Below are 91,632 nucleotides of genomic sequence, written 5' to 3'. Positions count from 1 at the left end.
TACCCATCCCGAACACGACCGTTAAGCCCTCCAGCGCCGATGGTACTTGGACCGAAGGGTCCTGGGAGAGTAGGACGCCGCCAAGCGGACAACCACAAAGCCTGTGGTTATTTTTTTGCCGCATTGCTTACATATGTAGTAAAAAGGGCCTTTAGCTCAGCTGGTTAGAGCGCACCCCTGATAAGGGTGAGGTCGGTGGTTCGAGTCCACTAAGGCCCACCATTTTCCCTGATAGCTCAGTTGGTAGAGCACTCGACTGTTAATCGAGTTGTCACAGGTTCGAGTCCTGTTCGGGGAGCCATTTGGAGAGGTGTCCGAGTTTGGCCGAAGGAGCACGATTGGAAATCGTGTAGGCGCCACAAGCGTCTCGAGGGTTCGAATCCCTCTCTCTCCGTTCGCAGTTTTTATCCTTAGTGGACAAGCGATGTAATGTTTCATTGATTGGTTTTGCAGCATGGCCCGTTGGTCAAGGGGTTAAGACACCTCCCTTTCACGGAGGTAACAGGGGTTCGAATCCCCTACGGGTCATATTTATGGAGGCTTAGCTCAGCTGGGAGAGCATCTGCCTTACAAGCAGAGGGTCGGGGGTTCGATCCCCTCAGCCTCCACCATGTAACCTCCTTCGGGAGACAATAAGATATGCTTTTAATGACGCGGGGTGGAGCAGCCCGGTAGCTCGTCGGGCTCATAACCCGAAGGCCGCAGGTTCAAATCCTGCCCCCGCAACCAATTTGGAACCGTGGTGTAGTTGGCCTAACATGCCTGCCTGTCACGCAGGAGATCGCGGGTTCGAATCCCGTCGGTTCCGCCATTCTTACATGCTTCAGGGATGAGAACTCAAAAATGGGTTCGTTGGAGCATAGGCTTCGATAGGAATACTTCGCAATCTCGTAACGAAGTGAAGAGTATCCCGTCGGTTCCGCCATTCTTTACAAGTTTTAATTACTATTTCATGAACGTTGGGGATTAGCCAAGCGGTAAGGCAACGGACTTTGACTCCGTCACGCATAGGTTCAAATCCTATATCCCCAGCCATTTATGAGCCATTAGCTCAGTTGGTAGAGCACCTGACTTTTAATCAGGGTGTCGAAGGTTCGAGTCCTTCATGGCTCACCATTTCTTTAAAGTGTGCGCGTGTGGCGGAATGGCAGACGCACCAGACTTAGGATCTGGCGTTTCACGACGTGGGGGTTCAAGTCCCTTCACGCGCACCATGTTTTGCGGACGTGGCTCAGCGGTAGAGCATCGCCTTGCCAAGGCGAGGGTCGCGGGTTCGATTCCCGTCGTCCGCTCCATAATTTTGCGCCCTTAGCTCAGCTGGATAGAGCGTTTGACTACGAATCAAAAGGCCGGGAGTTCGAATCTCTCAGGGCGCGCCATTTTTATTAACACAACTGATTGTCGGGATGTAGCTCAGCTTGGTAGAGCACCTGGTTTGGGACCAGGGGGTCGCATGTTCAAATCGTGTCATCCCGATTTTATATCTATGCGGGTGTAGTTCAATGGTAGAACTTCAGCCTTCCAAGCTGATAGCGTGGGTTCGATTCCCATCACCCGCTTATAACAAGAGGCACTTGCCCATTCCGGGCAGGTGCCTTTTTTTGTTTAGTCCACCTAGCTGCTTGGATCGAGGGAGCGAAGCGCCAAGAGACACGGGCAGCCCGGATTGAAAAATCAGTGGGTAAGCTGGCCGAAGGACTCAGGTTGAAATAATGGTTTGGCAAAACATAGCTTCATCCGAACACGGAGGCTTTTGCTCTCCGTGTTTTTTATTATGCAATGGAACGGATATATGTCACCAGCGTAAAGACTGGAGAGGCTGCTATATTCAATTTGCAAATGGATGGTTTTGTAACATAGCAACAAAGGAGTAATGCATACATAATGACAGACAAAGTAATTCGTATTTTCAAAATTATCAATGCCGTCCAGTCTAACCCGGGAATCACTGCCTCCGATCTGGCGTTTAAATGTGATGTGAACATCCGGACAATCTACCGGGATCTAGAGCTGTTGAGTCACATTGCACCTATAACAAATGAAGGAAGGGGAACGGGATATAAATTTATGGGCAAGTTCTTCATGTATCCGCTGGACTTCTCCGAGGAGGAGGCACTGGCGTTTTCCCTACTGCCTTCTGTCCTGAATCAGGATAATATTCCACAGGGGTTTCATACTGGCTATGCTAAGGTGATGGGTACGCATTTGAAGGAGAAATCCAGGCAGAACGGTATTCTTGAGAATATTGCTGATATTATTCAGATGGGGACGCCAGCTTACCGTAAGGAGAGCAAAAGTTTTCTTCAGCCTATTATAGAGGCGATTCTGGAGCAAAGAAGCATCCGTGCTGTATATCACTCGCAGAGCCGTAATGCGGTCACAGAGCGGGAGATTGATCCGTATTATTTGATTCCGCGCGATCAGCGCTTTTATCTTGTCGGGCATTGCCATCTGAAGAAGGCCATTCGTACCTTCCGAATCAGCCGATTCCAGCAGGTTGAGATTACGGCAGAGTATTTTGACAAAGGCAGCTTCAACATTAAGCAATATTTGAAAAACACATGGTCAATTGATCGGGGAAACAAAAATACGAACTTCAAAGTTCGTTTTTCTCCGGAGGTGGCCCGGTATATCAAAGAGGAGGAGCTATTCGTACATCCACGGATGAGGGATGAGCAGGATGGTAGTTTGCTCTTTGAGGTTACCGTCAATAACGAGAAGGAATTTATGAAATGGATTCTCCAATACGGGCCTAATGCCGAGATTCTGGAGCCGTCGTCTGCCAGAGAGCAGTTGAAGCTGCAACTGGAGCAATGGAGAAACCTGTATCGGTAGTGACCATTATCCAAATTTTAGGTATAATTCCATAGAGAGAGCTTGCTTACATCTATTATTGCTCATGAGGGGGCGAACCGGTGTTCAACAAAGGTCAGCGGGAAGATGCCATTGGGAATATGAAGAGGGTACAGGCCACCTATGAAGCAGAGAAACAAGGCTTTATCAAGGATGCGAAGCAGCTGCTGGATAAACGACAGAAACTTCAGACGATAATTAATGAAGCATGGGACTTCATCAATACCATGAGCAACAAACCAGTGGTACTGAATACGGAGTTAAAGGTAATCAAGATCGAGACTAAAAAGTTCTGTGGTCTTCTGAAAACATTGGAGTTGAGGATTAGCAAGGCAAGTCACACTTCTGGTGGACTGCCAGCTACGGATATTATAGCCGGTAGGGGTGTCGCTTCTCATGGACGAACAGCGGTGCTGGCCATTGCCACTACGTTCGGTACAAGGGCTTCTGGAACTACGCTTAGCAGTGCAGGCTCGACCCATACTGAGCTACCTTGGCTTAGGAATGAGATACAGGCTACCGCAAGAGAAGGAAATGCCACTAAGGAGACCTCTCTATTGGGACTAGCTGGCTCTCTGGGCTGCGGTGCTATTCTGAACGTCGGCCTTCTTAGGTATAAAAAGAATAAAAAACTCGCTGAGCGAGCTAATACGGAAGCTGCTAAAATAAACCAGTATATCAGCACAGTAGAAACGACGCGCAAATACATACAGGAGATCATTGAACTTAGTACACGCACCACGGATGCCCTGCTGGGAATGGTGTTGAAATGCCGCAAGTTTCCGGCCGATTACATACAGCTCACCACGGAGCAAAAACAACTGGTGGATACTATGGTGAATAATACGAAGGTGGGAGCAGAACTTCTGAACAGAGTGGTTGTAGACAAGGACATTAGCGAGTTGTTTGTTGATTATAAACCGGATTCAGGTCATAGAATCTTTAGTAGATACATATAGGCAGCCCAAAATGGCCTCTTCCTGTCTGAGACAGTAAAGAGGCCACTTTTTAAACGATCTATGTTATTTAGGCCAATCCTTCTGGGAAAGGAATCAAATGACCTGTCCCACTTCACCGCTATTCACAAATTTAATACTCTCAACGACGACGTCCAATTCACCAGAAGGAACTTTAAGACGCCTTGTGCTACCCACCTCTGCTAATAGCAGCTGCATGCCCACAGGCGAGAGCATGGAGACCTTGCTGTCACTGGGCTCCGCCTGATTGGGGAACACGATGGTGTAGATATCGGTTTCGCCATCCTCAAGATACCGCAGAGTGAGCTGGCTGCCAATCAGGACCCTAGAGTTCAGCTGCTCTTCATTAAAATCGGCGAGTAGCTGTTCGAGTGTGACACAATAGCAGGACAACAGCGCTTCGGCCGTGACTCTTTCCTTGCTTCGCTCGGGAAAATATTGATTTAGGAAGCCCAGCTTCTCCTCGTCAAAATACAGAAGCTGGCTAACGAGTTGCGTCCGCGAGCCCTGGTAGAGAAGACTATGGTTCATAGTAGATTTCCCCCCCTCTAAGCATCACGTTTCTTGTAGATAAAATATAAAACCTCGCCATTCTGAATCCCTCCTGCATTAGTCTATACGAATAGAGACCCCGCATCATTCGGGGCCTTCACCACAGTATAACAGCTGCCAACTGTAAATCCAATCCATCCCGTTGACTCTTTGCAAGGGGAATGCTAAGCTTAGCTCAAGTAAAGGCATTCTGCGTGTAGCTGCGGAGTGCCTTACTCTATGTTTGCGAATAGTTTACATTAAATGTTACCTTAGGAGTGATGCGTCATGTGCATTCTGGGGGCTCAGGTAGAAGCTGAGTAAATCGAAATTAATATTCTTACAAAGGAGAGATTAGGATGATTCAAGTCAAGGAGTTCGTGGATACGGACAATTCTTATGCGGAGAACAAAGCGAATGAATTTTTAGCAGGACTGCAAGAAGAACAGGTAGTGAATGTATGTTATGGTTCTGTGGTCAAGTCTTCACGCGACGGTGCGGAACACCAGAGATCGACGATCCTAATCGTATACAAGACGAATGAGAAACAATAGCTGGAGCCTCTTTTTCACTTGTCTTTCTGCAATATCAACGATTGCTATTTTAATTGTTGTAATTTATTTTGGATTCATCCATTAGTAACATATGAAAGGACCTCAGACCCCACTGCAGAGTGGAGATTGAGGTCCTTTTTCTTATATAAATAAGGTTTAGGGGGATTGGAGAATCACAAATTAAGTGATAGGGGAACTCCAATTTTACTTCTACAATAAGCTGCTCCTATAGATACCAGAACACCTTACACGCTATCAGGTACCTCTAAGCCCAATCCTGCGGCAATACGCTGTCCGAATTCAGGGTCCGCTTTATAGAAATGACCGATCTGCCGGAGCTTGATATCTTCCCGGTCAACCGGGGTCATGGCACCGACAATGTTCTGAACGAGACGGGCACGTTCGTCTTCGCTAAGCAGACGGTACAAATCGCCGGGCTGGGTGTAATGATCATTATGGTCGTAGGCAACGCTGTCTGCCTGACCGGAGACCTCGAATGGGGCTGGTTTGGCTGCAGGTGATTCCGTAGGGCCACCATAGCTGTTAGGCTCATAATAGACAGAGCTTCCGCCGTTAGTGCCGTGGTTCATGGCTCCATCGCGCTGATAATTTCTCACTTCCGCTTTGGGCTGGTTGATCGGCAGACTGTTGTGGTTGGCGCCTACCCGGTAACGATGCGCATCGGCATAAGCGAACAGGCGGCCCTGCAGCATTTTATCAGGGGAAGCTTCAATGCCGGGCACGAAGGAGCCGGGGGAGAAGGTCGCCTGCTCTACCTCTGCAAAATAGTTCTCCGGATTGCGGTCCAGCACCATGCGGCCCACTTCAATCAGGGGGTAGTCCTTCTGCGACCAGGTTTTGGTCACGTCGAACGGATCGAAGCGGTAGGTGTCGGCATCCTTCTCCGGCATAATTTGCACATACAGTTTCCAAGCAGGGAAGTCACCAGCGGCAATGGCATTGAACAGATCTTCGGTATGATAATCCGGGTTCTCAGCGGCAAGCTTGGCAGCCAGCTTGACATCCAGGTTCTTCACGCCTTGCTCTGTTTTGAAATGATATTTCACCCAGACTACGGCACCTTCTGCATTCACCCATTTGAAGGTATGGCTTCCGAAGCCGTGCATATGTCTCAGTGTAGCGGGAATGCCCCGGTCGGACATGAGAATGGTGACTTGATGCAGCGACTCCGGCGATAGTGACCAGAAGTCCCAGACGGCGTTGGGATTCTTCAAATGGGTCTGGGGGTGACGCTTCTGTGTATGAATAAAGTCCGGGAATTTAATGGCATCGCGAATGAAAAAGACAGGTGTATTGTTGCCAACAAGGTCGTAGTTTCCTTCCTCGGTATAGAACTTCACGGCAAAGCCGCGCGGATCGCGTACTGTATCTGATGAGCCAGATTCACCGGCAACGGTGGAAAAACGGATGAACATCGGTGTACGCTTGCCTACCTCGGACAGGAAGTTAGCTTTCGTATATTGCGACAAATCTTGTGTGACCTCGAAGTATCCATGGGCTCCGGCTCCTTTGGCATGCACGACACGCTCGGGAATCCGTTCCCGGTTGAAATGCGCGAGCTTCTCTAGCAGGTGCACATCCTGCAATAGGCTAGGGCCACGGGAGCCAGCGGTCATGGAATTCTGGTTGTCGCCTACCGGCGCACCCCAGCTAGTCGTAAGGTTATTAGGGTTGGAACTCATAAATAGAATCACCTCATGGGATTTGATTTTAGATTTAGTATAAGTTCTATATTAACAAGATTCGAGGAAATTGCAATCCTTTTTTATAATAATTTTAAATAAGAAATATTTATAAATAGAGCAAGAGGGAGTTACACAATTTGCATAGAATAGGTATTTATGATGTACTACCATTAGAAGATAAAGGATAATAAACCCGTTACCAGTAGATTACCGGGGCTTCTTCCCCGGCAAAGGGAGATTAACATGCTGAGTAGGTTGATCAGGCTACCATTCGAGTTAACTGCCAAGGAAAAGCAGCAGCTGCAGAATCAGATGTTCGAGGAAAATATTGCGCGAGGGTTGTTGTTCGCCAGAATCATCATCGGTCTGGAAGCTGCACTCACGGTTGCTGATGTGACGGCCTCTCTTTCCAACGCACATGAGAGCTTTCACTTCAGCTTTTATTTTGTTATGTATATGTTGATGATTGTTATGAATATCTGTTTTTTGCTTGCTGCTAGAAGATATGATCCTGACAAGACGTATTCACCTGAGCAATTCCGGAGATATCAAGGGGCCTTTCTTCTTTACTCGATTATATTCGTGGTATGGGGAAGTATTGTCGCTTTGGCGGATCAGCGGCTGTATGGCCAGTTGATGGCTTTTGTCGTGAATCTGATGAGTATCTCGGTAATTTTCTACTTTAACAATAAGACCATTCTGCTGTTATATAGTGTTTCGACTTTGTTATTGGCAGCGGGGTTGCCATTCTATCAATCTTCAGGTGAGGTGCTGGTCGGCCATTATGTAAATCTGGCCATTTTCGTATTCTTCACATGGATAGCTTCCCGGATTCTGTATGTGACCTATTGCCGCAATTTCTATAGCAAAGTTCTGCTAGGGCAAAGCAATGCTAGACTAGAGCAGGAAATACAAGAGAACTTGAGGGTACACCGGGAACTGGAACGGGCCAACGAGGAGCTATTGAAGCTGTCGCTGGTCGATGATCTGACCGGTATCCCCAATCGGCGTGCCTTCGACCAGCAGGTACAAACGATGCTCAGTAGCCAGGATGCTCCAGATACGGAGGTTTCTCTGATTATGCTGGATATTGATTATTTCAAGCAGTTCAATGACAATTACGGTCATGCGGAAGGCGATGAGGTGATCAAAAGGATTGCCGGGGTCATCCATGCGGCGTCCAGAGGGCCTGGGGATATCGCTGCACGGCTAGGCGGTGAAGAGTTTGTGTTTGCCGCTTTTCATACTGGCAGGGAAGAGATCGCGGAGATTGCCGAAACAATCCGTGAACAAATCAGCGGAATGAAGATCACTCACGAATTTTCCGTCACGGGCGAATTTGTGACAGGGAGTCTGGGAACGGCCACGGGTAGAATCCGTAATAATGGCCAGTTTGCCGAGCTGATGAAGATTGCAGATGAGGCACTGTACGCGGCTAAAGCAGGGGGGCGGAATAGCGTAGTCCGTATGAATATGCCAAAAACCCGCCCACTGTCAGTGGACGGGAAGAAGCCGGAAGACTGGGAAGTCTAGACGGTGTAAGATACGGCTGTGGTTCATAGCGGCTTATTTGATATACATTTTGTTATAGTATTCTTCCAGCATGCGTTTGGTCGCGAATGTAGTAATCGTAGTCTCAATACTTTTTTTCATCATCTGCACCCATTTGCTGCGATTCTCATAGAAGGTCGGAACCACTCTGTTCAAAAGGGTATCATACAGCGCATCGCTGTCGTGCTGGTTCTGAAAGTCCAGATCACCTGTCTCAAAGGTATCGCCGATCTTCCAGCCATTTTCGCCGTCGATGCAGGCCTCAGGCCACCAGCCATCCAGAATAGAGCAATTCAGAACCCCGTTCATAGCGGCTTTCATACCAGAGGTACCGCTGGCTTCCAGCGGCCGGCGCGGATTATTGAGCCAGATGTCGGAGCCACGGGTTAGCTTAGCGCCAATAGTCATGTCGTAGTTTTCGAGGAATACCACGCTTTTCGGATACTTCTTCATCATTCCTACCAGGTTGCTGATAATTTGCTTGCCGACATCATCCAGCGGATGCGCTTTGCCAGAGAAGGCGATCTGGATACGCCCGCTCTCCAGGTATGGCTCGATCAGCTTGGGCTTGGAGAAGATCAAATCACTTCGCTTGTAGGGGGCTGCCCGGCGTGAAAATCCAATCAGCAGTTTATCAGGATTCAGAGTAATTCCGGAGCGTTCAGCAATAAATTCGATCAGTTCGCCCTTGAGCTCCTGGTGAACGGCCCACAAATCACCGCCCGTCTTATAAGCTTTGGTGATACGTTCATCCACCCAGGTCGGGGTATGAATGGCATTGGTAATAGGGATAATCTCCGATCTACCCGCGACTGTCTTCCACATTTTATTGGCTGTTGCGGCATGTAGCTCCGCTACTCCGTTTGAAATCCGTGCAAGCCGGAGCCCGGCTACAGTCATGTTAAAAGGCTCACCGCCGATCCGTTCCATCTGATCACGAGTCAAGCCGTTGAAGCCGCACATATATTCAAGTCTGTCCAGCGGGTGCGCTTCGTTGCCTTCCTTGATCGGAGTGTGGGTAGTGAATACAACCTCTTCCCGGGTGGCTCTCCAGGCTTCCTCGAAGGTGTGCCCTCCGGACATTTTCTCACGGATCAGCTCGGTGGTGGCCAAAGCCGCATGACCCTCATTGAAATGATAGACATCGACCGCTATGCCAAGGGCCCGCAATGCCTTTACCCCGCCAATACCAAGCACCATCTCTTGAGCAATTCGTTCCTCGTCAAACCAGCCATAGAGCTGTCCTGTAATCCAAGCATCCTTGTTCTCCGGGACATCCGTGTCCAGCAGATATAACGGATTGTTGCCAAAATGATCGGTCTTCCACACTTTGCATACCACATCAATCTTCCGTATATTGACCGTCACCTTAACGCCAGTATCTTCAAGAAAATCATAGACATAATTGTGATAAGCGTCGTAGGGTTTGCCGTCTCCACCTATTTTCTGATCCGTATAGCCCTGCTTCCACTTCAGCCCGATGGGAATGAGGGGAGCATCTATATCTTTAGCGCCTTTAATATAGTCACCTGCCAGAATGCCCAGTCCGCCTGCGTACAGCTTGAAATCGGAATGAAGGCCGTACTCCATACAAAAATAGGCGACTACCGGCAATTTCTTCTCGTTCACTGCTAAGCCTCCCAATCAGGAATGGAATGAACAACTTGTTGTGAAGCGCCTCTTCAGAGAATTTATCAGCAGAGGGCTCTTTATTATGTTCCCCTTTTATCGATAGGGTAATCATGATCTTGTCTTTTTACAGGAGCGGGCCAAAGAAAAGTTGTACCGGAATGCAGAGAATTATTTGATTAACTGGGGTGTAGGCCATAAGATAAAGGAATAAAAGAATAAGGGCTCTATCTAAAATCAGAGGTTGACATTACGCTGGCGTTAGAGCGGAGGATCGGAAGAACCCTCCGCATCCGTAGCGGTCCAATGAAGCGGCAACTGCTTATTTTGGTTTTGAGTCAGAAAAAGAACATTAATGGTGGTGTCTAGCTTGGGTATCGTGGTAATTGGAAGTTTGAATATGGATATGGTTGTTCGTACAGGACGTGCTCCGGGACCCGGAGAGACGTTATTCGGACAAAGCTTCAGTCTGTCCCCTGGCGGAAAAGGGGCCAATCAAGCCGCTGCCGCAGCTCGCCTCGGCGGAGAGGTGACCATGATTGGCCGGGTCGGCCAGGATGGCTTCGGCAACGAAATGCGGGAGATTATGAGACAGGAGCAAGTGAATATAGAGCATATCTCCGTCAGTAAGGGGGAAGCGACAGGGGTCGCCTCCATCGTGCTGGAGGAAGATGGTGAGAACCGGATTATCGTCGTTCCCGGTGCGAATATTGAACTTACTGCAGCAGACATTGAAGCGCTGGGGGATGTAATCCGCCAAGCAGAGATCGTCGTCCTGCAGCTTGAGATGGATATGGCCATGAGCGAGCGCGCCGCGGCCATTGCCCATGCTCACGGGATTCCGGTGATCCTGAATCCCGCCCCGGCACAGGCGCTGAGCGATGAACTGCTCAGCCATGTGACCTACCTGACGCCCAATGAGACAGAGGCGGGCGTCTTGTCCGGAGTTGCGGTGGACAGTGTGGACACCGCGGGTGAAGCCGCCCGCCTGCTGCTGGCGAAGGGCGTGCAGAACGTCATCGTGACCCTTGGTTCCAAAGGGGCACTCATTGTCAATGAAGCGGGAACAGAGCATGTTCCCGGATTCCCGGTGCAGGCGGTGGACACCGTGGCCGCCGGCGATTCTTTCAACGGGGCACTGGCACTGCAAGTGACCCGTGGGGCGGCATTGGCTGAAGCGGTAAGCTTCGCCAATGCGGTAGGCGCCCTGGCTGTAGGCAAGCCAGGGGCGATACCTTCTCTGCCGAGGCTGGCCGAGGTAGAGAAGTTTCTGCAGGCGGCCTCTGGAGCCGGGGAGCAGGAATAGATTTGGATACACAAGGAGCTGAACAAAATGAGTAGCATACTGACAGTGAAAAATGTAGCCATCGGCGAAGGTGTACCCAAGATTTGTGTTCCGCTTGTCGGAGTGACGGTGGACGAGCTAAAGCAGGAGGCTGAGGCGCTAAAGCTGCTGGCCCCGGATCTGGCGGAGTGGCGTGTGGATTTTTATGAGGGGGTCGAGGATATCGCAGCCGTTCAGGAAGCGCTGCAGGCCATCCGATCGGTTATCCCTGAGCTGCCGCTGATCTTCACCTTCCGTAGTGCACGGGAAGGCGGCGAGAAAGAGATCAGCCGGGAAGCGTATGTGAACCTTAACAAGGCAGTGGCGGCAAGTGGACTGGCCGACATCATAGATGTTGAGTTATTTAACGAGCAAGAGGATGTTAAGGCGCTTGTAGAAGCTGCACACGCCCATGGAGTGTTTGTGATCCTCTCGAATCATGATTTTCACGCCACACCGCCAAAAGCGGAGATCATCTCCCGCCTTCGCAAAGCGCAGGCGCTCGGAGGAGATCTGCCTAAGATTGCGGTGATGCCGCAATCGCCAGCCGATGTGTTGACCCTACTGGAAGCTACCCACGAGATGAAGACGGAGTACGCTGACCGGCCTATCATTACGATGTCGATGGCTGGGGCAGGCGTGATTAGCCGTCTGGCGGGCGAAGTGTTCGGCTCCGCCGTAACCTTCGGTGCGGCCCGCAAGCCATCGGCTCCGGGACAGATCGCGGTCGCGGAGCTGCGCGATACGTTGAATCTGTTGCATCGGAGCTTGTAGGCGGTAAATGGATGTTCCTGCCTAAGTTCTTAATAAGACGCCCATATTAGGTTGCATCGCAGCTTATTCGCGATACTTAGAGTGTTGCTGGGTGATGAAGTGCCAGAGTGTATGGAGTCCCGCTCGCATGTGGGTATGGTCTTATGAAGTTGAGAGTTTCGCCCACCACGTACCTGCATAGCTAACCCGGGGCGTAGATTACGGGCCAGTGGAGCTGCGCCAAACGCCGAATCTGCTGCATCGGAGTTTCTGGTGGTTGTCTCCGTAAGGATGCATGAGGAGCCACCCGTATCTAGGAACGGGCTCTGATAAGTTGAGATATGCAGGCTTTGCTTTGTATACAAAGGCTGGTAGGCCCAGACGATAACAGAGAGACGCAGGCTAAGCAGCAAAAAGAGCGGCACCGGGATAATCCGGTGCCGCTCTTGGCATTCAGCACGAAGTCTATGATTACACTTGCTCTGTGCCTGTGTAGATGTGTACGGCATCTCGCAGGAATGCAGCCAGACCGGGACGGTGCTTGTCATAGTAGGCTGTGAAGCGTTCATCATCCACATACATTTGTGCCACTCCGGCATGGGCTTCCTTCGAGTAGGTGTCCCAGTAGAAGTAGAGCCACTGGCGGTGGAGATCGGCTGCTTTCTGAGCGGATGCACTGGCTGGGTCACCCTGCCCCATAGCCTCTTCCAATACCTCAAACATTTCTTTTTCCAGCTGCTGAATGGCGGTGTATTGTTCTTCGCTCATGCCTTTCAGTTTCCGGTTGGAACGATCAATGGCCTCATCACCATATTTCGCACGCGCTTCCTGCCCGTAGGTCTGCTCGTTGTCCTCAATCAGCTTTTGTTTAAAGCCTGCGAATTTTTCCTCATTACTCATCATTATTCTCCCCTCCGTTTGCGCCAGAGTCTTCTCGACACTTTCGATTAACAGATCCAGCTGTTCTCTTTTTTGCAGCAGCTTGTCGCGGTGTTCCTGCAGTGCTCTGGCCCCGTCGAAGGACGGTGCTGTCACCAGCTCTTTAATCCGGTCAAGGCTTAGGCCGAGCTCCCGGTAAAAAAGAATCTGCTGCAGCCGGTCCACCTCGGCCTGACCATATATGCGGTATCCGGAAGAATTGATTCTGGCCGGCTTCAGAATTCCGAACTCATCGTAATACCGCAACGTTCTTGTACTGATTCCGGCGAGTGTCCCTAGCTTTTGCACTGTGTATTCCGTAGTAATCCCTCCAAAACGTTGCTCATTTGGCTGTCCAGCGGCCGCTTCGAACACCCTTTGTATTTCGTCAGCTTAAGCTTAAAATCAATGTACACCTTTACGTAACGGCAATGTCAAATGGTTTTTTGCAAGGAAATTTACGAATGAGGAGATGATTGATGGCATGAATCATTCATAGCCTGAATAATGAGGGAGAATGCAAAACAGCGGCGTTATCCCGCAGGATCACCGAATGGAATCACTGTAAGGAAACTGCCGCTGTTCTTATTGTTGGTTGTTTAATCAAAAGACCGGAAAAATAGAATACGAGAAGGAACTACTTCTTAGCGTTCCCCACTTGTGCTTCGAAAAACGCCTTCAGCTCCGCCAGCTTGCGGGGATCGGCAAGAGTATTCTTGTCGGAGAAGTAATGCTCCTCCACCAGCTCCCAGGTCGGGACGACCTTTTGTGAGGTCATTGCCTTGATGGCAATCTTGACGGTCTTGCGCTCCCTTGCGTTGGAGAAGGTGTCTACGTAATGCTGTGCCCGTTCCAAGTCCAATTCGCTGAATATAGCACGGAAAATCTCCGACGTCATCCGGGCATCATCCAGCGCCCGGTGTGCAGATCCGGTAGCCTCCAGCTCCAGGAGTGCCATTGCGCCCTCGACGCTGATGTCATTGCTTAAGCCGCGGGCGCGGAGCACGCCTTTCAGAAGATCAAAATAGGTGGCGGCCATCCAGTAGGCATCGTCCATTTTGTGCATACGGATATCCTGAATGATCCGCTTCATATCCTCGCCGCCCCAGGTAAGCAGCAGTACGCCGTCCGTGCTTTGGTCAAGCCACTCCCTGAACGCGGTGATGACCTTGGGGAAACGGGCTGCAACGTCAATATCCTCTTGAGGAATGCCTGTTTTTTTCTTGATGAAAGAGTTAAGGGTGGAGAAATATATAGGTTTAATCAGGGATGAGAATTCATCCTTATACTGCAATGAAGAGTCTAGCCGGACAGCTCCAATCTCAATGACCTCCATAGGATGCTCGCTTGCAAACTTGCGGCCGTTGAATTCGATGTCCAGAATAATATAATCCACAGGTACTTGCCTCCGTTTCCTTGACTGACGCTGTAATCTACGCGCCGACCCTTCTATTCTAACAAAAAAAGAGGGGCAACGGGAAATCTGCTGAACCATGCAGGTATTTTTATTGATGCACTTCTGCGGATTGACTTGCGTATGCCCCGCCCCTATGATGATTAATAATATAGAAGTAGCTAAAGACAAGAAGGAGAGAGACACCATGGGCCAGGAGATTGAACGTAAGTTTCTGCTACCGGAATACCCGGAGCAACGAATTGAGCAAGGAGAACTGAAGATTGTGACCCGGCATAGCATCGACCAGACATATCTGGCGATTGACGGAGGTCAGGAGCTGCGAGTGCGCAAGATTTCGGATTTGGACACGGGAGAGGTATTTTACACCCATACGTTCAAGGATGGTAAGGGCATTCAGCGTGAAGAGATTGAATACCGCATTTCAGAAGGCTTGTACACTCAGATGGTTGAAGCTGTAAGGGCGATCCCGCTGGTTAAGGAGCGTATTACCGCCCTCTGGAACGGGGTTACGGTAGAGATTGATGTGTACACCCAGCTGGAGCTGGCGGTGCTGGAGGTTGAATTTGATTCCCTTGAGGAAGCAGAAAGCTTTCAGGCGCCAGACTGGTTCGGCAAGGATGTTAGTACCGAGCGGCAGTACAGCAACAAGACGGTCTGGAAGGAACTTCAGAACAAGGCATTCCGCTAAAGGTGATGCTAAGTCTATTTTCAACATTTACAATACAAAAATAACGGACTTTAGCGCGTAAACGTGTTACTATATAGGGTAAATAAACAGGGGTTCAGGAGGATGAACATGAAGTATATAAGCACAAGAGGCCATGTGGAGCCTAAGGGCTTTATTGATACAGTCTTGATGGGACTTGCGGACGACGGAGGACTTATGATTCCCGAGCAGATTCCGGCCGTATCCGCGGCTACGCTGGAGGAATGGAGAAGCCTCAGCTATCAGGAGCTGTTCCTGAAGATTTTTTCCCTTTACACGAACGACGAGATCCCATATGAGGATTTAAAAGAACTGGTAGCCACCAGCTATTCTACTTTCCGTTCGCCGGAGGTAACTCCGCTGCATCAGGTGAATGATTCCCTGTATGTGCTGGAGCTGTTCCACGGTCCTACCTTTGCGTTCAAGGATGTTGCACTGCAATTCATGGGTGAGCTGTATTCCTATATCTCCCGCAAACGCGGCGAGATTATCCATATTCTTGGAGCCACTTCGGGCGATACCGGTGCGGCGGCGATCCAAGGCGTACGTGGTAAGGAAGGCATCAAGATTTGCATCCTGCACCCGCACGGCAAAGTAAGCAAGGTTCAAGAGCTGCAAATGACGACAGTGGATGACAGCAATGTGCTGAATTTGTCCGTACATGGCAACTTCGACGATTGCCAGAAAGTCATCAAGGATTTGTTCGCTGATCTGGACTTCAAGGGCCGTTATCACCTGCGGGCAATCAACTCCATTAACTTTGTGCGCATCCTGGCACAGACCGTATATTACTTCTATGCTTATCTGCAAGTGGAAGGCAGTGCCGAGAAGAAGATCAATATCAGCGTGCCGTCCGGCAACTTCGGGAATATTTTCTCCGGGTACCTGGCGAAGCAAATGGGCTTGCCGATCAACAAGTTAATTATCGCAACGAATGAGAACAACATTCTGGAGCGTTTTGTGAATACCGGGGAGTACAAACCGGGGAACTTCAAGAGCACCTACAGCCCTTCCATGGATATTCAAGTGGCGAGCAATTTCGAGCGCTATCTGTATTATCTGTTAGGTGAGGATGCAGAGAAACTGTCCGGTTATATGTCCAAGCTGCAAAGTGAAGGCAAAATCACGGTAGACGGTGAGCTTTTGGCTCAGGTGCAATCCGACTTTGATGCGCTTGGTGCGAAGAATCAGCAGTGTCTTGATACGATTGGCAAATACAAGCAGGAGTATGATTATCTGCTCGATCCGCACACGGCTTGTGGTATTGCGGCATTTGAGGCGTTTAGCGGGACTGGAGAGACTACCATTACTTTTGCGACGGCGCATCCGGCGAAGTTCGATGAAGCGATTCAACTGATCGACATCAAGCAGGAGTTCCCGGCACCTATCGCTGCGCTTTTCGAAATGCCACAGCATCAAACAGTGGTAGAGCATGACAAGGAAGTTATTATCCGTGAGCTTCAGGCCTTTTACGAATAAAATGGATTAGAGTAAAAATCAGAATGGGCTTCGTATCAGTAGATGCGGAGTCCATTCTTTCGTGCGGCGGCACGTACTGTGTGAATTGAAGGTCAAATAAGCGTAAAATTTGTCGGAAAAATGTCCGTAAAAGTAGACAGACCTATCATGGAGTGAGAAAATAGCATATAGAGTCAGTAGAATAAAAAAGGACGGGATCACATCATGACAATTCGATTTGGGGTCATAGGGACCAACTGGATTACAGACCGCTTTGTTCAGGCCGGCTTGGAGAATGAGGAATTTCTTCTGACAGCGGTGTATTCTCGTACGCAGGAGAAAGGCCAGGCATTCGCCGCCAAATATGCGGGAGCCACGATTTATACCGATTTAGAGGACATGGTCTCCAGTAAAGAAGTGGATGCGGTGTACATTGCTAGTCCCAATTCCATGCATGCGGAGCAGGCGGTCATCTGTCTCAATCACGGTAAGCACGTTCTGTGTGAGAAGCCGGCTGCTTCCAACAGTGCAGAGCTTCGGGCAATTATCGAAGCAGCGCGCACTAACAACGTGCTGTTCATGGAGGCGATGAAATCGACCTTTATGCCGAACTTTAAAATTGTTAAGGATAATTTGTATAAACTCGGGCGTATTCGCCGTTATTTTGCAAGCTATTGTCAATACTCGTCGAGATATGACGCTTTCCGTCAAGGGACGGTATTGAACGCATTCAATCCTATCTATTCCAATGGATCTCTTATGGATCTGGGCATTTATTGTTTGTATCCGATGGTAGCGTTGTTCGGCAAGCCGGAGTCTGTACAGGCGGTGGGTGTACTGCTGTCTTCAGGTGTGGATGGAGAAGGAAGTATCGTTATGCGTTATGATGATATGGATGCTGTCGTAATGCACTCGAAAATTGCAGATTCCTATCTCCCCGCTGAAATTCAGGGTGAGAATGGTACAATGGTTATTGATAAAATAAACCAGCCTTATCAGGTGAAAGTCCATTACCGCGACGGAACGGTAGAGGAATTGACCCAGCCGCAGGTGTTTGAGTCCATGTATTATGAAGTGGAGGAGTTCATCCAACTGCTCAAGAATGGTGAGCGGGAGAGCACTATCAACAGTCATGCCAATTCGCTGGCTGTGGCTGAAATTATGGAGGAAGCCAGAGCACAGATCGGACTCCGGTATGCCTCAGATCTATGAATGAAATGGAGGGCCAGGCTTGAAGACATTTAAGAAGGTATATATTGAGATCACAAGTGTCTGCAACCTCGCCTGCAGCTTTTGTCCGCCAACGGCCCGGACGAAGAATTTCATGAAGCCGGACACGTTCACGAAGATTCTCGACGAGATCAAGCCGCATACTAATCATATTTATCTGCATGTCAAAGGCGAGCCGCTGCTGCACCCGCGTGTCGCCGAGCTGTTGGACATCGCGGATACCAAAGGATTCAAGGTTAACATTACGACTAACGGAACGCTGATTCATAAAGCCGGGCCGAAAATCCTGGGCAAACCTGCGCTGCGGCAGATGAACTTCTCGCTACACAGCTTCGACGGGCATGAAGGCTCGGAGAACCGCGAGGGCTATGTGTCGGAAATTATCGCATTTGCCAAGCAGGCAGCTGAGCAGGGGGTACTGATCTCCTTCCGGTTGTGGAATCTGACCGAGGATAATATGACTAATCTTGCGCGTGAGCGTAACCGGGAGACACTGGCACTGCTTGAGGAGGCCTTCGATCTCGATTTCAAAATCGAAGAGAAGGTCATGCCCGGTAGCGGCGTTAAAATCGCGCCGCGCATCTACCTGAACCAGGATCACGAGTTCAGGTGGCCCGCCCTCCACGAGCCGGAGGATGACGGCAAGGGCTTCTGCCATGCGCTGCGGTCTCAGGCCGCTGTGCTGGTGGATGGCACCGTCGTTCCATGCTGTCTCGACGGTGAAGGGGTGATCAATCTCGGCAATCTGCACGAGACTCCATTCTCTGAGATTGTTGAAGGCGAGCGCGCCAACAATCTGTTCTACGGCTTCTCCCGCAGGGAAGCCGTGGAGGAACTATGCCGAAAGTGCGGCTACCGCCAGCGCTTCGGCACCTGAATGCCCGGGTACCGGGCATTGGAGAGGCAGTAAGCCCCCTTGGGAAGAGGGGGCTTGCTGCTTTTTGTTTTGGGATTTATTTGGTTTGCTGCTTTTTGGTTTGCTGTTTTTTTGGTTTGCGTTTTGCTGCCGATAATGGTCAGCAGCCTAATGTGTTGCGTTTGGTTAACCATAGTGTAAAGTAACATGGGATATTCCGCTCTGATTTTCAAGTGTGAGGCTGGAGAGGAGGCGTGTCGTATTGTGTTAAGGCGCCGAGAGAGCTAAAGATTGCAAATAAGAGCAATTTTGTACGTTAATTTCAGGTATATAGTGTTTTTGGGGAAATTAAGAGCAATTTATGACCTTAATTTTGTGAATACAGCCATTTTGAGGATAATCGAGTAAATTAACATACATTTTTGCCGCTAATCACTCATAAGTCCAGTTTTTCGTGAAATTAAGATACAAATTTGCTCTTATTCTTCAGATATCAGCGAACCCAACCCAACTAGCTCACCCTCTCACTCACTCACTCACCCACCAACCCACCAACCCACCAACCCACCAACTCACCAACCCACCAACCCACACTTAACAAATTTATCTCATGTCATCAGTACCTAAGCCCCGCTGACAATAAGCGTGTCCCGATAGGGACGAAAGCGCTCATACTTCTACCGTTCAAGACTCCTCAACCCTATCGCTTACGTCAGTTGCTCTTAACGGGTGTCCAGAGGGTGCGACCCTTTGGGGTCCTCCCTTAGGAAGGGAGGGTTTGGGAGGGATGGAAGAACGATTTGTAAAATTGATAAGAAATGAAGTTAAGCAAGAAATGATGCAAATGAAACGAGTATGTTTAAAGAGACAGGAAAGGTGTTGATGGTATAGAGGAGGGTTTGGGTGCCCCAAGAAGGTGTGATAAAATAGCCCCATTATGTAGGGATGAGGGAGGCACTTATGCTGAAATCGCTGGAAGCTATTGAGTTGTATCGCCAAGGCAAGCTGGACAGCTTGAAGGATATCGTCTGGCTGAAGTATATTGCCGAAGCAGAGGAACAGATCGTGAATCTGGAGCGGGTGGATTCGCTGCAGGAGCTACGGAACCATAATCCGGTGCTGCAGTATGTTGAGCGGAGCCTGAAAGTGTTGGATGGATTGGCCGTATCCTACTGGATCAAGGACCTGGTAGAAGAGACTCTTGTCTGGTCAGAAACAGCCAAAGGGGGCACGCTACGTCAGCGCCACCGCTGGCAGGAGGAAGGGATTAATTGCTTTGTGCATAATGTCGGCTCGGCGCAGCTATACCGGCGTCATCTGGTCAGTAAGACATGGAGTGATGAAATGGACTCTGTGCCACAGGATCACATCAGGGATATGTCTGAGTACAAAACTTTCAACGACTCGGAACCGGAAGGTGAATCGTACAAAGAGGGTGCGCTTGTTTCAGTGGGGAGGATGGCCGATGAACTGAACGGTGCAATAGATATTTACCCGGCCAGATTTACCCTCGTCCATCGCTTGATCGGAACACATGGATTGATCGGCCAGCAGATTCGTGGTGAGGTTCCGTCATCCGCGAACTTGCCACTCTATGACATTGTGCAGGAAGGGCTGCTGTCTCCGGAGGAGCTGGAGCGTCTGCTGCTGACACTGAACCAATGTATTATCGGAGCTGTTTCAAAGGATCTGTGGGAGAATGTGCGGCAGGAGGTGCAGGAGCTAATTGCTACGATTTGTTCAGGAATGTTGTATGAGAATTGGTCGATGCAGGAAAGACTGGGCAGAATGCGTTCTGGTCCGATTGCCCGGGGAGAGGATTTTGAAGGAGAATGGCTTCGTCTGGAAAAGGAAGCGTTTTGCACCAGCCGCCTGGAGTTATTGAAGGATATCACCTTCTGGTATGTCGAGTCGGCCCTGCAGACGTTCTCCTTTGAGCAGTTCGCGAAGATCATGTTGCTGGCAGCGGACAGTGGAGAAATAGAGGCTTTGAATCATATCAGCTTTGAACCCGTGATGAACAGCATCTATTACGACTATAAGGGCATCAAGAAGATTAATGTCTACAAGAAGCGGATTATTGAGAAATACCTCATCGGTCTGAAGTGGGAGGAACTGGCGAGTGGCACTGCGGCTTTTGGAAACCCCCATCTAAGCCACTGTCTGTATCGCAAAGCTCATTTGCCGGATACGGTTTTCTTTGAATTCAACTTCTCCCCTGCTGCAGAGAAGCTGATCGAATTCTGCATTGAGGCGGAAAAATCAGCGCTTTATGAGCGGGCTGTACTTATGCTGTTCGATCTGTTTGAACTGCGCCGGGATGCCTTTGATCGTTTCCATAATGAGGATGTCTATCTCAGCCAAATGAACGGGACGGCCGATTACAAGGCCGTGATTCTGGAACACATCACCGGCAGCAAGGTGCTGGATATCGGTCCAGGCGGTGGTGTGCTGCTGGACTTGCTGGAAGAACGCATGCCCGGGATAACCCCGGTGGGGATTGATATCTCCAGCAATGTGATTGAGGCGCTTCAGCAGCGCAAGCAGCGGGAAGGGCGCCGCTGGGAGGTACTGCAAGGTGATGCGCTGAACCTGAAGCATTTTGTCGAAGCCGGATCAGTAGATACGGTTATCTTCTCGTCTATTTTACATGAGTTGTATTCATATGTACCGCTGAATGGTGTCAAGTTTAATCATGATACAGTAGCGGCTGCGCTTCGCAGCGCCTTCGATGTGCTGTCCCCTGGCGGCGCCATCATTATCCGTGATGGTATTATGACTGAACCTGTGACTGACATACGGCGGGTGCGTTTCCTGGAGGCAGACGGAATGAAGTGGCTGGAACGGTACGCCAAAGATTTTCAGGGCCGCATGATCCAATATGAACAATTGGATGAACATGAGGTACATATGCCCGTGAACGATGCTATGGAATTTCTGTATACCTATACTTGGGGAGCAGAAGCTTACGTACATGAGGTGCAGGAGCAATTCGGTTATTTCACACCATCAGCTTATGCCGAATTTATTGGGCGGACTTTAGGTGAGGAGGCCACGATTGAGGTGCTCCGTCATTATTTGCAGGAAGGCTATACCGAGGCATTGCAGGACCGGGTAACCGTCATGGATGAGAATGGAGCCGTTGTAGCGCTACCGGATAGTACTTGCTTTATCGTTATCTGCAAAACTGGATGATTTGGGGTAGTATGCAGGATGTAAGTACATGTGAAGGGCAGGCTGAGGCGTTGGATAAAGTATCGGAGATCTGGAAGGCCGTAGATGGATTGTCTTTAAAAGAGGCCAAGCTGGCACTGAAGCACATTCTATTACAAGCAAATTTGGCGAAGAGTGACGAAGGAATCAAGGCGCAATTGTACGACAATTTAACGAAGCTGTATGACGAACTGATGACACCTAAGTTGGAAATCCTAGTTCAGGAGCCGGACAGTGATGCAAAGAGAGTACACATCGTATTCGGCGAATCCATGGCTGGGAGCTTGAAGCAGGCCTTTAAGGGAATGGGTTTGGTAAATACGGACGTAGTGACTGCGATCCTTGATCTTCTGTCTATTGGGCCAATCACGCATCTTCATGAAGAAACAGGGCACGAACAAAGGTATCAATGGTTTAGCGACCATATTAATCTGGGTGACAGTATGGACGGTAGTGAATTTGGTGAATATTGCCGTGAAAGCCTGAGGGAGATTGCCAATATTCCGGATCAGGCTGAAGTCATGATCTGGAGCAGTAGCAATGCCCTCGAGCAGGTAGGGCTGCGCTTTGCTGCTTATTTGCTTAGAGATAAACCAAACAGGGTCTATGTTTGTAATCCAGCTGAGCTCTGCAGCCGAAGATACAACACTGAGAATTATAGGATCGACTACATGCATTCTGGCGAAATTCCAGCTGAAAAACTGCAAGCTGTATATGAAGAAGCTGTGGCCAGTCCTGCTTTAAGCACGGAACTCAGGCAGGATCTGGAACAAGAATGGTTAAGCTTGGCACAACAAACTGAGGTTCTACGGATCTGGATAGACGGACAGATACGCCCTGTTGATGCAGCCTATTTCGATGATTATATTTTGAAGACTACAGAAGGGTTGCATCATTCCAGAGGGAATGGGGATTTTATCAAAGCCGCAAGAGTTATCGGTGAAGCTTACGGACATTGTGACCAATACATTGGTGATATATATTTTGAATATCGGCTGCGGCATTTAATCTACCGCGGCGAGTTGGAAATTAAAGGCCTACCCAAAGCGATGCGATATTACAGTGTAAGACGCCGGGTATAAGAAGAAGATAGTCCGCATTAAAAATCCGGCCTCGAGAGTGAGGCCGGATTTTTTGCAAATGCCAGGGGTCACCATTTTGCGACTGCTTGGGTCGCCAGTTTGATGGCCCGGCGGGCCTGATCGGCAGGGCTTGATATCACAAACTAATAAGGCTCAGTGCAGCTTGCGGAATTGGTCTGGTGTCGTGCCAGACTGCTTACGGAAGGTCGCTACGAAATGGCTGACATCGCGGAAGCCGACCCGCTGCGAGATGGTTTTGACGGTCAACTGGCGCTCACTAAGAAGCATCTCCTTGCTCTTGCGCATGCGCAGCCGGACAAAATAGGCATAAGGTGACAGTCCGAAGGTCTGGAGGAACAGACTGTTAAGGTAACGACCAGACACCCCAAGTTGGGTGGACAGCTCCAGCAGTCCGATATCCGGGTTGCCATAGTGGATGTCCATCCATTTTAACAAAGGTTGTAGCTTGTCGAGATTGCGCGAAATGGTGGTGTTGTTATGAAGCTGTCCGTATTTGCTCAGAGTTAAGAGAAAACGGTACGCGTCACTGGAGGCCTCGAGGCCAAACATGTCACCGCCCGCGTCATGGCGGTCCAGCATCTCTTCCAGCATGTACGAGAGTGGAGCTTCACTCTCCCAGCGGTAAAAGGCGTTATCCTCCATCCCGAGTGTCTCCAGGATTTGACGGATAGAATTACCGCTGAACGTCAAATAATAGGTGTGCCAGCTATCGGTGACCCCTTCGTAGCTATGGGGAATATGAGGGAGAAGCAGGACGCCACTGCCTTCTGTCAGGGCGATCGTCTTATTGTCAAAATGAATAACCCCTTCACCCTGCGAAGTCTGAATCCAGTGATACGTATGGTAGCCATCGGGGCGTACGATTTTTTCCTGATCCGGGTAGTGGCCCATGCTGTCCAGCGAGACCGGCAAATGCTGTCCCCCCTCGGGGGCGAATACAATTCTGCGGTGCGTGGCTGCTGCCAAAGCACCCACCTCCTTTAGTTCTATATTATTATACTGATGGTCATAAATTTTATATTTAAAGGGAGTGATTAACCGTTTACAATAAATATATAATTATACTATAAAGGATGTGCCAAGCATGATCAACGATAAATTGCCGAAGATTTGGTACGGTGGAGACTATAACCCTGAGCAGTGGGACGCCCCGACATGGGCCGAAGATGAGCGTATGTTCAAACTGGCTGGCATTGATGTTGCAACGATAAATGTATTCTCTTGGGCTATGCTTCAACCCGATGAAGATACGTATGATTTCTCTTTCCTCGATGCCCAGATGGATCGTCTATATAAGAGTGGTACGTATGTCTGTCTTGCAACATCCACGGCTGCGCACCCGGCTTGGATGGCACGCAAATACCCTGAAGTTACTCAAGTTGATGTGAAGGGTAGAAAGCGTAAATTCGGCGGACGCCATAATTCTAATATGAATAGCCCTATCTATCGTAAATTTGCTGAACGTCTAGCAAGCAAGCTGGCAGAGCGCTACAAAGATCACCCAGCATTAGTCGCTTGGCATATCAATAATGAGATTAGCAACTACGATTATTCAGAACAATCTGCGGCTGCTTTCCGTGTATGGCTGAAGAAGCGTTACGGCTCCCTTGATGTGGTAAACAAGGTGTGGAATACTCGTTTCTGGGGACATACATTCTACGACTGGGATGAGATTGTTCTCCCGAGCGAGCTGAGTGAAGAATGGGATGGCAATAATACGAACTTCCAGGGCCTTTCCCTTGATTTCCGCAGATTCATGAATGACGCACATCTGGAATGCTATTTGCTTGAATACAATGCGATTAAAAAGCATTGTCCGAATGTACAGATCACTACGAATCTGATGGGCTTTTATCCAGGGCTGAACTACTTCGAATGGGCTGAGCATCTGGATGTGATCTCTTGGGATAACTATCCTGCATTGGATACTCCGGTTAGCTTTACTGCCATGTCGCATGATCTGATGCGTGGACTCAAGAGCGGACAACCGTTCATGCTGATGGAGCAGACGCCAAGCCAGCAGAACTGGCAGCCGTACAACTCCTTGAAGCGCCCGGGCGTAATGCGTCTGTGGAGCTATCAAGCAGTAGCTCACGGCGCGGACACTGTGCTGTTCTTCCAGCTTCGCCGTTCTGTCGGTGCATGTGAGAAGTACCATGGTGCAGTAATTGAGCACGTAGGTCATGAGCACACCCGTGTCTTCCGCGAGACTGCAGAGCTGGGCAGAGAGCTTCAGCTACTGGGCGATGAATTGCTGGATGCGCGAGGCGAAGCTAAGGTCGGTATTCTGTACGACTGGGAAAACCGCTGGGCGGTTGAATTGTCTAGTGGGCCTTCCGTCGGCTTGGATTATGTCAATGAAATTCACAAGTATTATGACGCCCTGTATCAAGAGAACATCGAAGCCGATATGATCGGTCTCAAGGAAGATTTCTCCAAATACAAAGTGATCATTGCTCCGGTGTTGTACATGCTCAAACCGGGTGTAAAAGAGAAGATCGAAGCTTTCGTGAAAGCAGGTGGTACGTTCGTGACTACCTACTTCAGCGGAATCGTCAACGAGAACGACATTGTTACCTTGGGCGGATATCCGGGTGAACTGCGCAATCTGCTTGGTATTTGGGCTGAAGAGATCGACTCTCTGCTGCCTGAAATGAGTAATGAGATTGTGATGGAGAAGAGCTGGGGCGAGCTGAACGGTTCGTACAAATGTAACCTCCTCTGCGATCTGATTCACGCTGAAGGTGCAGAAGTACTGGCCCGCTATGGTTCCGATTTCTACCAAGGCATGCCGGTATTGACTGCCAACAGCTTTGGTGAAGGTAAAGCTTATTATGTGGCTACCAGCCCGGATGCGGCGTTCCTGCGCGGATTCCTTGGCAACCTGTGCGCGGAGCAGAACATTCTTCCACTGGTGAAGGCACCAGAGGGAATCGAATCCGTACAACGGGTGAAAAATGGCGTATCCTATCTGTTCCTGCTGAACCATACGAATGGCGAATTGAGCGCCGACATTGGTTCTACAGAGCGTACGGACTTGCTGACAGGCAACAAAGTCAGCGGTACAGCGGCAATTCCAGCACATGGTGTGCTGATCCTGTCCGACAAGAAGTAAGACAGATGTATACAAGGGCGGCTTCACGGATGCGAATTATCGCATACCGGCAGCCGTCTTTTTTTGCGGAAAATGTAGATACGCTTGGTCTGATGATATCGGAATGAAGAGTGGGGAGTCTCCAGCAATTGGATGCTGCCCATTTTTTCATGCCAATTTGACTGCACGGAGAATCGTTTGCTGGCATCCCCAATTTATAACATGCCTTCATGTTCTTCTCAGCCCCGCAAAAAGTATGCGGTTTTCCTACATCACATATTCGGTGAGGGTCATGCTACAGCTGTGTTAAGGTAAGCGGGTACGGTTTATTGGGACAAAGATCACAGAACGACGGGGGTTGTATGTTTGATGAGTAGAGAAGGTGGCGGTACGGGGATGCGTACGATCAACTGCTATTTATACGATAACGAGGCTATTACTTTTTTGCTGCAGGGCGTAATTCGGTTTGTTCAGGCCAGAAGGCTGATGAATGTGATTTTTCAGAGGAGCTGGACACACGGATTCCATATGAAAATAAGCTTTCCCGCCGCTGAAGCGGACAACGGGCTTGAATCTGTTATTCGTCGCCTGGCGGAGCGCTACAGCCGGCCGAGACCGCAGACCGAATATGATGATTACGAGAACATCCTGCACAAACTGGCCCAGTTGGAGGGTTACACCGGACAATACCTTCCGCTACGCATAGATGGCGAAGTGACTGTCGTGGAGGAGAAGGAGTTTCAGCACAAAAATGCTATTGGCAGCTTCAAGATGAATTATGAGATCGAGCTGCTCAAAAGCCAGCTGCTGGTAGACCTGTTCGATACATGGACAGCTCTGTCCGCTGAACGGCAAAATATTGAATGCGCCAAAATATTTTTGATTAATGTCAATCGCTCTGCGGGAGGATTGAGATACGGATATTTGTCGCTGCGCGCCAATCTGGAATATATCAAAGGTCAGATGGAGCTGTCTAGCAAGCAAAACGGCGCGGAGTGGAATATTTGGGAGAACCTGTTCAGCCGAACTGAAGAAGAGCAGCAGTTTATTCAAGTGGGTTTGCGGCGGTTTGCCGAAGGGAAATATGAGCGGGAATTCATCTTTAGTCGCTTACAGATTTTCATAGATTGCCTGCTTACGATTCTTAATCAGGCGTTCGAGGAAGGGGAGATAACATTTCAGAAGCTGCTGGAGGGCAGTGACTTCATCCAGAGGTATGATGCACTCAATGACTTTCACTTGATCTATCATTCACTGGAGGATTTCCAGAAGCATTGCCACGACAGAGGTTTTATCATCTACCGGATGATCGACTCCATCCTGTATTCTCTAATGTCGCTTCTTCAAGTATCGCCTGTCCGGAAGCAGCGGATTTCAGGACTGGTTGCGGAGACCGTGGAGCAAGGTCTGTCTTTGAACTGGCGCGAAGCATATCTGGAGCTCAGCGCGATGCTTATGAACGGAGAGACCAATGAGCGAATGATTCACTAGAGTCCTAAGGAAGATGACTTTACTTTATAAGTAAAACTATGGAATAAAAATACTATATCAGATAAAATAGAGATTATATACTATCTATATAGTTCGATATAGGAGGAATATTGTGGAAGATGGCGCTATGAAGCTGGCAGAAGAGATGGAAGCCCAAGTACTCCGCAGTTTTGCCGAAGACTACCTGTACGAGGCAGCACTAGCCTCCGTAAAGGTAAAGGCGACGGAATCGTTAATGTGTGGGAGAATGACGCTGCTGCATTATCGGATGTTCGGCGGCGTTGGGGATGATATATACCGTGCAGCTGCTGCGGTGGAATTTATGATCCTGGCACTCGATATTATTGACGATATTCAGGACGATGACCACAAGGCTATGCCATGGAATGATTTGCCGAAGAATATTGCGTTAAATCTTGCGATCGCTTTCTTGACGCTCTCCCATGAGACGCTTCTACGCTGCCGTTTTCCCTCCGAACATATTCATAAAGCCGCAATGTACCTGAGCCGACAGGTGATAACAGCAACCAACGGCCAGACGCTGGATCTGCTGAACACGATCTCCACAGAGGAAGAGTACATCACCATGGTCAAGCAAAAATCGGCTGCACTTTTGGTTTGTGCCTGCATGATCGGCGTGATCCTGGCAACGGGCGATGTTTCCCCTCATGTAGAGGAATACGCAATGGAAATAGGCGTTTCGGCGCAGATCAAGAATGATTTCCGGGACCTTTTGAACTGGGATCATAAAAGTGACTTTCTTCAGCGTAAAAGAACACTTCCGCTCCTGTTCCTGCTCTCTTCGATCAACCAAGAGGACGAGCGTTGGGTGGCTGATTACTTCGAGGGCCGTCTGGAGCTCAGCGATATTCAGCACCGAAGTGAGGAGTTTGCGGTCATTGTGGAACGAACCGGAACATCCATGTACGCTTCCTTCCGGGAGCGGTCCTCCTATTATCATTTTCGCGAGATTCTCGATAGCATGGGACTGGAGTCCCCCTGGAAACAGGCGCTGATTGCTGCTGCGGAATAGCCCAGGCAATATACCGCAAAGAGGTTTGCGGGAAATACGGGACAGGTTGTCGTTTGAGGATAGAGTCAAACCTGATATATTGGGTTCAGAAAGTGAAGTCTACTATCCTATTAGGAGGAATTTAATATGTTGAAAGAGATGTTTCAGAATATCGTGAAGAACCCACAGGCGCAAGTTCAGTTCCAGAGTGGACAGCTTCAGCTGGCAGGTATGACTTCATGGGAGCGCAAGGCACTGATGGATATTATCCGGAACGAAAAGCCAGGAAATGTTATGCGCACCAACCGCTATTGGTACTAAGAAATAATAACTGCTGTGATGGAGGCTTGTACCCTTGCCCAGATTGCGCACCAAACTTAAATTAATAACTTTCTTGCTTCCATTGCTGCTGTTGGTACTCTATTTGAGCAATGTTGTACTGAACCAGCAGAAGATTGGAGTCAGTGTGCGCATAAGCGATCTTGGACAAGTTGTGGTGGCCGAGATTGACGGGGATAGTTGGGCCAACGGCCAGTTACAGCAGGGGGATATTCTCACCGCTATCAATGGAGAGGCAGCGGCTGATTACGAGCTTGTCCAGAAGTATAAAGTGATTGAACGGGCAGAGACGCTTGATGTGATCCGCAAGGGAAATGAGGGGGAAGCCGCAAGGCTTCACTTTATCGTAGAAGGCAGGATATCCAATTGGAGTCTGATCCTTCACCTTGTGTTTCCAAGTGTCTCTTTGCTGTTGTTTCTCGTCTTTTCTTTCCAGGTATATTACAGACAAAAGCATGATCGGGCAGCAAATATCCTAATATTGTTCTTTCTGAGCACTGGTCTGAGTTATTTCAGCTCCACGGCTTCCGGTCTGGTCGATCCGGTAGGCAGAATTACCTTGGGATGGAGCTTTTCCCTGCTGCCGGTTTTCTTCGCTCATTTCATGAGGGAGTATCTCGCACGCTATAAGGAGGATTTTATCTCTCTTATTTGCCTAAGAGTGCTATATTTCATGGCTTGTGTGGCGGGAAGCATTGTCACTCTAAGTGCTTTAACCGATTATTCTATGCTTTTAATGGAATCGAAGGTACTGCTGGTCTTCTTCAGCTCCACGAATGTATGGATTGTCTGCAAGCTGATCGCCAAATATTACAAACACCGTACAGGTGAGCTGCAGGTCCTGTTCAAGTTTACATTGACTGGACATGTGCTTGCTTTTTTACCGTTCTTGCTATTTTACAGCGTACCCGAGCTATGGGGAGTTCCAGTGGTGCCAGCCGAGATTTCGGCCGTGTTTTTATTCGCTATACCAGTAGTGTATTTCTATCTGTTTATGACGCGGCGTCTTTTTGATATTGATTTTGTACTGAACCGTTTTTTGTACTATACGGCAATTTCATTTATTCCAGCGGTGCTCATTATCGGGCTAATGGTTGGAATTTTGAAGCAATCACAGTATACCTGGCTGAAATGGGTACAGATTTTTCTGGTGGTCTATTTTATTCTGACGGTGTTCCTCTTTGCCAAGGAATTCATAGATTTCCGTTTACGGCGCAGCTTTCTGAAGGAGTCTTATAATTTTCAAGGCAGCATTGAACGGTTCTCCAAGCAGGTCTCTCGGGTCATGAAGATTTCCGATTTAGAACAGGTGCTGGTACGTGAGATTCGGGCGATTCTTCCGGTGAGGGAACTGGTCTTTCTGAAGCTTACTTATGACCAGGAGACAGGATATCATTCGCTTACGGGGACGGAGCGGCTTAAGCCGGAAATTGTTCGTAGTCTTCAGGAACGGGCTCTGCATCCAGCTGTGGGCGAACTGATTGCGTTGCCGCAAGGCGTAGGTCTTGTCATCGGCCATTACCGTATGACTCATGAGCTGCTGTGGATCGATGACAAAGACAATCATACGAGCCTCAATTTGGATGAGCGCACCTGGCTGCAGACGGTTGCGCATTACTGTGGAATTGTCTACGAGAATCTTTATCTGATAGAAGGTCTGATTGAGGATCTTGAGGCACAAATGAAGGATCAGCAGGATGTGCCGTCCTGGGTGCTGCGCCTGATCTTTACCCTTTCGGAGAATGAGCGGAGAAGGCTGGCCGCTGATCTGCATGATGCCGCGCTTCAGGATCAGCTGATTTGGTACCGTAAGCTGGAAGCACTTATGCTTGATTATCCCATGAAGGACGAACTATGGAAGCAGTTGGAGTTGATCAAGGAAGGGCTACTCGATGTGATTCATCAGATTCGCCAGACCTGTAATGAGCTGCGTCCACCGCTACTGAACGAGATGGGATTGATTGAAGCTCTGGAGCAGTTGTTCGCAGAGGAACGGCTTCGTTCGAATTATTCGATCTCATTGCAGACGAATATGACGTCGATCGAATTAAATGATTCACAGATTCTTGCGGTCTACCGGATTGTGCAGGAGCTTCTTCGCAACGCAGGCAAGCATGCCCAAGCCACCGATATCCAGATCGAGCTGGAGCAGAGGGGGGAGCAGGTGTTTTTTCATTACAAGGACAATGGACGCGGATTGGAATTGTCCAAACTGCAGGATTCCTTCAGGCATATGGGAATATCGGGGATCAAGGAACGGGTTCGCAGCTTGGACGGAGATGTTAGCTTTTTCTCGGAATTGAACAAGGGGTTTGAGGTTCGCCTAATGTTCCCACTGGTGCCGACATCGAGAAATGGGGAGGGAGGAGATTCAGATGATCACCATCTTGCTGGTTGACGATCATCCGTCTGTTTGCGAAGGAACCAAAAATATGATTGAGCAGGACCCTGACATGCAAGTTACGGTTTGTTACACCTCCGTTGAGGCGTTAGAACTGGTAAAAACCCAACAGTTTGATGTTATGCTATTCGACTTGAACATTCCCGTCATTAGCGGTCTTGAACTGACCAAACGGATGCTGCAGATCAATCCTGACTATTGTATTCTGATCTATACCGGCTACGAGCTTAGCCCGCATTTTAACCTGTTGGTGGAAGCCGGTGTTTCGGGCATGGTCAGCAAGACTGCAACGCGTGAACAACTACTAAGTGCTATCCGCTGTTCCCTCAGAGGTGAAGCGGTGATTCCGATTCCTCTCCTGCGGCAGCTTCGGCGCAATGAAGTGCGACTGTCGGCCTCCCGGGAGGACCGGCGTCTGGAGGAGGTCTCGATCAATGAACGGGAGCAGGAAATTCTCCAACAGGTGGCCGGAGGCAGCAGTAACAAGGAGATTGCCGGAAGGCTGCTGATGAGTCAGCGAACGGTGGAATATAATTTGACGCGTATCTTTGAGAAGCTGGGAGTCCGTTCACGATCGGAGGCGATTATGGAAGCCAAGCGGCTGGGGCTGATACATACAGGGGATTTCTTATAAGAGAGCACTCGTACCCTCCGTGAGGTGGATGCTGGTGCTTCTTTTTATGGGATGACCGTTGGTTTGGATTAGATAATGTATTATATAATGTTAAGAAAAGCAGCGGAGAGAAAGAGGCAAGGTATGAAAACATTGTTAGTGACAGGCTATCGTGCGCATGAACTCGGGATTTTTGACAACAAGCATCCAGGGATTCCTTATATCAAAAAAGCCCTCGCCGCCAGGCTGCTCCCTCTTGTGGAGGAAGGGCTGGAATGGGTAATCACGCCGGGTCAATATGGTGTCGATCTCTGGGCCTGTGAAGTGGTGCTGGAGTTGAAACGGCAGTATCCGAACCTGAAGCTAGGCATCATTACCGCCCATGCGGCACCGGAGGAGAAGTGGAAGGAAGATAAGCAGAATGAATACCGCCGCATCGTGGCTGGTGCGGATTATTACGGTGCGGTTAGTAACGCTCCCTATGACGGAAGTTGGCAGTTTCGTGCTAGAGATGATCTGCTGTTCCGCAAGAGTGATGGCATTCTTCTGTTCTATGATGAGGAGGCAGCGGAAGGCAGCCCGAAATTCATGAAGGAGAAGGCGCTTAAGCTTCATGCGGAGAGTGATTATGGGTTGTTGTTGATTCATGCGGATGAAATCCAGAATATTGCGGATGAAGAGGCCCGAAGCGACTATGAATAACAGAATATGTGATCAGTTACGTGTATGTTTCTGCCGAGTATATATTATGTGTAATTGGGAGTGAAACGCGAAAAAAATATTTTTTTGTTAGAAAATGTTCTTATCTGGGTAATAGCTAACATATAAATAGTTGGCATATGCTTCCATGAGCATTTGTCATATACAAAAACACTCAGGAGGATCATGAACTTGAAGAAATGGACTACTGTATTACTAGGGGCGATTTTAACTATTAGTCTTACCGCGTGTGGAAACAATGAGGGAGCCAAGAATACGGCGGGCGCATCTGACCCTGTCGCAACCACAGGATCGAATGAAGTGGCAACAAACGGGGATGCCAAATCGGGAACGCCGACGGTTGAAGAATTGATTCAAAAAACTACCGAAGCCAGCCAAAGTCTCCAGAGCTTCGCGATGGAATCAAAAATTGAGCAAAACATCAAAATGAAGCAGGGCGAAACTTCGCAGGATCAAAAAGTGAAGATGACGATGACATCTGAAATCATTAAAGAGCCTATGCAGATGCATCAGGAGATCCTGATGGACCTGGCGGGCCAGGGTGAGCAGAAGATCGAACAATATATTACGGCAGACGGGATCTATACCCATACTGGGGAAGAATGGATGAAACTGCCGTCCGAGATGACTGCCCAAATGACCGAAATGGTAAAGGAATCGGGTAGCCCGGAGAAACAGCTGGAGCAGTTTAAGTCTATTGCCAAGGATACCAAGATATCTGAAGAAGGAGATACCTATCTGCTAACGGCTGAAGTATCCGGCGATAACGTGAAGGAACTGGCTAAAAGCTATCTGGACCAGGCGAGTAACGGGGATCCGCAAATGACAGCACTGATGGAGCAAATGAACATCAAGAGCATGAAGATTTCGTATGCTGTCGACAAGAAAAGTTACCTGCCTACTAAAACAAATGTAGATATGGTAATGGATATGGAAGCATCCGGCCAGAATATAAGCCTCGACATGAAAATGACCGGGGACCTTTCAAAGCATAATGAGATCAAAGAAATCAAGGTTCCAGACGAAGCGAAGAACGCACAAGAGGTGCAAATACCGGCAGCCTAGTAATCGTTACGCTAGAAAAAAACAGCAAGTCTCCAGAGGATTGGAGGCTTGCTGTTTTGTATTGTGGCAGCTTGTTGCCTGTCTTCTTAGAAACCAAATGGCGACAAGCCCCCGAAGAAGCCTCCGATCGCTCCGGCAATGACAGATGCGATCAGCTTATAGAAGATGTAAGCCGTAATACTATTGGCAATCACTAGCGTGAAGAGGGTGTCGATCGGCCCGGCGGATGTCCTGATAGGATATTGGAAGATGACCGCGTTCAATGCAACAAAGATGAAGAGATACGATAAGAACAGCAAATACATAGAGAATGTAGTCAGACTCAGTGCAAGAAAAATAATAGCAAGCAGTAGAGTGGCTACCGCTGGGATTAGTAGTGTGCCGAACCGTGCTAACAGCAGCTTTGGGTCAAAGCTCACTTTTTCTAGCCGCAGGATCACGTAGCCGGCTCCATACGCAATAGCAAGCCCCAATACAGTCAGCAGTAGCGGCTTCAAAAAGCCGGGGCCAATGGCTGGCGTGATGCTCCATTTTAAGAACCAAGTCAGAAAATAAAGTGAGGATAGAACCGCAACCAGCGACAGCGTAATGAGGGCATGCTGCAATTGTGCTGACCCTACGGATAACATGGTACGGTAAGGACGGGCCAGGGTGCTGGCAAAAAAGCTGTAGTATTGTTTGCTCGCTTGCCTGGCTTGTTGAACACGTTCATCCTGAAGCAGTGTGTTCCATTGCTCGGTAACCGAGCTCTGCTTCTGGGATGGTTCCTGATCTGGTCTCTGGCCTTCGGGATTATTGAACGGTGCTCCACCTTCCGGATTATTCATGGATGCTCCTCCTTCTTGAACTGGAAATTCGACTATTTCGTTAAGTATATGATGATCTGCCTGATTATTTCATGTTGAATATTCAGTTATACGCAAGCCATCCTTCAGTAAAAAAGCCTGCGAGCTCTAACAGCATAAAGCTGTGGGCTTGCAGGCTTTTTCCTAAAGGGATCGCTGTCGAACAGGTTTATCCGTTCGACGGAGCAAATCCTTCTTCTACCAAGTACTCTTCCGCTTCATCCACCGTTTCAAAGGCCATTTCCAAGTTGAGATCCGCATAGAGATACCACAAATCATCTTCCAGTCTCAGTGTAAGGGTATGACCTTCATCGTTCACCCAACGGGTCTCTTCGCCCGAAGGAGCTTTCTTCTTGCGCTTGTTGACCAATGGAGCTTCCGGCTTGCTGATGGACAAAGAGGCGATCGAGGCATCTAGCAGGGTGCGCAGTTCGTCCTCCGAGAAGTCGCGGATGTTAACCAGGCCCTTGTTGTCCGTCTCATATCCGCGCAGCAGTCCTCCATAGACAAAGCCATTACCGTTCGGATGCAAGTGATAGGCCACTGTTTTCTTCTCATGCCGGCTTTCTTCGTAATGATAATTCACGCGCCCGAGCGATACATTGTTGCGCTGGAGCTGCGGGTAGGAATCAAGAATATCCAATTTCTGTTCAAATGTCAGCATCTATAAGCCTCCGGTTTCATTGTGCAAGTGATTATACCATGACTGGCCTGTAGCAGACTACTTCTAACGCCCGAGCGGCAGTTCTAGCAGGAAGGTACTGCCTTGCTCCGAGCTCTCCAGCAGGTCTAGACTACCGCCCATGGACTCGGCCAACAGGCGGCTGAAGGTGAGGCCGAGACCTAGTCCGCGGACGATGCTGTTCTTCTCCCGGCTGCGGACAAAGGCTTCGAACACCTGGGATTGCATGTCAGGCGCGATACCCGTACCATTGTCCGTCACGATGATTCGGGCGGTGCCCTCCGGCTGCTCCCTTAGCTCCAGGGTCAGCTGAAGCTTCCGACCGGTCTCCCCGGCTTGTACGCTATTGTTCAGCAGATTCACAATAATCTGCTGGATGCGTAGCGGGTCTCCCAGCAAGTACAAGGGATGAGCCGGTAATATCAACATCGGCTCACAGACCTCTTCCGCTTGCGTCAGCTTCCATTGATACACAACCTCGGAGAGCAGGGGACTGGCCGCAATCCGGTTATGGCGAATCGGAATGATGCCGGCAGTCATCGCATTATAATCTAGCAGATCTTCGACCATACGTTGCAGCTTGTCAGCCTCCAATAGGGCAATATCCAGAAATTCCTCGGCTTCCTCGTTCTCAACGACACCTTCTCTTACCGCATGAATAAGCCCCTTGAAGGAAGTGACCGGGGTCTTCAGTTCATGGGAGACCCCGGCCAGCATAAAAGCCCGGGACTCCTCAAACTGTTGAAGCTTGCCAGCCATGTTCTGGAACGACACGATCAACTCGTTGATTTCCCGCTCCTTGGCACTCTTCTGAAGCTTGATATTGTATTCTCCACCGCTGATCTGGACTGCGGCGGCAGCAACGGTCTGGACCGGCTTGGCCAGCTTACGGGACAGGAGGTAGATGGTCAGCCAGCTTAGGATGATCAGGAACACTTGAAGCAGTCCGAAGAAGAGGACCTCATTTCGTGGAATATACTTGAGTGACCGCACCGACTGCAGGACAAATACTTTGCCCAGCACACCCTCTGAACCGATAATCGGTGCTGAGGCCGCCTTGTATTCCGGGCTCCGGGCATTGCTCAGACTCTCATTAAGCTCCAGGCGCATGCGTTCCTCGCTCATCGCCGGATTGGAGAATAGCAGTTGACCATCTTGATCTAGGATAATGATACACATATCCGTATTCAGCTTGAAGAACTGCTTTCGATTATTAAACAAATCCCTGAGCCGAGGGGAAATGTCGATGGAGTCATCCTTGGCACTAAGGTCGGCAAATTCCTGTGCGAGCAGTGCAATGGTCTGCATTCGATTCTCCATAGCCTCCTGCCGAATCCACCAGAACGTGGCAGCTGTGGTGATCAGCAGGCCAATGCTGATAATCAGCAGATAACGGATGGTCCAATAGTGCAGGATTGAGGTACCTTTATTCAGTTTGTCCATAGCTGATACCCCGTACCACGCAAGGTGCGGATTTCCCCTTCGCTGGCAGGCCAGTGCGACAGGGCCTGTCTGACCCGCTTGATCGACAGATCCACGGCGCGGTCGCTTCCGTCATAATCCATTTCCCACACATGCTCTAGCAGTTGGTCCCTGGTGCAGATTTGATTCGGCCGTTCGGCGAGGAATAGCAGTACAGACATGTCGCGGGGACTGAGACTGACCTCAGCTCCGTTAAGGAAGACGCTTCGGGCGCTATAGTCAATGAACAGACTGCCAAAATGCCGTTTGCGGCTGCCATCGGACCACTGGGAAGGACGGCGCAGCACAGCCTTGACTCTGGCTACGACCTCCTCGGGAATAAACGGTTTGGACATATAGTCATCCGCTCCGCCGTTCAACCCGGCGAGCCGGTCCTTAATGCCGCCCCTGGCCGTTAGCATAATGACAGGGCAGCTGCTTTTGGCGCGGATATGGGTCAGTAGCTCGAAGCCATCCATGTTTGGCATCATCACATCCAAGAGAATCAGAGATGGGGGATTTAGGGTAAAGGACTCCAGCGCCGTGCGTCCATCGGACGCCCGGGTGACGCTGAAGCCTGCTTTTCGCAAATAAGCGCTGAGAACACGAGAGATGGCCTCTTCGTCCTCTACAATCAGAATGGACTGCATGATCACAGAGCCTCCTTCTAAAAAGTACACCAATCTTATCATAATCGTGCTGGCGCTGCTTTGACTTCTTCCCGACATATTCCTTTGTTAGAATGAGGACTGGCCTTATAGATACAAGGAATTTGGGATGGAGGGAAGTATAATGAAGAAGAAATCGTTACTGATTCTTGTGGGCGTTGTTATTGTCGCCGGAAGTATTACAGGGTACACCCTGCTGAACAAGTCCCTGGGCAATAAGATCGCAATCGAGTCAGTTATCCCGGCTACAGGGCAAAACAACTCTAATAGCGGATCGGGAACCGCGGAAGCAGCGCAGGGACAAGCCCCAGGGGCGGCAGTTACAGCAGAGCAATTAAACGGCGAATGGAAGATTGCCGACACATCAAAGGTATACTGGTCGGTGACTACTTCACAGGAAACCGTTAATTTTGTGGATAAGAAGGTACAGGGCAGTTGGAACGTGAATCTGGATGACAACACAGCTATGACTGGACAGGGCACTGTGGATATGAATGCCTTGGATTCCGGCAACGCGCAGCGAGACGAGCATGTTAAATCCGGGGATTTCCTGTCGGTTGCAGAGCATCCAGAGTCTACTTTTACAGTGAAGTCATTCTCGAAGCTTCCGGCTGAATGGAGTGAGGGCAAGCCTGTCCCGGTTGAGATGAAGGGAACCCTTACGGTAAAAGGAATTGAAAAAGACGTTACCTTCCAGACACAGGCCGTATACAGCAAAGGACAGCTTCTGTTGTCGGGAACAACTACAGTTACTTTTGGCGATTTCGGCCTAAGTAATCCGCATACCATTGTGCTGAGTACTGAAAATAATCTGGACGTGCGTTTGGAGCTTGTACTGAACAAATAACATAAGACGTATAAACAAAGGACGTTTTCCGGCCCGCGCGGCATTGGAAAGAGTCCTTTATTTGCGCGCAATGGTATACTCTCTTTAGAGAGCTGATGCGTATCTGGGAATTCAGGGAGGGTTAAGCCGTGATCGAAGTTGCAGCGGCCATTATTTATGATGAGACAGGAAAGATACTGATAGCTAGAAGGCGTGAGGGCAAGTCACAAGGGGGACTGTGGGAATTCCCCGGCGGTAAGCTGGAGGCAGGCGAAAGTGTACAGGATTGTCTAATCCGTGAGCTGCAGGAAGAAATGGGGATCGAAATCCGTCCCTATGCTGCCTTTGGGGTGAATGAGCACAGCTATGGGAGCGTACATCTTACATTAATTGCTTGGAAGGCGAAGTATGTGAATGGTACGATCACCTTAACGGATCATGATGAGTACCGCTGGGTTCAGCCAGGAGAACTGGGGGTATATACTTTTGCGGCGGCAGATATCCCGTTTGTGGAACGGCTTATGCGCAACGACTGATGGAGATCTTTTTTACTTAGGAACAACGGTTTGATAGAATCATAGGTATCTAGGAAAAAGACATCAAAGGAGAGACGCCAATGTCTAACGATAACGCTTACACGATAAAATGGGGAATTATCAGCACCGGCTCAATCGCCAGCCAATTTGTCTCGGATCTCATACACGCTAGTAACGGTGTCGCTCATGCCGTAGGATCGCGTAGCCAGGAAAGCGCCGATGAGTTTGCCCAAAAGCACGGCATTCCGCATGCCTACGCTACCTATGAGGAATTGGTTAACGATCCAGCGGTGGATGCTGTGTATATCGGTACTCCGCATCCGTTCCATAAGGACAATGCGCTGCTGGCACTGCGTGCAGGTAAGGCGGTACTCTGCGAGAAGCCGTTTACTGTGAATAGCGCAGAGCTGGAAGAGCTAATCTCCTATGCCCGGGAGCAGAAGCTGTTTCTTATGGAGGCGATGTGGAGCCGTTTCCTTCCGGTTCATGCCAAGATTCGGGAGTGGATTGCAGAAGGGAGAATCGGTGAAGTACGTCTGGTTAAAGGCGATCTGGGCTTCCGTGCCGACTGGAATCCATCCAGCCGCCTGCTGGATCCCAAGCTTGGCGGGGGTGGGCTACTCGATGTCGGCATCTATCCGATTTCCCTGGCCTCGATGATCTTCGGGCCGCATCCTGAACATATTCAAAGCACCGTCCATATCGGTGAGACAGGCGTGGATGAACATTTCTCGCTGCTGCTCTCCTATGGGGACGGCAAAGCGGCGTCCATAAACGGGGGCGTCCGATTGAAAATGCTGGAACAGGCCTATATCTTCGGCACAGAAGGCTATATTGTCATTCCCGACACATTGGTCAATCCGAGATCTGTCGAGCTGTATATCAATGATGTACAGGTGGAGACATTCAAGGACGAGCGTGTCTCCCACGGTTATGCCTTTGAGGCCGAGGAAGTCGGACGCTGCCTGGCGGAGGGGCTGACGGAAAGCCCGATCCTGCCGCTAGAAGAGTCGCTGGCGATTATAAAACTGCTGGATGATATCCGCGCCCAGTGGGGCCTCAAATATCCGGGCGAATAATCAAGCGGGAGCGTAATCTTAAACATCCCTTGGGGCAGCGATTTGTGTCGCCTCCGAGGGGTGTTGTTGTATATAGCCCATAAAAAATAATAGATCATCATAAGATTGCACAAGGAGGGGGAGCATGATAGATAAAATGGACCGTTATCTAGGTTGCCTGACTGGCTTGGCGGTGGGAGATGCGCTGGGAACAACAGTGGAGTTCAAACCGCCGGGAAGCTTCGAGCCGATGAAGGATATGGTCGGCGGCGGGGTTTTTAAACTAAAGGCGGGTCAGTGGACCGATGACACCTCGATGGCTCTCTGTCTGGCAGAGAGCTTGCTAGAGAAGGGCGGCTTTGATCCTAGAGATCAGATGGATCGATACGTAAGATGGTTCCGGGAAGGGCATCTCAGCAGCACGGGTGAATGCTTCGATATTGGCAATGCCACGCGTGCGGCATTGCTTCATTATGAGGCCACAGGCGAGGCCTTTAGTGGCTCGGTGGATCCTTCATCAGCCGGAAACGGACCAATCATGCGGCTGGCCCCGGCTGTGATGTACTACGCAGAGCGGCCGGAGGAAGCAATATCGTATGCAGCGATCAGCGCAAGAACGACACACCAGGCCCAAGCCTGTCTGCATGCGTGCCGCCTGATGGCTGCCATCCTTGCGGGGGCGCTCAGTGGGTGGAGCAAGCAGGAGATGCTAGCTCCTGAAGCATACCGGGATTGGCTGGAGGAGGGTTCATTGGCACCCGCAATAGAGGAAATCCTGCAAGGCTCATACCAAACCAAGGAACCGCCGTCTATCGAAGGATCCGGGTATGTGGTGAAATCGCTGGAAGCAGCCTTGTGGGCCTTCCATCGCTCCACAAGCTTCGCGGAAGGTGCACTGCTCGCAGTGAATTTGGGCGATGATGCTGACACTACCGGCGCCGTCTATGGACAGATTGCCGGAGCTTACTATGGGCTCTCCGGCATTCCTGCAGCGTGGCGGGACAAGCTCGCCATGCATGAGGTCATCACGGACTATGCCGAAAGGCTGTACCGCGAGCGTGCCTGGACATAGGCGTGGAGGCCGAGCGAATCGGCGGCGATCTAGCAGCTGCGGGCGACCATAGCACTCGCATTCAAGTAATACTTCATCTGCCACGCACAACAAAACAGCCAGACCCCTTACGGGGCCTGGCTGTTTATGTTTAATCAGGATTATAACTTAAAACAGGAAGTCTTCGTCTTTCAAAGGCTCAACGTTCATCGCACGAACGTAGCCGTTGCCTTTTTTGGAGAAGAAATCATGCTGCTTCGTATGGGTACTGATCCCATTTTGGACAATCGGGTTGATCTCTTCTTCGTCGAAAAGCGGATCATGTCCGAGATTCATCATCGCCTTGTTGGCATTGTAGCGCAAGAAGGTCTTTACCTCATCTACAAGCCCGATGGAGGCGTAAATCTCTTCGGTGTATTTTTCCTCATTCGCATGAAGGAATCGTACCAAACCTACAAGGGTTTGGTGTAGATCACGTTGCTCGTCTTCCTCCAGCTCCTCGTAAATCTCCTGGGCCAGCACGCCAACGTATACGCCGTGAATGCTCTCGTCGCGCAGGATCAGGTCGATGATTTCGCCGCTGCAGGTCATTTTGCCTTGACCAGCCAGATAAAGCGGATAGAAGAAGCCGCTATAGAACAGGTAGCTCTCCAGCAGCACGGAGGCCGCCATGGCGAGGTACAAGTCTTTTTTCGATTCGATAGCCTTGTAATATTGGGAGATGGTCTCTGCCTTGGTCTGGAGGCGGGGATTCTCTTCCACCCAGCGGAAGACGGAATCAATCTCTTCAGTGCTCGCCAGGGTTGTGAAAATGCTGCTGTACGACTTGGCGTGAATCTGCTCCATCATCCCCATGAAGCCCAGCACCGCTTTGCGTTGCAGGCCGTCCACATGCTCCATAATCTGCGGCATACCCACGCCGCCCTGTACGGTATCGAGCAGGGTCAGACCGCCGAGTACCTTCATGTAGGCATCCTTTTCCAGCTCGCTGAGAGTCAGCCAGGACATTTTATCATCGGATAGCGGAATTTCGTCATCGGTCCAGAATTGCATAATATTCTGATTCCAGAACATCAGGGTGAAATCATCGTCCGGTCGGTTCCAGTTTACGGCTTGGATAGCGCTCATATCTTGTAATCTCCTTTTCTGTTCAAAAAAGCCTACGGTTACACCGAGCAAGTGATACATTCCTCGACAGACAGCTTCTTGGTCCGGGTGTAATACAGCGACTTCAGCCCTTTGTGCGCCGCATAGAGATAGCACCGGGCCAACTCGCGGGTGGTAACATCGCTGTTCACGTGCAGGACAGTGGAAATCCCTTGGTCAATATGGGGCTGGATCTCGGCAATCAGGTCAATGACCTTGAACTGGTCCATCTGATAGGCGGATTTATAATAGAAGACATTGTCAGGCTGCAAATAGGGCATCGGATAGTACGTAGTGGAGTTGGCATAGGTCCGGGTCTCAATTTGCTCCACAATCGGCATCACACTGGAAGTAGCGTTCTGGATATAAGAAATACTGGCCGTTGGCGCGATCGCCAGACGGTAAGCATGGTACAGTCCGTTTTTGACGACAGAATCACGTAGTTGCGCCCAATCCTCTTGGGTAGGGATATAGATATCCTTGAATAGTTCCTGCACCTTAAGTGTCACCGGACGATAATCCGTAGTCAGATAGCGTTCGAAGTAGACGCCTGTGGCATAATCCGATTCTGCGAAGCCATGGAAGGTCTCACCGGTCTGGGCGGCAATCTCCATGCTCTTCTCCAGCGAGTGGAAGTTCATGGTCATGAAGAAGGTGCGGGCGAAATCCCGGGCCTGTTCACTCTCATAAGCAATCTTGTTCTTGGCAAAATAACCATGCAGGTTCATAACGCCCAGTCCGACGGAGTGCATCTCTTTGTTCGCCTTCGTCACACCTGGGGCATTGGAGACGGTGGTCATATCGCTGACAGCTGTCAGTGCCAGCATACCCTCATGAACGGATTCACGGATTTTGCCATGCTCCATAACGTTGACGATGTTGAGGGAAGCCAGGTTACAGCTGATGTCCCGGCGGATGGTGTCTGCCTGACCGTAATCAGTGATTTCCGAAGTCTCTTGTAATTGGAAAATCTCTGTGCAGAGATTCGACATCTTCACTTGGCCGATATTTTTCAGCGCATGTGCCTTGTTGGCATTGCTCTTGTTCATAATATATGGGTAGCCTGATTCCAACTGAATCATGGCGATCTTGGTCAGCATCTCACGTGCGCCCATCGCGACTTTCTTTTTAACGCGCGGGTCAGCAAGCAGTTTGTCGTACATTTCGTCCAAATCCATATCGTCCAGATGGGTGCCGTAGGCTTGGAACACACTATATGGTGCGAACACATGCAGCGGCTCATTATCCTGGGCCAGCTTATAGAAGCGGTTTGGCACGATCAGCCCGATGGACAGCGTTTTTAGGCGCAGTTTTTCGTCGGCATTGATTTTTTTGGAATCCAGGAACTCTAGTACATCCCAGCCAAAAATATTATAGTAAGCCGCTCCGGAGCCTTTACGCTGCCCCATCTGGTCGGCATAGGAGAATCCATCTTCCATGAGCTTCAGCACAGGCACGATACCTTTGGCCGCATCTTCCACGCCTTTGATCGTCTCGCCGCGCGAGCGCAGCTTCGAGAGGTTAACCGCCACCCCGCCGCCGATTTTAGAGAGCTGCATGCATGTATTCAGTACATAGTTGATCGAATTCAGAGAGTCATCCATTTCCAGCAGGAAGCAGGAGACCATCTCGCCCCGGCGGCTCTTGCCTGCGTTCAGGAAGGTTGGCGTAGCTGGTTGAAGACGTTGCTCCATCATCGAGCGGACCAGCACACGAGCGGTATCGGCATTGCCGCGGCCCAGATGCAGAGCCACCACGGCCACACGATCCGGGTAGTGCTCCAGGTATTGCTTCCGGTCATTGGTCTTCACCGCGTAGTCTGTATAGAACTTGGAAGCCGCCATGTAGGAAGGGAACTGGAAGCCATATTCATGTGCGATCCGGTAAACATCCTCAATCTCTGAAGCAGCGTAGCGTTCGTACAGGTTCTCATAGTAGTCATTCTCTATCATATAATCCACTTTGGATTTAGTGTCTGCAAAAGTAAGGCTGCGTCGCTCCACTTCTCCCATAAATTCCACAACCGCCTCGCGGTCCTTATCTAATTGGAAGAATCCTTCTTCGTCTCTCTTCAAAAGCATGTTGTTCAGCTCAATATGCCGCAACTCGGTTCACCTCCTGTTTAATCCGTTCTACATCGCCAAAAGTTCCCGACAACTCGAACTTGCCAATTACCGGCACATTGTACCGCTCTGCAATCAAATCTGCGCTATTCGCGAACAGTTGACCCCAGTTTTTGTTGCCGCTGGCGGCGATTCCTTTCAGACTTGTATGGTTGTTCTCCAAAAAAGAAGACACCTTCTCTGGAATTTGTCCAAATCCGGTGGTGTATGTAACAAGTACATAAGGCTCGTCTATCGTCATATGCTCTTCGATCTGTACGGCCGGAAGCTTCAGCTTGTTAATGAACCGTTTGACGTTGCCTGTTTTGGAATCATAAGCGATCAGCATGGTTGTTCCTCCTTAGTGGAAGCGATTGTTCCAGCTTATTAAAATTAGATTTTGGGATAAACCGCGCCCTGATAGGGTTTACCCTGTATATAAACCGTTTTCTTCGGAATAACACTATATTTAGAGACGCTTAATCATTTTAACACTAGATATGGAGAAGTCAATAGATCTCAAGGGGTAGGGAGAACGCGCAAATCACGAGATTTCATACTAGAAAAAGAGCTGAATTGAGAAGAATATTAGCGGGAGGGCAGGTGGAATAAGGGATTTGGAACAGATCCAGAATACGCAACTGCGAGAGCACTTCAGGGTAAAAAAAAAATTAAAATGATCCTTGTCTCTTTTGTGAATGTTGGAAAAGGTGCTGGCAGTAAACACCCCCCCTGAATGGCATTCAGGAGGGTGTCTGTACTGACTTGATTCGCTTAGTTCACTATACTCAAACTCCCGGCAGAAGTTACCACAAATACGGGGACGCTCTCCTCACCAGTTTCGGTCTGCAGTATACCGTAGTCGTTCTGGAACTGACCGCTTAGCAGCATGGGGCCTGTTATGGACCCTTGATAGCCCTGAAGCAGGATGTAGCGGCCATCGGCATAAGCGACAGCACTCCCTGAATTGTCGAGATAGATTTCACAGCTTATCGATACATTCTGCAAAGGATGAAGCTCCAGCTCCGACGCCTGAATTGGCGGGTAAGCCTGTACGATTTCGGAGAATTGGTAAGTTTCCCCCGATTTGCGATAAATGGCTGTCTGCCCCGCATTACCCTCTCCGGCACCAGCACCAACATTATGCACAAGGATGGAACCATCTGGCTGAAGTTCGTAGCTATCCCCGCTAAAGGAGAACAGTTGTGATATTCCTTGCATCTGAAGCGCATAACCTGTAAAAAGTGTCCTGCCGTTGTCATCTGTGCTATCGGCTTCAGCAACAACTACAGGTTCTCCGGTGGCTGCCTCAAGAGTCTCGTCAAAGAAGACCCGGTGCAGGGAGGGGAACCCGGGAATAACGCCCATGGAGAAAGATGATACAGCGTTATCCTTGTTCATTACGGCATAATGAAGGGACCCGCTGCTGTCAGTTGCCGCAACATAGACCTTGGCGCCGTACTTTCCTTTACCGGAAATCACATTATTGTAGCGCCCCTGCTCCCCGCCTCCGGGGAGCAACCGTACAGGATCAGCTATATTCCAGGCGAGGCGGACCGCTGCAATGTCCTCGGAATGGTCTTTTAATGGATATAGCTCGGTGTAGAGCTTGATTGCGTCCTCGTATGCTCCGTTTTTGGCTTTGCTCGCGGCACTTTTGAGCAGTTTGGCATTTTGAGCATCTATGTACTTCAGCACTTGGGTTGCCTTGAAGCCTGCGCTGCTTGCGAACTTGCGATAGGCGGCAGCATGTTCTGCGAAGGCGGATATGTTCTTGCCCTCCAGATCTTTCTTCAGGATGATACGTCCGCTGCTTTCCACTTGTTCCTTGAGCCAGGGCGCCGCATACTTATGGCTCTCGTACGCCTTATGCATGGACAAGGTGCTTTCGAGCAAGGGACCGAAGCTTCCGGCAGCGGCCAAGGCCTTTAACTGACCTGTATCGTGGCTGCGGAACGCAGCATTCAATTGCTCCTGCTTAGCAGATGAACCGCCAAAGAAAGCATCTGGTATCCGCAGCAGTTTCCATTTCACATCATCCCCGCCGTCGTTTCCGTTAGCGTTTTGGGCAAGGGTGTCCAAAAACTGCTTTTTGAAATGCTGAAAGAAGGTCGTCCATTCCTCTGAAAGGCCCGACGCGGCAGACAACTTGCGGTAATAGGCTTCGTAAGGGCCTCCGGGCTTCATATACTGGGCTTTCAGCTGGACAAGATCATCATAGCTCTTCATGAATCCTTCGAAGTCACCTGACAGGGCCTGCGAGCTGGCGTACCGGGCAACGTTGTCCAGACCCGCACGGATGGCTGTGATCGGGGCCAGTTTCTCCAATTGTGTTGCTATCTCTTCTTCTTTGTATGAAAAGGAGTGATTTTCCCTCGCCTCGCGGTACTTTTCTTCTGCGCCGATAAGGTCGCCTGCCGCATGCAGACGACTGCCTTCCTGCACCACATTCACCTTGTCAGACATGCGCTGGGCCTTCTGTCCCAGCAGTAAAACCATTAATATACACAAAATGATCATAAAATTTCGCAGGGATATTACTTCTTTGATCGTCATATATTATAGCCTCTTTTTTGCCATACGATGGTTTATTGAAATTCAGGGTCCCAACGGTACTTGAATTCACGAATTTCGGCTACAGTTTGGTCAAGCCCGTTCCATGGCTCATAAGGGTTGGCCTCGATCAGCCGGGCTAATCGTAAGAAGCGGTCCTTGGGCAGCTCATGCACGTATCTGCCGATGAAACGGGAGTGCAGCAGCGCATAACGTTTCATGCGAACGGCCGCCCCGGCCACGCCGGTCAGGATAGCGATCCCTCTATCCATTTGCCGGATCTGGGTCTCATAGGCTTGAACATAACGCAGTGTGCGGTCCTTGATCAGATCCCGGCGCACCTTGGCAATCTCTCCTATGTATTCGGCCAGCAGTGGCTCGAACTCTCTCAGCAGAAGCTGTTCCATTTCGAGATCCATATCCTTACGGAGCTGAAAGCCGTGCAGGAGGGCGACCCGTTGCCGGGCTACCCGGTCGCCACGCAGGAGAATGGCAATCTCGCGCAGCTTCTCATAGGCCAGCACATCATTTTCGCGAAGGACAGACACCGCTTCCTGGCGGTTAAGCTCCAGCCCCTCCTTGATGATTCCGATGTTGTAGGCCAGCAGATGCTCCAGAGCGCGCAAGTTTTCGTTCTGCCTGACTTTTCGCTGCGTATAGTAGAGAAGCCCGGTCAGCAGGAGTCCGCCTGCACCACACAGGGCCATTTGCAGCGTGCTGTCGCCAAAATAAACCGAAACCAGGGTAAGCAGTAAGACTAGCAGTAGCCGGGTGTGCATTTTGCGCCCTGCACGGGCGCTGGCATAGTTCTCCACCGAAACAAGTGAGGCTTTGCCGCATTTCGTGCAGCGCTCTTCGTTAAGAGCGGTATAGCGCCCACAGCGCCTGCAGATGCGAAGCTTGTCGAAGGAATAGCGGGGCGCCTTGAAGGGCCGGAACGTGACAGGCTTCTTCTTACTCATGACCCTTGTCACCTCCATTTAAGGTGGCAAGCAGCATCTCGTCCATATCATCCCGGGTTAGCGGGTTTCGCTGGCGAGAGGCATAGATAGCAATGTGAATTACGACATATAGGAACGCAACTCCAAGAATAACGTATGAAATCATGTGACTTTTCCTTTCTTCTGGAAGATAGTGCAGCGAAAAAAGTGAATTATAGCGTTCCTTCTTAACAGTTCATCAGTCCTAAAAGTTGAAGTTTACAAGGTTTAATTATATCATAATGGCATACTATTTACAGATTTTAGCTTTTTGGCTGATTTCCATATTTGCCTACTATAACACAAGAGGAGCCATCTTTATGCTTCATAATGACCACCGTAGAAAAACATCGAAGATTGTCTTTTGGCGCCTTATTCCGGCGCTGCTGCTGACCCTGTGTATCGCGGTTGCCCCGCTAGGTGCAGGGCTGGCTCATGCCGCAACCCCGGCGCCATCTCATATTGATGCCGTGCTGCTAATTGATGTCAGCAACTCCATGAACAAGAGTGACAAGAACAAGATTGCCAACGAAGCAATGAAGATGTTCATAGATATGCTGTCCGCGCAAGGGGATAAGGTCGGGATTGTAGCCTACACCGATAAAGTGCAGCGGGAAAAGGCACTGCTGCAGATCAATTCGGCGACCGACAAGCAGGATCTGAAGGACTTCATTGACGGGCTGGACCGCGGCGCGTATACGGATATTGCCGTAGGCGTGAAGGAGGCAGTAAAAGTGCTGCAGAATGGCAGCGATCCTTCCCATGAACCGCTCATCGTCATGCTCGCCGACGGTAACAACGATTTTAACAAAGCTACTGGACGGACTCAGAGCCAATCGGATCAGGAGCTGAATACAGCACTGGATGAGGCCAAGAAGAGCGGCTATCCCATTTATACCATTGGTCTGAATGCGGATGGCAAGCTGAACAAGCAATCTCTGGCTGACCTGTCCACGAAGACAGGAGGTAAGGCATTCTCTACAGATTCGGCAGATGATCTGCCGCAGATCCTCAGCGAAATTTTTGCCAGCCATCTTAAGCTCAAGATTGTACCGGTGCAGTCGATTACGGGGAACGGCAGCTTTCAGGAGGTGACGGTGAACGTCCCGAACGCCAGCGTGCTGGAGGCCAATATTTCCATTATGTCTTCACAGCCTGTAACTGCGAAGCTGAAGGACCCAACCGGGAAAGAAGTAGCTATACCTTCAGGCGATGTTCTGCTCTCGAAGTCGAAGACTTACAGCCTGATTAAGCTGTTGTCTCCGCAGCAGGGCGATTGGAGGCTCCAGATCAAAGGGGTGCCCAAGGATAAAATTGATATTAATCTCGTTTTCAACTATGACCTGGAACTTAAAATAGATGCGCTGCCTTCCGCATCCTATAAAAAAGGCGACAAGATCGATATTGCTTCCCACGTATTCAGCAACGGTACTCAGGTAACGCTCAGCAATTTGTATCAAAATATGAAGGCCGTTCTGCTGGCCAAGGACCTGGATACGGGCACTACTGAAGAAATCCCGCTGGATAACACCGGGGATGTCTTCAAAGGGACGTTTGAGGTGAAGGAGAGCCATGATTACGAGCTGAAGGTGCGTGCGGAGGAAAGAAGCTTTTACCGTGAGAGTGATCCTGTGACAGTCAGCGCCAAGAAAAGCACTGCTGGAACTGGCGGCGCTACAGCGGCCCCGGAGAGCAGTAACCCGCTCGCCGACAAGCCGAAATCTATGACTCTGTATTATATCATTGGCGGAATTGTGCTCCTGCTGGCGGCTGGAGTAGCCCTGTGGCTGCTGCGGAAGCAGGCGACACGCGGCTTTACCGGCCAGATCGTCATCGAGGTGCGGGACGAGAATACCGGAGAGAAGACGTATCCGCAGTATAAGAAGCTGGCTGCGTTCAGAGGCAAGTTCAACTTGCATCAACTGCTGCAGTTAGCACCTGAGCTTAAGGAAAGTGAGAAGCTCGTCTTCACTCCGGGCAAGAACGACAGACTGCTGCTCCGCAGCGGCGAAGGCATCACCGTGGAGAGATCCGGACGCGCCGCTGATGCGTCGCGTGGTCTGGAACTGAAAAGTGGTGACCGCGTTTCGGTATCACTGCATAGCGTGGACAAAACAATTTTACTGGAATACCTGGTGTAACCAGATTCTTTAGTACAGTTCAGGAGGAACGCTTATGAAACCGGTAGTACGAGAGCATATTCAGCAACTGGATGTATCGCTTGGCGGGGGAATTGTCAGCGATAAGATCAGAGTCGATACGATTGATAACCCTATACTCATTATCGGGCTGGGGGGCACGGGCATTGACGCCCTCCTCCGCCTGAAATACCAGATCAACCGCCGTTTCAAACTGCCAGAAGACCCGTTGTCCAAGAAGAAGCGGGACAAGCCGGATAATGTAGAGTTTTTAGCTTTTGAAACCAACGAACAAGATCGTAATAAAAAATATAAAGGCATTGGGCTCGATTCGCAGAATGAATTCGTGCTCTTGGCCAATGCCGAAATCGGGGGACTGCTGCAGAACCGCAGTATTCTGGACCCGTATATCACGGATTGGCTGTCACCTGAGCTGAGCATTACGGACGGTATGAACGGTGCTGCCGGCGTGCGTCAGGCGGGACGGCTGCTCTTGTTCACCAAGATTAACCAAGTGGTCGGTGCCATTGACAAGAAGATCAAGACACTGTCTGTAGGCACCAACAAGAAGCTGATGGTGTTTCTGCTGACAGGATTGTCGGGCGGAACGGGCAGCGGTGCTTTCCTGGATATCGCTTATATCGTGCGCGGAATTATTGAGCGCGACTTTGGCTCTGCGGGAATTGACCGGGTGAACACGCTTGGTTATCTGTTTACACCAGACGTGAATCTTTCGAACAAGAGCCTGAGCGAACATACCCGTGAATATATCCGCAAGAACGGATATGCGGCGCTGAAGGAACTGGATTACTGGATGAATGTGGACAGCCGGGGCGAAAGATTCCGTCAGCAGTACGGCAATATTTTGACCGTGAATTCGCCATTGCCTCCATTTAATCTGTGTCATCTCATCTCTGCGACCAATACCGAGGGCAAATTGCTGGAGAATGCTTATGATTACTGCATGAATGTCACGGCGGAGAATATCACGAACTTTATGGCCAGTGAAGAGAAGCAGTCCGGTGAAGAATTCGCTATTCATGACTATATTAGTAACATCCGCACCAATATTGCCCAGATGAACAAGGCTTATCCGGCCAACTATGAATACAATATTATTGGGGCTTCCTCTGCTGTGCTGCCGATCGAGGAAATGACGACCTATCTGGCTTACCGTCTGTTCGACAAAATGGAGAAAATGTTCGAGCAAGCACCGGGTCAGGAAGAGGTAGAGAAGTTCGCCCGCAAGCTGGGCATCGATCTCGATAGCATGGTCAAGACCTTTGAATCCCGTGTGCCTGAGCCGCTGCCGGGCTTCGAGAACAGCGAACGGCTGAGCCATGCCAATGTCATCAAGAACCAGGTCGTCAGCATGGATACGGAGCTGGAGCAGAACTTCCTGTCACGTGCGCGTGAGGAGTACATCAAGGCGAGAAAGCAGCTTCCGGGTGAAATTGTCGGCCGGTTTGGTGAGGAGCTGGAGCGGATTTTCCTCCATCCAGAGCAAGGACCATTCTATGTTTCGCGGCTGCTTTATACCGAAAAAGGCTTTTGTATCCTGAAGTCGATTCAGTCTTATATTGAGACGCTGCGTGAAAGTCTGCTGCGCCTGCCGCGTGATATTGAGACGGCGCAGGACAGTGCGGACGAGAAGCTGGGGGATGCCCGGAGCGCCTTTGTCTCCAAGGAGAAGAAGAAGAACGCTTATATTGAAGCGAAGATCAATGAGTACTGGCTGCATGCTGACGTAGAGCGTACCGAGCGAATGATTGAATTTTATGAGGATCTGTACGAGCTGCTGAACGAAGAGAACAGCCGGATTTATGGTGTGTTCACTGAGATTCTTAGCGCGCTCAGCTCGATTTTTGCCAAGAATGGGGACATCCTCATTAACGGTGAAGAGCAATCTGATCATAAAGGTAACAAAACTTATTATTGGAATATCGTCAATGTACCGGATATTTCCGCGACCATCTCCAAAATTATGGACCAGAAGGATGGCGACGATCTGATCCGTGACTTCACCCGGGAAATGCTCAAGCATTCGGGGCGCTGGGTCAGAGAGCAGGAGATTGATGTTGTTCGTTCCATTTCTGATTTCCTAAGTGATAAGTTCGGCGATTTGATCACCCGCTCAATGGAAGATTTCCTCGTGATGAAATACGGTCATGAGGAGCCGCTCGACAAATTCGTGGAGCGTATCATCGCTGGCAAGCTGGACGAGGAGGCCGTGCCGACTTTCCATCTTAGCAACAGTTCAGGCAATCTTCATTTTCCATCCTGGGGCTTCGTCTCGGTTCCGGTCAAAGCGCCGGGCATCCTGAAAGGTATTCGCAATTATCAGAATAATGCGCTGGGTAAATCGCACTTTACGATCAAGGAGAGCGAAGTCAAGAACCGTATCTTCTGGCTGAACACACGCAACGGGGTGCCGCTCTTCGTGTATACACCGCTGCGCGTATTTGAGGAGAACTATGAGCGGACCATTCTGGACAAGGAAGGCATTGGCCGTCATTTGGTGATGACAGACAAGAACAACTGGACTTATCTGCCGTCGCCAATTCCGGAAAAATCATGGGGCGACACCTATGTTAACGCCCGTGTTCGTGATTACAATGCCCGCGTTCGTGCCGATTTCGACAAGGCACTGGCGTCAGGTGTAATTGTCGAGAAGGGAACGGATGAAAACACAAGCAGCCGCTATTCGGTCATCTTCACGAAGCCGTTTGATATTGAAACCTTCTTGAAAGGCTTTGATTTGCAGCTGCAAGCGCCGCGCCCGAATCTTGGCGAGGTGAAGAAGGCTGCAGATGAGCTGCGCTTGCTGCGGGAGAAGGGGCTGGAACGCGAGCTAGTCAAGGATATCTTTGGCAGTGTCAACCAGGATTTGGCGAAGGAGAATCTGATTCGCACACCACAGCTGATTACCCGTGTTCGTGAAGAATTGGCGAAGGTTGCTGAGCTGGAGGCTAAGGCCGCAGAGCTGGATGCACTGCTGCATCAATATCTGGATGAAGAGAAGTGGATGGACCAGTTCCTTGAAGCTCTATATACAGACAGCATTATCAAGAAAGGTGCGCTGTACGTCTATGATCGTGATGAAGAAGAAGATGCCTGGGAGCCATTCGCCAATCTGATGAAGGAACGCAGTTATGTGGAGTATGCGGTGTATCGTCATTTCCGCAGCCTGGACGAGAAGAGCCGCAGTGTACTGCTGCGCAAGGCAGCGCGCCGTGCGGGTGAGATGACTGCAGCCGAAGATGTATCTCCGCTGCTGTATAAGCTGGAAGGTCTGTATGTCTCCTTCCTGGAGGCTCGCGACAGCTTGGAGTATGAGCGGGTAGAGCATGCCAATGGCGACGAAATGTACGGATTCTACAAGAGCATGACCGGCAAGCTTGGCAGTATCCGCAGAAAGCTGAAATAATCCTATGATTAAATCACTCGCATTATCTTATGGAGAACAATACGCGCAGCAGGAGGAAGCGCTGCGCAGCAAGGGGGATGGACGCAGCAGTATCCATTACCCCGCCCTGTTTTTGTTTGTAGGTGACAAGATTGCCCCGGCCATTGCTCCGGTGCTGGACAGCTGCGAACGCAAATGGGATAACGCCGGAGGCGTTATGGCTATGCACGCATTGCCTGAAGGTGTAAGCCCAGTGGAGTACGGAGCCGGTGGGAGCGCTCGGGTTATGCCCTTGACCCTGCCCTCGGCAGCAGGACATGATCCACGTACCGTCCGGGCAGATATTTACCGCGTCTTCCAGGAGGACAGCCGCTATTTGGCGGAGATGAACCGATCCTTGCGGCGGATCAGCAACAGCATAGCGGATTACGGGCGGCTGTATTCTTCGTTTGACGTTATCCATCTTTCTATCATTACGCGGGTCGATGACCCGCTTAATGTGTTCTTGCCGGAGATTATGCTGCTGGCCCGCGCGGTGCTGGGCCAATCGTTCAAATCGGTGCAGACCGACTTGTACGCCCTGATCAACGAACGGGAGCAGGGCGACAACTTCGGGTATTCCAGCTCGGTCGGGCTGGCCTTTATGCGGGAGCTGGATGGAATGCAGATGCCGGACTACACGTTCCGTGCGCCGCTGCTTGTGACTGAAGATGGGCTATCCATTCCGGTGAGCCACGGTCCTTCTCAACTGTTTGATCTGGTCTACCTGCTGTCCGACAAGAATGAGCGGGGCATGATGTCTACAGGCGGTATGCAGGACAATTACGAGATCATCTCCCACATCAGTCTGCTGAAGAACCGGGTTCGTCCTACATCCGACGAAGCCAGCGGACATGGCGGCTATAACAATATGACGTTTAAAAGCGGCATCCGGGGCAGCTCCGGCCGGCAGGGCTATGCTACGGCAGGTTTCTCTGGCGTAAGAAGGCCTAACATGCAGATTGCCCTGGCGGTCCTGTATCATGGCTTCCGGCGGCTGGCGGCGAATATGCGTGAAGGCAGTACACCTGGCGTTCGTGAGCGGCAGGCCCTGTTCGGACTTGGCGCCGATACCCTGCGTGAGCGCTCCTCGCTGCTTCTGCCGGATGAAGCAGGGCTGCAGGAGATGACGGGACTGATGAGTCACGGTCGTCCATCTTACAACGAATTGAAATATTTGTCGTTGCGGGAGGCTGAGGAGTTGTTGTTCGGCAGCGGCGGAAGCGACTATTTCCGCAGCAATTTCACTGCCGCTGCTGCAGGGCGGCTGGAGTCGATAGAACCGCTGCGGGAATGGCGGCCGCTTCTGGCTGCGCAGGAAGAGGCTGTTCCGGCGGTGACCTTCTATCAGCTGGCAGAGTGGACGGCCGACCGCGACGATGCTGGCAGCTTGCTGTACGGGCTGCGCCAACATATGGCCGGTCTCCGGTCAGTACTGGCGAATGCCAAGGCTGAACTTGAGCAGCTCTATAGTGACACTGTGGAGCGCCAGCCATTCCAACGTGTGCCGCTGTTCGACAAGCGTACGGTACGCAACTTTATCCAGTATCTTTTTACAGTCGTCTATGGCAAAAGATATGAACTGCTACAGCTTGAAACTGAGCTTGGTCTATGCCGGCGGTTGGAAGCTGCACTGGAACGGATTCATACGGAGAGTATCGCCCGCGTAAAAATCATGAAGACGCTTGAGGAAGAACTGCGTGGCATTGCCCAGGACAGCATCCAGCGGACACGCGATGACATCGGTCAGAACATCATGGAGTACTATGGTGTGGTTACCGAAGAGGTGATGAAGGAGATCGAGACCCGGCGTGGTCCCGGCGTCTTCTTCAGTGAACGGTATCTGGGCAGTCTGTCGCAGCTGCTGGACCAGGGTCAGGAGGCGGTTGTAGAACGCCTGATCGAGATCTGCCGGCGGGAGCTGCTGGCGGCTGAAGCCTTCGCACTTTCCTTTGAAGAGGAGCTGCTCCGGCGGGCTAATGTGGCTGTCGCTTATGACAACAAGCAGGTGTTGTCTAAGGAAGAGCTGTTCAAGCGGCTCTACCGCAGCCTGGAAGATGGGGCCATTGTCAATGTGCGGCTGTTCGAATATACGCAGGAGCATCGGCATGAGGAGAAATATTTCTTCGGCGACAGCACCTCCGAATTTCTGCGTTACGTCAATGGTGTGGATGAGACGACCCGGATCTACCGGCTGGGCTTCGTGCATGAGCAGCGCAGAAGCGGGGTGGAGAAGCTCAACCTTATGGGCGGCTTCCATCTGGAGGATCTGCTGTATTACCGGAATGGCCGCGTATACTACGAGACTTACGTTCAGAACGGCTACAAGCTGCATGCCATCGAAGAGGAACATCTTCCTGAGCTGCGTTAAGGATGCATGCGTTAGGCAAGGAAGAGAAAAGAACAGTTTCAAAACAGGTTTCACTTATGTTCCACCGGAAAGGATGAATGAACATGCAGCGTAAAATTAATATGCTCCTGCTCTTCTTCGCATTGATCGGGGGGGCCGTAGCTTTTCTGATCGGGGAATGGCTGCTGGGCCGCTGGCTCACAGACCTGCCATCCATCGTGCTTGTCGGCATTTACTTCGCGATCGTAGCGCTGGGAGTAGGCGTAGGCTGCCTGATCGCCGAGATTATCTCCCCGAGACTGAACGGCGCTTCTTGGAAGCAGCGGTACTTGGGATTATCCTGGAAGCTGTTGCCCCTGACACTGGTGCTGGCTTTTGGTGTCGGCGCAGTGACGGAGTTCGTGTATGAGCTAAACTTTGGCGGCATCAGACCGGTTAAAGATGTGGTCATGGCCATCGACGACTCCGGTAGTATGAATCAAAGCGACCCTGACAACCGCCGCTATTCGGCTGCTCAGAGTCTTGTCATGCGGATGGATAAGGATAATCAGGTGGCGGTGTTGACCTTCAATGGAGAGGTGTCCATTGCCCAACCGCTGACATCTCTTTCGAATTCGAAGAACCGGGAGAAGGTGTCGGCGGCTATCCTGAATCTCAAGACTACGGATGGCGGAACGAATATCAGTGGTGCGCTGCACGAGGCGCTGAATGTCATTAACAGCGACAGCAGAAGTGATCGTGGCTCCATGGTCATTCTACTGTCGGACGGCTTCAGCCAGATGGATACGGCCCGGGAGCTGCAGGATTATGTGGATCGGGGTATTGCAGTCAATACGATCGGGCTGGGCATAGAGGACCCGTCTGGTCCGGCGCTGTTGCAGGAGATCGCCCGCGTGACCGGAGGCCAGTATTATGATGTGACCGACGCCGGACGTCTCGGCGATGTATTCCAGCAGATCTATGACCGACTTGGCGACCGGACGCTTCTGACCGTGCGCAGCGACGCTACGGAGAACAGCCCTTATTATGCGGCGGTCCGGATCCTTGCACTGCTGCTAATCGGGGCTACACTTGGCTTGGGACTGGGTATCGTGTTCGACAACCGCCACCTGGCCAAAAGTTTCGGCATCGGCGGCGCCGTATCCGGTCTGCTAGCCGGGTTGATTCTGGAATACGGCCTTGGCGGCCACACCTTCAGCGATGCACTCATCCGGCTTCTGGCTGTGCTGGTTCTGGCTGCGATCATCGGGGTGTTCACCGGAGTCATTCCGGTTGGTGAAGGCCGATTGACTCGCAGAGGCACGAGAGCAGCTGCGGCGGGAACAGCATCGGGCAGTTTCGAGCGGCCGCGCAGGAATCGGGGAAGCAAAGGATTCTAGATGAAGCGGAAAGGAGCTATTGTCATGAGGTTTGCTGATGCAGATTCATCCACACCCCTGATCACAGAGATCACTACACAGGTGGAGGATCGGTTCTGCACGCTGAGATGGCGCTGGCCGGATGGTGTGCAGGCCGTATGCATTCATAAAGGCCCTGCAGATGAGCCTGTGGCCAGAGACATTCCGCCCAGCGGAATGAAGCTCTATACACGTGAAGAATACAAGTCAAACAACGGTTATCGTGACCGGCTTGATGATATCGGATTGGTCGCGTACACCGTCTACGTCCGTCATACGGAGAACGGCGGGACTGTGCTGGTGCAGCAGCGGGACGAAGCCAACCGCGTGCTTGTCAGTGCGGGCAAGGCGCGGATCTATTACTCTATTGTTCAGAAAAAAGGGTTGTTCGCCAAACAAAAGACCGTACATATGTCGATTACGGCAGAAGTCCCGGTAGCGAGAGATGTACTATGTTATGTTAAGAAACGCGGCGGCCCTCCTGCGGGCAAGGAGGATGGCATCCGGTTTCCGTTCGTCCAGGATTTTGCACCCGGACGTAACCAGCTTCCGCCGATTGAGATCGGCAAGGATGATTTTGTACGCATCTTTTTCACCGATGGACGGAAGTATGGGCTTGTCTATGAACTGGTGCCGGAGTAAGGCGCTCTGCGTCAGGAACAAGGGGATTTACAACACTTCACGCAGTCCAGGTGACCAGTGTGAACGAAACGGGCTTTACTGCGTAAAGCTTTAAGGAGGATAAAAGATGTCTTTTTTTAGCCGCTTTATGAAAAAGAATCAGTCGCAGCCGCGGCCGCTCTATTACGATATCGTATGTCCCTTCTGCTTCACCAAGTTTGCGCCGGAGGACGTGGTCTTTCGGGCTATGCATAGCCGGGAGGACGATGAGAATTACGCGCTTGGCGAGGATGATGCGCTGAATAAATACCGTGAACGCTTTGGACTGGACACCGTGGACGACATCGAGGCTATTATTCGTCCGGCCGATATCCCAGAGGAGTATCATCATTACACAGATAATGTACTTACCGGTCTGACGGACCGTTATGGAGTACTTACACGCAGACGGCTATGCCCGTCCTGCCATAATGAGCTTCCGGTCACAGCCGGCAAGGTGCCAAGCAATATCATCTCTATTATCGGCGCTTCCCAAGTAGGGAAGTCGGTGTACATGACGGCATTGATTCATACGCTCCAGCACACCACTGCCGGGCATTTTGATGCTGCCTGTATGCCGCTGAATGCCGAGATCAGCCGCAAGTTCCGTACGCTCTATGAAGAGCCGCTGTTTGAACGCGGGGATCTGCTGGCTTCGACACAGAAGGAAAAGATGCAGGAGCCTTTCATCTTCCAGTTTGTCTTCAAGGATGAGAACAAACCGCCGCTGACGCTGGTCTTCTTCGATGTCGCGGGTGAAGGTATGGTCGACCAGGATTATCTGGGTCTGCATGGCCAGCATATCAAGAATTCTGCGGGTATCCTGTTTATGGTTGATCCGCTGCAAATTCGATCGGTACGCGAGAAGATCCGCATCAACATAGGCGACCGTCCGGGCGAATGGGTCTCGCAATATGATGAGCCACGCGATGTTGTTCTGACCATGTTTGGCGATTTTATTGCTTATCAGGAGAAGAGCAAGACGGACATTCCTACCGCAATCGTTCTGGCGAAGAGCGACATGCTCCATTCCTTAAAAGATGAAGATGGCGATTACATCAAGTCGAACAGTAACGTATTCAATAACTATGTGCACCGCAAAACGCTGAATCTGGACGAATTCCATAACATCGACGGGGAAATTCGCCGGTTTATTGGCAAGGTGGACCGTCCGTTCAAGGATACGATGGATGTGTATTTCTCCAACACTGCTTATTTTGCCGTATCCGCACTCGGCAGCAATCCCGTGAATCAGAAGATTGAAGGGGTTGTCAGCCCGATTCGGGTGGACGAGCCGTTCATCTGGCTGCTCCACAAGCTGAATTACATTGAGGGGAGCGACGGCCCGTGAAGAATCATTCAGGGGCGATGATCACTCAGCAGATGTACACCCGGGAGCGGCGCGGGATTTTTCGCTCCACAGAAGGGTTCGATACGGTAGCGAAGTCGGAGGGGCTGGACGGCGGCTTTGTCAAAAAAATTCTTCATCCCTTCTGTCTCTATGATGCCCCATCGGAGCTGACGGCGCGCGGGGAGAAGGACGAGGCGTCCTACCCTTCAGCGCTGCACCTGTTCCATACAGAGAACGGGGAGACCGTCATCGGGAACAGCCGCTATCAGTCGGCAGATTTCACGGGTCAGCGGAGCGCTTTTTTCGCCCATAACTTTGTTGTTCCTGCTGCTCGTGCAGAAGAGATTGTGGAGCATTATGGGGATTGGCTGCATGCGGATTTTGCGGAGAGCTACACAGGTGAGCTTGGTGGTACGTTGCCAGAGCTGTCTACTATCCCGGTGGCGGGCAGAACTCAGGTTGACCCTGGGACAGTGCTGTCTTCCTTGAATATTGGGGAGAGCTTGTTCAAGTCACTGCTGCAGGCGGTAATGATTTCCGTGGCCGGCAAGAAGAAGATCTATATAGCGCTGGATGTGCCTATTGGAGAGTTGTCGGGACGGGCAGCAGAGCTGACCGAGGTTATTTTCGGCGCACTACCCCATGAGTTCCGTCGCAGACTGGGTGTTATTACGTATGCCAATGAGCCGAAGAGCCGCAAATATATTCATTTGACCTTTGTAGAAAAAGGTTCACTTCGTCCCGGCGATCGCAATGTGGAGAAGGATTTTACGTTCGATCTGGTCTCTGGGCGCAGTACTAATGCTGAATTCGGGGATTCGCGGCAGCAGTACGCCGATCTGGCCTGGAAGATTACGAGCAGCGGCGGCAGCATGAATGATTTCGGTCATTTTGCCGACCGGATGCTGGACGGGGAAAGCTTGGAACGCAAGCTATCGCTCGGGCTCTATAATGAACTGGCTGTATTTTACGAGATTGAACAAGGTAATGAAAGCTTGTATGAACAGAACAAGTACGCGGTTCTTGGCGGATTGCTGGATTACCTCAAAGGGTCTGGCGCACTGGAGTCACGAGTCCGGTTGAACGATATTTTTCTGGAACGATTTGACCGGGAATTTGATCAGATCAGACAAGGAGGTCTTCTGATCCCTGCGTTGATGGAGAGCTTCAAGGCTTACTATGTGCTGCCGGGACATAATTACAGGGGCCGTATCGTCGATTATTTCATTAACGGGATGCTGAACAACAGCAACCAAGGACGAGAGGACGACCTAAAGGCAGCGTATGCCATTATCGAGAGTGAAGAAGAACTGAGTGCGGCCTTTTTCAAAAAAGTGCTGGGTCAGCCGATCTTCCGCCGGAAGCTTTTGGAGCCGTATTTGGAGAACCGTCTGGCTGCCGCCGCATCAGCAGCGGATATTGCTGGCTTTGTACTCTATTGGGGACGCACGCTGCCTGAGGTGCTTCAGCAGACCTTTATTGAGGACAAGACAAAGGATTATTTATTGGAAAAGCTTCAGCGTGAAGCCAATCCTGTTGCCGCTGCAGCCGGGATTCATGAGCGTGTGGAGAAAGCTGAGAAGGACCGGCGGCGCAGCGGTGGTATCCAGCCTGAAGCGCTTGAACTTCTGCGCGGATTGGCTGCGGCCGCTGACCGTTTTGTGCTGAACCGTCTGTCTCTGGCAGAACTAACGAAGGAGCAGCTGCTGGATATTGCTTTCCTGCGTTATCCCAAGGGGGCTGCCAAATGGTATCCGCCGCTGGATCAAATCAGCAAGCAGAAGGAGAACGCCCTGCGGGCTGCCTACCGCTGGTTCGGGGAAGAGAAGCCGGATGAGGGAATCTTTGACGGACTGACTCCGAAGGAGCTGGATGATGTGCAGCTTCTTGGACGGCGCTGGCTGAAGGAGTCAAGGTCCGCTGAACCTTTCGACCGGCTGCCGCTGGGCTTTTATTATAGCAGTCACCGTGAGGGCGGACCGCTGGATTACGAAGTGCTGCTGGAAATGGTTAACGAGAAGGCAGGTTCGGATAAAGAAACCGTCTACCGCTTCCTGGCTTGGACACAAGGCAATCCATTGTTTGTAGTCTCGAACAAGAAGCTGCAGCCGGGGTACCGCCGGGCCATTCTGAAATATTTCAATAGCTATGACCGGGAAGCTTTCAAGAATCGCGAATTCCGCAAAACCTATCTTGCAGCCGCACGACCTGCTCTGCAAACTGTATATGATGAAGCCCGCTCCCAATTGGCTTCACCGCTGGCGCGGTGGGTCAGCCGCAGCCGATTTCAAATCCTGATCTCGGGGCTCGCAATCGGAATTGTCCTGGTTATTGCAATTATAGCGTTTAGCATGCTGCGGCCCGACGGGAAAGAGAGCACGCTGCCGGAGGCCAGTCCGCAGCCAAGTCCCAACCAAACGGCTGGTACCGGTCTGCCGCCGGTCATGGCCTATCTGCTGGCACCTGACGGAGAGCAGGTGGAGGGTAGCAAGCTGCAGTTTATTTTCCCTACTGCTGCTGATTGCGATAGTTTCAAGCCGGCTGAGATTAGTGTGCTCAATACCGATGAAACCAAGACTACGTATAAAGTAACAGCTACGACCAGTACGTGCGCATTACCATCATCGGATCTAGGAGATTCTTCCGAAGAAGAGAATTCTGATGGGGGCAATGTAGCCGGAAACGCTGCTGGAACGGCAACGGATGCTCCTTCGCATTCATCTGCCAATGCCAAGGATGCAGTGACTGATCAAGCTAATAATGCTGTGAATCAGAAAGATCAGGCATCTTCAACGATTGATCCTGCTGCTTCACCTTCGCCTGCGCCAGAGGATGGACAGATAGATCAGAAAGAGGGCCCATATCAGGTAACCCTTGAGCTAGAGTCTGGGGCTGTGCTGGTGCCGGGCGACACAATTGAGGCTGGGGACTATAAGCTGAAGTTGTCCGAGAAGGCTCCGGTACAAAGTTCTGGTGAGTCTCCGGCAAAGGACGACACAAGCCCTGATCCAACGGCTACAGCAAAACCGAAAAAGAAATAATAATTGCTACTCCTGAACAGCTGCAGAGTTATGACTTGGACAAGTTATGGCTCTGCAGCATTCAGGAGCTTTTTCGCTGTGAAAATGGGCCAATACCGATTCCGGCAGTTTTTCTATGGACATACCGGGGGATTATAGCTATCATTAGGAATATTAAAATTTAATAGTAGTATACTTAATGGAGAAGGTGCAGACTCAGATGGTCTGGGTTTGCTTAAAAGGGAAGTCCGGTTCAAAATCCGGCGCGGTCCCGCCACTGTAGATGCGGAGCGACTTTTCAAAGGCCACTGTTCCTATAAAGGAGTCGGGAAGGCGGAAAGAAGCGATGAGGCATGAGCCAGGAAACCTGCCTTTTTCAAGGTGTTCCCATGCCTTCGGGGGGTGAGGCCGGGAACCAGTTGCAGATGGATGTGCTCCGGGAAAGAAATTCCCGTACGTCTGCCCTCAAGCCAAGTTTGTTCTGACCGCCCTTTATGTAGGGCGGTTTTTATGTTGTTTGTTTTCCAGCATAAACCAAAATTATAAAGAAAAGAGGTTCATGATGAAAAGAATGTTATCATCCCGGGCGCTTGCGCTTGGACTGGCGTTAGTGCTGGTCATCTCCATTCTTGGCTCTTCGCTGATACCGGCAGGACAAGCCTTCGCCGAAGCACAGCAAAGCCTTACTGATCAAGGAGCTACAGAAACTAGCGTGACAGACGCCACCTACGGCGCAGCGACGTTTACTGCTGCTGCACAAGAACAAGAAACCGTAGATGTTCAACAGGCGATTACAGACGCTATAAAGTATGTTCAGACTAAAGGAGTTACAACGGATTGGATCGCAATTAGCTATGGGCGTCTCGGGTTAAAGATACCGGATAGTTATACTGCGAGTCTTGAGAAGAGCGTGAAGAGTGCTATGACTGCTTCTTCCCCTCCTTATGTAACTACGTATGCCCGGTTGGCTCTTGCTGTTACGGCAATCGGTCGTGATGCAACCAACTTCGGCGGCTATAATCTTATTGAGCCGATTTATAATAGCAAGGATGTAGCGGCTCAAGGTATAAATGGCCCTATATATGCATTGCTAGCTATAACAGCCGGACAATATAATGTGCCTGACGATGCAGTCTGGAGCAAGGAACGGATTGCGAATAATCTCATCTCGAAACAAGATCCGTCGGGTGTATTCTCGGCTTTTGGTTCCAATGCAGATATAACAGGGATGGCGTTACAGTCTCTCTACACTTACAATGGCTTTCCTGAAGTAGAGACCGCAGGCCAGCGTGCCGTAGATTGGCTGTCCAAGAATCAGAACAAGGACGGCGGCTATGACAGCCGTTGGGGTGTGAGCAGTGAGGCTAACTCACAGGCTATTCTTGGCTTGACTACTGCTGGTATTGACCCGACAGGGCCGGAGTTCACTAAGGGACAAAATAACCTTATCACCAACCTGTTAGCTTACCAAATGCCTGATGGCGGTTTCCGTCATGCTATGTCTGGAAAATCTGATAACCTTGCTACTGAACAGGCACTGCAAGCACTTATCTCGTATCAGTTATTCCTTAAAGGGGAAAAGTACTATAGCTTAAAGCAACCGGCTTCTCAGAAACCAGCCGTTCAGGCTTCAATTAGAATTGAAGGCCCTGAAGGAACGATCACTAGCGGGGCTGTGGAAGCACCAACGGCGCTTAAGGCCTTGGTAGAGATCACTAAGGCCAATAATATACCGCTGGATATACAAAACGGCAAACTTAATGGCATTAACGGAATTTCGCAGCAGCAGTACGGTGCCTCTGACGGCTGGAAATATGCTGTTCAACAAGACGGGCACTGGAGAGTGTCGGATGTAGATGCTGCTGATTATGCTCTTAATGCAGGACAACAAGTTCTATTTTTCTATGGCGATGCTGATACAGGTCTGAATAATCATGTAAATGTATTGCCGGCCATCCCTGCTCCAGGAGAAGGCTTTACGATTCAGGTCTATAATGATGTGGTAGATTGGAACACGACACCGTCCAAGACCGTTAGCAAGCCTGCCCCAGGGGTAAAGGTAACCATTGGGGATCATGCGGTTACAACAGATAGTGAGGGGAAAGCCAGTTTTGCTGGCCTGCCTGCAGGCACTTATGACGTGGAGCTTACAGGTTACCGTCAAGGTGCAGCACCGAGTGTGTTACCAACCCAATCACAGTTTAGCGTAGCAGCACAAGCTCATGCTTCTATAGCCATTGAAGGTCCGGAAGGTCCTTTGGCTTCTGGCACGGTAGATGCAACGAGTCCGCTTCAGGCTTTGAGAAAACTGGCGCAAACCAATAATATCTCTCTGGACGTTACGAACAGCTACATGGGAGAGTACGTCTCTGCGATTAAAGAAATAGAAGCGGGGAAATACGGTGGCTGGGATGGTTGGTTCTATGCTGTGAAGAAAGATGGAGGCTGGACCCTTCCGAATGTCGGGGCAGCGGATTACTTACTTCAGAGCGGAGAACAGATATTATTCTATTATGGTGATTTCGGAGTCACTTCCCTTATTGATTCCATCCAGGCGGAGCCAAAGCAGCCTGTTTCCGGACAGCCATTCACTATTTTGGTAAAGAAGATTGTCGATGACTGGAACACAGGAGGCAGTCTGATCCTGCCGGCTGAGGGTGTTCAGGTTACGATTAAAGGTGAAACAGTAACCACCAATAATGATGGCAAAGCGACCTTTGTTTCCGGTAAGACTGCCGGTGATTATGAAGTTGAAGTTACGGGTTACCAAAAAAATGCTGCTCCAACAGTGGTTAGAACGGTAAGCACAATATCCGTTGCTAAGGATAACGGCACTTCAACACCAACGCCTACACCTGCAAAATCGCAGGTCACCTTCTTGGTGGAAGGCGATGCCATTCGCGGTACGATTGTTCCGAGCACAACAGTCAATTTGAACCCGGGTGATACGCCTTATACCTTACTGGTTCGTCAGTTGGGAGGTAAGGTGGTTGCTACCGGTTCCGGCACGAGTTTATATGTTAGATCAATTGATGGCTTGGCAGAGTTCGACCGAGGTGAGAAAAGCGGTTGGATGTACTCGGTCAATGGGGTATTCCCGAACTACAGTGCAGGTGCCTATACTACGCTTGCAGATGGGGATACGGTTGCCTGGCGCTATACAACAAATCTTGGAGTCGATCTGGGTGAGCCATCCTTTGAAACCGATCCGAAGGGACCAACCACCGGTACTCCAGGAACGGGCACTGCGGTTGTCATCAGCCCGGATAATACTCTGCCGCTTAACAAGGTAGGACAGACCACAACCGTTAGCAATGCTAATGAAAAAATGACCGCTGCACAGGCAGCGGAACTGAAGCAGACTTTGGCAGCTAATACAGTATCCTTGTCGCAGGCGATTCCAGTCGGATCAGCAGCGACATTGAAGGACACTGCCGGAGAAGTGCAGTTAAGTATTCCGGCTGGCGCAGTGTCCAGTGGTGTTACGATTAATGTAAAAGAAATCTCCTCCAGCCGTTCCGAACTGGTATCCGGACTGTATGAATTTACACCGGACGGCACGAAGTTCGCGAAGCCGGTGGATCTGGCAATTAAAGTACCTATCACTACGGAACATCTGGATAATTTGACTATGGCTTGGCTGAACAAGACTACTAATGAATGGATTCCGGTTCCGACTACGGTAGATGCGAAGACTGGCATTGTTACAGGAAAAGTTAGTCACTTTACCGACTATGCAGTTATTGACCGCAGTCTATGGGAGCCACAGCAAGATCAGATTAAGAAAGATATCGCCGGGGCTGTAAAATACATTACATCCGCAGAAACAATCAGCGATTGGCAGGCCATCGGTTTGGCGCGTTCTGGCAACACTGTACCTGCTTCATACCTGAGCGGCCTGAAAGCTCAGCTGGCTGAGGCTAAAGGCGAGTTCCGCAAAGTGACCGATTATGAACGGATTGCGTTGGCTGCAGCGGCTGTGGGCAGCGATCCGCAAAGCATCAGCGGCTACAATCTTATCGAGAAAATCTACAATAATGCTAATATGATTGCTCAAGGCAGTAACGGTGTGATCTTTGCCTTGACTGCACTGGACAGTGGCGCTTACGCTGTACCTGCAAATGCGCAGTGGACACGTGAACGCTTGGTAGATTGGCTTCTGAAGCAACAAACGAAGGAAGGCGGCTTCCCGTTGTCGGTTGGCGGTGCTGCTGACATTGATATTACTGCTATGGCCGTAACGGCCCTGTCTAATTACAAGGATCAAGCGCTCGTAAAAGCGGCCATCGACAAAGCACTCGGCTGGCTCTCCTCTCAGCAGTTGGAGAACGGCGGTTACAAGTCGTACGGCGCTGAGAACAGCGAAAGCGTGTCACAGGTGATGATTGCCCTGACGTCTGTAGGCACAGGCCTTAACGATCCGCGCTTTGTGAAAGCTAAAGGTGGTCTGCTGAGCAATCTGGCGACGTTCAAACAAGGTGACGGCGGTTATGCACATGCTTTGAGTGACAAGACCAGCAATAGCATTGCGACAGAACAGGCGTTACTAGCACTGGCAGCTTACGACCGTTTCTTGAATGATAAGGACAAATTGTATAGCTTCTCCGCTGCACCGGTGGTTACGACTCCGGTTCCAGGCGTGACCTTTGCCGATGAAGGACAAATCTCAGCCTGGGCTCTGAAATCGGTGCATACTGCGTATGACAACAAATTGATGCAGGGAGTAAGTGCTGACAGTCTTGTATTTGCGCCAAAAGCAAAAATTACACGGGCGCAGTTTGCAGCATTGTTGCTCCGATTGACAGGCAACCAGCCTGCAAATGCTTCCTCAGTTTCGGTATTCAGCGATGTACAACCAGGGGCTTGGTACTACGGGGATGTTATCAAGGCGAAGGAGCTTGGCATCATTGATGGTGTCAGCAAGACAACATTCAATCCGAACGGCACTATAACCCGTCAGGATATGGCTGTGATGATTGCCAGAGCCTTCAAGCTTGAAGCTCCGGTGAATAAGCCAAGCTTCAAAGACGAAGTGAGCATCAGCATGTATGCACTAGGATCTGTGCAGTCTGTGTCTGAATTGGGATACATGACTGGCTTTGGCGGATCGTTTGACCCCTCCGCACCAGTAACCAGAGAAATGGCGGCGGTGGTTGCGGTAAGACTGCCTTAGGATCTTTCGGGTGTGTCTGAAAAAATATTTTGAATCATATAGTGAAAAGGATGGAACGGGGGAGAAGTTAGTGCCCTCGTTCTTTTCCCTTTTCTAATCCAATTTTGTACATCACTTGCAAGTAGCAGGTGCCGCTCTGATAGAGCGGCGAAACTGCGTTATTCTATGGAGGTGCTCAGGTTCATGTCCAACCATTCCAAGCGTTGGCTTGCTTTTGTAGCTGCGCTGCTGACCGCAGTGCTGCTGGTCGCTGGATGCTCATCCGGGGACCAGCAAGTCTCGGGGTCCAATCAAGCCTCACATGTAAATGACAAAGATAGCAAGAATAGTGAAGCTGCTAAGAGCGGCAACACCAGTGACAGTGCTAATGATAGTGACGCTGGAAGCAGTAATGCTGGCGGCGACGCGGCAAATACTGACGGCAGCAGTGCGGGTGACGCTGCGAATACTGGCGGCGCTGACGGCACCGGTGTGGGTAACGCCGCGAATACTAGCGGCGCTCCAAGCAGCGCTGCCGCAGGGGAGGCCGCCGGCTCCGCAGTCGCCGGCGAAGACAACGCTGCTGCGGCTGGTGGCCCGCAGCAGACCCCGCCGCCGGCAGCCGATGCTACGCCGGCTGGCGGCAAAGCGTCGCCGGCCCCTTCGGCGGCGACGTCAGAGCAAGGCGCTGCGCTTGCCGCAGCAGCGCCCGTAACCTCGCCGCCGGCGAAGGCCACGGCGGCTCCAACCAAACCCGCTGCAAGCGTAGCGCCAGCAGCGGGGTCCACAGCTTCGCCGAAGCCATCGGCGAAGCCTGCAGCGACCGCCGTAGCCACAGCGCCGGCGGCAACAGCCAAGCCGACCACTAAGCCGTCGGCTACGGCTAAACCGGCTACTGTAGCGCCGGTGGCGAAGTCGGATGCAGCAGCTACGGCCACGATTTCCATTGTGGGCGATAAGGAGCTGGGGACGATTTTATCCCCGGTAGCTATGGAAGTAGAGAAGGGCGATACCGTGCTGGACCTGTTGAAGCGGATTACGCGTAAGAACAAGGTACAGATGGAATACCGCGGAACGAAAGCTTTTGCCTACGTGGAAGGTATCGACAACCTGTATGAATTTGATCGAGGCTCAGAAAGTGGCTGGATGTACCGGGTGAACGGAGTGTTCCCGGATAAAAGCGCGGGAATCTATGATGTGAAGCCTGGCGATGTGATCGATTGGCTGTACACACTTAATCTGGGTAAGGACTTGGGAGCCCAGTTTCCATGAGTAGCGGCTTCCGCTCCATGCACCCTACTGTAGCGATTGTGTATTATGCCGGGTTAGTGCTGTTCGCAGCGCTGTTGTTTCATCCTGTATATTTGATGACAGAACTGATTGGTGTGCTAGGTTTATTGCTGCTGCAAGGGCAGGGGAAGACCCTGCTGCGCGGATTGCCTTTTTACCTGCTGATGGCCGGGTCGGTGTCCGTACTTAATCCTTTTTTCTCACATCGAGGTTCCAATATTCTGTTCTACTTCATGGACCAGCCAGTTACGCTGGAAGCGATTCTGTACGGACTGATGATGATGCTGGTGCTCCTGACGATCCTTATTGTGTTTGTGTCTTACAACTACACAGTAACGACGGACAAATTCATGTATCTATTCTCTTCCGTGGCTCCAAAAAGCGCCCTGCTGACCTTGATGTCGATCCGGTTTGTGCCTTTGTTTCAACGGCGGCTCCGCCAGATTACTGAGATTCAGCGAACAAGAGGGATTGACACTGGAAAAGGCAGTGTGCGCAAAAGAATGAAGGACGGGATGACGCTGCTGAAGGTGCTTCTAACCTGGTCGCTGGAGGAAGCGCTGCAAACGGCTGATTCCATGAAAGCTCGCGGCTATGGGGTAAGCAAACGCAGCAGTTACGCTAATTATAAGATGGACCGGCAGGATATTTTCGTCCTGGTAATGCTAGTAGTTAGTGGCCTGATTCCACTGCTAGGCTGGCTGCAAGGTTATGGCACGATGCAGATTTATCCGCGGCTGAAGCCGCTGGAATACACCTGGCAGGAAGCGGTTGTATACGCAAGCTTTTGCCTGTTTGTACTGATCCCGTTAGGGCTGGAAGGAAAGGAGAAATGGATATGGAGATCATCACAGCGGAACGGCTATCCTTCCGCTATCCCGATGAAGCCCGGGACTCGCTTCATGAGCTTTCGTTCACGGTAAGGGAGGGCGAGTTCGTGGTGCTATGCGGTCCCTCAGGTTGTGGAAAGACCACGCTGCTACGCCACCTGAAGCGTGAATTGAATCCGGTGGGGACCGGCAGCGGTACCGTGTATTATCGGGGGCTACCGCTGGGGGAATGGTCACCAGAGATAGCTGCTGCCGAGATCGGGATGGTATTTCAGAACCCGGAGGCTCAGATCGTGATGGATACGGTCTGGCATGAGCTGGCCTTCTCTATGGAGAATCTGGGTTATCCGCTTCCGGTAATGCGCAGCAGACTGGCGGAAATCGCCGGGCTGTTCGGATTGGAGCCGCTGCTGTACAAGCCGGTGCATGAGCTTTCCGGTGGGCAAAAGCAGCTGCTGAATCTGGCCTCTGTTCTGGTTCTCCAGCCGAAGGTGCTGCTACTGGACGAGCCGACCTCACAGCTAGATCCGATTGCCGCCCGTGAGTTCATCCAAATGCTGCGTCGCCTGAACGAGGAGATGTCTGTGACAGTGATTATTAGCGAGCATCGTCTGGAGGAGGTTCTTCCACTGGCGGATCGTGTACTGATGCTGGAGGATGGCAAGCTTAAAGCCGAAGGTACAGCGCGTGAAATTTCTGTAAAGCTTGGCGGAGGAACTGCTTCCCCGTCTGATCTGGCGTATCTTCCTGCTGCGACAAGGGTATATCTCGGTTTGACTGCTGAAGCGGCCTTAGAAGGCGCTAATTCCATCCCTCTGACCGTTCGTGAGGGCAAGCAATGGCTGCAAAGAGAATGGCGTACTGATCGTGAAGGAGAAGGTGCCCGTCCGTCTGCAGAACATCATTCAGCGGCCATAGAGGCTGGTGGTAGCCAGCGTTCATCCATCCCATCAGGTAGACCTTCAGGGGAATCCGCCTTAGCGGAAGAGATATTAAAGGCCAGAGAGATCACCTTCCGCTATGAGAAGGAAGGACCGGAGGTGCTGAAGAAGCTGTCTTTGAGTCTTTTCCGGGGTGAGCTTCTGGCTATATTGGGCGGTAACGGTGCGGGTAAGTCTACACTGCTTCATCTCCTGAATGGGCTGGCGAAACCGCAACGGGGACGTATAGATCTGGCCAAAGGCAGTTCTACGGGATATCTCGCCCAGAACCCGCTGTTATACTTTAGCCAGGATACGGCGCGGGAGGAACTGCGGCAGATGGCTGAGTACGGCGGCCTAAGCGCTACGGAGGCCCAGGAGGAAATCGATGGGCTACTGGACATCTTTGAGCTTGGAGAGCTGCTGGAACGTCATCCCCATGATCTCAGCGGAGGTCAGCAGCAGAAGCTGGCTCTGGCGATGGTGCTGCTCTTGAGACCGGATATCCTGTTGCTGGATGAGCCGACCAAGGGACTGGATCCCGCGGCTAAAGAGAAGCTGGCGAGTCTGCTGCTTCACCTGCGGGAGCTGGGTAAGAGCATCATCGTCGTTACCCATGATGTGGAGTTTGCGGCTAGCTATGCGACCCGCTGTGCGCTGCTTTTTGATGGCGGGATTACGGCAGAAGGCCCGCCGGAGCGCTTTTTCAGCGCTAATTATTTCTATACGACGGCAGTGAATCGCATGGTGCGGGACTGGTTGCCGCAAGCCTTAACGGTAGAGGAGGTGACCCGGCAATGGCCCGCTTTCGTTTCCCGGTCCTGATCGCCCTGGCCGTATTTATTGTTGCCTTGGCCCTGACAGCAGCGCTCAAGGACAGTCATTATATTCTGCTAAGTCTGGTTCTGCTGGGGGCCGCGCTGTTCCCGCTTTTTGCAGGGTTGGAACGCCGGCCGATTGAATCACGGGAGCTGGTGCTGCTCGCTGTACTGTCAGCGGTAGCAGCGGTCAGCCGCATTCCCTTTGCCGCGTTGCCCAGTGTTAAGCCGGTATCGGCCATCGTAATACTTTCTGCCTATGTCTTCGGTGCAGAAGCGGGGTTTATCATCGGTGCTGTAGCAGCGCTGGTCTCCAATATCTACTTTGGCCAGGGTCCCTGGACACCTTGGCAGATGTTCTGTTGGGGGATGATCGGCCTGACGGCAGGCTGGCTGCGGGGAACCTGGTGGATGCGCAAAAGGACAGGGATGCTTATCTTCGGCTTTGTCTGGGGCTTCCTGTTTGGCTGGATTATGAACATTTGGTATTTGATCAGTCTGCCGGATGCGTTTAGCTGGAAGCTGGTCGTGTCGGCATATATCGCGAGCTTTTACTTTGACCTTGCCCATGCGGTGTCTAATGTAGTTTTCCTGTCGCTGCTCGCCGGGGGCTGGATCAAAGTGCTGGAGCGTTTTCGTAAAAAATATGGATTATTGCAAAAGGAGTGAACTACTATTAGTTCCTCCTTTTTTGCTGCAGACACCAACCGACAACTAATATTTAAATTCGACAAATTATTCAAATATAACATCAAGAATTTGACGGTTTTCGCCGATAATTAGGATAGTTAGTCACCAAGAAGGCGGGATGGGATAATGAGAAATTTGAAAGTGAAACAAAAAATGACATTGCTAATGATCCTTGTCATTGGCATGCAGATTGCCGTAGGTATTCTGGGGATCATTACCACGGATCGGATGGCAGAACGCTCCGAAGAAACCTATGATGAGAATTTGATACCGATCTCAATCGTCACCCAACTCCGTGGGAATTCACGGGCGATTGATTCCTTTCTTCTGGAGAATATGCTTACAGAAGTAAACGGAAAGAGTAAGGAACTGTCAGACAGTATCCAAGCTACGATGAAAACGAATAATGAGCTTTTTGCTGAACTCAAGACTGTAACTTTTAGCAATGAAGAAATCACAGCTAAAATGAATGAGTATTCTGCTCTGCTTCCAGACTACCGGAGTCAGCGGGAGAACATTCTTCATCTCGGCGACAATAACCTGAATGCCGAAGCCTACCGTTTGTTCAACGGGAAGGAGTTTAGTGAATCCCGGCAGCGAATGATTTCGATACTGAATGATATGGTAGATTTGCTGCTTAAAGAAGCCGAAGCTCACAAAACTTCTACATCAGTAAATGCAAGCAATTTTAAACTGCTGAATGGTATCCTAATTGCGAGTATTATGTTGATCAGCGTTGTGCTTAGTGTAATTATTACTCGCTTGATTACTGTGCCGCTCAAACAGCTTCAAGGGTTAATGAAGCGGGCGGAAGAAGGCGACCTGACAGCGACGGCTGTATATGATTCCAAAGACGAGATCGGTATTATCAGCCGCTCCTTCAACAGTATGGTGGGCAGCCTGAGAAGGATGATGCAATCCGTTTCGGAGAGTGCCGAGATGCTATCTGCTTCTTCCGAAGAGATGAGTGCCAGCGCCGCACAGACGGCTCATGCCTCACAGATGATTGCCGAAACTTCAAGTGAGATTGCCATCGGATTTGATGAGCAGGTTAGCAGTATTACCCGTACCGCGCAATCTGTGCAGTCCATGGCAGAGGATATTTCAGCGGTAGAGCGCAGCAGCTATGAGATGGCATCGCTCATGGATGTCGCTGCCGGCTCGACAGACCGCGGCGCGGAAGCAGTAGCTGAAATTATCGATCAGATGGTTCAGATTGATACCAGTGTGGCGGAGAGCCAGGAGATCGTTACCAATCTTGGACGTCTGTCCGAGGAAATCAGCACCATTATTACAACAATCAACGCTATTTCCAGTCAGACCAACCTGTTGTCACTCAATGCTTCTATCGAGGCAGCCAGAGCCGGCGAGCATGGCCGGGGCTTCGCAGTTGTCGCCGGAGAAATCCGGAAGTTGTCGGAAGCAACTGGTAGCAGTTCTCTTAGGATCACGGATATCATTACACACATTCAGCAACAGACCGAGCTGGCAATAAAGTCTATGGCGCAAGGGTCCTTGATTGTATCGCACGGTGTAAGCCAGAGCAAGCTGGTTTCCGGGGCCTTTGACGAGATTCAAAGCTCTATAAAGGATGCTGCTTCGCAGACGCAGGAGATCAGGGAATCGATTGGGCATATCTCTAGGGAGTCCCAAGGCGTTACGGAATCTATGGAGCAGGTGAATACCATCTCGCAAAAAGGGGCTGGGGGCATTCAGGAGACAAGCGCAGCCAGTCAGGAACAGCTGTCAGCGATGGAGGAGATGTCGGCCTCGGCCCAGTACCTGGCGACCTTGGCAGAGGATCTGCAGAAGAGTCTGGCGAGCTTTAAGTTATAAGTCAAAAGCCATAAAGGTTATAGAGTATAAGCTCATATAAGAATAATTGGTGCAAGAGATATTTAAAGCCGTGATTCTCCACAAAGGGGAATCACGGCTTTTTGTTTATCTTTATCCTATACCAAACAAAAGGAGTGTCCCAGAAGCCATTCACGGCCTGTGGGACACTCCTTGTTAACTATCAAACTATACCGCAATTCCTTCTGAAGGAATTAAGCGTACCAGCCCCATACGAAGATGAATAAGGTTCCGAAGATCGTTACCAGGCCGACAAACAAGGCATAGGCGATATTGAGATAAAGTTCTTTCTTGGTATCTGCCGACTCCCCAATGTGCATGAACAGGAAGAGCTGCAGGGATGCTTGAATGATCGCCGTAACGGCCAGAATTACCAAGTTTGCTGCTCTGGACAGATCCAGGTAAATCACAGCCAGCGCTGCGGCAGAAAGGACGAGAGAGGCGATATAACCCAGCACATGGCGAATTGGAAACAGTTGCTTCATCATGTCACATCAGTCCTTTCAGGTAGACGTAGCTGAAGATAAAGATCCAGACAACGTCCAGGAAGTGCCAGTACAGGGAGAAGATAAACGACTTGTTCGCTGTAGCTGGGTTGATGCCATGACGCTTTATTTGAATCAGGATGGCTGTTCCCCACAGGAACCCGAAGGTTACGTGAGCACCGTGCGTGCCGAGCAATACGAACAGACTGGACAGGAAGGCGCTGGTTTGCAGTGTTGCCCCTTCATGAACATAAGTGAAGAATTCCGTAATCTCAATAGCAAGGAAGCCTAGACCCATAAGCAGGGTAATCCCGAAAAAGAACATCATAGCCTTCTTGTATCCATGCCGCATGGCATGAATGGCAAGACCGATCGTAAATGAGCTTGTCAGGAGCAAGAATGTTTCGAGCAGTACGGGACCAATCTCAAAAAGCTCGCTGCCATTTGGACCGCTGGCAAAGCGATCCACAAGTACAAAGTAAACCGTGAACAATGTAGCGAAGAGGGCGATTTCCGCTCCCAGGAAGACCCAGAAGCCGAAAATCTTGTTACTGTTCTCTTCTGTTGAATATTCAAGCGGCTTGGACGCATCTATTTTCATACAGTCTCACCCCGCAGTTTCTTTTCAGTAGCGATAATTTCCTTCTCCGGAATATAGAATCCGTGGTCTCTGTCGAAGGACATCGCACAAAGCGTGATCAGAATGCCGACTCCGGAAACAATCGCCGGAACCCACATGCTGAATACCATGAAGAATCCGAAGAAGAAGAAGATTACACCGAGGATGAATGGTTTGCCAGTATTGCTAGGCATATGAATCTTCTTGATTTCGTCCTTAAACAAAGGAATGTTCTCCTGCTTGGATACCCAGAATGCATCACGGTCTGTTACCGTAGGTACAACCGCAAAGTTGTAAGCCGGGATCGGGCTGTTAGTCGCCCACTCAAGGGTACGTGCATCCCATGGGTCTCCAGTGGTATCCCGTGGCATGTAGCGAGTACTCCAGTAGATATTGTAGACCAGAATGACAAACCCGATGGCCAGACCAAGTGCTCCTGCAAAGGAGACCATATTAAGCGGACCGAAGCCCGTCTCTGCCGAGTAGGTGTACATCCGCCGGGTCATACCCATGAGTCCAAGAATGAACAGTGGGAAGAACGCGACGTTAAAGGAAATGATAATCCACCAGAAGGCGTGCTTGCCAAGACGTTCGTTGAGGCGGAAGCCGAATACTTTAGGGAACCAGTAATGGAAACCTGCGATAACGGCGAACACGGCACCCGGAATCAGAACGTAGTGGAAATGCGCTACCAGGAACATGGTGTTGTGGTACTGATAGTCGGCGCTGGCCATTGCCAGCATGACGCCTGTAACCCCACCGATTGTAAAGATCGGGATAAACGCTAAGGTGTAGAGCATCGGTGTGGTAAAGGTTATTCGCCCTTTTCGGAGCGTGAATAGCCAGTTGAATATTTTAACCCCTGTCGGTACAGCAATCGCCATCGTAGTGATGGAGAAGAAGCTGTTGACCATTACGCCTTGACCCATGGTATAGAAGTGGTGAGCCCATACCAGGAAGGACAGTAGCGAGATAACGACCATACTTGCAACCATGGATGTATATCCGTACAGGTTCTTTTTGGAGAAGGTAGAGATGATATCACTATAAATACCGAAGGCCGGCAAAATAACGATATATACCTCAGGGTGTCCCCATACCCAGAAGAGGTTGGCCCATAGCATATCCATACCGCCGTTGGCCATCGTAAAGAATTGAGAGCCGAACAAGCGGTCGAACATCATCAGCGCCAGTGCTATCGTAAGCACCGGGAAGGCGAATACGATGATAACGTTGGTGATCAGAACAGACCAGGTGAACATTGGCATGCGCATCAACTTCATGCCTGGTGCACGCATCTTCAGGATGGTTACGATGAAGTTAACCCCTGTTAACATTGTACCGATACCAGAGATCTGCAGCGCTAGAGAGTAGTAGTTGTTACCTACCGTTGGGCTGAATTCAATGCTTGCCAGCGGGAAGTATGCGGACCAGCCGGCATCCGGCGATCCCCCGATAACAAAGGAGATGTTCAGCAGCATCGCTCCGAAGAAGAAGAGCCAGAAGCTGACAGCGTTCAGACGCGGGAATGCCACGTCTCTTGCGCCGATTTGTAACGGCACGATAACGTTCATCAGACCGATGATAAATGGCATGGCCATGAAGAGAATCATGATCAGACCGTGCGTGGTAAAGACCTCGTTATAGTGCTGTGCGTCGAGAAATTTCATTTCTGGTGCTGCGGTCTGCAGACGCATCATAAGCGCGTCGATACCGCCGCGGAACAGCATCAGCAGGGCAGCCAGGATATACATAACCCCGATGCGTTTATGGTCAACTGTAGTCAACCATTCGCGCCAAAGGTAGCCCCACTTCTTGAAAACGGTGAGTCCAATGATAATCGCCAGCGTGGCCAGCGCAATACTGACCATAGCTCCGTAGATTAGGACCCCTCCGTGAACCTTAAACTTTTCCAAATCCATTAGGGATGACTCCTTTCAGGTATTCACACTGGCAATAGAGCCTAGTGGTGTCCTTCGTGTGTACTCTCGTCTACCGGCTGAACCTCTGTATCGGGTTTGCCGTCAAATATGGTCTCACTAGAAGGCGCCGGAGATGGGTGAATTTTTTTGTTCTCCTTATGCTCCATATTGCCGTTATCCATATCCATTTCCATGCCGTCATGGCTCATATGATCACCATGGTTGCCTGGAGGCGGACTGAAGGTTAAGTGGGTAGAGGAGTAGGTTTTGCGTCCAACAAAATCGGTCTTCAGCAATGTCTTGAATTCATCCTCTGTCAGCGGTTGTGCGGTTTCCTTAACATCCTTTACCCAACCATCATAATCTTTCTGTGGCATGACGAGTGTTTCAAATTCCATGTGGGCGAAGCCCTTACCGCTAAAGTTCGAGTTTCTGCCGAGATAGGAACCCACGGTGTCAGCTGAAAGATGAAGGGTTGTGAGCATGTCATTCATCGCATATTTTTGCCCTGCGAGCTGAGGAACCCAGAAGCTGGTGATACTGCTGAAAGAGTACAGTCTGAACTCTACAGCGCGGTGAACAGGAATGTTCACGTAGTTCACGGTTTCAATGCCTTCCTCCGGATAGCTGAAATGCCATTTCCAGTTCGAGGATGAGGCGTAAATCACAAGCGGTTTCTGGTTTTTATAATCTGCAGCAACGTTCTCTACAGCGCTTGTTGATTTTACAGTTACCACAGAAAGGAAAGATACAATGATGATTGGAATGGCAATCCAAATCGCCTCCAGCCATTTATTGCCCTCTTCATGTGGTGGAATGTACCCCTCGTTGCTCTTTTTCGCTCGGTACTTCACAATAACAAAGATGTATAAAATGTAGACAACAGCCAGAACGCCGAGCATCACCAGTATGGAGAGGATGATCGTGTCTGAGATCGTTCTTGCAGCCGGACCTTTCGGGTTCAATACAGTTATGGAACTGCAACCCGGCAGGAGGAGAATCAGGCTGAGGAACAAAGCGTATAACGGCCCTTTTTTGTTCATGTTGAACTCCTTCCTTCAATAATTCTTCATCTTTAGCCGAAATCATTAACCTCTATATATAGTAAGAAGTCCGAGGGTAGATTGCAAAAGACATATTTTATCATTTTTCCTATTTGCGTCCTTAAATATGGCGATCTCGTTAAATATTTGTGTTGGAATTGTTACAACTCTCTAATGATGTGATATAGATCACTGTAGTGACGCTGTTTTGTGGATATTTTTAATTGTTCGAAATTTGTTCAATAATTCACTAATGTTACTAATTTCGCCACAATTATTTTGCTCCAAATATGCGGTTTTTAACCGCTTTTTTATTGCTGTGACAGGATTCGACGAAAGTTGCGCTATTTTTTGAAAAAATACGCTGAACTTAATATAGTGTCTAATTGGTAACAACTTTTTATGCACTTGGTTACAATCTCTCAAATTTCATTCTATGTATCTATGGTAGAGTAATAGAAAATATACATAGATAGGGAGATCCTGCCGGTGTCTACTAAAAAGTTGTTGCTATTATTCATTGCATTTTTTGTAAGTTTAGGATGGGTTCATGAAAGTGAGGCTGCTGGCTTGCAAGCCCTGAAGCTAGGGGTTAATGATAAACTGACCGGAATCGAGGCTGTATCTGTAAAAGATACTTATTATGTTCCGCTGCGAGATTTGGCGCAGGAATTGGGCTGGACGCTGAACGGGCTGTCTGATGGAATCAGTGTGAATGCCGGAGGCTCTTCGCTCAAGCTGTTGAACGACCATGCCACAGCTACGCTGAATAATGGAAGCAAGGTCGCGATGGATACCTTTCTACGTGGTGGCAAGCTCATGGTTCCGGTACGAGTATCAGCACTCCTGGGGTATACTATTTCCTATGTTCCGGAGCAATATTTACTGAGAGTACAGAACAGTGCAGCCAAACTTAATGATGCGGCATTTGTTAACCAGTATAAGAAGGAATTGCAGCCGATGACTGGGACTGGCTCTCAGACCCCAACAACGTCGGGGACCACTACGCCTGTTAATTCAGGAAAGCCAGGAACAACGGTTTACATGACCTTTGATGATGGGCCGTCGGCTACCACTACGCAACTGCTCGATATCCTGGCAAAGTATAAGGTGAAGGCGACGTTCTTCATGCTGGGTCCGAAAATGAACACCTATCCTGAACAGGTTAAGCGTACTGCGAAGGAAGGCCATGGTCTTGGCCTGCATGGAATGACGCACCGTAAGGAGAAGTTCTACGCTTCCCCGGCCGCTGCTCTTGGTGAAATGAACAACGACAATGCCATCCTGAAGAAAATCACTGGGACGGGTACTTCCCTGATTCGTCCGCCATACGGCAGTAAGCCTTATTTCACCAATGCATTTAGAGACAAGGTTCTGACGCAAGGGTATCACCTCTGGGACTGGAATGTAGACTCGGACGACTGGAAGTACAAGGAGAACAGCGCCAAAATCTACAACACCGTTATGAGTCAGGTTCATAATCTGAAGAAGTCGCAGAGCAACCCGATCATTCTGATGCATGACCAGAAGGCCACACTGAAGGTGCTGCCGCAAATTCTGGAGACGCTGAAGAAGGAAGGGTATCACTTCGAGATTATCACTAAAGATATGCAGCCGCATAACTTCTGGAAAGACTATCGTTAAACAATAATTCGGAATAAATAAGGATGTTCCCGGCCATGAACGTAGGCTGCGGAGCATCCTTTTTTTCTATTCAATGACAACAATTAATCGTATAAATATTTCGCAATCATATTGACCAGCTCTGATTTTAAGCGTTCTGCGGCAATGCTTCGGCTGGAAAAGACGACGGTATCCACAACCGTGCTTACGGATTCGAACACCACTATGGCAGCCGCTTCTACATCCGCGACATTGACCTCTTCCTTGTCTAACTGTAAGTAACCGAGTGTAATCTGACGTCCCACACTATATTGCTCGTCCATTAATCGCTTGATTTCATCATCACTAAGCTGCATGATAGACAATTCTTTATGGAATCCTGTATAGACCTGGTGCGATAAAATAAGGCTATCGACAAGGTGGCTGATGACTGCCTTTTTGTCAGAATTGTCGAAGTTAATCTCCGCAAGGGAAGCATCGACACGACTCAGAAGTGCTTCGTTATAATACTTCAGCACTTCTATAAACACAGCCTTCTTATCTGTGAAATAAGAGTAGAAACTTCCTGTAGAAACGCCTGCAGCGGCGGCTATTTGCTTGGTATTAGTCTGATGGTACCCCTTATTTGAAAACAGCTCCATAGCTGCTGTAACAATGGCTTGTTTGGTTTTGATGCTCCGGTCCTGCTGGGGCGTTCTTGTTTTATCGTCTGTGTCCTTCATAGCGTATATTCCCTCCTGTTATAACGATTGTAGTAGAGGGAAATTAGCGTGTCAACGAAAGTTGAACTATGGTTCAATTTTCGTTGACAAACATGAACTTTAGTTCATATAATCTAAAATGTGAACTAAAGTTCAGTTATTTGGAGGGATGAGGATGATGAGTGTACGAACAAAAAGGATTTTTTCTTTTACAGCTATCGTATTGGGATTTTTTATGGCGTTGTTGGACACGACGATTATTAACGTTGCTTTGCCAGAGATGACGAAGCATTTCGGAGGGACTGTCTCGCAAATTTCATGGGTAATGAATGGATACAATCTGGCTTTTGCGGCGCTTATCCTCACAGCATCGCGCTTGGCCGATCAATTTGGCCGCAGAAGGTTGTTTTTGATTGGAATATTCGTCTTTACTGCAGCTTCATTGTTCGCTGGATTCTCTTCTTCGTTAGAGATGCTGATTGTGCTGAGAGTCATTCAGGGGTTGGCCGGAGCAATTATTGTGCCGGTTACGATTCCGCTGACGACGACAACCTTCCCCAAGGAGATGCATGGATTGATCATCGGGATTTGGGGTGCGGTAGGCGGTCTGGCGGCGGCGAGCGGCCCGGCCCTTGGCGGCATTCTTACAGAGAAATTGAACTGGGAATGGATATTCTGGGTGAATGTGCCGTTAGGCATTCTCAGTATCATTCTTGTTCTTATCTTTATCAAGGAATCCAGAGACAGCTCGGCTGGACGCACACTTGATTTTGCGGGAATGGCAGGGATTTCGGTAGGTATGTTTTTAATTACGTATGCGTTAATTAAAGTCCAGGATTATGGCTGGCAGTCGGGTGCATTCTATGGCCTTTTAACCTCAGGTGTTTTGGTACTGCTCTTCTTCTTTGTAACTCAATGGAAGGGAAAGGAATCGATGATGCCGTTGTCGCTGTTAAGAATACGTCCATTTAATGGAGCGGCGCTGACTTTATTGATTGTCGGGGCGGGACTTATGAATCTCTCTCTGCTTACTTCCTTTTTCCTGACTCGTATTATGGGGATGACAGAATTGAAGGCGGGTCTGGTCTTGTCTGTGATTGCGCTGGGGTCGATCTTGAGTTCAGGGGTTTCCGGACCACTGTCGAGTAAATATGGAAGCCGCTGGTTCGCAGCTGCAGGCGTAACCGTGATGGCCGGGGCTACGTATGCTTTGAGCGGTCTTCAGGGGGAGGCTTCACTGTCGCAAGTGCTAATTACGCTTGGCATCGCCGGGCTGGGAATGGGGCTAGTTATGGCTCCTGTCATGTCTTCCGCCATCCGCAATGTCCCCGAAGAGAAGGTGGGGATCTCATCGGGAATAACGAATATGACGAAAGCCCTTGGGAGTGTGTTGGGTGTAGCCATCATCGTGACGGTGTTGCAACAAAATTTCAATGATAGGATCGGGGCGGCTGCTGAGCATGCTGCGCAATCTATTCGTGAGAATGCTGTATTACAGCCGATCGTGAAGCAAAGGCTTGGGGAAGAGCTCGGCGCTATGGTTAAAGCAGGCAGTGTTGCAGCATCCAATAGAGCTGCGGGTGGTGAAATATCACAAAGGCTTAACAATGATCTGGAGGAGGCTGTCTTAGCATTGTCTGAGGAAGAACGATCTGCCTTCAAGGCTGACCAGCAGCGCCAGTTAAGTGAAATTCAAGTCCTGATGAAGCAGGCGGAAGGTGGGTTGCGAGATGCGTCAGTGGAGGCCTTCAGCCGTACCTATGCTTTTGCGAGTATTCTGCTGCTTCCAGGCATCGTCTTTGCCTTGTTCAGCGATCAACGGAGGAAGCGCAGCGTGCTGAATGAGGAGCCTCTTGGAAACGAACTTTAGGAGTTATACACACGGAAGCCCAAACATTCCACCGAAGTGAGGACCGAGCCTTACATCCAGATCTTAAGTTCATCTTATATATAAAAGCAGTGCACCCTTCCTCAGCGGATCGCGGCACTGCTTTTTCTTTTTTGACACAGATCGGGGGCCCAACTCTATCGACGACATTCATAGGCTATGTTATCATGATACTCTAATAACGTATTAACGAATTAAAGCGGAGAGATGCTTTCATTTACTAGGGGGAGAACAAAGATGAAGAAAATGGGATTATGGATGGTAACAGCGATGGCAGCGATTCTGCTCTTGGCGGGCTGCACCTCGTCGAATGGTAAAGCGGATAGCGGCAAGCTGGTGATCGGGATTGATGATAAATTCGCACCGATGGGCTTCCGGGATGATGCGAATGAAATTGTTGGTTTTGACATTGATTATGCAAGAGCGGCTGCTGAAAAAATGGGCAAGGAAGTCACCTTCCAGCCAATCGACTGGTCGGCCAAGGAATCGGAGCTGAACAGCGGACGCATTGATATGATCTGGAACGGTTATACGATCACGGATGAGCGTAAAGAGAAGGTATTATTCACAAAGCCATATCTGGAGAACAGTCAGGTTGTTGTAGTGCTGGCTTCTTCACCACTGTCTAAGCTGGAAGATCTGGCCGGCAAGGAAATCGGTCTGCAAAGCCTGTCCTCTGCAGCGGATGCCTTGGATGCCAACCCAATTAAGGATAAGGTTGCAGGCATTTCCGAATTTCCGGACAATGTCCTGGCCCTCACGGATCTCAAAACTTCGCGTCTGGCCGGCGTAGTCATTGACGAGGTTGTAGCCAGATATTATATGTCTAAAGAACCCGGCACCTTCAAGCTGCTGGATGAATCTTTAGCACCAGAGCAATATGGGGTAGGTATCAAGAAGGGGAATGAAGAGCTGCTAAACGAGCTGCAAAAGGCGCTTGATACGATGAACAGTGATGGAACAGCAGCTGAGATTTCCACCAAGTGGTTTGGAGAGAACAAGGTGCTAAACTAGGCAGGGAGCGGGTACAATGAGTCTCGATTATATAATTAAAATCGCCGGGCCTATGCTGGAGGGCGCGCGGACAACGATTCTGCTCTTTCTGATTGTAATTGTGCTGTCCATCCCGCTGGGATTTGTAGTAACGCTGATGGCGAAAAGCACGATGAAGCCGCTGGCCTGGATTGCTAACAGCTATATCTATGTCATGCGCGGAACACCGCTGCTGCTACAGTTGCTTTTCTTCTGCTTCGGTCTACCGCAGATTCCCGTCATCGGCGAGTATCTGGTCATGGATCGTTTTACGGCGGCGAGCCTCGGTTTTATCCTTAATTATGGCGCTTACTTTGCTGAGATATTCCGCGGTGGGCTATTGTCCATCGACAAGGGGCAGTATGAAGCTTCTAAAGTGCTGGGGCTCAGCAAATGGCAGACCCTGCGTAAGGTCATTCTTGCGCAGATGTTCCGGGTCGCACTGCCTGCGGTGGCGAATGAGTCCATCTCACTGGTCAAAGATACGGCGCTACTGTATGCCGTAGCGGTTCCGGAACTGCTGAACTATGCTAAGACAGCGGTGAACCGTGATTTTACGGTGACCCCGTTTGTGGTGGCAGGCGTGATTTATCTGCTGATGACGTTGGTATTAACGTTATTCTTTAAGACGCTGGAGAAGCGTTTCAAATTCGAGTAAAGGGAATGTCCATCTATGAGCAGTATGATCGAAGTAAAAGAACTGCAAAAATCATTTGGCAAGCTTGAAGTGCTGAAAAAGGTGACGTTCGCCGTAGATCAGGGAGAGACGGTGGCGGTGATCGGCCCGTCCGGCTCCGGGAAAAGCACGATGCTGCGCAGTTTAGTGCATCTGGAGGAGGTTAACGGCGGGAGCATCATCATTCAGGGCCAGGCGCTGGTAGACAACGGCAGCTACGCCGGGCATGCCCAGATCAAGGAAATTACGTCCAAGATGGGCATGGTGTTCCAGCATTTTAATCTGTTCCCGCATCTGACAGTGCGGGGGAATCTGGAGCTGGCTCCGCGGACGCTGAAGCGGGAGAGCAGTTCGGAGATCACAGCGAGAAGCAAGGATCTATTGTCCAAGGTGGGCCTTGCTGACAAGGCCGACGCCTTTCCTTCGATGCTGTCCGGCGGACAGAAGCAGCGGGTGGCGATTGCCAGGGCGCTGATGCTGGATCCGGACATCCTGCTTTTTGATGAGCCGACCTCGGCACTGGACCCGGAGCTGACGGGAGAGGTACTGCGGGTTATCCGCCAACTGGCCGAGGAGAAGATGACGATGATCATCGTTACCCATGAGATGAACTTTGCTCGCGATGTGGCCGACCGGATTATCTTTATGGACAAGGGAGAGATTGCCGAGTCGGGGACCCCGGAGCAGATTTTTGGCAGCCCGAAGCTTGCGCGGACCCGTTCTTTTCTCAAACTCTAGCATGAATAAACGGGTGTTATACATTTCTTCACAGCAAAAATTAAAAAGAATAGTGAACAATGGGAAAAAGTGCATAGACTTCTATGCGCTTTTTTCATTGACAGTTGTTAGGGCCGTAACAATAATTATAGTACAGTTCATACATGTGGATACAGATTAAAAGGCTGCTGGTGCAGCATTTAATTTTATACGACCGGGGCAGCAGGGGAATAATGAATGATGGACAATGGGCACAACAGAAGCTCGAAGGGAGACAGCGAAGTGCTAGAGATACGGGGAGTCAGAAAGTCTTTTCGCGGTGAAGTCGCCGTTGATGGCATTTCCCTGACTGTACATAAAGGCAAGATTTACGGGTTACTAGGTTCCAATGGCGCAGGTAAAACCACGTTGCTGAAGATACTTGCCGGTATCATTCAGCCGGAATCCGGAACCGTTAAGATGGACGGTGAACCTATCTTTGAGCGGCCAGAGGTCAAGCAGCGGATTATATTTATACCGGATAGCCCCGCCTTCTTTCCGCAGTCAACGATCAAAAGTATGGCCAATTTTTATCGTTCGGTGTATCCGCGCTGGAATCAGGCACAGTTTGAGCAGCTCGGTGATGTGTTTCGGCTGGACACGAGCCGCAAACTAAGCCGCTTCTCCAAGGGAATGCAGCGGCAGGCTGCATTCTGGCTGAGCCTCGCCTGCATGCCTGATGTGCTGGTGATGGATGAGCCGCATGACGGACTGGACCCCGTGATGCGGCGCCAAATCAAGAATCTGCTCTTTCAAGAAGTGGCCGAGCGGCAACTGACGGTCCTGATCTCCTCACATAATCTCCATGAAATCGAAGACATATGCGGGCCTGTTGGTATTATGCATGGCGGTAAGATGCGGGTCGAGATGGATCTCAATGATCTCAAGGAAGATACGCATAAGGTTCAGGTCGCCTTCCGAGACGAACGGCATGAACGAGCGATATCGTCCAAGCTGCAGGTACTGCACCGTGAAGTCAGAGGCAGTGTCAGCCTGCTTATTGTCCGAGGCGACCGTGAGCGGATTACGGCAGCCTTCGGGATTTATCAGCCTTATGTGTTTGATCTTCTACCGCTGACGCTGGAAGAAATCTTTATCTATGAAATGGGGGATGCCGGGTATGACACGCGCCCGCTGCTTCTTTAATCTTGCGCTGATCCGCCAGAATTTCCGGCAATACGGTTGGATCGGCATCATCTATACACTTGGCTTGATTTTTGCGGTACCGCTGCAAATGTTCATGACCGGTAACCCCAGTCTGTTCAATCAAAAGGTCACGAGTCTATTTCAGCTTGGTGACGGGATGCAAGGGATGCTGATTGTCCTTATTCCCTTGTCTGCGGGGCTTATGTTATTCCGTTATCTTCAGGTTAAGGCTCCTGCTGATCTAATGCATAGCTTACCACTGCGCAGGGAGCATCTTCTGACCTCTCATTTGGGAAGTGGGATCGTGCTGGTGCTTGTACCGGTTTGGCTCTGTGCAGCCATAACGGCGATCACCCGGCCGTGGACCGGAGATCTCTATGATTTTACAGGCAAGGATATCTGGACATGGGCTATTGCAGTCAGCGTTCTATCCATTTTCCTGTTTTGTTTTAGTGTCTTTGTAGGAATTTGTACAGGACAAACCGTTCTCCAGGGAATTGCAAGCTTTGTATTACTTATACTGCCCTACATGCTGATGCAACTGATCTCATATTATTTTTCTTTGTATCTGTATGGATATCCATACGGAATTTATACCAATAGCATCCGTAGTGATCTCTGGTCGCCCCTTGTGCATCTTTTCTCTGTAAGCAACCAGGCGTTCGAGGTCAGTGAATTATGTGTATATGTCGGACTGACTGTTGTCGTCGTGGCCTTGAGTTACTTGCTGTACCGGAAGCGTCATGTCGAGATGGCCGGTCAGGCGATCGCCTTTACTTATTTCAATCCGCTCTTCAAAGCGGGAGTGATGCTGTGCTGCATGCTGATCGCCGGAAACTATTTTTCCATTAATATGAGCGGCAGACTGGCCTGGACTTTCGGAGGTTATGCGATTGGAGCAGTAGTCGGCTATATTTTATCTGAGATGGTTATTCGTAAAACCTGGCATATCATGAACCGCAAAATTCCGCTCGACTTTGCGATCTATACTTTGCTGTTGAGTTTGCTGCTCTATATCCCTGTCTCCGGTTGGACGGGATATGAAGCTAGAGTGCCGGATGAAGGGGAAATAACTCAGGTGTATGCCGGAAGTTTGTATAATCTGTACACTCAGAAGGAGAGCTCAACGAATCCCTACGAGGCGTATAGTCCGTTCAGTAAAGTCGATCCGTTCTCAGGTGACAAGGATTATATCAGGGCTGTTCAAAAACTACACAGTACACTCTCCGTAATCCGTCCTGCAGTGCCCACCGGGAAGTCTTTCTATAAGGATTCCAGAGTGCGCAGCATGAGCATTGTATACCGAATGACGAACGGACACACTTTGACCAGGCAATATCAGGTGCCTGTTGCCGGCTTCGAGCCGGAGCTGAGAGCAATCATGGAGACAGCAGGCTACAAGAAGTCGGAGTATGTCTTGTCACAGCTTGAGCATGACGTGAAGACTATGAATATTAGCACAAGGGAGGGCGTAGTCGTCCTTACCCATTCTGCGGAGATCAACGAATTCAAGGCACTTTTACGTCAAGAAATTTTGGATATGTCGTATGCCGATCAGATTGGGGATGATGTTCCGCTTGCGGATGTCGATATTCCGATAACGATGGAAGACAGGAACGTGATCTCTTTTTACAGCTATAGCATACTACCCTCCTATCACAGGCTGCTGAACTGGCTGGCGGACAAAGGGTATTCCGACAAAATTATGATAACGGCCAAAAATATTGCCTCTGTAGAGATCGCTGCCTTTGAACCAAAAATCCTTCAGGGTGACCGTTCGTACTATTACGACCCTGAGCAATACTTGGGAATTGCCCGCAAGCAAAATCGCTCCGTGGTAACCCAAGACAAGGACCAAATTACCGACGTTCTGAAATACCAGAAGAAGTATGTGATCCGCAAGGGCACTTATCTGGTTAAAAAGAATTATGAAGATGGTTCACCGGAATATGTACTGATAGAAGCGGACGATCTGTCGCCAGAATTAAAGAAACTGCTTCGATAAAATCATAGCTCGCTGATCAAGGAGGAGTGCTTGATGAATGAAATTGCCGATCATCTGGATGATGGACTGCAGATCCTGTTTATCGGGTTCAACCCGAGTCTGCGATCGGGAGAGGTGGGTCATCACTATGCCAATCCCCGCAACAATTTCTGGCGGATTTTGCATCAGTCGGGACTGACACCAAGATTATATGATGCCTCCCAGGACGGGGAGCTATTGAAGCTTGGATACGGTTTTACGAATATTGTTGCCCGGCCTACGCGTGGAGTCGAGGACATTGCCCGCGAGGAATACGTTGCAGGCCGGAAGCTGCTGCGGGCCAAACTGGAGAAGTACAGGCCGAAGGTTGCCTGCTTTGTCGGCAAAGGTGTGTACACGGAGTTTACCCGTAGAAGTAAAGTGGATTGGGGCTTCCAGGATACTGTGGAGCCGGTTGTCGATGGGGTGCGGGAATTCGTGGCCCCGTCTTCCAGTGGTCTGGTGCGGATGCCGATGCATGAGATCGTTGGCATCTACCGGGAGTTGTCCCAGTTCACGGAAGAGAACGAAGACTGAATGTTAAAGGTCAGCCAATCAATGTTAAAAAAGCAGCCCATCTCCGAAATTGGAGATGGGCTGCTTTGTCTTGGATCTAATGTTCTTCCCTGGGTACCAGGGAAGGCAACTGCGGCCTTAAGTCTGGATCAGCAGCAGAATGATGGATGACAGCGACAGGCAGATGCTGATCAGGCACAGCACAGCAACAACCTGCTTCTGGTTCAGCCCTGCCCGGAGCAGGCGGTAGTGAACCTGGGTGGCATCCGCTTCATAAATGGCCTTGCCCTGGATGAGACGGCGAATGACAACAAAAATGTTGTCGAAGATGGGTACGCCCAGCGCCAGGATCGGGATAAAGATCGAGAGCACAGTCGCCTGCTTGAAGGCACCGTCCAGCGCAATCACGGCCAGTATGAAACCGAGGAAGGTGGCCCCGGCATCGCCCATAAAGATTTTGGCTGGCGGCTTGTTATAGCGCAGATAAGCCAGTGTAACGCCCACCAGTGCGATGGCCATGATGGCAGAAGATGATTGACCTTTAGCCAGGGCCACTACGAATAGGGTGATGGCCGAGATGGTTGTCAGCGCACCGGCCAGTCCATCCATACCGTCCGAGAAGTTAATTACGGTCGTCACGCCGAAGATCCAAAGGATCGTCAGCAGGAACTGCAGGATCACCGGCAGAACGATATAATCGCCGGAGAATGGATTGTAGAAGCCGGTAAAGGCATTACCGGACAGGTAGACCAGAATGGCTGCGGTGACCTGAACCAACAGCTTAGGCAGTGCAGGGAAATCCTTGCCTTTGGTCTTGTACCAGTCGTCTATTGTTCCTATGGTCAGAAGCAGAACGCCTCCTGCGAACAAGGCGACGGTCTCCATGTTGAATTCACGGGCAAATGCTAAGTAAGTAATGAAGAATCCAAGGAAAATAGCGTAGCTGGCAGTAAGTGGAATAGGCTCTCTATGTATTTTGCGTTCAACATCTTTTCTTGGCTTGTCCACAAAATCAAGCCTGAAAGCCAGCCTGCCCAGCGGAGGAATCAAAAAATAGACGATGAGAAACGACACCAGAAACGAAAAAACGTATAAAATAACGCTCACCACCGTTGATTATTTTGAAAACACCCATCTTTTCGAAGTATACCGTAAAAAGGGACAGGTTGTCGATTATATGCTTCATTTGACATTTTTTGTTACGTTAGAATTTTGTCCAGGACCCCCGTCATTGACTTGCCCAGAACCCTATAGTACCTTTGGGAAAAGACGTTTTCGGGAGGACTTTATGAACTACGAGGTTATTTTATTCGATGCGGATGATACGTTATATGACTACGGGATGGCAGAAAGCCATGCGCTGAGTCATACCTTTGCTCATTTCGGTCTGCCGACCGGAGCACAGGATTATGCGGCTAGCTACCAGGAGATCAATCATGCGCTGTGGAAGGATCTGGAGCGGGGAGAAATCAGCGCTGCGGCGCTGCGGGTAGAGCGTTTCAATCGGCTGTTCACTGCTCATAGCCTGGCCCTTGACCCGGAGGCGTTCAGTGAAGCGTACCTGCGCTATCTGGGAGAAGGGACTTTTCTGATCCAGGGAGCGGTGGAACTGTGCGAGGCACTTGGAGACTGCCGTCTGGCGATTATCACGAACGGTTATAAAGAGGTGCAGACGTCCAGAATTCAGGGTTCGCCGCTCAACAATGTTTTTGAGCAGATCATTATCTCCGAAGAGGCCGGATGTCAGAAGCCGGAGACTGGTATTTTCGATTACGCTTTTACCAAGCTTGGCATTACAGATAAGGCATCGGTACTGATTGTTGGGGATTCTCTGACCTCCGACATCCAGGGCGGCATTAATTACGGTATTGATACCTGTTGGTTCAACCCGCTGAATAAGCCTAATACTCTAGGCATCAAGCCCAAATTCGAAATCAGCGATCTATCGGAGCTGCTGGCGATTGTCGGGCATGGCGAGACGCCTGCGATCCTCTAGCGGACGGTTCATGACTGAGGCTTAGGCCCGGAAGACAAGGAGGGAAGCGAATTGCATACGAAAGAAAGTTTGATGAAGCAGCTGCAGATGCTCGGAATTGACCCGCGGGGAACCGTTCTGGTGCATTCATCCTTGAAAAGCATCGGGCAGGTTGAGGGCGGTGCCGACACCGTCCTGGATGCCTTGAGTGAATATATGTCGGATGGGCTGCTAGTATTGCCCACCCATACATGGGCATATATTAACGCTGAGAATCCGCATTTCTCTGTTGCAGATTCGCCGTCCTGCGTCGGTGTATTGCCGGAATTGTTCCGCAAGCGTCCCGGCGTAATTCGTTCCTGGCATCCGACCCACTCCGTTGCGGCGCTGGGTACGGACTCGGCTGAGTTCACCGCCGGGGATGAGCGGTGGGATACGCCTTGCGCCCGCGGCTCTGTCTGGGGCAGGCTGCTGGACCGTGAGGCGGATATTATGCTGCTGGGCGTAGACCTGCGGCGCAACACATTCATTCACGGTATCGAGGAATGGCTGGATATTCCGGGCCGGATGACTGATGATCATGAGGATCTAATCACTGTGACGCCCGGCGGTGAGAGAATCGCCGTACCTTCCCGCAGGCACTGTGGCCTATCCTGGTCGGAGCATTTCTGGAAGGTGGAGGGGGTGCTCGAAGACGGAGGGGCCCTGCGTAGAGGAAGTTTTGGTGATGCCGCGGTGATGGTGTGTGGAGCCGTGGAGACTACGGAACTGCTGAGCCGAATGCTGCGTGAGGAGCCGGACCTCTTCTCGGACAACGAGCCGCTGAACGGGGAGGACAAGCCCTTGCCCCTGCCTAAGACCAAACGTACACAACCAGTGTACCGTTAGATCCCGTGAAAAAATATTGCTCGCCCGTTTCGGTCAGGGAAACCAACTGGCTAGTCCCTACCATTGTATGGTATATTAATCTCACATAAACCAAAGTAAGGAGATTGGAAATGGAAAAAACATTGGTCTTTGGACACAAAAATCCGGACACGGATACAATCTGTTCGGCAATTGCCTATGCTGCACTGAAGAAAGAACTGGGCTGGGATGCTGAGCCGGTTCGTCTTGGAGAGGTTAATGGCGAAACTCAGTTTGCGCTGGATCATTTCGGAGTGCAGGCTCCTCGTCTGGTGGAGAATGTTGCTACCGAAGCTAAACAGGTTATTCTGGTTGACCACAACGAACGTCAGCAAAGCGCGAACGATATCGATCAAGTGCGCGTTGTCGAAGTTATCGACCACCACCGGATCGCCAACTTTGAGACTGCACATCCGCTCTACTACCGTGCAGAGCCAGTGGGTTGTACAGCGACCATCCTCAACAAGCTGTACAAAGAAAACGGTGTTGCCATTCCAAAGGAAATTGCTGGTCTGATGCTGTCTGCCATTATTTCCGATTCTCTGTTGTTCAAATCTCCTACTTGCACGGCTGAAGATGTAGCTGCAGCCCGTGAGCTGGCTGAAATCGCCGGTGTGGATGCAGAAAGCTACGGCCTCGACATGTTGAAGGCTGGCGCAGACCTTAGTGACAAGAGCATTGCCCAACTGATCTCTCTGGATGCCAAGGAATTTAAGATGGGTGAATACAAAGTCGAAATCGCACAAGTGAATGCGGTTGACACCAATGATGTCCTTTCCCGTCAAGCTGAGCTGGAAACTGCACTGACCGCTATTATTGACGAAAAGGGGCTCGATCTGTTCCTGTTCGTGGTTACGGATATCCTGAACAACGATTCCATTGGGCTGGCTCTAGGCCGCGTAGCTGGTGCTGTAGAACAGGCTTACAATGTGAAGCTGGATGACAATAAAGCTGTTCTGAAGGGCGTTGTTTCCCGCAAATCGC

At 50.3% G+C, this 91,632-nt stretch carries 71 protein-coding genes, 14 tRNA genes, 1 rRNA gene and 1 riboswitch (1 of these 87 running past the window's edge); of the genes, 64 read left to right on the top strand and 22 right to left on the bottom strand.

Annotation, left to right across the window (positions count from 1 at the left end; all coding sequences use genetic code 11):
• The 18 genes from rrf to ACFVU8_RS25955 all read left to right on the top strand — a co-directional run.
• Window positions 1-86, top strand: a 5S ribosomal RNA gene (gene rrf, locus ACFVU8_RS26040); the annotation flags it as partial.
• A gap of 59 nt (window positions 87-145) precedes the next feature.
• Window positions 146-222, top strand: a tRNA-Ile gene (locus tag ACFVU8_RS26035).
• Between the two features lie 3 nt (window positions 223-225).
• Window positions 226-301, top strand: a tRNA-Asn gene (locus ACFVU8_RS26030).
• 3 nt (window positions 302-304) lie between these two features.
• Window positions 305-394: transfer RNA gene (locus ACFVU8_RS26025), tRNA-Ser, on the top strand.
• A gap of 62 nt (window positions 395-456) precedes the next feature.
• Window positions 457-528 (top strand) — tRNA-Glu (locus ACFVU8_RS26020).
• 7 nt (window positions 529-535) lie between these two features.
• Window positions 536-611 (top strand) — tRNA-Val (locus tag ACFVU8_RS26015).
• A gap of 41 nt (window positions 612-652) precedes the next feature.
• Window positions 653-729, top strand: a tRNA-Met gene (locus ACFVU8_RS26010).
• Between the two features lie 4 nt (window positions 730-733).
• Window positions 734-811, top strand: a tRNA-Asp gene (locus ACFVU8_RS26005).
• Between the two features lie 149 nt (window positions 812-960).
• Window positions 961-1,035, top strand: a tRNA-Gln gene (locus ACFVU8_RS26000).
• A gap of 5 nt (window positions 1,036-1,040) precedes the next feature.
• Window positions 1,041-1,116, top strand: a tRNA-Lys gene (locus ACFVU8_RS25995).
• A gap of 14 nt (window positions 1,117-1,130) precedes the next feature.
• A tRNA-Leu gene (locus tag ACFVU8_RS25990) sits at window positions 1,131-1,214 on the top strand.
• Window positions 1,215-1,220: 6 nt separating this feature from the next.
• Window positions 1,221-1,295: transfer RNA gene (locus ACFVU8_RS25985), tRNA-Gly, on the top strand.
• Between the two features lie 7 nt (window positions 1,296-1,302).
• Window positions 1,303-1,379 (top strand) — tRNA-Arg (locus tag ACFVU8_RS25980).
• 23 nt (window positions 1,380-1,402) lie between these two features.
• Window positions 1,403-1,476: transfer RNA gene (locus tag ACFVU8_RS25975), tRNA-Pro, on the top strand.
• Between the two features lie 12 nt (window positions 1,477-1,488).
• Window positions 1,489-1,559: transfer RNA gene (locus tag ACFVU8_RS25970), tRNA-Gly, on the top strand.
• A 1-nt stretch (window position 1,560) separates the two neighbouring features.
• Window positions 1,561-1,713, top strand: a complete 153-nt coding sequence (locus ACFVU8_RS25965; RefSeq protein WP_387431202.1) for a YdeI/OmpD-associated family protein — start codon at window positions 1,561-1,563, stop codon at window positions 1,711-1,713.
• A 171-nt stretch (window positions 1,714-1,884) separates the two neighbouring features.
• Window positions 1,885-2,835: a helix-turn-helix transcriptional regulator gene (locus tag ACFVU8_RS25960; RefSeq protein ID WP_387431183.1), complete on the top strand. Its 951-nt coding sequence runs from the start codon at window positions 1,885-1,887 to the stop codon at window positions 2,833-2,835.
• A gap of 80 nt (window positions 2,836-2,915) precedes the next feature.
• A complete protein-coding gene (locus ACFVU8_RS25955) occupies window positions 2,916-3,812 on the top strand; it encodes a DNA polymerase III subunit gamma/tau (protein WP_387431181.1) in 897 nt (298 codons plus the stop codon).
• Between the two features lie 93 nt (window positions 3,813-3,905).
• On the opposite strand, the gene ACFVU8_RS25950 is transcribed toward ACFVU8_RS25955, so the two are convergent.
• Window positions 3,906-4,361 carry a GreA/GreB family elongation factor gene (locus ACFVU8_RS25950; protein WP_387431178.1) on the bottom strand — a complete coding sequence of 152 codons (456 nt, stop codon included), beginning with the start codon at window positions 4,359-4,361 and terminating at the stop codon, window positions 3,906-3,908.
• Between the two features lie 359 nt (window positions 4,362-4,720).
• On the opposite strand from ACFVU8_RS25950, the gene ACFVU8_RS25945 reads away from it, so the two are divergent.
• The gene (locus ACFVU8_RS25945) at window positions 4,721-4,915 is read left to right on the top strand and encodes a sporulation protein Cse60 (RefSeq protein WP_066377049.1); all 195 of its coding nucleotides are present in this window, start codon (window positions 4,721-4,723) and stop codon (window positions 4,913-4,915) included.
• A gap of 245 nt (window positions 4,916-5,160) precedes the next feature.
• On the opposite strand, the gene katA is transcribed toward ACFVU8_RS25945, so the two are convergent.
• Complete coding sequence (gene katA / locus ACFVU8_RS25940; protein WP_387431176.1) at window positions 5,161-6,618, bottom strand: catalase KatA; 1,458 nt, start codon at window positions 6,616-6,618, stop codon at window positions 5,161-5,163.
• Between the two features lie 246 nt (window positions 6,619-6,864).
• Between katA and ACFVU8_RS25935 the strand changes: the two genes are divergently transcribed.
• On the top strand, window positions 6,865-8,154 hold the full coding sequence (locus ACFVU8_RS25935; protein ID WP_387431173.1) for a GGDEF domain-containing protein: 1,290 nt from the start codon (window positions 6,865-6,867) through the stop codon (window positions 8,152-8,154).
• A 33-nt stretch (window positions 8,155-8,187) separates the two neighbouring features.
• On the opposite strand, the gene glgP is transcribed toward ACFVU8_RS25935, so the two are convergent.
• Window positions 8,188-9,801: an alpha-glucan family phosphorylase gene (glgP, locus tag ACFVU8_RS25930; protein ID WP_387431170.1), complete on the bottom strand. Its 1,614-nt coding sequence runs from the start codon at window positions 9,799-9,801 to the stop codon at window positions 8,188-8,190.
• A gap of 379 nt (window positions 9,802-10,180) precedes the next feature.
• Between glgP and rbsK the strand changes: the two genes are divergently transcribed.
• Both rbsK and aroD read left to right on the top strand, forming a co-directional pair.
• Window positions 10,181-11,107: a ribokinase gene (gene rbsK, locus ACFVU8_RS25925; RefSeq protein WP_387431200.1), complete on the top strand. Its 927-nt coding sequence runs from the start codon at window positions 10,181-10,183 to the stop codon at window positions 11,105-11,107.
• 27 nt (window positions 11,108-11,134) lie between these two features.
• Complete coding sequence (gene aroD / locus ACFVU8_RS25920) at window positions 11,135-11,899, top strand: type I 3-dehydroquinate dehydratase (RefSeq protein ID WP_387431167.1); 765 nt, start codon at window positions 11,135-11,137, stop codon at window positions 11,897-11,899.
• A 450-nt stretch (window positions 11,900-12,349) separates the two neighbouring features.
• Here the strand turns inward: aroD and ACFVU8_RS25915 are convergent, their stop codons facing one another.
• Both ACFVU8_RS25915 and ACFVU8_RS25910 read right to left on the bottom strand, forming a co-directional pair.
• Window positions 12,350-13,171, bottom strand: a complete 822-nt coding sequence (locus ACFVU8_RS25915; protein WP_387431164.1) for a MerR family transcriptional regulator — start codon at window positions 13,169-13,171, stop codon at window positions 12,350-12,352.
• Between the two features lie 262 nt (window positions 13,172-13,433).
• Window positions 13,434-14,192 (bottom strand): 3'-5' exonuclease, encoded by a 759-nt coding sequence (locus ACFVU8_RS25910; protein WP_387431162.1) that lies wholly within the window; start codon window positions 14,190-14,192, stop codon window positions 13,434-13,436.
• 205 nt (window positions 14,193-14,397) lie between these two features.
• On the opposite strand from ACFVU8_RS25910, the gene ACFVU8_RS25905 reads away from it, so the two are divergent.
• The 6 genes from ACFVU8_RS25905 (at window position 14,398) to ACFVU8_RS25880 (ending at window position 22,758) form a co-directional block, all read left to right on the top strand.
• Complete coding sequence (locus ACFVU8_RS25905) at window positions 14,398-14,901, top strand: CYTH domain-containing protein (RefSeq protein ID WP_175369741.1); 504 nt, start codon at window positions 14,398-14,400, stop codon at window positions 14,899-14,901.
• Window positions 14,902-15,009: 108 nt separating this feature from the next.
• Window positions 15,010-16,398, top strand: coding sequence for a threonine synthase (gene thrC, locus ACFVU8_RS25900; RefSeq protein WP_387431159.1), 1,389 nt, complete (start codon window positions 15,010-15,012; stop codon window positions 16,396-16,398).
• A 204-nt stretch (window positions 16,399-16,602) separates the two neighbouring features.
• Window positions 16,603-17,589 (top strand): Gfo/Idh/MocA family protein, encoded by a 987-nt coding sequence (locus tag ACFVU8_RS25895; protein ID WP_379467345.1) that lies wholly within the window; start codon window positions 16,603-16,605, stop codon window positions 17,587-17,589.
• 19 nt (window positions 17,590-17,608) lie between these two features.
• Window positions 17,609-18,484, top strand: coding sequence for a radical SAM/SPASM domain-containing protein (locus ACFVU8_RS25890; RefSeq protein WP_379467344.1), 876 nt, complete (start codon window positions 17,609-17,611; stop codon window positions 18,482-18,484).
• A gap of 939 nt (window positions 18,485-19,423) precedes the next feature.
• Window positions 19,424-21,658, top strand: coding sequence for a class I SAM-dependent methyltransferase (locus ACFVU8_RS25885; RefSeq protein ID WP_387431156.1), 2,235 nt, complete (start codon window positions 19,424-19,426; stop codon window positions 21,656-21,658).
• Between the two features lie 50 nt (window positions 21,659-21,708).
• A complete protein-coding gene (locus ACFVU8_RS25880; protein WP_387431153.1) occupies window positions 21,709-22,758 on the top strand; it encodes a DUF1835 domain-containing protein in 1,050 nt (349 codons plus the stop codon).
• 153 nt (window positions 22,759-22,911) lie between these two features.
• Here the strand turns inward: ACFVU8_RS25880 and ACFVU8_RS25875 are convergent, their stop codons facing one another.
• Window positions 22,912-23,745, bottom strand: a complete 834-nt coding sequence (locus tag ACFVU8_RS25875) for an AraC family transcriptional regulator (protein ID WP_246317398.1) — start codon at window positions 23,743-23,745, stop codon at window positions 22,912-22,914.
• 118 nt (window positions 23,746-23,863) lie between these two features.
• Here ACFVU8_RS25875 and ACFVU8_RS25870 point away from each other — a divergent pair, with 118 nt between their 5' ends.
• From ACFVU8_RS25870 to ACFVU8_RS25835, 8 genes are all read left to right on the top strand, one after another.
• Window positions 23,864-25,894 (top strand): beta-galactosidase, encoded by a 2,031-nt coding sequence (locus ACFVU8_RS25870; protein ID WP_379467341.1) that lies wholly within the window; start codon window positions 23,864-23,866, stop codon window positions 25,892-25,894.
• 348 nt (window positions 25,895-26,242) lie between these two features.
• Window positions 26,243-27,364: a hypothetical protein gene (locus tag ACFVU8_RS25865; RefSeq protein ID WP_387431151.1), complete on the top strand. Its 1,122-nt coding sequence runs from the start codon at window positions 26,243-26,245 to the stop codon at window positions 27,362-27,364.
• 112 nt (window positions 27,365-27,476) lie between these two features.
• Window positions 27,477-28,397: a polyprenyl synthetase family protein gene (locus ACFVU8_RS25860; protein ID WP_379467339.1), complete on the top strand. Its 921-nt coding sequence runs from the start codon at window positions 27,477-27,479 to the stop codon at window positions 28,395-28,397.
• 126 nt (window positions 28,398-28,523) lie between these two features.
• A complete protein-coding gene (comX, locus tag ACFVU8_RS25855) occupies window positions 28,524-28,697 on the top strand; it encodes a competence pheromone ComX (RefSeq protein ID WP_175373822.1) in 174 nt (57 codons plus the stop codon).
• A 34-nt stretch (window positions 28,698-28,731) separates the two neighbouring features.
• Window positions 28,732-31,113, top strand: coding sequence for an ATP-binding protein (locus ACFVU8_RS25850; RefSeq protein WP_387431148.1), 2,382 nt, complete (start codon window positions 28,732-28,734; stop codon window positions 31,111-31,113).
• Window positions 31,091-31,750 (top strand): response regulator transcription factor, encoded by a 660-nt coding sequence (locus ACFVU8_RS25845; RefSeq protein WP_387431145.1) that lies wholly within the window; start codon window positions 31,091-31,093, stop codon window positions 31,748-31,750. The genes ACFVU8_RS25850 and ACFVU8_RS25845 overlap by 23 nt, the downstream gene beginning before the upstream one ends.
• Window positions 31,751-31,873: 123 nt before the next feature.
• Window positions 31,874-32,431, top strand: a complete 558-nt coding sequence (locus ACFVU8_RS25840) for an SLOG family protein (protein WP_066377098.1) — start codon at window positions 31,874-31,876, stop codon at window positions 32,429-32,431.
• Between the two features lie 189 nt (window positions 32,432-32,620).
• On the top strand, window positions 32,621-33,514 hold the full coding sequence (locus ACFVU8_RS25835) for a DUF6612 family protein (protein WP_175373826.1): 894 nt from the start codon (window positions 32,621-32,623) through the stop codon (window positions 33,512-33,514).
• Between the two features lie 86 nt (window positions 33,515-33,600).
• Here the strand turns inward: ACFVU8_RS25835 and ACFVU8_RS25830 are convergent, their stop codons facing one another.
• From ACFVU8_RS25830 to ACFVU8_RS25815, 4 genes are all read right to left on the bottom strand, one after another.
• Window positions 33,601-34,341, bottom strand: coding sequence for a hypothetical protein (locus ACFVU8_RS25830; protein WP_387431143.1), 741 nt, complete (start codon window positions 34,339-34,341; stop codon window positions 33,601-33,603).
• Between the two features lie 187 nt (window positions 34,342-34,528).
• Complete coding sequence (locus ACFVU8_RS25825) at window positions 34,529-35,023, bottom strand: hypothetical protein (protein WP_387431141.1); 495 nt, start codon at window positions 35,021-35,023, stop codon at window positions 34,529-34,531.
• A gap of 63 nt (window positions 35,024-35,086) precedes the next feature.
• Complete coding sequence (locus tag ACFVU8_RS25820) at window positions 35,087-36,484, bottom strand: sensor histidine kinase (RefSeq protein ID WP_175373829.1); 1,398 nt, start codon at window positions 36,482-36,484, stop codon at window positions 35,087-35,089.
• Entirely contained in the window at window positions 36,472-37,152 is a 681-nt protein-coding gene (locus ACFVU8_RS25815; protein WP_175373830.1) for a response regulator transcription factor, read from the bottom strand. Before ACFVU8_RS25815 ends, ACFVU8_RS25820 begins: the two co-directional genes overlap by 13 nt.
• Before the next feature lie 142 nt (window positions 37,153-37,294).
• Between ACFVU8_RS25815 and ACFVU8_RS25810 the strand changes: the two genes are divergently transcribed.
• The 4 genes from ACFVU8_RS25810 to ACFVU8_RS25795 all read left to right on the top strand — a co-directional run bounded on the left by ACFVU8_RS25810 (window position 37,295) and on the right by ACFVU8_RS25795 (window position 40,662).
• Entirely contained in the window at window positions 37,295-38,017 is a 723-nt protein-coding gene (locus ACFVU8_RS25810) for a YceI family protein (RefSeq protein WP_175373831.1), read from the top strand.
• 128 nt (window positions 38,018-38,145) lie between these two features.
• A complete protein-coding gene (mutT, locus tag ACFVU8_RS25805; protein WP_175373832.1) occupies window positions 38,146-38,532 on the top strand; it encodes an 8-oxo-dGTP diphosphatase MutT in 387 nt (128 codons plus the stop codon).
• Window positions 38,533-38,612: 80 nt separating this feature from the next.
• Window positions 38,613-39,611 (top strand): Gfo/Idh/MocA family protein, encoded by a 999-nt coding sequence (locus ACFVU8_RS25800; protein ID WP_387431139.1) that lies wholly within the window; start codon window positions 38,613-38,615, stop codon window positions 39,609-39,611.
• A gap of 124 nt (window positions 39,612-39,735) precedes the next feature.
• Window positions 39,736-40,662, top strand: a complete 927-nt coding sequence (locus ACFVU8_RS25795; protein WP_387431137.1) for an ADP-ribosylglycohydrolase family protein — start codon at window positions 39,736-39,738, stop codon at window positions 40,660-40,662.
• 147 nt (window positions 40,663-40,809) lie between these two features.
• Here ACFVU8_RS25795 and nrdF read toward each other — a convergent pair whose 3' ends face one another.
• From nrdF to ACFVU8_RS25765, 6 genes are all read right to left on the bottom strand, one after another.
• Complete coding sequence (gene nrdF, locus ACFVU8_RS25790; RefSeq protein WP_175373835.1) at window positions 40,810-41,769, bottom strand: class 1b ribonucleoside-diphosphate reductase subunit beta; 960 nt, start codon at window positions 41,767-41,769, stop codon at window positions 40,810-40,812.
• A 38-nt stretch (window positions 41,770-41,807) separates the two neighbouring features.
• Window positions 41,808-43,892, bottom strand: coding sequence for a class 1b ribonucleoside-diphosphate reductase subunit alpha (nrdE, locus tag ACFVU8_RS25785; protein ID WP_387431135.1), 2,085 nt, complete (start codon window positions 43,890-43,892; stop codon window positions 41,808-41,810).
• A complete protein-coding gene (nrdI, locus tag ACFVU8_RS25780) occupies window positions 43,879-44,238 on the bottom strand; it encodes a class Ib ribonucleoside-diphosphate reductase assembly flavoprotein NrdI (RefSeq protein WP_379467326.1) in 360 nt (119 codons plus the stop codon). Before nrdI ends, nrdE begins: the two co-directional genes overlap by 14 nt.
• Before the next feature lie 425 nt (window positions 44,239-44,663).
• A complete protein-coding gene (locus ACFVU8_RS25775; protein ID WP_387431132.1) occupies window positions 44,664-46,445 on the bottom strand; it encodes a hypothetical protein in 1,782 nt (593 codons plus the stop codon).
• Window positions 46,446-46,477: 32 nt separating this feature from the next.
• Window positions 46,478-47,404, bottom strand: a complete 927-nt coding sequence (locus ACFVU8_RS25770) for a hypothetical protein (protein WP_387431130.1) — start codon at window positions 47,402-47,404, stop codon at window positions 46,478-46,480.
• A complete protein-coding gene (locus ACFVU8_RS25765) occupies window positions 47,397-47,549 on the bottom strand; it encodes a hypothetical protein (RefSeq protein WP_175373840.1) in 153 nt (50 codons plus the stop codon). The genes ACFVU8_RS25770 and ACFVU8_RS25765 overlap by 8 nt, the downstream gene beginning before the upstream one ends.
• 193 nt (window positions 47,550-47,742) lie before the next feature.
• On the opposite strand from ACFVU8_RS25765, the gene ACFVU8_RS25760 reads away from it, so the two are divergent.
• From ACFVU8_RS25760 to ACFVU8_RS25700, 13 genes are all read left to right on the top strand, one after another.
• Window positions 47,743-49,563, top strand: a complete 1,821-nt coding sequence (locus ACFVU8_RS25760; protein WP_387431128.1) for a vWA domain-containing protein — start codon at window positions 47,743-47,745, stop codon at window positions 49,561-49,563.
• Window positions 49,564-49,597: 34 nt separating this feature from the next.
• On the top strand, window positions 49,598-52,987 hold the full coding sequence (locus ACFVU8_RS25755; RefSeq protein WP_387431127.1) for a tubulin-like doman-containing protein: 3,390 nt from the start codon (window positions 49,598-49,600) through the stop codon (window positions 52,985-52,987).
• 4 nt (window positions 52,988-52,991) lie between these two features.
• Window positions 52,992-55,376, top strand: coding sequence for a transcription initiation factor TFIID (locus tag ACFVU8_RS25750; protein ID WP_387431124.1), 2,385 nt, complete (start codon window positions 52,992-52,994; stop codon window positions 55,374-55,376).
• 83 nt (window positions 55,377-55,459) lie between these two features.
• Entirely contained in the window at window positions 55,460-56,734 is a 1,275-nt protein-coding gene (locus tag ACFVU8_RS25745) for a vWA domain-containing protein (RefSeq protein WP_379467321.1), read from the top strand.
• A 24-nt stretch (window positions 56,735-56,758) separates the two neighbouring features.
• Complete coding sequence (locus ACFVU8_RS25740) at window positions 56,759-57,394, top strand: beta-mannanase (protein ID WP_387431122.1); 636 nt, start codon at window positions 56,759-56,761, stop codon at window positions 57,392-57,394.
• Window positions 57,395-57,500: 106 nt separating this feature from the next.
• Window positions 57,501-58,763 (top strand): TRAFAC clade GTPase domain-containing protein, encoded by a 1,263-nt coding sequence (locus ACFVU8_RS25735; RefSeq protein ID WP_379467319.1) that lies wholly within the window; start codon window positions 57,501-57,503, stop codon window positions 58,761-58,763.
• Window positions 58,760-61,804, top strand: a complete 3,045-nt coding sequence (locus ACFVU8_RS25730) for a GAP1-N2 domain-containing protein (protein ID WP_387431120.1) — start codon at window positions 58,760-58,762, stop codon at window positions 61,802-61,804. The genes ACFVU8_RS25735 and ACFVU8_RS25730 overlap by 4 nt, the downstream gene beginning before the upstream one ends.
• A gap of 168 nt (window positions 61,805-61,972) precedes the next feature.
• A riboswitch (cobalamin riboswitch) is annotated at window positions 61,973-62,172 on the top strand.
• 170 nt (window positions 62,173-62,342) lie between these two features.
• The gene (locus tag ACFVU8_RS25725) at window positions 62,343-66,956 is read left to right on the top strand and encodes an S-layer homology domain-containing protein (RefSeq protein ID WP_387431118.1); all 4,614 of its coding nucleotides are present in this window, start codon (window positions 62,343-62,345) and stop codon (window positions 66,954-66,956) included.
• A gap of 183 nt (window positions 66,957-67,139) precedes the next feature.
• Entirely contained in the window at window positions 67,140-68,207 is a 1,068-nt protein-coding gene (locus ACFVU8_RS25720; RefSeq protein ID WP_387431116.1) for a DUF4430 domain-containing protein, read from the top strand.
• Window positions 68,204-69,148 carry an energy-coupling factor transporter transmembrane component T gene (locus tag ACFVU8_RS25715; RefSeq protein WP_387431114.1) on the top strand — a complete coding sequence of 315 codons (945 nt, stop codon included), beginning with the start codon at window positions 68,204-68,206 and terminating at the stop codon, window positions 69,146-69,148. Before ACFVU8_RS25720 ends, ACFVU8_RS25715 begins: the two co-directional genes overlap by 4 nt.
• Complete coding sequence (locus tag ACFVU8_RS25710) at window positions 69,064-70,800, top strand: ABC transporter ATP-binding protein (RefSeq protein WP_387431112.1); 1,737 nt, start codon at window positions 69,064-69,066, stop codon at window positions 70,798-70,800. The genes ACFVU8_RS25715 and ACFVU8_RS25710 overlap by 85 nt, the downstream gene beginning before the upstream one ends.
• Window positions 70,773-71,462 (top strand): ECF transporter S component, encoded by a 690-nt coding sequence (locus ACFVU8_RS25705; protein ID WP_175373852.1) that lies wholly within the window; start codon window positions 70,773-70,775, stop codon window positions 71,460-71,462. Before ACFVU8_RS25710 ends, ACFVU8_RS25705 begins: the two co-directional genes overlap by 28 nt.
• A gap of 147 nt (window positions 71,463-71,609) precedes the next feature.
• Entirely contained in the window at window positions 71,610-73,319 is a 1,710-nt protein-coding gene (locus ACFVU8_RS25700) for a methyl-accepting chemotaxis protein (RefSeq protein WP_387431109.1), read from the top strand.
• 212 nt (window positions 73,320-73,531) lie between these two features.
• Here the strand turns inward: ACFVU8_RS25700 and qoxD are convergent, their stop codons facing one another.
• Genes qoxD through qoxA form a run of 4 tightly spaced genes read right to left on the bottom strand, consistent with a single transcriptional unit; the run spans window position 73,532 to window position 77,406 of the window.
• The gene (qoxD, locus tag ACFVU8_RS25695; RefSeq protein ID WP_175373854.1) at window positions 73,532-73,825 is read right to left on the bottom strand and encodes a cytochrome aa3 quinol oxidase subunit IV; all 294 of its coding nucleotides are present in this window, start codon (window positions 73,823-73,825) and stop codon (window positions 73,532-73,534) included.
• A gap of 1 nt (window position 73,826) precedes the next feature.
• Window positions 73,827-74,423 carry a cytochrome aa3 quinol oxidase subunit III gene (gene qoxC / locus ACFVU8_RS25690; RefSeq protein ID WP_175373855.1) on the bottom strand — a complete coding sequence of 199 codons (597 nt, stop codon included), beginning with the start codon at window positions 74,421-74,423 and terminating at the stop codon, window positions 73,827-73,829.
• Window positions 74,420-76,363, bottom strand: a complete 1,944-nt coding sequence (qoxB, locus tag ACFVU8_RS25685) for a cytochrome aa3 quinol oxidase subunit I (protein ID WP_066377162.1) — start codon at window positions 76,361-76,363, stop codon at window positions 74,420-74,422. Before qoxB ends, qoxC begins: the two co-directional genes overlap by 4 nt.
• 41 nt (window positions 76,364-76,404) lie before the next feature.
• A complete protein-coding gene (qoxA, locus tag ACFVU8_RS25680; RefSeq protein ID WP_387431106.1) occupies window positions 76,405-77,406 on the bottom strand; it encodes a cytochrome aa3 quinol oxidase subunit II in 1,002 nt (333 codons plus the stop codon).
• A 489-nt stretch (window positions 77,407-77,895) separates the two neighbouring features.
• On the opposite strand from qoxA, the gene ACFVU8_RS25675 reads away from it, so the two are divergent.
• The gene (locus tag ACFVU8_RS25675) at window positions 77,896-79,050 is read left to right on the top strand and encodes a polysaccharide deacetylase family protein (protein WP_387431103.1); all 1,155 of its coding nucleotides are present in this window, start codon (window positions 77,896-77,898) and stop codon (window positions 79,048-79,050) included.
• A gap of 83 nt (window positions 79,051-79,133) precedes the next feature.
• On the opposite strand, the gene ACFVU8_RS25670 is transcribed toward ACFVU8_RS25675, so the two are convergent.
• Window positions 79,134-79,751 (bottom strand): TetR/AcrR family transcriptional regulator, encoded by a 618-nt coding sequence (locus ACFVU8_RS25670; RefSeq protein WP_387431101.1) that lies wholly within the window; start codon window positions 79,749-79,751, stop codon window positions 79,134-79,136.
• A gap of 154 nt (window positions 79,752-79,905) precedes the next feature.
• On the opposite strand from ACFVU8_RS25670, the gene ACFVU8_RS25665 reads away from it, so the two are divergent.
• The 7 genes from ACFVU8_RS25665 (at window position 79,906) to ACFVU8_RS25635 (ending at window position 87,788) form a co-directional block, all read left to right on the top strand.
• Complete coding sequence (locus tag ACFVU8_RS25665) at window positions 79,906-81,600, top strand: MFS transporter (RefSeq protein ID WP_387431099.1); 1,695 nt, start codon at window positions 79,906-79,908, stop codon at window positions 81,598-81,600.
• Window positions 81,601-81,855: 255 nt separating this feature from the next.
• Window positions 81,856-82,632: an amino acid ABC transporter substrate-binding protein gene (locus tag ACFVU8_RS25660; protein ID WP_379467308.1), complete on the top strand. Its 777-nt coding sequence runs from the start codon at window positions 81,856-81,858 to the stop codon at window positions 82,630-82,632.
• 16 nt (window positions 82,633-82,648) lie between these two features.
• On the top strand, window positions 82,649-83,308 hold the full coding sequence (locus ACFVU8_RS25655) for an amino acid ABC transporter permease (protein WP_387431096.1): 660 nt from the start codon (window positions 82,649-82,651) through the stop codon (window positions 83,306-83,308).
• Window positions 83,309-83,323: 15 nt separating this feature from the next.
• Window positions 83,324-84,064, top strand: coding sequence for an amino acid ABC transporter ATP-binding protein (locus ACFVU8_RS25650; protein WP_387431094.1), 741 nt, complete (start codon window positions 83,324-83,326; stop codon window positions 84,062-84,064).
• A gap of 261 nt (window positions 84,065-84,325) precedes the next feature.
• Window positions 84,326-85,228: an ABC transporter ATP-binding protein gene (locus ACFVU8_RS25645; protein ID WP_387431198.1), complete on the top strand. Its 903-nt coding sequence runs from the start codon at window positions 84,326-84,328 to the stop codon at window positions 85,226-85,228.
• Window positions 85,203-87,233: a DUF6449 domain-containing protein gene (locus tag ACFVU8_RS25640; protein ID WP_379467305.1), complete on the top strand. Its 2,031-nt coding sequence runs from the start codon at window positions 85,203-85,205 to the stop codon at window positions 87,231-87,233. The genes ACFVU8_RS25645 and ACFVU8_RS25640 overlap by 26 nt, the downstream gene beginning before the upstream one ends.
• Window positions 87,234-87,266: 33 nt before the next feature.
• On the top strand, window positions 87,267-87,788 hold the full coding sequence (locus ACFVU8_RS25635; protein ID WP_387431093.1) for a mismatch-specific DNA-glycosylase: 522 nt from the start codon (window positions 87,267-87,269) through the stop codon (window positions 87,786-87,788).
• 117 nt (window positions 87,789-87,905) lie between these two features.
• Here ACFVU8_RS25635 and ACFVU8_RS25630 read toward each other — a convergent pair whose 3' ends face one another.
• The gene (locus ACFVU8_RS25630; RefSeq protein ID WP_376767059.1) at window positions 87,906-88,874 is read right to left on the bottom strand and encodes an MraY family glycosyltransferase; all 969 of its coding nucleotides are present in this window, start codon (window positions 88,872-88,874) and stop codon (window positions 87,906-87,908) included.
• Between the two features lie 181 nt (window positions 88,875-89,055).
• Between ACFVU8_RS25630 and ACFVU8_RS25625 the strand changes: the two genes are divergently transcribed.
• From ACFVU8_RS25625 to ACFVU8_RS25615, 3 genes are all read left to right on the top strand, one after another.
• Entirely contained in the window at window positions 89,056-89,763 is a 708-nt protein-coding gene (locus ACFVU8_RS25625) for a YjjG family noncanonical pyrimidine nucleotidase (RefSeq protein ID WP_379467303.1), read from the top strand.
• Window positions 89,764-89,814: 51 nt separating this feature from the next.
• Window positions 89,815-90,630, top strand: coding sequence for an AAC(3) family N-acetyltransferase (locus ACFVU8_RS25620; RefSeq protein WP_387431091.1), 816 nt, complete (start codon window positions 89,815-89,817; stop codon window positions 90,628-90,630).
• A gap of 110 nt (window positions 90,631-90,740) precedes the next feature.
• Window positions 90,741-91,632: the 5' portion of a manganese-dependent inorganic pyrophosphatase gene (locus tag ACFVU8_RS25615; protein WP_175373866.1), read on the top strand. The gene runs 41 nt beyond the window's last position; the window shows 892 of its 933 coding nt (coding positions 1-892); its start codon is at window positions 90,741-90,743; the stop codon falls past the right edge of the window.

Origin of the sequence: Paenibacillus sp. NPDC058177 (genome assembly GCF_042883835.1) — a bacterium.
In the GTDB taxonomy this organism is placed as follows: domain Bacteria; phylum Bacillota; class Bacilli; order Paenibacillales; family Paenibacillaceae; genus Paenibacillus_AQ; species Paenibacillus_AQ agri.
This window is presented reverse-complemented; position numbering and strand designations above follow the sequence as displayed.

What these genes read in the sequence shown, in the direction of transcription:
- ACFVU8_RS25715 (WP_387431114.1), top strand. Translation starts at nt 68,204, where the DNA reads ATGAGTAGCGGCTTCCGCTCCATGCACCCTACTGTAGCGATTGTGTAT.
- ACFVU8_RS25825 (WP_387431141.1), bottom strand. Translation starts at nt 35,023, where the DNA reads ATGCTGACATTTGAACAGAAATTGGATATTCTTGATTCCTACCCGCAG.
- ACFVU8_RS25735 (WP_379467319.1), top strand. Translation starts at nt 57,501, where the DNA reads ATGTCTTTTTTTAGCCGCTTTATGAAAAAGAATCAGTCGCAGCCGCGG.
- ACFVU8_RS25650 (WP_387431094.1), top strand. Translation starts at nt 83,324, where the DNA reads ATGAGCAGTATGATCGAAGTAAAAGAACTGCAAAAATCATTTGGCAAG.
- qoxB (WP_066377162.1), bottom strand. Translation starts at nt 76,363, where the DNA reads ATGGATTTGGAAAAGTTTAAGGTTCACGGAGGGGTCCTAATCTACGGA.
- ACFVU8_RS25795 (WP_387431137.1), top strand. Translation starts at nt 39,736, where the DNA reads ATGATAGATAAAATGGACCGTTATCTAGGTTGCCTGACTGGCTTGGCG.
- ACFVU8_RS25775 (WP_387431132.1), bottom strand. Translation starts at nt 46,445, where the DNA reads ATGACGATCAAAGAAGTAATATCCCTGCGAAATTTTATGATCATTTTG.
- ACFVU8_RS25740 (WP_387431122.1), top strand. Translation starts at nt 56,759, where the DNA reads ATGAGGTTTGCTGATGCAGATTCATCCACACCCCTGATCACAGAGATC.
- ACFVU8_RS25840 (WP_066377098.1), top strand. Translation starts at nt 31,874, where the DNA reads ATGAAAACATTGTTAGTGACAGGCTATCGTGCGCATGAACTCGGGATT.
- ACFVU8_RS25845 (WP_387431145.1), top strand. Translation starts at nt 31,091, where the DNA reads ATGATCACCATCTTGCTGGTTGACGATCATCCGTCTGTTTGCGAAGGA.
- ACFVU8_RS25720 (WP_387431116.1), top strand. Translation starts at nt 67,140, where the DNA reads ATGTCCAACCATTCCAAGCGTTGGCTTGCTTTTGTAGCTGCGCTGCTG.
- qoxC (WP_175373855.1), bottom strand. Translation starts at nt 74,423, where the DNA reads ATGAAAATAGATGCGTCCAAGCCGCTTGAATATTCAACAGAAGAGAAC.
- comX (WP_175373822.1), top strand. Translation starts at nt 28,524, where the DNA reads ATGTTGAAAGAGATGTTTCAGAATATCGTGAAGAACCCACAGGCGCAA.
- ACFVU8_RS25700 (WP_387431109.1), top strand. Translation starts at nt 71,610, where the DNA reads ATGAGAAATTTGAAAGTGAAACAAAAAATGACATTGCTAATGATCCTT.
- ACFVU8_RS25800 (WP_387431139.1), top strand. Translation starts at nt 38,613, where the DNA reads ATGTCTAACGATAACGCTTACACGATAAAATGGGGAATTATCAGCACC.
- ACFVU8_RS25960 (WP_387431183.1), top strand. Translation starts at nt 1,885, where the DNA reads ATGACAGACAAAGTAATTCGTATTTTCAAAATTATCAATGCCGTCCAG.
- aroD (WP_387431167.1), top strand. Translation starts at nt 11,135, where the DNA reads ATGAGTAGCATACTGACAGTGAAAAATGTAGCCATCGGCGAAGGTGTA.
- ACFVU8_RS25870 (WP_379467341.1), top strand. Translation starts at nt 23,864, where the DNA reads ATGATCAACGATAAATTGCCGAAGATTTGGTACGGTGGAGACTATAAC.
- ACFVU8_RS25885 (WP_387431156.1), top strand. Translation starts at nt 19,424, where the DNA reads ATGCTGAAATCGCTGGAAGCTATTGAGTTGTATCGCCAAGGCAAGCTG.
- nrdF (WP_175373835.1), bottom strand. Translation starts at nt 41,769, where the DNA reads ATGAGCGCTATCCAAGCCGTAAACTGGAACCGACCGGACGATGATTTC.
- ACFVU8_RS25745 (WP_379467321.1), top strand. Translation starts at nt 55,460, where the DNA reads ATGCAGCGTAAAATTAATATGCTCCTGCTCTTCTTCGCATTGATCGGG.
- ACFVU8_RS25725 (WP_387431118.1), top strand. Translation starts at nt 62,343, where the DNA reads ATGATGAAAAGAATGTTATCATCCCGGGCGCTTGCGCTTGGACTGGCG.
- ACFVU8_RS25760 (WP_387431128.1), top strand. Translation starts at nt 47,743, where the DNA reads ATGCTTCATAATGACCACCGTAGAAAAACATCGAAGATTGTCTTTTGG.
- nrdI (WP_379467326.1), bottom strand. Translation starts at nt 44,238, where the DNA reads ATGCTGATCGCTTATGATTCCAAAACAGGCAACGTCAAACGGTTCATT.
- thrC (WP_387431159.1), top strand. Translation starts at nt 15,010, where the DNA reads ATGAAGTATATAAGCACAAGAGGCCATGTGGAGCCTAAGGGCTTTATT.
- ACFVU8_RS25770 (WP_387431130.1), bottom strand. Translation starts at nt 47,404, where the DNA reads ATGAGTAAGAAGAAGCCTGTCACGTTCCGGCCCTTCAAGGCGCCCCGC.
- ACFVU8_RS25950 (WP_387431178.1), bottom strand. Translation starts at nt 4,361, where the DNA reads ATGAACCATAGTCTTCTCTACCAGGGCTCGCGGACGCAACTCGTTAGC.
- ACFVU8_RS25655 (WP_387431096.1), top strand. Translation starts at nt 82,649, where the DNA reads ATGAGTCTCGATTATATAATTAAAATCGCCGGGCCTATGCTGGAGGGC.
- ACFVU8_RS25895 (WP_379467345.1), top strand. Translation starts at nt 16,603, where the DNA reads ATGACAATTCGATTTGGGGTCATAGGGACCAACTGGATTACAGACCGC.
- ACFVU8_RS25660 (WP_379467308.1), top strand. Translation starts at nt 81,856, where the DNA reads ATGAAGAAAATGGGATTATGGATGGTAACAGCGATGGCAGCGATTCTG.
- ACFVU8_RS25830 (WP_387431143.1), bottom strand. Translation starts at nt 34,341, where the DNA reads ATGAATAATCCGGAAGGTGGAGCACCGTTCAATAATCCCGAAGGCCAG.
- ACFVU8_RS25865 (WP_387431151.1), top strand. Translation starts at nt 26,243, where the DNA reads ATGAGTAGAGAAGGTGGCGGTACGGGGATGCGTACGATCAACTGCTAT.
- ACFVU8_RS25640 (WP_379467305.1), top strand. Translation starts at nt 85,203, where the DNA reads ATGACACGCGCCCGCTGCTTCTTTAATCTTGCGCTGATCCGCCAGAAT.
- ACFVU8_RS25625 (WP_379467303.1), top strand. Translation starts at nt 89,056, where the DNA reads ATGAACTACGAGGTTATTTTATTCGATGCGGATGATACGTTATATGAC.
- ACFVU8_RS25705 (WP_175373852.1), top strand. Translation starts at nt 70,773, where the DNA reads ATGGCCCGCTTTCGTTTCCCGGTCCTGATCGCCCTGGCCGTATTTATT.
- ACFVU8_RS25670 (WP_387431101.1), bottom strand. Translation starts at nt 79,751, where the DNA reads ATGAAGGACACAGACGATAAAACAAGAACGCCCCAGCAGGACCGGAGC.
- ACFVU8_RS25945 (WP_066377049.1), top strand. Translation starts at nt 4,721, where the DNA reads ATGATTCAAGTCAAGGAGTTCGTGGATACGGACAATTCTTATGCGGAG.
- ACFVU8_RS25635 (WP_387431093.1), top strand. Translation starts at nt 87,267, where the DNA reads ATGAATGAAATTGCCGATCATCTGGATGATGGACTGCAGATCCTGTTT.
- ACFVU8_RS25905 (WP_175369741.1), top strand. Translation starts at nt 14,398, where the DNA reads ATGGGCCAGGAGATTGAACGTAAGTTTCTGCTACCGGAATACCCGGAG.
- qoxD (WP_175373854.1), bottom strand. Translation starts at nt 73,825, where the DNA reads ATGATGAAGCAACTGTTTCCAATTCGCCATGTGCTGGGTTATATCGCC.
- ACFVU8_RS25750 (WP_387431124.1), top strand. Translation starts at nt 52,992, where the DNA reads ATGATTAAATCACTCGCATTATCTTATGGAGAACAATACGCGCAGCAG.
- ACFVU8_RS25815 (WP_175373830.1), bottom strand. Translation starts at nt 37,152, where the DNA reads ATGCAGTCCATTCTGATTGTAGAGGACGAAGAGGCCATCTCTCGTGTT.
- ACFVU8_RS25710 (WP_387431112.1), top strand. Translation starts at nt 69,064, where the DNA reads ATGGAGATCATCACAGCGGAACGGCTATCCTTCCGCTATCCCGATGAA.
- ACFVU8_RS25935 (WP_387431173.1), top strand. Translation starts at nt 6,865, where the DNA reads ATGCTGAGTAGGTTGATCAGGCTACCATTCGAGTTAACTGCCAAGGAA.
- ACFVU8_RS25765 (WP_175373840.1), bottom strand. Translation starts at nt 47,549, where the DNA reads ATGATTTCATACGTTATTCTTGGAGTTGCGTTCCTATATGTCGTAATT.
- ACFVU8_RS25810 (WP_175373831.1), top strand. Translation starts at nt 37,295, where the DNA reads ATGAAGAAGAAATCGTTACTGATTCTTGTGGGCGTTGTTATTGTCGCC.
- ACFVU8_RS25755 (WP_387431127.1), top strand. Translation starts at nt 49,598, where the DNA reads ATGAAACCGGTAGTACGAGAGCATATTCAGCAACTGGATGTATCGCTT.
- katA (WP_387431176.1), bottom strand. Translation starts at nt 6,618, where the DNA reads ATGAGTTCCAACCCTAATAACCTTACGACTAGCTGGGGTGCGCCGGTA.
- qoxA (WP_387431106.1), bottom strand. Translation starts at nt 77,406, where the DNA reads ATGAACAAAAAAGGGCCGTTATACGCTTTGTTCCTCAGCCTGATTCTC.
- ACFVU8_RS25820 (WP_175373829.1), bottom strand. Translation starts at nt 36,484, where the DNA reads ATGGACAAACTGAATAAAGGTACCTCAATCCTGCACTATTGGACCATC.
- ACFVU8_RS25665 (WP_387431099.1), top strand. Translation starts at nt 79,906, where the DNA reads ATGATGAGTGTACGAACAAAAAGGATTTTTTCTTTTACAGCTATCGTA.